Origin of the sequence: Chitinophaga hostae (assembly GCF_018224885.1) — a bacterium.
In the GTDB taxonomy this organism is placed as follows: domain Bacteria; phylum Bacteroidota; class Bacteroidia; order Chitinophagales; family Chitinophagaceae; genus Chitinophaga; species Chitinophaga hostae.
The window spans coordinates 115,343-230,685 of record NZ_JAGTXB010000001.1 but is presented as its reverse complement, the minus strand read 5'-3'; the positions used below and the strand labels follow the sequence as shown (position 1 = coordinate 230,685).

Here is a 115,343-nt window from a genome sequence, read left to right as displayed (position 1 = left end):
TCATCCCCACTTCATTGGGATTATTGTACTGAATACCCATTTTGGCGCGAAATGAGTAGGCTACCGGCGCTTTTAGCAGGTGGGAGAGAGCTACTACCTCATCATGTGCAGCAACGGCGCCAAGACCGCAATAAATAGCAATTTTTTCCGCTCCGGTCAGCAAGTCCGCCAGCGCTTTCAATTCTTCAGGAGAAGGGCAAATAACCGGATGCGGGTGATATAACGCCATGGCAGTTGGAATTTCTTTCGCATCTGTTGCCGCCACATCTCCCGGTAAACCCAATACAGCCACCCCATGCTTATGCACCGCATGCTGCAGGGCCGCCTGCATCATTCTGGGCGCTTGCTCGGCAGTAGTGGCTATTTGGTTATAACAACTGCAGTCGGCAAATAATTTGATCGTATTCGTTTCCTGGAAATAATCACTTCCAAATTCATTGGTGGCACAAGGAGAAGCGATAGCCAGCACGGACGCGCCCGACCGGTGCGCATCATATAATCCATTGATCAAATGCACATGCCCGGGCCCGCTGCTGCCCGCACAACAGGCCAGGCCATTCAGTTGTGCTTCTGCTCCGGCGGCATATGCCCCCACTTCTTCATGCCGCACATGTATCCATTGTATCCGGCCATCCCGCCGCACAGCATCATTTATATGATTCAAACTATCGCCGGTAACGGCATAAATGCGTTTAATACCAGCATTGGCCAGCATCTCGACCAATTGATCAGCTACAAGTTTTGCCATAGTTTATTTGTTTGAAAGTTGTGCATGATAAAAACAGTTGCCTTACAACATTGTTCATAGTTTCCTTCCTTCAATAAACAGACCAGCCACCGCAAAATTTAATGCCCATATTGAGATCACTCCCCTTAGCTTTGCAGGAGAAAACGATCTGCATATGATGCCCAAAGTTCCTGAAGACTCCCTGCTGCGCAGGCAAACCGCAAGCGTTGACTACCAGGATTGTTTCGCCGCAAATATCCCCACCAATCACCCGGTCAGCATTACAGCCACTGGTCTTGCTTTTTCTACCGGCACACCGGCCTGGATCAGGAAAATGCTGAAACTGAGAGATCGCATTGTTGGCCGCTTTGGTCTTAAAACGGCTAAAAAACTGGCTGTTACTTCTTCCGGGACACTGAACTGCGGCGATCAGCTTGGCATCTTTAAAGTGCTGGATAAAAATGAAAAAGAGCTTATCCTTGGAGAAAATGATAAGCACCTCGATTTCAGGGTGTCGCTGTACCTGCAGCAACAGCCGGCACAGCAGCAACTGCTTTGCACAACTACCGTTCATTACAATAACCGCTGGGGAAGAATTTATTTCTTTTTTGTAAAGCCTTTCCACCGGTTGATCGTACCTGCTATGATGAAAAGCACCATCAGTCAATTAAGTACTGCCGGCAACTGAAAGCCCCGGAAAATTGATTATTTTTATAGCATTGTCTAAATCGCATTCAATGAAACCTATCCCTGCGCCCTTACATCGTTATCGGCTACTGTTGCTCATTATCCTGTTAATGGGAAGTGCCTCCTGCAGCCGGAAAATTACGGAAACCGGAAAAGCATCCTATTACGCCGACTCTTTCGACGGCAAGCGTACCGCCAGCGGTGAAACCTTCCGCCAGCGGCAACTTACAGCTGCACACAGAACATTGCCTTTTGGTACGCGCGTTACCGTTATAAATGTATCAAACGGCAAAAGTGTAAAGGTACGCATCAACGATCGGGGGCCTTTTGTACCCGGCCGCATCATTGATCTTTCCCATAAAGCCGCCTCCAAACTGGGTATGATCAATACCGGTGTAGCAAACGTAGAAGTCAAATACAAAAAGAAGAAAAAAAAGTAAACCCGATATGAGGTTCACGCCTGTATTTTTATCCCAGTTCGTAAACCCCGCCTTTCTTTGCTCCCCGCTGATCATGCCGGCCTTCCGCAATTTCTTCTATCATTTTTTTACAAAATGCGGGTAGGTCTTTGGGCGTTCTGCTGGTAACAAGACCGTTGTCTGTTACCACCTCTTCATCTACCCACAATGCGCCTGCATTCTCCAGGTCTGTTTTCAATGATTTATAAGATGTCATTTTCCGGCCATCCAGCTCACCAGTTTCGATAAGCGTCCACGGACCATGGCAAATGGCGGCAATTGGTTTGCTTTCATCAAAAAACCCTGTTACAAAGGCAATCACATGGTCGTTAGTACGCAGATGATCCGGATTCATAACACCTCCCGGCAATACCAATGCGTCGTAAGCGGATGCCACTACATCTTTTATATGCCTATCTACCTGGTAGTCCTTTCCCCAGTCTTTTTCCGCCCAGGCCCGTACACTTTTTTCTTCCGGCGATATAATATCCACAACAGCGCCTGCATTCTTTAATGCCGCTAATGGCTGAGTAAGCTCCACTTCCTCAAAGCCGTTTGCTACGACAATAGCCACCTTCTTGTCTTTTAATTGATTTTCCATAAAATATATTTTTAGATGTTGTTAAATAGTTAGCCTTCGGCAGAAGACAGCGCTTGCCCCGTACATCCAAAACCTCAAAAACGATTCCTGTCAGGGATTGGCAGGCGGGCAACCTATCGTATATGATCAGAACGTTTTAGCGCTGTATAATTTCTTTCTCACACTGTTGCATCAATAGGAAGAACCTGCTTTCTCATTCGATTGTAATTTTTTAGAGAGAAAATTGCATTTGGAAACAGATGCTGTTTTATTTGTTGTCATACAATCACTGAACAATGAACAAGAAAACTTTCCTCTCCGCATTGCTGGCTATTGGCCTCTTTGCTACCCACGCCCTTGCTCAGGCCCCCGCAGTAGAGCTCCCCGGCTTCGCCGCCTATGCCGACCCGGCAGAAGAAAATGTAGAGATCAGCTACAACAAAGGCGTTGTAAACTGGACCGGCAACGGCAATACGGTGAATTTTTATTTCCATGCCGCAACGGCGGGTTCTCTGAAAGTAGTGCTGCTGGCTAAAGCCGATGCAGACAGTAAAGTTTCGGTATCCGTGAATGGCATCGAAAAAATAGTAAGCATTCCTAACAGTAATGAATATACCAATATCCCTGTTTTACAAACAAACATTAAGAAACCAGGTTTCTATTGTGTGGTACTGAAAGGCGTTGAAAAGAAGGGGAATGTTTATGCTGATGTTAAAGCCGTTGCCTTATCCGGCACAGCAACAAAAGAGATACAGTTTAATCCCAAACCCTGGCGCCGTGCGGCTTCCGTACACCTAAACTACCCCGTTCCCGAAGGAAAAAATGTAGAATGGTTTTATGGAGAAATTAAAGTGCCGGAGGGAGAAGATAAACTGGGCACCTATTTCATGTCCTGCGGTTTTCATAGAGGTTATTTTGGTATGCAGGTAAATTCTCCTGTGGAAAGAAGGATTATATTCTCCGTTTGGGATGCTGGTGGAGAGCCGGAAGAACGCAGCAAAGTGAAATACGAAGACCAGGTAGTGATGCTGGCAAAAGGAGATAGTGTAGATGCCAGCGGATTTGGGGGAGAAGGTACCGGTGGCCACAGCCATTGGGTATATAACTGGAAAGCCGGCGAAACATACCGTTTTCTGATGCATAGCGTACCTGCCGGTAATACCACCACCTATACCGCTTACTTCTATGTTCCGGAACACCGGGAATGGAAGCTGATCGCCAGCTTCAGGGCGCCTAAAGATGGCAAGTACATGGGCCATCTCTATTCTTTCCTGGAGAACTTCTCTTTTGAAAATGGCCACCTCGGCCGTAAAGGCTATTTTGGCAACCATTGGATAAAAACCAATAGCGGTGAATGGATAGAGCTAACCAAAGCAAAATTCTCGAACGATGCTACCGCCAAAGCAAAAGACCGTCTCGATTTTGGTGGCGGTGCTGAAAATGGATGGTTCTACCTGTGGAACAGCGGGTTTAAACCTGCCAATGCACAATATGGCGACCTCTTTGAACGGCCTGCTACCGGCACGCCTCCTGTAATTGAGCTACCCAAATTCTGATAACAGGTTCATCACCGGATAAAACAAACGGGGGAAGATCGATGTAACGATCTTCCCCCGTTTGTTTTATCCTCCAAAATATACATGCCGGCATATTAAACATTCAAACTGGTAAAATGTTAGCTATAGTATATCCTTAAAGCTTTTTGCTGCTATTTTTATTTAATTAGTCTATATACCCCATAGGACTGATATAACGAATTTGTTTTGAGAACGCACGACGTTTTCCCAGCACGCTGCCGGACTTTCCGTTAGCGTACAATTCCACCCGCAGGAGGTTATTTGAGCAGCTACTAAGCGATTTTTGCTTTAAATTCGGTTTTGAATCCAGATAACATCAGCTGCATATGGCATTGAAAAACAAATTGCCTATTCCCATTCCCGGCGTAGTACAGGCACTGAATCCTTTTAAAGTGAAGAAGCAACGGATCATGAATTTCAATCCGGCCGAAGGGGTTACCCGCCGTAAGCCGGCAGTCGATAACAAGATTACTGTTTTTGATTATAACAGCAATCTCTGTTCCGAGCTGGTGCTGCATAAAATAGAAGATACCTTTAAATATGCGGAATCATCTCAGCTGAGCTGGATAAATATTGATGGTATCCGTAAAGAGGAAGTCCATGCCGTTTGCGAACAATTCATGATACACCCATTAATAGAAGAAGACATATTGAGTATAGGGCAGCGGGCGAAAATGGATGAGATCAACGATCGTATGTTTTGCCTGCTTCCCATGATTTACTTCAATAGTGAAACATCTTCTGTAGACCTGGAACAGGTAAGCATTGTATTGGGCAAAAACTTTGTCATCTCTTTCCAGGAAGACCCCGCACGGGATGTATTTGATCCCGTAAGAACCAAACTCCTGTTGAAAGGCTCCAGGATACGCAACGGGGGCGCCGATTATCTTTGTTATTCCTTGTTGGATGTTATTGTGGACAACTACTTCATTGTAATGGATAAACTGGGCGAACGGATAGAAATGATGGAAGACCTGGTACAACATCAGCCCAATACCCGTACACTGGCTCGTATCAATTACCTGCGACGCCAGGTGTTCCTGTTTAAAAGAGCCATTTCACCAGTGAGGGAGCTGGTCAATGGGTTTCTGAAAAGCGAGAGTGATTTACTGGACGATAAAGTGACCAAATATTATAAAGACGTATACGATCACATTATCCAATGTAATGACCTGGCAGATAACTACCGCGATATGGTACTGAATCTGCAGGAAATGTACCATACACAACTGAACCTGAAAATGAATGAAATAATGAAAGTGTTGGCGGTAGTAACTACTTTAATGGCTCCGCCAACACTTTTAGCCGGTATTTACGGCATGAACTTTCACAATATGCCCGAACTGGACAGCCGGAACGGGTATTACTATACATTGGGAGGGATGGGTATCCTACTGATCCTGATGATCATGGTGTTTAGAAAAAGAGGTTGGTTCTAACTCTTCTTCTTATAAACAGGCACCGTAGAGCAGGGTTCCCCGTACATAATGCTTTTAACCACCGGAAGCAGTAAACGGGTGATCTCCGCATAGGCTATTTCTCCTACACGTTTATCCCCGCATCCCTTTATAACCACTCTTTTATCTGCAAAAGCAGTCACATCAATTTTGTCCAAATTCTGCAAATAGAGCGTTTTATGGATAAAATCGGCATTTCCGAAGGCGGCATAGCTTGCTAATGGCTGCAAATTGGTCATTACTAACATATAAGCCCATAAAGGTATTACCGCATCAACACTGCATATTAAACCCACATTTTTTCCCCGAAACTGCTCCCAGTCGAGCAACTGCATAGCGGCCCGGAAATCCTTTTCTTTCAGGATCATGCCCATAAACAGGTGATCCTTCATATCAAATTCCACGGTTTCACCCTGTGGATAATAATGCTCCAGGTCAATGGTCTCGAGTCCGCTCTGCGCTACTTTATTTATTATTTCGTCCATCTTATCCTTATTTAAGGATACAAATTTACGAATATCGATGCAGGAATGTGAATAACGGGACAGACAGGGCTAAAAACGAAAATGGGACGTATTACTACGTCCCATTTTCCTATGTCAGTAAAAAATGTAGCGGTTTAGAAGAATTTGCCACGGGTATCTTTCACATCACTTTTCTTCTTCAGTACTTCAAACAGTTGCTGATCCAACATAGATTTAACACCCTGTTCGTAAGCAGCTTGCTGAGCAGCCACGTCCTGACCTGGTTGAGCAGCAGGTTGGAAGCTGTCTACTTTGATTACGTATACACCGCCGTTTCCTTCAATTGGAGCAGATACACTGGCAGTGCCCCACTTTTTATTGAAGGCAGCACCTGCAACACGTGGTTCAAAGCCCAGGGAAGCGATAAAAGGAGTAGCAAATGTTACACCTTCCGCTTTCAGCACTGGTTGATTGGTAGATTTGGAAGCAGCATCCAGGCTAGCCGGAGTTTGTAGTTTTGCAATGATCTGTTCTGCTTTCTTATGTTTTTTAACTTCCGCTTCAACCTGAGGTCTCACATCTTCCAGCGGAGCTGTACCTTCCTGGCGAACACTGGTTAAAACAGCAACTACATATTTATCATCAAAGGTAAATACGTTACTCACATCACCTTTCTTAGCTTCGTAAGCCCAACGTACCAGTTCGCGTGACTGTCCGATACCCGGAATTACAAAATCCATCGGGCGTACATTGTCAGCGATTCTTTTATTCAGTTTGCCCTGCTGGATTGTTTTTTCAAACGCACTTGCAGAACGGCTTTTGCTGGCGAAGTCACTCGCAGCGCCATAAGCGGCATTATTGGTTTCTTTACTTGCTTCTACAGATTTGCCAAGGTAAGCTACTTTAATAGCAGGGCCAATGTTTTTCTGATCCATGATTTCTATTACATGGTAGCCAAACTGGGTTTTCACCACTTTAACCTGGCCTTTAGTTCCGTCGAAAGCAAATGCTTTAAATTCAGGAACAAACTGGGACGAAGGCGTTAAATCATATTCACCGCCAGTTTGCTTACTGCCTGGATCATCAGAATATTGGTTTACCAGCGCTTTGAAGTCAGCACCGCCTTTTACAGCAACTTCGATGCTATCAGCACGCTTGTGAGCAATAGAATCTGGTGCGCCGCCCTGTGCACCGGAGGCGATCAGGATGTGACGAACCTTTACGCTATCGGCCATATTTTTACGATCGATCATTTTTGCATATACGATCAGGTTGTTATCATAATATGGTCCGAATATAGCACCAACAGGCAAATTCACGATAGAATCCTTCTGGGGAACTTTTGCTTCGTTTTTGGAAATATATCCATCATAATATTTAATGTCAGAATTGCGGTTGATAAAACCGGCAACATCCTTAGTTGTATCCAGTTCTTGCTTCATCGCAACAATCTGTTGGATAGCAGCAGTAGAATCGATAGCTGAAGGAACTGCATCAAATGATACATATTCCACTTTGCGGGATTCTTCTACTTTAAACAGTTGTTTGTGATCCTGGATAAAACGGTCCAGCTCCGCGTCTGTTACTTTAATAGTAGAGTCAGAAATAGTAGCATAAGGAACGCTTACATAAGATACCGTTGCGGATTGGCTGTTATCTTCCTGTTGTTGTTTTGCCAGCCACTTTGGATAGTATACACCTTGTTTAATAAGGGTTACATATTTCTGTTGTTCCTGGTATTTGGCAATATAGCTTTCCAGCTGGTGTAATCCTTCACGGATTTGTGGATTGCTGCCCGCCTGTGAAATAGCCTGTTGCAAAGCGTTGCGGTCAAATTGACCGTCGCGCGTAAATTGCTGTACAACTACCGGATTAGGGTTTTTACCCTTGATCTGGTCTACCACTTCCGCCTCAGTTACCACAATACCCAGCTTTTTGTACTGAGCCTGCATAATTTGTTCATTCAGAAACTGGTTCCAAACCTGTTCACGGATATACTGACGTGTTTGCTCGTCAATATTAGGCATTTGCTGACGGGCGCCATTTTCGGCGTCCTGAATACGGCGTTGGTAATCTGCTAAGTCCAGATCTTCACCATTTACTTTTCCCACGCTTGTACTACGACGGGTGAGAGAACTCTTGCCAAAAAAGGCATCCTGCAACAGGAAACTAACAATAGCCAGGCAAATCACTACAACGATCATGACGGCGTACTTGTCCCTGATTTTCTGAATTACTGACATATATTATATAGTCTACATTTTTAAGGATAGCAAAAATAGAATAAAATAACTGTAACTGCAAAAGAGTATTTTTTGCCTTGAAACACAATACAGTAAAGGGTTTCACTATGTTATAACACTTTTGTGGGCTATATATCATTCACAGGTTTTCCACACAAACAGTTTATTGACAACCTCACTTTTTCGCTCCACTTAATATTTTTAAACGTTGATTGTTGCTGACATTTATCCAAAATAAAGTAGATAATAACATGAAAGGGTTATGCACAAATGTGAAAAAGCCGTTTTTCTTAATCCACATAAAAATGTGAATAAAACAGCCCTATTTCGGAGGTGTATCCATTTTGACCATTTTTCATTCCCGGCTAATTCTTTTCCACAATTGATGTGTAAAAACCCCTGTAAAACGCAAAATAAGGTGGGAAAAGGTGCTTTTGCAGTGAGGTAAAACTAATTTTGTTATTGTCGTCAAATTTACCCTTAAAAATTCAGGATGTGAATTGTGGATAGCAAATGCCATCTTTTAACAATTTCCTAATACTGTGTTAACGAAAAAGATTTTCACGAACAACGATATCCACCTATGTGGATGAAATGCAGAAAAACCAGCAATGACGCGGAAAGAGCATGTTAATTTCATGTGGAAAGCGTAGTAAAAAGGAATAACAACTACATTTGTACCAACGCCGGAAATTAAATTTCCACATATTCACAGCCCTAATAGTAGTGGGCTTTTTCTTTTAAATATTTAAAGAAGTATATAGCTATGATTATGGAAATCGCTGAAGCGAAAAAAAATTTGCAACACAACGGATTTTTGGATATATCAGTCGATCCTTCTCTGGATTTGTTTGAAGCGATAGAAAATTTGAAAAAGAAAAAAAATGCTATCGTTCTTGCCCACTATTACCAGGAACCAGATATCCAGGATATTGCGGATTACATCGGAGATAGTTTGGGCCTTAGTCAGCAGGCTGCAAAAACAGATGCAGATATGATTGTTTTTGCTGGTGTGCACTTTATGGCTGAAACGGCGAAAATTTTGAGCCCGCAGAAAAAAGTGCTTTTACCGGACCTGAAAGCGGGGTGTTCACTGGCCGACAGTGCGCCGCCGGAGCTGTTTAAGAAGTTCAGGGACCGTTACCCGGATCATATCGTGATTTCATACATCAACTGTTCAGCGGGTATCAAGGCGCTCAGCGATATCATTTGCACGAGCTCTAATGCCGAAAAAATCATCGAAAGCGTTCCTCACAATCAGCCGATCATCTTTGCCCCGGATCGGAATTTAGGGGCCTATCTGATCAAAAAAACGGGTAGAGACATGGTGCTTTGGAATGGAGCATGCATGGTTCACGAGATTTTCTCCCTGGAAAAGATCACAAAATTGAAGATCCGTCACCCCAAAGCCAAGGTGATAGCGCATCCGGAATGTGAACCAGCTGTACTTGCCATTGCCGACTACATCGGATCTACTACGGGGTTACTGAAATTTAGCCAGAAAGATGATGCCCAGGAATATATCGTTGTTACAGAAACCGGAATTCTCCACCAGATGCAAAAGGAAAATCCGGGTAAGACTTTTATTCCTGCACCACCCAACAACGCCTGCGCTTGTAACGACTGTCCGCACATGAAATTGAATACACTGGAAAAGCTTTACCTGTGTATGGAATACGAACAGCCGGAAATCACAATGGAAGAAAGCCTGAGAATAGCCGCCAAAAAGCCGATTGAGCGAATGCTGCAAATTAGTGCCCAAGCTGGTCTTTAATATAACTAGTTGATTTACAGTTTTATTTAGATATTATTTTTTAGTAATAATAATTTTGAAGATACCCGAAGGCCGCGAGAATGTAATATTCTTGCGGCCTTCGTATTTGTATACGAAGCGCTTAATTCTCAATGCGTTATAAAGCTCCTGAGAATCGCATATTTTCTTTCTCACTGAATCCTTTCCTTTAAAAGCCGCTGCAATCAGGTGGCAGAATTACAGAAGTGTGTAAAAAATCTGGTATGAAATATACTTTTTAATGGCCTGAGAATTAAAAAAATAAAACTTGCGTGGGGTAAGTGAAGGTTTTTTATGAATATCAAAATCTCAGAACACTCCTAAAGTGATGAGAGTTTGATATTTTCCATTTTTCTGAGAAGCTGTACAGGATTTCGTTCTAACAGCATCTCAGCGTTCATTTTTTGAAGGCGCTGAGATTTCAATATTCTTTTTTTGCTGGGGTTAACCTTAGAGAGCCTTATTCTGTCTGATTCTCAGCGCGTTTATTTTTCCCCCTGTGTTTATTTTTCAGCTTAATCTGTCGATTTTTCGTGGTTAAAAACTTACTGATCTGGGCTTTATTGTACGGTTTTTTGACGCAATAGTGGAGGGCACAGGCTGTAAGCAATTGATTTTCACGAGTACCATGAGAGTTAAATATTTTTTGAAATCATGGGGGTACCCCGTGATTTCAATTTTCATTCGATTCTCAAAGGACTTGTAGCACGCTGAGAATCAAACGTCTACCGGGGTATCCCCGGAGGCTCCAATTTCATTCAATTCTCAGCGTATTCACAAGGCGCTGAGAATTGAATATTTTTTATCTGACTTTAACGTCTTACAAAAAATATATTTCGAGGAATTCTCAAGGCATAGGTAGCGCGCTGAGAATCCTGTATTTGTTTTCGTTTTTTAGAAGTATGAGGGAGGGAAATTCGGGGAGAATCTCAGTGCTTAAGAAGTCCGTTGAGGTTTTAATATTTTACAAAATATCCGGCCTGCGATTCAATTTGCAAAAAGCAGCGTACTCTCAGGACACTTGTAACGTGCTGAGGTTTTGAAATTTAGAGACTGCATAGATAATATTTCAGGGATTGATTTCTATTAAAATGTCAGGGCTTTACTAAAGTCCTGACATTTCGATATTTGAAGTTCATCTTGGAAATAGTGCATAGCTGTATTTTTTAACAGCGTGAGAACAGACTGCCTATGCGCTGAGAATGCAATATTTTTCTCGATGCGATAATTTAACGGAGTGGACCTCTGTTTTGAAACGTCAGCGGCTTTATTGGCCGCTGACATTTTATTATTTAAAAATTTTTGTTGGATTTATGGTGGTGTCTCTTAATGAGCAATTGTGATGACGGGAGATGAGAACTGAGATTGGGATATTTTATTTGACCGTGTGGAAACCACACGGCTTTTGGAAAAAATGAAATGTCAGGGCATTCTCTGGCAAAATTGAAGAATTATCTCAAGTAAATTTTAGTGGAGGATATTTATACAATTGGATGGAGAAAGGAGGAGTGTATAATGAAGAAAAGTTTTGGTATTACTATTTTTTGAGTGGGATAGACGAAAAAGCAAAAATTTTTTTTGAAAAGAAAGAATAATCCATAAAAAATGTGGAAAAATCGGCTGGGGGACACCGTTTTCAGAAAAAAAAGCCATTTTTTTCAAAATTTTTTTGTTTTTTGAAAAAAATATGTGGAAAAAACTATCAAAGTAGAGGAAAATTAAATTTCCTCTACAAAAATATGATCAGCTTCCGTTTTTCTAAGCGATAAATTGTATCCTGCCACCAGGATGGAGATTGGATCTCCCATAGGAGCAATTTTTTCGATTTTCACTGTTTCACCTGGTACGCAGCCCATTTCCATCAGTTTTATATGAAGATCATCTTTTGTAAATTCTATAATTACTGCGCTTTTTCCCGCTGTAAGGGAAGATAACTTAATAATGCCCTTTTTCATTTCCTGCTTGTTAATCTGTTTAAACTTTGTTCCGGGATTATTGGGATGCATACTTATGAATGATAAGCAAAGGTACCCCTGTGACGGCAATATGCAAAAAGAAAGCTCACCCAATCCAAAATTTCATTTTACTTTTACATCCACATAATTTTTTGACTATAAATGGCAATTCAGTTTACAACACACGAGGTAAAGGATTATTTAAAAGAGAAGCGGAGATTGAAATTGTTCCTGGCTGATCTTTTTTCTGCAGAGGGGCAAGGATTGAAGAGTTTGCACTATGTTTTTTGTTCAGACGCCTATTTACTGGAGATTAACAAGCAGTTTTTACAACACGATACTTATACCGATATAGTAACATTTGAAATGGGAGAAGATCCCGCTGTGACGGAGGGTGAAATTTACGTTAGCGTAGATAGGGTAGTAGATAATGCGGAGAGGTTTAAAACACCTGTTAACCAGGAATTGCATCGGGTTATATTTCATGGAGCGCTGCATTTGTGCGGATTCAAGGACAAGAGTAGAAAGGAAGCAGCCTTAATGAGAAGTAAAGAGGACGAATACCTGGAAAAGTACTTCAGGAAGAAGTAAGTTTTGTTTCATGGTGTTTATAATTCTTTAAAATGTTCCACGTGGAACATTTTTTTATTTTCAGGGATTTTAACGACCATGAAATTGGATGTTCCACGTGAAACATTTCCCGATTCATTCAAGCACAGTTCTTTTTCTTGAAATAGGAATTGGCGGGTTTCAATTCTTATTAGTGTACAGCCAGATCTGGTGCTCTCGAGATATAAAGATACGAAGGTTATATGCCGATATATAAAGGCGAATTTATGCGGACGTAAACAGCAGGGCGTGACAGTGAGGATATGTTTGTATGAGAACATTGTGGATTTGAACCAAGTATGTGAATGTTGCTCAATAGGGGCACCTGGCAGGGATGCTTTAGATCTTTATAGAGAGAGGACGTTTCGGTTTCGAATTGAATATAAGATTGTAGATCAACCGGAAAGATGATGGAGCCTGAATGTGAGGGGAGATGGTTTCGGCTCAAATTAACAGATCGCTATAGATAGATGATCTGGCAGGATATTGTGGAAGAGGAAGCTAATGATGACTTTAGAGTTCCTGTTTGTATGAGATAGATCAAGGCAAGATTTGGTTCTGATGTTTGATAATCCAGTGACTCGGTTTGATTTCAAATCAAACGATAAAGATGGTTATGCGGAGCGTGCATGAGAAACTTTTGAAGTTGGTTTCTTGAAGATTGAATACCTGGCTTCCTCAGAATTGTTGGAACAATATCTAAGAAGGCAGCAAGAATTATTTAGTGCACGTTAATGATTATCCCTTTCCACTGAGTAGCAATCCAAACATGGATATTGCTTTATGAAGCTACCTGGACCAATTTTGTTATTACGTTTCCGCTTGGATAATATATTATACCAACGGGAAGTTTTATAGGAAGATTTCATCATCATAAGAAGAAAAATACGGGAGAGAAGTATCGTTATTTAGTAGCGGGAATGACACTCCCGGAGAAAGAGATCGACTGTTTTATTATTGAGGCTGTTGATCTGAGGTATCATTAATCATAGTCAACTTGATTTGTTGCAAACAGGTTAATTCGGTGATGATTGAGTTCTATATTAAGATAAATAGGATAAAATTACCTGATGCCATAGTATAGGATGGAGGTCATCACATCGTTACTGATACCCATAAAAATTTAGATGCTAAACACCCCGGGGATGTTTATCAATGTTTTTTAAAATAGGATTCTGAGAGGAGAGAGGACGAACCTTTTTTCTTGATCGCTTGAGCCGGATTGAAAAGGAAATTCCAGATACGGTTCGCGAATTGATATGATCAGTTTTATCTTACTTTGGATCACTAGGATAAAGCAGGATGGTCTGAAGGATCAAGGCACCTATTTTTTCTTTAAAAGTATTCGATAAGTACATTGCCAATTACACTATTCTGTTCAGGAATATTTGCTTCATTTATCAGAACGGCTGGATAGGCAAACGTGATCATCTGGAGGTAGTATCATAAAGGAGGTTTTTTAAACAGGGGAGGGTTATACTTATTATATGTTCCACGTGGAACATACTTTTTTATTGATTAGCTTTAATTTGTTGCATTTGTCCAAAAACTCACACCCCTTTCCGTATGTTCCACGTGGAACATTTCACTTTCTCAGAACAATCTCCCTTCTTCTACGTAATTTTGCATTTTCTAAAGTTATTATGTTTCCATCATACGATATAATTGTAGTAGGTGCAGGACATGCAGGTTGTGAAGCCGCTGCCGCTGCTGCCAATATGGGCTCCAAAGTTTTATTGGTGACCATGAATATGCAAACCATCGCTCAAATGAGCTGCAACCCTGCCATGGGGGGGATTGCAAAGGGACAAATTGTAAGGGAAATAGATGCCCTGGGCGGATATTCCGGAATCGTGACAGACCAATCGATGATCCAGTTCAGGATGCTGAACAGATCAAAGGGACCTGCAATGTGGAGTCCCCGCACCCAAAATGACCGTATGCTTTTCGCAGCAAAATGGCGCGAGGCATTAGAGAAAACACCTAATGTTGACTTCTACCAGGATATGGTAAAGGGACTTTTGGTAAAGGATGGTCGCTGTCACGGAGTAATTACTGGTTTAGGACACGAAATCCAGGCAAAGGCGGTGGTACTTACAAATGGTACTTTCCTGAATGGGGTGATACATATCGGGGATAAGCAATTTGGTGGTGGAAGAGTGGCGGAAAAAGCTGCCACCGGTATCACCGAACAACTGGTATCCCTTGGTTTTGAAAGCGATCGTTTGAAAACAGGTACACCTCCCCGTATCGATGGAAGAAGCCTGGACTATTCCAAAATGGAGGAGCAAAAAGGGGATGACGAGATAGTAGGATTCTCCTATCTCGATGTAGAAAAAATTAAACCGGTCCAACAGAGAAGTTGTTGGATCACTTATACCAGCGAGGCAGTACATGAAATGCTCCGTACCGGATTTGACAGATCCCCCATGTTTCAGGGACGTATCCAGGGAACAGGTCCACGTTATTGTCCGAGTATCGAGGATAAAATAAACCGCTTCGCCGAAAGAGAACGGCATCAGCTTTTTGTGGAACCGGAAGGTTGGGATACAGTGGAGATCTATGTGAACGGATTTTCTACCTCCCTGCCCGAAGATGTGCAAATGAAAGCATTACGACTGGTACCAGGATTTGAAAATTGCCGGATGTTCAGACCCGGATATGCGATAGAATACGATTTCTTCCCACCTACACAACTGCAGTTTTCCCTCGAAACCAAGCAGGTGCAGAACTTGTTTTTCGCGGGACAAATAAATGGTACCACCGGTTATGAGGAAGCTGCCTGCCAGGGTTTAATGGCCGGCATAAACGCACATTTGAAGGCAAAAGAAGAAGCTCCTTTTGTTTTAAAAAGAAGCGAAGCCTATATAGGGGTACTGATAGATGACCTGATTAACAAGGGAACAGAAGAGCCATACCGTATGTTTACTTCCCGGGCAGAGTTCAGAACATTGTTAAGACAGGATAATGCGGATCTGCGTTTAACGGAAAGAAGCTATAAAATGGGATTGGCTTCTGAAGAAAGAATGCAGAAAGTACAGGAGAAGAAAGAAGGAGTAGAGAAAATCAAACGCATTCTGAAGGATTTGTCGGTAGAACCGGAAGAAATAAGTGCGCTCCTGGAAGCCAAATCATCTGCGCCGCTAACGCAAAAACAGAAGGCACATCAGATATTATTACGACCTGGATTGGATATTTTTTCTATGAAAGAAGAGGTACCAAAAATTGCAACCGCTCTTGCCGGCTTCAATAAGGACACTTTGGAACAGGCAGAAATTCAAATCAAGTATGATGTATATATCGAAAAGGAAAATGAACTGGTGCAGAAAATGAGTCAACTGGAAGACCTCATCATTCCTTCTAATTTCGATTATGCTAAATTGGTTTCCTTATCCAATGAAGCAAGACAAAAGTTTAATAAAATTCGTCCGCATACTTTAGGTCAGGCAAGCCGGATTAGTGGAGTTAATCCGAGTGATGTACAAATCCTCATGGTTTATATGGGAAGATAAAAAAATTATTGATTTCGAAGCGGGCAGATTGTATTTACAGTTTGCCCGTTTTTTTGTCGAAAAGCAAAAAAAATCGTCAAAATGGTCAAAAATCGACCTCCGGAAAGGGCCTGAATTTCGCATATCGGTAAAGAGGCGGATACAAGTGTTAAAAATAGGGTGTAATCGAATAATGGGCTTAAAAATGCGTTTTATTAAGATGACTGTTTTTTTAAGGGAGAAGGCAACCTTTTTTAGTCGTTGAGCGTATCATTATCGGATTGATTTTTTTAAAAGCCAAAATCAAACACGGATTTTCAAAAAACTCACTTAATACAAAAAAGCAGGCAAGAATATTTTTGTGCAGGAGTTGAATAATATTAACGATCTGATTGCCGGTTGCTGCAGAAAAGAACGCAGCAGTCAGGAAGCGCTGTACCGGAATTTTTTCGGATACGGACTAAGCATTTGTTTGAGGTATGCACAAAACAGAGAAGAGGCGGTTGAAATTATGAATGACGGATTTCTTAAAATATTTCAGCACATTCAATCATTTGATACCAGCAGATCATTTAAAACATGGTTAGCGAAGATCATGGTGAATACAGCTATTGATTTTTTAAGAAGTAAAAAGAAACTGGTATTCGTAGATGACATCAGTCAGGTACCTGAACCAGGAACGGATGAAAAAATTGTAGACAAACTATCCTATGATGAGTTAGTAAAACATGTACAGGCATTACCTCCCGCATACCGCGCAGTTTTTAACCTGTATGTAATGGAAGGCTACCAGCACCAGGAAATAGCTGCCATTTTGCGGATCTCAGAAGGCACCTCCAAATCCAATTTATTTAAAGCAAAAAAAATACTGAAAGAAAGAATTATTAAATTTTCCATGAGCATATCTGATGGAAATGATATAAATATGCCCTTATACAAAAATGAATGACGCGTTTGAAAATAGCATCCGTAACAAGCTGAATGAAGCTGATATTCCATTTGACCAGGATGCCTGGAAAAAAATGGAATCGCTGCTGGATGCCGGGGATAATAATAAACGCCCGGCAGGCTGGTGGTGGCTGTTCCTGCTGCCTCTTCTCGGGGCCCTGGGATGGTGGGTCATGCAACCTTCTACCGCAGATAAAAAGACTGCTGACACGGCTGTTTCAGTGCAAAAGACGAACGATAAATTATCAACGGCAACCGACAATACACCTGGCAAGCGACCTAACGAAGGAGTGTCCCGTAAAGTAAATAACCATCAGCTGGCCGGAAGCACCTCTGCGGAGAATGAAACCGGTAATAGCAAGCAGGCAACGGAAAAAAGATCAGCCGAAAACGATATAAACAACGCAGGTAAACATCTGCCGAAGGCAAAACAAGTTGAACGCAAACTAAATAACGAACCGGCAAAACAGCTGCCCGGAGAAAGCCCGACTACCGGTGGGGAAAATACAACCGGTACCGCCACGCCTCCTGTCGTCAATACCACCGGGGCTAATTATTCACTGCCTGCAGCAAAGGACAGTATATCAATACCACCGCAAAACGATATACACTTAATTAAGATTAAAAACATTACTAACTATAACGGCTATACGAAAATAACCAGGCCATCTGAAATACCTGTAAACACTGACAAACAGCCGGATCGGCAATCAGCTGCCCCGGGAAGAAAAATCAATTCAAAAGGATTGCAAATAGGTGTAACATTAGGACCCGATCTGAATGTTGCGCCTTCTCTGAATTATGGTAAAGTAGGATTTAATCTGGGAGTGTTGGCACATTACTACTTTGATCGCCACTGGTTTGTGACCACCGGAGCTGTATACAGCAAGAAGCTGTATGGCGCCACCAAAACAGACTATACCACACCCGACAATGTGGGTGTTCCTTACGACCTGGTAAAAGTGAATGCAAATTGCGATGTACTGGACATACCCATTAATATGAATTATACCTTTCTGCAGGTAAACAATAACACGTTAAGCGCCACCCTTGGCATTTCTAACTATTTCATGCTGAAGGAAAAATATGAATATCTTTACAAGGACCTACCTAAATGGGAGAAAACCGTAGAAAATGAAAATCAGCACTACCTGGCTATCCTGAACGTGGGAGCGTTGTATCAACAGCCTGCAGGTAAGCGCCTGATCGTTGGGGTACAGCCCTATGCAAAAATTCCACTTCGTGGGGTAGGATTGGGACAGGTAAAACTATATTCAGCAGGGGTATCCTTCCAGTTAAACCTGGTAGGGAAAAAACGCTGAGAACGTACCCCATGCAGCGTTAAACAATCACTATACTACATTGTTATCCTCTTTGTATCACGCCTGCCGCTTTATGTGGCACGGCATTTTCAGCATTTCACACATTAAAAGGACTGACTATGAACAACAAAGAGAATAAACCAGGTAAAGGTGACCAGGAGCCGCTTAAAAAGGAGGAGGAAGAATATCCGGGTTATCCCGAATATCCGGCGGATGAAGATATCATGAACAAACGGAACCGCGATAAGGAAGTAGACCTGGATATCGATAACCTATCAGGTTCTTTCCGTCACAATAGCGAATTACCTATCGAAAAGAGGAAAAAGACGGATCATAAAGATGAACAGCATGACACCTGGCGTAAGGATAAAACAGGTGATGACCTTGATGTTCCCGGTGCTGAATTGGATGATGCTGACGAAGCCATTGGAGAAGAAGATGAAGAAAACAATATTTATAGCTTAGGAGGCGACAGACACGAAGATCTTGAAGAAGATAATGGTGAGTTTCGCGACTTCGACGAAGAGCGGGAATAAGGCCTTATAATAGCGGTGTGAGAAGTCTGCACACGGCGTCCAGGAACCGGTTAATAACATTTCGCTTATTCCAGCGCGTTTCCTGTACCGGAACAGCATTCAAAAGATCGTCTTCAAAGGTGCGGTTTAATTTGCCGGCAACTTCTTTATCATAAACCAAAGCGCCTATTTCACAGTTCAGGTAAAAGCTGCGATTGTCGAAGTTAACAGAGCTTACCCAGGCGAGGTTATCATCTATTACCATTGTTTTGGCATGAATAAAGCCGCGGGTGTAAAAAAAGATCTTAACACCGGCAGCCAGTAAAGGTTTAAGATAGGAGAGTGCTGCATGTTGCACAATAAATGAATCGCCTTTAAAAGGTAACATCAGTTGCACGTTTTTACCTGCGAGGGCGGCCATTTGCAGGGCTGTAAGCAGCTCTTCAGTAGGGATAAAATATGGATTAGTAATACGTATTCTTCTTTTAGCAATGTTGATGGCCATGAGAATAGTTTGCATTGCAACGGGCCACTCTGAATCGGGACCGCTGGCCACAATATCTGTAAAGCAGGAACCGGTCAATGCCGATCTTACAAAAAAAGGCGGTGCAAAAGGAAATACGTCTTTACTGCAATAACGATAGCTCATTAAAAACTGCAGTTGCAGAATATTGACCGCATCTCCTTCAATTCTCATATGCGTGTCGCGCCAGAATGTAGCATGTTTGCCATTGTTAAGGTAACGCTCATCCAGGTTGATTCCTCCCACAAAGCCTACGGTGCCGTCGACCACAATAATTTTACGGTGATTGCGGTAGTTAGCATTCAGATAGAAATCTACCAGCACCGGCGAAAAAGGATATACACTGGCGCCATGCGCTTTTAAACGACCGGGGATATCGCCTATCCGGTCGTTTCCCATATCATCATAAAGGAGACGAACCTGCACGCCAACATTTAATTTTTCGATCAGAATTTCGGTTATCTCGTTGCCTACATCATCTGCCGAAATCATGTAATACTCTATGTGTATATGGTGTTTGGCAGCACGAAGCGCGCTGAATACAGCCGGAAATTTTTCTTCTCCATTGACCAGCAGCTGTACCTGGTTGTTTTTAGTCAAAATGGATTGACGGGTATTCAACAGCATGGCCGACAGCTCCTGCTTATTACCTGCTACCTGCCGTAATTCCAGTTGCATCTGTTCTATTTCTGCCCGTTGTGATTCCCAGTATCGTGAAAATAAAGCCTCATCTTTGCTGCCTTTCAGCGTGAACCGTCTTTTTTTACGTAAGTCGCGCCCGAGGTAGTAATAAACAATAAGCCCCAACACCGGGATGAATACCAGCAAAAGAATATAGGCCACTGCCTTTACCGGGTTACGGTTTTCAAGAAGAATAGTCGCAACCAGACCGATAAAAATCAATACCAGTAAAATAGTGCTGCCTATCTTAAGATAAGGATGCCATTCTGTGCCCGTAAGATAACCGATAAGCGTTCTCATAAATTGTAAGCAACATATATTTATTAACGCGTTTCCGCTAAAATGGTTACGGGCCTCCTTTTCATCAGCAATGGCAAATGAAGGAGAAATCCCAGCACCACATTGAAAATAGAAAAAGCAGTCATGCGGCTGTTTTCTCCCGAAAAACCACCTAAAAACAGCCAGCTCAGAAAATACACGTGGAACCATAAAGGAACAATCGAGGCTGCCGGCGGAAAATAGTATCCGTTGATTTTTCCTCTTTTTACATATCCGGAGATAACTAATGCAACGAGTATAGCCAGTAATCCGATCAGCCGATGCATGCTACTGATACCAAAAAGTTGTTTCAGCAGATTGGCAAATGGAAATAATGCTATCCAGAGTGCTATCTGCGATATAAGAATGGAAACTAATGGTAGTAAGGCTTTCCATGTATCGGAAACAGATACCTTTGCGAGGAGTCGTCCGAAAAGAGAATAAAAAAACACCACCAGCAACCACCCATAAAAATTAGCATAAGGTACTCCAAACCATTGACCGGTAAGCGTTTCCGTGGGATATCCTCTACCGGCCCAATCCCAGTGCCACATATGCAACCGATAGGCTACCACATCCATGCTCAGATCTATATTTAAGGCCAGCAGGCTATCGAGTGCTGCTGCGGCCCACAATGGCAATGCAAGATTATCGGTAAACAGCCTGGAAGAATAAATAATAACTGCCCATCCGCAACCAATACACAAAGGAATATTGTGCGGGGCCTTACCTAACATTATCCAGAATTGTCCGTATACATAGCCACTGTTAGTAGCTACATTTACATATTCGAGCAATAAGCCAAAGCCAAGTGCGCCGAGCAGCCATGAAACATGCCCGGTTCCTTTTTTAAAGGCATGCCAGCCACAAATAAACAATAACGCATACATGCAGAGCTCCGTTACCGGGAAGCAATAACCTGGTGCATTACCATACGGCATATTGGCAAAAGGGAGCATACGCAGTTGTTTTGATGCACTGAAGATAGTAAATCAATTTTGAGAGAATAATGTAAAAAAGAAAAGCCCTGTTTCAATTGAAACAGGGCTTTTAATATGAATAGAGGCTATTCTGCTGTTATTTCAAGAATATTGCTGCTTAAAGAACGGCCATTTCCCACCAGCTGGAGGCCTTCCTTCATCAGGAAATCGCCGCTGTACTGCTTGTCGAAATGAAAGGCAGAACGGGTGCCGGGAAACAGGTTGATTTCTGTGATCCGGTAATTTTGCTGAGGATCCAAGCCTTGTAGTTTTACCGTTGAAAAAACATCATTTTTGCCGATGTTCATCAGGTAATTAAAGAGGATTATTTTTTTCTTGTCGTCGCTGGTATACTGGAATACAGCCCTGTTTTCCTTATAAGGAGATACGAGGCGATAAAGATCACCGTACCACACTATATCACTGATACGTCTATACGTTTCTACCGCATCATGGCTAAATTGCATTTCTTTTTCATTGAAGTCATCGACTTTAATATCGTAGCCTAATTTTCCCATCATCGCTACGTCGGTACGGAACTTCAAGGACTGGTTGCCCCAGTTGGTAACATGTGCCGCGATGGTATTGGACGGAAAGAAATGAGAGTAGCCGTATTGGATATAGATCCTTTCCAGCCCGTCGGTATTATCGCTGGGCCAGAACTCTGTGAAATATTTTAATGCGCCATAGTCTGTACGGCCGCCGCCACCGGAGCAAAGCATAATGGGCAGGTGAGGATATTTTGCTCTCACTCTTTCAAATACTTTATACAGGCTGCGGGTATATTCTATAAAGAGGTGGGATTGTTTTTCTTTCAGGTACGGAGCGTACGTGTTGGTGAGCATTCGGTTACAGTCCCATTTGATATAGGCAATACCCGGATTTTCAGACATGGTTTTATCTACTACTCCGTATACAAAATCCTGTACCGCGGGATTGGTAAGGTCGAGCACCATTTGCTGCCGGTAATAATTTTCTGCGCGGTTAGGCAGGCGCATTACCCAATCAGGATGTTTGGTATATAACTCACTTTTGGGATTTACCATTTCGGGCTCGAGCCAGATACCGAATTTAACGCCCTGTTTTTCGGCTTCCTGTACCAAATATCCCAGTCCGTGAGGGAGTTTGGAGGTATTGGGTTCCCAGTCACCAAGTCCTGCGTTGTCGGCATTACGAGGAAATTTATTGGCAAACCAGCCGTCATCCAGGAGAAAGAGATCTACCCCCAGTTTTTTAGCGCCGCCAAAAAGACTGGTAAGGCGTTGCTCATTGAAATCCATACCTGTGGCCTCCCAGTTATTCAGCAGGGTAAGACGGGGGCCGCGTCCATCCAGGATACCATGGTCAAGTGCCCAGTGGTGGAAATTGCGGCTGGCCTGGCCTTTTCCTTTAGCCGATAAGGTAAAGATGAATGCAGGGGTAGTGAAGACTTCACCAGGCTTCAACGTATAGTCGCTGGCGTAAGGATTAATGCCTGCGTTAATATGCAACGCATTATTTTCGTCTACTTCAAACCCAAATTTAAAATTGCCTGTCCAGGCGAGCGTACCGGCCAGCACTTCGCCGTTTTCTTCTTCCGAAGGATGATCCAACGCCAGCAGGAACATGGGTGATTGCAGCATGTTGGCACGTACGCCCAGTTTGCTGTCGAGGATTTTCATACCGGTAGTGAGGTATTGTTCCTGCATCTCCACCTCTTTGGCCCAATCGCCATGGAATTGGGTAAGCCAGTATTTATTGGCTTTCAGGTGCAGCATGGAAGACGCATAAGCGGTTATTTGCACCGGTTTTTTTTCTGCGTGTTTTATTTCCGTCCATGCTTTGATCACATCTTCTTTATAATAAGCTTCAAAGTGGAGTATAACGGTTACGGGGTATACGGGATCTTTCAGTGTAATGGTGGTGGCAGTGATATCATTTTCCTGCTGCGGAGTGGCGCTATGACTATCGTATTTCAGCTCCAGCGATGGATTGCCATCGTTGTGTACCATGCGGATGGCCGGGTCCAGCAGGCTTTCCATGCCTGCGGTTACATAGGCTTCCTGTTTTCCTTTGGTCAAACTGTCTTCTCCTGCGGGTTGCAATGCCTGTCCAAAATACTGCTGTACCAGCCGGCCTTCGCCATTGGTGCGGTACACGAGACTGATATTACGGGTGGCAATCCGGATACTTTTATGTTGAGCTACAGCCCATTGAGCCAACAATACCAGGCCTATAACCAGTAGTTTTTTCATATTAAAACGTTTACAAACGGGAATAAGCGTACAAAGTACAAATAAAAGGAGAGGATATATATGCTATTTTACCTGTTTTATAGCTTTTGCAGACAAAGTCTGCGCAAAACTGAACAACAGCTGTCCATTACTGAACAATAAGCAACAGTAATAATATTGGTTGTCAATGGTTTAAGTTGCGGCATTTTTTTCGTGGAAATAAACGATCTATTCTGTTGTTATATGATAAAGAACTATTTTCTTGTTGCCTGGAGAAATATGTTGAAGCATCGCTTCTTTGCTGTTGTGAACATCTGGGGACTGTCTATAGGAATCACCTTTGTGTTAATGATAGGAGCATATGCCTGGGGTGAACTACAGGTAAACCGTTTTGTAAAAAACAATGACCGCATTTTTCAATTGAAGAGTAAATGGGCAAACCCTGAAACAGGGGTAGAGTTTGCAACGTTAGGACCACTAACAAAAGCATTACAGGACAACTATCCTTCGCTTGTTGAAAAGGCATATAGTCATGATGGTATTACCTCTATTGTTTCTGTGGGCGACAAACGTTACCGGGAAGGAATGCATCCCGGAGATTCCACGATGTTTGATATATTTAATTTCCCAGTCGCCTTTGGTGATCCGCGCACAGCGCTGGCGAAGCCGAACGCTGTTGTAATAACAGAGAAAAAAGCGAAACTGTATTTTGGAAAAACAGATGTGGTTGGGAAGTTGTTGAAGATCCAATCGTTTGATGGCAGAAACGAAGACTTTGAAATAACGGCGGTGATAAAAGACCTGCCTTTTAATACAATCACCAATTACTATAAGCCCGGTAACGAAATATTCCTGGCGCCGGCCAGTATCCGTTATTTTGGACGTGAATTTGGGTTTACCAGCTGGCAAAGCCCCAATATTGTCGGGTATGTGTTGTTAAAACCAGGTGTAAAGCCAGCCCAGTTAAAAGTACCGCTGGCTACGTTGTTAAAAACAAATACATCTCCTGAAATACAAAAAACGCTGGAGGTATACCCGGTTGCATTAAGGGATTGTTATATCAGTATGTATAATGGTTTGGCCGGCAGGATGATTGCCATATTTTCATTTGTGGCGGTATTCATTCTTATAATGGCCATTATAAATTTTGTCAACATTTCTATTGGTAATTCTCTGACACGATTAAAGGAAATTGGTGTCAGAAAAGCAATGGGCGGTAAAAAGAAGCAGTTGGTATTGCAGTTTATAACGGAATCGGTGCTGACCGTTACTTTTTCTTTTGCGGTGTCATTGCTGATGTATGTTTTGTTAAGACCGGTATTCGCGCAGGTAACGGGTAAAGAAATTATCGGACTGGCGTCGTTTCCTGCCTGGTTTGCATTGTTGCCGGTTGTTATTATCCTGTTTACAGGATTGCTGGCGGGGATGTACCCGGCGTTTGTTTTATCTGCCCAACCGTCGGTAACAGCATTACGGGGAAAACTAAAAAATGTAGAAGAGAAATTGTTGTTCCGGCGGGTTCTGATCACCGTACAATTTGTAACGGCCATCGTTGTATTTGTCGCAGCTATCGTAATAGACAGGCAGGTATCTTTTTTCTTTAATACAGATCTTGGATTTAACAAAGAGCGGGTGATTACCGTGCCGGTGCCGCGTGACTGGACAGCTTCGGGCGTAGCGCATATGAAGGGGATGAGAGATGAATTCAGGGCTATGCCGGAAATAAAAGATGCCTCTTTTGCTTATGAAATACCTGACGGATGGAGTAATGGGGCTTCCATGCTATATAAGCCGGAGAATGATTCCAGTACTGCTGTTTCGACGACCTCTATTTTATCAGATGAAAGATTTACCAGTATTTATGATATAAAAATGAAGGCTGGTGCTTTTTTTTCCGGTTCCCCGGCAGATTCTTCAAGGATTGTTATTAATGAGGCCGCTGTACGTGCACTCGGGTGGAAAAATGCAGAGGAAGCCATCAATAAACCGTTACGGGTATATAATTTCAGGCAGCCGGTGTATGTGGGTGGCGTTACCCATGACTTTCATTTCGGTACATTGCGCGACGCTATTCGTCCGATTTGTTTTATGCCGGTGCAAACATTTAATATCTATCGTTATATTTCTTTCCGGCTCAATCCCGGTAATACTTCCAGGCAGATAGCCTCATTGCAGCGTAAATGGACGCAGATTTTCCCGGACACGCCTTTCGATTTTAAATTCCTGGACGATAGTCTTGCGCAGTTATATGAAACAGAAACCCAGATGCAGAAGGCGGCGAAGATGGCCACTATTGTGGCGCTTATGATTGTATTCCTGGGCATCCTTGGGATCGTTACCTTAAGTATAGCCAGGAGAAATAAGGAAATGGGTATCAGGAAAATATTAGGAGCTTCTGTGTTCAATATTATCACGCTGTTTGTGAAAGAATTTTCCTGGATCATTGTTGTTTCCAACGTGGTGGCGTGGCCGTTAGCCTGGTATATTTTGCACAGTTGGTTAATGGATTATGCCTACCGGATAGATATTGGCATATGGCCTTTTTTATTGGTGGGGTTATTGCTCATGCTGCTGGTAGGATCTGTTATTGCTGCCATGACCAGGCGGCTGGCGGTTACGAACCCGGTAAAGAGCCTCAGAACGGAATAATGATTATTTTAGTAACGGTTTAACTGCTGCTAAAATGACAACCCAGATTACCATTGTACTCATCCTGACTTTGCTGATCAACCTGATTACTACACTTTCTTATGCGGTAAGAATTGTGGGGGTAAGAACAGGTAGAATTGCGATCACTTTTTCCCTGTTTAATATACTGGTATTGTTGTCCCGTACAGCAAATACGCTACAGGCGCCCTTGTTGGCTAAAACGGTAGAACAGGATCTGAAGGTGCACGTAGCCTCTAATGTGGCTGTTTTCCGGTATATTATTTTATCCTGTACCATTGGATCTGTGTTGGGCGCCTTGCTGATCCCAACTTTTCAGCGGTTGTTATCACGGGCAGTGATGCATTTCAGTGTGCACAAATCTATCCCGCGGTTATTTTACCTGGGGCTTTCCGGTGCCGGAATGCAGTTTATGAAAGAAAACCTGAAAATGCCATCCAGGGAACATCTGGCTACGTTAGCCGATCAGGGAAGCTTTCCCTGGCGTATTTTTTTGTATAATCTTTTGGCTACCGCGATTATTACCATTGCAGTATTGTCTTGTGTATATGCAGCTTATCTGAATCCTGAGTACAGAACTACTGCGAGTAACCTTTCGGGGGTTATAAATGGAGGCGCCACCGTATTAATGGCGTTGTTTATAGACCCGCATTTATCTATTCTTACTGACGATGTGGTACTCGGAAAAATTACGGAGAGTTCATTCAGGAAATATATTTCAAATATGGTGCTGGCCCGGATTGCCGGAACGCTGCTGGCGCAGTTGTTGTTTTTTCCCTGTGCCCAGCTGATTGCAGTGCTCGCCGAAAAAGTGTGATAGCACCCTGATATAGAAAATGAGTTGTTTAGAATTGATTAACAGTTTTCTGCTATTTTTTTTGCTTTTTTGGAGATGAATTTTAACCCCCGGAAATTGTTTGTTATTGTAGGGTACCCACATGCAGGCAAAAGAAAAACAGCACAGCAAATCTTTGAGAGGACCAGGTTCTTCCCGTTTAAGCAGCCGATTCAAACAGGTTATTTTGAAAGAGAGCAATTCATCGTTATCTCGAGCCGGTACTACGTATCGGAAGCGTACCTGACGCGGATAAAAACGCTTATCGAACGGCATGCCGCATCAGATACTTCTTTTGTTATTACCCTGAATCTTTCGTTTGGTAATACGAGGTGGAGTATAGAGTGTTTACTGGACTATTTCAACCGGTCTGGCTTCGAAGTGCATTACCTCGTGCTGCATTGCAGTATGCTGAGTAAGCAGGTGGTTAGTGAAAGTGACCTGGCACTTTTTGAGCAGCAGGTGGTAAATGGAACCGTCTATTTGTTTGACCGGCTGGTAACGCAATCATTATTGCGGATCAGTGAAAGAACGGCAGAGGTAAAGGACGTAATGCTGAAGGTTCTGGAGAAAAAAAACCGATCCTGGTAGCTACAGCCGTGAGGGACCGCGCTCCGGTAAGTCCCGCGCCGGGTATCGCCTGTCTTTTTTGTTAATGATGACCGGTGGGTTACCGGCGGAAGCGGAGCTATGGCCATCTGTGGGGTAGGTAAACCAGGTGCCGGGTTGTGATTTCCCACTTTTAGGCAGGGGAAGGCAGGGAGAAATATTGACGTAATTTGTGAGGGATTTGCGAGCTTTGTACCAGCGTCAGCTCCACGCATAAATATTTACAAGCCGAATAGCCACTAAGTGGACGATTGAAGGAAAAGATTTATCCCCTGGGATTGTATCTGGTTTGGTTTCAGACACTGTTGTTAATTCAAAGCAGGTTTATATTCCGGATTTTCGATACCTATAAAGCGGTTGAATATGTTCAAGGTGCAATCTTTCCGGCCTCATCCCATGTTACAGGATCATATACTTTCTTACCTGATCGTGGAAAGCGATTTCCAGGACCAGGGCGGCAGGAGGATGATTTTACTACCATACCTTATTCAGCATCTTGCATTTAATCTGGGCCCGCCGGATAGGGTTTATGATGTTACCAATAAGGAATATGTAGCATCAGATAGCATTACTGGCCCTAATGATACTGTTTGTGAGCGGTGCATTTATACCGGAATGAAAAACCTGGTGGTCAATCTTAAACCAGGCAGCTGGTTTAAATTCTTCCGTATTCCGGCAACAAATTTTACAAATAAAAGCGCAGACCTGTCGGTTGTTATAGGTTGCCGAATGCGTGAACTGGGAGAGGAGCTAAGGAAGAGCAACAGCCGAGAACAACAGGTAGCTACGCTGGAGGCATTTCTTATCCGCCAGTTATTAAACGAAAGAAGGCACTCGGCAGACCTGGCAGAGGCGATACGGCTTATTTATGCTACAGATGGGAATATTACGATACGGCAGTTGGAATCGGGCGTTTATCTAACCAAACGTACCCTGGAAAGAAATTTCCTGGAACAAACGGGCCTTCATCTAAAAACATTCTGTCGTATTGTGCGTTTCCGGAGAACGATTGAATATATAGAAAAAGAAAAAAAATTTCATTGGTGTTTGTTGGCGGACCGCTTTGGGTATAGTGATCAAACTCATTTTATAAATGAGTTCCGGCATTTCGCTGGATGTTTGCCGCATGAATACCCGGGGGGCCGCAGTAGCCTTGAACTGGCATTAGGCATTTAAATTTTGTCACTTTTATCCGATAGCTCCCCTTGTTATTTTCCTAACTTAGCACTACCTGTAATTCCTCGTGCGATAATGAACCAATGATAAGGTTGGTTGACCGCACACTAATGATGTCGAAAATGCGCTCCTGATTTTTTGACTGTCTCCTTGAAATTCCCGCTTTTCTTTAACGCTGTTTTATTAACGGCCTGGCATTGCTGATCGCAGCAGCCAGGGGTAAAAATTGCATTCACCAAAATAGCAATCATATGAGTTATTCTGAAAACGAAGCAACTAACCGCCGGGATTTTCTCGGCAAGATGATCGCAGGAGCGACAATACTTACTATGCCGTCCTTTGTGCCTTTAGATCTGCACGCGCTCACTCCTGAAAAGGCGAATAAAAACCCCGATGACGCTGAAGCATGGGTGAATAAAATTAAAGGTAAACACAAAATGGTGCTGGATGTAGTTCGTCCGCACGACATATTACCTTTTGCCTGGCCCAAAGTGTTTTTGCTGACCAATGCAGCAACCGGCACACCTGAAAAAGAGTGTTGTGTGGTAGTGGTATTGCGCCACGATGCTATACCATATGCCATGAAGAGTGAGCTATGGGAGAAATATAAATTCGGAGAAATGTTCAAGGCAGACGATCCTGCCACCAAAGCGCCGTCTGTCAGAAATCCTTTCTGGGAGCCTAAACCGGGAGATTTTAAAGTGCCGGGTATTGGGGAAGTAGCCATCGGCATCAATGAGCTACAGGCCAGTGGCGTACTATTCTGTGTATGTAACATGGCGATAACGGTATATAGTGCTGTGGCAGCGCAGGGTATGTCGCTCGATGCCGCTGCAGTAAAGAAAGAATGGATAGAAGGAATTTTACCGGGAATACAATTGGTGCCTTCCGGTGTATGGGCTGTAGGCCGTGCCCAGGAGCGGAATTGCGGCTACTGTTTTGCGGGATGAAACAGATTTCTTTCCGGGTGTTGTGGAGTGTGTTGGTGCTCGGATTGCTTTTCGTGGTTGTTAAAATGTTTTTTAACAACCAGGCGAAGCACGCGAAAAAGTCAACAGTGGTTTTATGGATGGCCCCTGATACGGGTACCATTCCGCACACCCCGGCCGGTGAAATGATCCGGTACGGCCGGGACCTTATTGCGCATACTTCCGTATACCTGGGACCTAAGGGAAGAGTAGCGACCATCAGTAATGGTATGAACTGCCAGAATTGCCACCTGGAGGCAGGAACCAAACGATGGGGAAATAATTATGGCGGTACAGCCTCCACCTACCCCAAATTCAGGGAGAGAAGCGGCACTGTTGAATCGGTTGAAAAAAGGGTGAATGATTGCCTGATCCGGAGTCTTAATGGTCAGGCGCTCGACAGCAGCAGCCGCGAACTCAGGGCTATAGTGGCATATATACAATGGCTTGGGAAAGATGTCCCGAAAGATTATAAACCTCCCGGCAGCGGAATTAAAGAAGTAACCTACCTTGAAAGAAGCGCTGATACAGCAAAGGGGAGATTGATATATGTGTATAAATGCAGTAAATGTCATGGAGAAAATGGTGCGGGGAAACTATCAGCAGGTGATGTTGAGTACGAGTATCCGCCCTTGTGGGGAGACAAGGCCTATAATACGGCGGCCGGCTTATACAGGATATCAAGATTTGCGGGATATGTAAAAAACAATATGCCGTTTGGCGCCGATTATAATAAAACCCAATTAACAGATAGTGAGGCGTGGGATGTGGCGGCCTTTGTAAATTCCCAGCCTCGTCCTTTTAAGAATTTCCCGGAGGATTGGCCGGTAGCAGGCACGAAGCCGGCAGATTATCCTTTTGGTCCATTCAGCGATACGTTTTCTGAGGAACAACATAAGTATGGCCCTTTTGGCCCTATTGCCCGGCATAAAGAGCAATGGCACATCAAATTTTATCATTTCAAATAAAAATATGATCATGAAAAAACTGTTCGTACTTGTTGCGTGCTTGCTGGGATATCTTGCATGTTGTGCCCAGTCAGATTACAAGGTCGTATTCGATATTACCAGTAAAGCAGTGGAGGATCATAACACGCTGATGAGGCAGGTGAATAGCATCCTGAAAAGCAGCCCGGATGCGCAGTTGGAAGTAGCTGTTTATGGGGAGGCGTTAGATATGGTATTGAAGGATAAATCGAAAATATCACCCGCCCTCACAGAACTACTGAACAATAAAAAAGTAGCGGTAAAAGTATGTGGTATCACCATGAAGCGGAATAATAAAGACGCCAGTGAATTAATTCCGGGTGTTGAAATAGTACCGGATGCTATTTATGAGATTATCACCAAGCAGAAAGAAGGGTGGGGGTATATTAAAGTGGCGCATTGAAGAGAGAATTACCTGATAACAGCGGCAAAATTGTAACTCAAACCCAACTGAAACTGAAGCGCTTTACTTTTATCATATATTGGTTTGTAGGTAACTTCTTTTTTGTAGAGGGAGTTTAAAAAGTACTGCCCCCCCAGCATAATCTCCAGATTTTTTGCGACGCCTATGCGGGCATTCAGGTGCGCGCCGTAGAGGAATTTTTGGATATCTCCTTTGCTTTCAAAAAAGGCGCCGATGGCTTCCCCGGTACCGGTGTTGGAAACAAGTACATAGTTTGAGTATTTTTTGCCAATCAGGTAACTGATAATAGGTCCGGCCTGCAGGGCGAATCTGTTAAATGTGAGAGAAACATTGAATGGCCGTGAGCTAAGGTAGGTGAACTTTGAATCGCCATATTTGGTTGTTAACTCACTCAGATCAAAATCATTTTTATAAAGAACCGATTGATAAATGTGGGTATCGTAATCAAATCGGATCTGATTTATTCCCAGCGACAATGAAATCTTCCACCTGTCTGACAGTTTTTTTCCGGCTTCCACCTCAACATTAAAACCGATTTGAGATTTGGTGGAAGAAGTAGAGGAGGTGGTCATCGGAGGATTGGCTGCGTTGGCCACGCTTATTGCGCCCGGAACGATAAAACCATTCACGATAATGATTTGGTTGTTAAAGGCTGGGAGCACACTAATATTGGCGCTGGCGTTTACTTTGAAATCTGTTTTTTGTGCGGCAAGGGTGGCAGGGAGTATTGTCAGTGCAAACAGTGGCAATAAGGATTTCATTTTTTCGGAAAAGTAACAAAAACTATGGTTGAGGAAACTATCAAGTGTGTTAATAGGGAAAGACACTTTTCGGGATCACGGTACTTCCGGGCATAAAAAAAGGCCATCTTCCGATGACCTTTTCTTCTGTGGAAAGGAGCGGGGAGATGTCGAAGTATTTGGGAGATTTTGAAGTGTTGTGTAATGCTTTAAAGGTTTGGACTTAATGGTTTTGGTAGACTAGTTGTTCTTTCTGTATATTTTTAGATGATAGACTCCTTAGTTAGAGGGGTCTTGTATGCTCCCCTGTTTTGTATTTTTCGAGTATTTGCTGTAACCTGGTTATCTGCTGTTTAACAGCCGGTATTTCCTCTTTTATTGTCTGAGCCCAATCTGTTAATAGAACAAATTCCCAAAACATTTCATCTGTAATAGCATCCATCTTAATTGTCTGATCCGAAGACTGGGTTTTATTTAGATGATTGATCAGGTTATTGCAATTTAGTTTATTCTGTTCGCTCATTACAAAAGATGAATGAAAAGGAAATCGTTTGAATAACTCTTCACCTATCCAAAAGTTTAAGAACTCTAACAATAAGCTTATTTCATAGTTCTGTGTAACAGTAATGGTACATTTAGTTCCTTTTCTAAAGACTTTATATTCCAGTTTCGCCCCGAAATATTTCAAATACCTGATTATCAGTTTTTTATGATCTTTTCTGTTTACAGCATTATAGAAATTGGTAAGCCTGGGTAATACGAAATGTGTTAAGAAATTTTTTTGATCAATTCTGTTTATGTAAGGAAGCAGGTTACCCAGTTCATCGTCAGGATTATAAGTATAAGATTTGTAGTGAGTGATTTTATCGGGCCCATAAACAAAAGATAGTGCCTGAAAAAAATATTTTACTTCTGGAAGGATAAAGCTATAGTAGGTATTATTTAATATGACGAGTCTGCTCTCAAGGATCTTATCAAAGACCAGCCTGTCCAAGTCAAGCATTCTGGCAGATTCGTACATATCATTTTTTCTAAAAAAAATGAGGTTTTCAGAGGAGTTATTGTTGACAAATTCTATCAGATCTGTGCACTCTCTTTCGGAAAAGGACAGCCGGAGTAGCTCGTGACTACAATAATCCTTTATAAAGCCGGCCTGCTGTTTACTTATCGGGAGTTTAGCTTCAAGGCAATAATCTATTATTGGTTCAACCTGTAGTTCTGTGCGAATGATCTTATACAAATATTTCCTTTCCTCGAGAATGGTCATAATTTTATCTATCTTATCGGGATAGATATTTGCAATTTGCTGGTGCAGCTCTTCTCGGGATAATTTCTTTTCTGGTAACGGTAGTACATTGTCCACCGCTTTTTTTATATCTACAATTTTTTTCTCTTTTGATACTGACTTGACTAGGTTCCGGGAAGTTTTTATTTTCATTTCACGGTGTGCCATACCGGCGAGTTTTAACCAGTTGCTCCACGCATTTTTGGAAAGGGTTAACTTATATAACTTATATGTTTTTAATATTGTTTCATCGAACAGCTTTTGAAGGTTCATCCATTTGTAGTAATCGGCGCGCTGTTCTACAAGTGCTTTGAAATGGAAGATGTCACTTTCTATAAGATCTTTAAGGTTGTTATATAACCTGGTCTTATGCTTTTGTACATAGGCATCAAAAAAAAGAGGAGCAAGATTTCTTAGCTTATAGAAGCTGATGTAGTCTTCTGTTCTGTTCGCGTTCCAGCAGTAATTGCTGATCAGTTTTTCTATATCAATAGTCAAATAGTTTCTCAACTGAAGAATGAGGTCTGGTAATAAGCTTTTTTCTTCATCGTGCAGGTAAATAGAATCATCTTCCCAAAAGAAAATTTCCTTGACTTTTTTTTTCAGAAACGAAAGAACTTTAAAGTGAGTATTAGGATTGAAAAGTTCGACAAACAGGCTTAACCATTTCACTCTGTTTATTTCCCTATATCTTTTCTGGATAAGGTGTGATCCATTTGACCAATGTACGCTATCAACTTTTTCCTCTTTCAGTGTATCGAATTCGGTGATTAGTTTTTCAATAAATATTTCTTTTAAGGATTGGTTTAGCAGTATCTTATTTCCGGAGATCCACTCTCCAGAGTCTTCGTCTGTTAAATACTCATCTCGCTTTGTTGTAAATGCAAAAAACAGCTGGTCGAAGGTTATGGCACCTTTAATCAAAGGCTCGGCCAGGTATTTGTGTTCGTTGATATAGTTAAGCAGGAAATCAACGGTTGCTGTTGTTGTGAAGGAAAATACAAGTTCGTTAGTAGTAGTATCTTTATCTATATTGATAAATGTATCTTTTAATTCATGAATGACCTCATGAAACACATCTCCTTCATAACCGGGTTTTGATATGTGGCGAGATCGTGCAATAGATCTGAACGTATCAAAAAGAAAATCGTGATAAGCAGGTTGGCCGGATATAAACAAACATAAGACAAATAGTCTTGCTCCATCCGACAAGCTTAAGAAAGAGATTTCCCAATAGCTGGTAGGTACTATTATATAATGATACAAAAACCAACCCCATTGATTCATATCCGGCACGGTATAGTTCCTCCTTTTAAGGAAATCTGCAATGAGCTTAGGTTGGTAATTGGGAGAGTTTATAATAGAATCTGCATAGGTTTTCATGGATTGAACAGCAGGATAAGGCAACTCTGCCTTGGCAACATTATTTAATAAAATCTGTAATTTTTCTTCTCTTGAATATTCTTTAAGTGATATAATCTGTTTAAAGGTATCCAACTGGCGGAACCTGGGATTAACCTTCTTCTCCTGCTGATAGATATATTCTCTTGTTGTAACAATCAACAAATGTCCATCCGCGTATAGCTTATCAATAAATTGTTCAAAAAAACTGATGTTTTCTATCCTGGCTTTATCGTAAGTGTTTGATCCTAGGAAATCATCCAGAAAAAAGATGCTTTTTTCTTTTACGTCCGGCATGTATAGGGGAGGATTAATGCCATGGTGGTAAAATAATTGATGGTATCCGCCCTCTTCCATAAAATAATGACATAACGCTCTGGCAAGTGTGGTTTTCCCGATACCAGGATCGCCTGTAATGATCAGAAATCCTTTTTTTCTAAGTGTCTTCATTCCTTCGGGGAAATGAGAAGTTGATACAAAGTATTCTCCCACCCTGGAAATTTCCTGGAGCTCTGCAATTGTATTTTTTTCGGATAGGCTTGTGAGTGCTTTATTTATCGCTTCAGATATAATTTCCTGAAGTATATGTGTATTTGACAACCAAAGTTTATTATGCTTTAATAGAACATCTTTGTGTTTTTCCAAAAGGTTATTTAAGTTGCTTTTGTCAAGCAGGTCAGAATCTTCCTGTATAAAAGGTGAGAATAGCTCTTTGATTTTGTCTCTCTGTTGAAAGCTTAGCGTATTTGACACTATGAGGATATATCTTTCAGGCATCAGGGCTTTTACCTTGGAGACTTCTTTTTTCAGGATTTTAAGCAGATCTTTTTCATTCTTTATGCGTTTGGCCTGTCCTATTATCTTACCGTTATTTAGTTTGAAGTCAACTCCTTTATCCGGTCCTCCATTTTGAGTTATAACAACAAAGTTGGTTCGCTTTGCGGCATTTTCCCTGGCGGTTACAAGATCTGCCACCAGCTTTTCAAATTCAGCCGGCTCCAATATATGGAAATCAAAATTATACATATGTCATAATACTTAGATGGTCTGGGGGCTAGTAACCCTGAACATGTATCGGATATTTAATTTACCAAACTTTATTCAATTAGATGGCTTTGTCACACTACCATAAGTTTGTTACTGCCGTTGGGTAAATTCAAGTGAATGTGCAACACCGCTCAAAAGCAGTTTGCTGCTTTGATTGAAATAAAAATGCTTTATGAGGACATCGGCTAGGGGGAATAAAATATATGGCTCCAAAACGTACATGGATGCTTTATAGTCTGATAGGACATTTATAAGGCCTTAGATCAGATTGTAAGGTTGTATCCAAAGAAAAAAAGCTATGGTTTTATGTTATAACCGTTTAATTATCAGTGTCGTGCGTGGCGGGTTGAAGTGTTTTTGAGAAGATTTTGAATGGATTGAGGGGTTTGACAGCTACAACAATCCGATCAATCTGAAGCCGGTGAAGACCCGTGCAGGGACTATCAGCACAGATGCAGCCCTCACATACGACTAAAGTCTCTGCTTTCCCCTAGCTGCTAACGGTAACGGCTATAGGAAGAGGAGGACGTTTCACGGTAACAACTTCGGGAGTTTCCTGTTGCTGTATAGTTCAACGCAGTGGCCTGCCTTCTGTACTATGTGGTAGACAAGTCTGTGTAGACTTGGGAGGATTACACAGTTAGCAATATTGATCGCATGGGCATACTTAAGAGAAGGAAGTTTGAAACACACGCCAGCCGGTACTTCCGGGCATAAAAAAAGGCCATCTTCCGATGACCTTTTCTTCTGTGGTGTGAGCCGGGATCGAACCGGCGACACAAGGATTTTCAGTCCTTTGCTCTACCAACTGAGCTACCGCACCATCCGTTTTTTTTGCCCTCTCTCGTGAGGGGATTGCAAAAGTAAGACAATCTTTTGAATTGCAAAATATTTTTTCAAAAAACTTATAAAACTACTTTTTTTCGCAGGATGCCTGTCCACAACTCATTCCGCCAATGCAGCGACTGTTGGGCATATTGAGCGGCTTCCTTCCATTTATTTTCGTCGGCGCCACAGAGTTCGTTGACCATTTGCATGGCCAGTTGGCTATGATGATCGCCATCTACTTCTATATGTCTTTCCAGGTAGTAAATAAAAGTATCCAGCTTCCCGGGGAATTTTTGGTCAAGGTCTTTTACCAATGCCAGGAACATGTCCGGGATCAGGTCTTCCCTGCCAAAAGTAAATACGGCTGCCATAATATGTGCTTTGCCGGTAGCAATCACATCAAAAGTAAAGCCTAAAAACCCTTTTACCGACTCAGGAAGCGACGATGTTGTTAAAATGCTCTGGATAGACTTACCGGCTCTTACATCGGCTATAATGCCCCTTATATTGCCAGTGTCGGCGCCTGCCTGTTGCATGGCCTGTTCATACAGTTCAAAATGGCTGCAGCGGTTACCTGCTTTATCCACGTCGCTTTCTTCACCGGTTACAATTTCGTTGATAAGATAACGGGTAGCGGCGTTGCCAACCGGTATCCAGGGAACATTTACGCAGGTAAGTTGTTGCTGGAGTCCTTTGAGTAACGACATGAAATCCCATACGGCATATACATGGTACTGCATAAACGTGCGGATGTCTTCCAGTGTTTTCAGTTCGGCGTATAACGGATGCGTGATTACTTTCTCCCTGTTGGAGGCAATGGTTTCCTGTATTTTCCTGATACTCATCTTGTGGTGCTTGAATGCTGGTAATACACGGTTAGTTACCGTATACTACCAGGAATTTAATACGCATCAGTTTCAGCTGTTCCAGCGTATAGTCGTTTTCGATCAATTCTTCTCTTGCCAGGGCAAGACTGGAGGTTTCGCAACCTTTGAAATACTCCATGATTTCGTCCTGGGCATAGTCGTCCAGTTCTTCATCCAGGCAATAGTCGATGTTTAGCTTGGTACCACTGGCAACAATGGTTTCCATTTCATCGAGCAGTTGGGAGAGGGAGAGCTCCTTATTTTTGGCGATGGTTTCCAGCGGTATTTTCTTATCGATGTTCTGGATAATAAATACCTTCATCCCGCTTTTATTCACCACGCTTTTCATCACAAAGTCGTCCGGCTTGGTGATATTATTTTCTTCTACGTACCTGGTGATTACATCCAGGAATTGTTTGCCGTAACGGATGGCTTTACCCTTGCTGACGCCCTGTATTTTTTCCAGCTCCTGAACAGTGGTTGGGTACTGGGTGGCCATGTCTTCCAGGGAAGTTTCGAGGAAAATAACAAAAGGCGGGAGGTTCTTTTCCTTTGCTACTTTCTTTCTCAATTCCTTCAGCATTTCCACCAGCGCGGGATCTGCAGAAGCTTGGGCTTCTGCGGCTGCTTCTTCTTCATCATCCATGGCATCTTCATCAAACTGATGATTCAGCGCCACCATGATGGAATATGGTTTTTTGAGGAATTTGGTACCCTTGTCTGTTACTTTCAGCAGGCCGTATTCCTCTATATCTTTTTCTATCAGTCCTTCGAGCATCATCTGACGCATGAGGGAGTTCCAGAAATGTGCATCGAATTCTTTTCCTTCTCCAAACACTTCCAGCTGATCATGACGATAGGTATTGATCTGCGGACTTGTTTTGCCGGTAATGATATTGATCACGTACTCGCTGCCAAAGCGCTCTTCCAGGGAGCGGATGGCTTTCAGCATAATGACTACCCGGTTTTTGACTTCTATCTTTTCTTTGGGATTGCGGCAGTTGTCGCATTGCCCGCAATTCTCTGTTTCATAATGTTCTCCGAAGTAGTGGAGGATTACCCTGCGGCGGCATACGGCGCTTTCTGCGTAGGCCACTGTTTCGTTGATGAGCTGTGCGCCCATTTCCCGTTCGCTGAGCGATTTATCGCGCATCAGGTGCTCCAGTTTCTGTACATCCTTATGGGAGTAGTAGCAGATGCAGTGTCCTTCCAGGCCATCCCTGCCGGCGCGGCCGGTTTCCTGGTAGTAGTTTTCAAGGCTTTTGGGAATATTGTAATGGATTACAAAGCGTACATCCGGTTTATCTATCCCCATACCAAAGGCGATGGTGGCCACTATTACTTCGGTATCTTCGTGAAGGAACATGTCCTGGCGCTGTGCCCTGGTACTGGGATCCAGGCCGGCATGATAAGCAACCGCTTTTACACCGTTGGCTACCAGCATATCTGCCAGTTCTTCTGTGGTTTTGCGGTTCAACGTATAAATGATGCCGCTTTTTCCTTTATGAAGATGGATGAACTTTACGATATCCTTTATGGTTTGCTCTTTTTTACGTTTTGACCTGATTTCATAATACAGGTTCGGACGGTTAAAAGAGGATATAAAGATATTGGCTTTATTAAGCGCCAGGTTCTTTACGATATCGCTCTGTACTTTGGGAGTAGCAGTAGCGGTTAGCGCAATGATAGGGAGGTTTTCACTGATCTGGTCTATCATCTCTTTCAAACGGCGGTATTCCGGTCTGAAATCATGTCCCCATTCAGAAATACAGTGTGCCTCATCTACGGCAATAAAGGAAATCTCCAGTTCCCGGAAGAAATCCAGGTTTTCCTGTTTGGTGAGCGTTTCCGGTGCTACATACAGCAGCTTTGTTTTTCCCGCCGTGAGGTCGGCCCGCACTTTCTTTATCTGCGCCTTGGATAAGGTGGAGTTAAGAAAGTGAGCCACATTGTCCTTACTGCTATAGCCTCTGACCAGGTCTACCTGGTTCTTCATCAGGGCAATAAGTGGTGAAACAATAAGTGCGCAACCCGGACTCATCAGTGCGGGAAGCTGGTAGCATAGAGATTTACCTCCACCGGTTGGCATTATCACAAAAGTATCTTTGCCTGAGAGGATGCTATTTATTATTTTTTCCTGGTTTCCTTTAAAGGAATCGAACCCGAAGTGTTCGCGTAATGCATCCATCAAACGTTCCTTAACAACAGCCATTGCATTCAAATTTTAACTCTAAAGAACTAACAAATGACAAAATATATCTATATGTTTTTTAGGGGACACGAAGTTACTTAAAAAAGCGCGGAGTATCAATATAAATTACTCGACCGCTCCAGTGCTGACTAAAAAATGATAAATTTGTAAATCGCCATGAAAAGGAATCAAACTATCAACATAGGACAGGTAGCCAAACGCACAATTGCGATGGAGGCATCAGCTATTAATGATTTGCAGCAGTTTATAGATGCAGATTTTGAGAAAGTTGTTGAAAAGATCGCCCAATGTGAAGGACGGCTAGTGGTAACCGGTATTGGAAAAAGTGCCATTATAGCCCAAAAAATTGTGGCCACCTTAAACTCTACCGGCACGCCTGCACTTTTCATGCATGCAGCAGACGCTATCCATGGAGATCTGGGAATGATCAGGGAAGAAGATATCGTGATGTGTATCTCCAAAAGCGGTACTTCTGCTGAAATAAAAGTACTCGTTCCCCTGGTGAAGAATTTTGGCAACACATTAGTCGCCATGGTGGGGAATACCAACTCGTTTTTGGCAATTGAAGCCGATTTTGTACTTAACACCACGGTAAGCCAGGAAGCTTGTCCTAATAACCTGGCACCCACTACCAGCACCACTGCCCAACTGGCAATGGGCGATGCGTTAGCAGTATGCCTCATAGAATGGCATGGATTTACGGCAGCAGACTTTGCAAAATTTCATCCCGGTGGAGCTCTTGGAAAGAAGCTGTATCTTAAAGTGGGGGATCTGAGCAAACAACATGAATCGCCCCGGGTACTGCTTAACAGCTCCCTGAGAGCTGTAATTGTGGAAATTTCATCAAAAATGCTGGGTGTAACCGCCGTGGTAGATGAAAACGGAGGACTTGAGGGAATTATTACAGATGGTGACCTGCGCAGAATGCTGGAGAAAAATGTACCTACAGCAGCTGTAACGGCAAAAGATATTATGTCGCTTCATCCAAAAATGATCCAGCAGGATCAGCTGGCGATCAACGCACTTGAAATGATGCGTCAGCATGATATAACCCAGTTGCTGGTAATGGACGGAGAGCGATACCAGGGTATTATTCACTTACATGATTTAATCAGAGAAGGAATTATTTAGAAATGACACAGCTGAACAGCCACTTTTATGTGGCCATCATGGCCGGGGGAATAGGCAGCCGCTTTTGGCCCCACAGCCGCACAGACAATCCCAAGCAGTTCCTGGATATCCTGAACACAGGAAAAACCCTGCTCCAATGGACATATGAACGTTTCGCACAGTTCATTCCAAAGGAAAACATTTTTGTGGTGACCCACCACCAATATTCCAATAAGGTCAGTGATCAGTTGCCTGAACTGCCTGTTGCCAATATTGTAAATGAGCCCTCCCGCAAAAATACAGCTCCCTGTGTGGCCTATATTTCCCATAAAATCCATAAACAGGATCCGCTGGCGAATATTATCTGTGCACCGGCAGACCACCTCATTATGGATGGTCCGGCATTTACCAACGCGTGCCTCAACGCATTGCTGTTTGTACAGAAAAACAGCGCCCTGCTTACGCTGGGCATCAAACCCACCAGGCCCGACACCGGTTATGGCTATATTCAGTTTGAACCGCAACACGTAGCCGACAATGTATACCAGGTAAAAACTTTTACAGAAAAGCCTAACCTGGAACTGGCCAAAACCTTCATCCAGAGTGGTGATTTCCTTTGGAATGCCGGCATCTTTGTATGGAATGTAAAAACCATACTGGCAGCATTCAAGCAATACCTGCCGGAAATAGACGAGCTGTTTGAACAGGCCACACCCGCACTCAATACCCCACAGGAAAAAGAGGCAATAGAAAAAGTATACCCGCAGTGTACCAATATCTCTATTGATTACGGCATCATGGAAAAGGCCAGCAATGTGTACGTGATCCCGTCTAATTTCGGATGGAGCGACCTTGGCACCTGGGCTTCTGCCTACGAGAACCTGGAAAAAGATTATCTCGGCAACGCGGTACAGGGCAAAAACGTAGTGGTGATAGATGCTACCAAATGTATGGTGAGAGTACCCAATGAAAAACTGGTATTGCTCCAGGGGCTCGATGAGTTCATTGTAATTGACACAAACGATGTGTTACTCATCTGCAAAAAAGAAAATGAACAACAGATAAAAGAATATGTAGGGGAGATAAAACGCAATAAAGGCGAAAAATTCCTGTAAAGATTTTCCTTTTTTTGGTGTTGAAATTTAGATATTTAGTAACGGAAAGCAGCTTGCCTGCCACTAAATATCTAAATTTCAAGATCAAAAGAAAACGGAATGATATCAAAACTGCCCCATGTAGGCACCACCATATTTACCGTCATGTCTTCACTGGCGGCCACTCACAAAGCCATTAACCTCTCCCAGGGATTTCCGGATTACGATTGCAGCGACGAACTGAAAGCCATGGTCAACGAAGCTATGCAGCAAGGCCATAATCAGTACGCGCCGATGCCGGGACTGATGCCCCTCAGAACAGCGATCGCCGGTAAAATCGCCCATCTTTATCAGCAACAAGTGAACCCCGATACAGAAATTACGATTACTCCCGGCGGCACATATGCCATCTTTACTGCTATTGCTACGTGTATTCATCCGGGTGATGAAGTGATCATTTTTGAACCGGCTTACGACAGTTATATTCCAAACGTATTGGTAAATGGCGGAAAGCCGGTACTGATATCGCTTTCGTTTCCTGACTACCGCATCAACTGGGGGGAAGTGCGCAGCAAAATAACGCCACGCACCAAAATGATTATGCTCAATACCCCGCATAATCCTACCGGCAGCATTTTACAGGAAAATGATATACAGGAGCTGGAAAAACTAGTGGAGGAGTTTAACCTGCTCGTGCTGTCGGATGAGGTATATGAACATCTTATTTTTGATGGCGCCACTCATCATAGTATTTTGCGTTACCCGGCTATTTTCCGGAACAGCTTCGTGACGTTTTCCTTTGGGAAAGTATTTCATAATACCGGCTGGAAAATGGGCTATTGTGTAGCGCCGGAGCACCTTATGAAAGAGTACCGGAAGGTACACCAGTACCTTTGCTTTTCTGTAAATACCCCCATGCAATACGGTCTGGCAAAGTTCCTGGAAACGCCTTCGCATTACCTGGAATTACCGGCGTTTTACCAGCAAAAAAGAGATTATTTTCTGGAGCTGATGAAAGCATCAAGGTTTACACCTTTGGCCAGTGAGGGAAGCTATTTCCAGCTGATGAAATACGACCGGATTTCAGCAGAGGGCGATAAGGATTTTGCGGTCAGGCTGACCAAGGATTTTGGCGTGGCGGTGATACCTGTTTCTGCATTTTACCAGGATGGAAAGGATGATCACGTGATCCGTTTTTGCTTTGCAAAAAAAGAGGCAACGCTTGAGCAGGCCGCTGCAAAACTGGTTCATATATAAAAAAAGGAGGCGCTTAATAACTGTTTGATCAATTGCCTTTAATTAAATTGATCAAACGGGTTATTAATGCCTCCCTCTTTTTTATGAAAAAGCAAATTTATTCTCCTCTATAAAAGAGCCGTTGTTATACGGCCACCGCTGTTGTTGCCGGTTCTGCGGACTTGTTATTTTCCAGTATCAGTGTATGCTCTTTAAAGGCCACAATACCGGTTTCCACATCATACACCGCACCTATAATGCCTACTTCTCCTTTCTGGATCATATCCCGGAGAATGTTGCTTTGCTCCATAATGGCCTGTACGGAGCGTTCAATGTGCAGGTGGTTTACTGCTTCCACAAACTTGCTGTTATGGGAGTTACGCTCGGTTTGTATGGTTTTTTCCGCAAATACAGCGGGTGCAATTTTATTCAGTAAACCGGTGAGGTTACCCAGTTCCACAGCATCGCAGGCACCTTTGATGGCACCACACTTGGTATGCCCTAATACCACGATGAATTTTGAACCGGCTATTTTGCAGGCATATTCCAGGCTTCCCAGCACGTTGTCAGAGATAACGCCCCCGGCTAAACGAATGCTAAAAATGTCGCCCAGTCCCTGGTCAAATATCAGTTCGGCAGAAGTGCGCGAATCCATGCAGCTCACAATGGCAGCCATAGGCCATTGTCCGTCGGAGGTATCATTTACCATCTGCAGCAGGTTTCTGTTTAACCGGAGATTATCCACAAAGCGGGTATTACCGGCTTTGAGTAATTCCAGTGCTTTCGCCGGGGTGATATTGGCCTGAGATATTTTATTGAGTGTTTTCATGATTGTCATTTTTTGTTGTTGAAAAATGAACGGAAAAAAAGCATGGTATTCCGTTTCAGATCAGCGTTGGGGCGCATGCCCCGGGTTTTTAATTTAATTGTAATTCCTTCAGCAACTCTTTATGATTCCCGGAAGAAATGGTATGTACCTGCGGCGACGAGAGCCGCGACTGCTCTTCTGGTGTAAGATCGGGCGTGTTCTGAATATTATACACCGTTTTAAAACCTGTCAGGATTACCTTAATATTTTTTTGCGGCGCTTTGATGTCTTTGAATTCGCGGATGGTTTGCAGTACATCAAAATCTATATACGCTGTTTTGTGTGCATCTATTACCAGGGTAATATTTTCCGGCATATGATCCAGCGTTAGCAGGATACTGGCTTTATTCAGGAATGAAACTTCCTGCGCCAGTTCCAGGCGGATGCTGTCGCCGCTATGGTATTTTTCTTTGCGGAAATAGTAGGAACTTTTCATATTACCGCGTAAAATAGCCAGTACACTCACTACCATACCCAGCGCAATACCGATCAGCAGATCTGTAAATACAATGGCTACTACTGTTACTACGAATGGCACCCACTGGTACTTACCGTTTTTAAACATCTCCTTAAAGATGGAGATCTTACACAGCTTGTAACCGGTTACCAGCAATACCGCCGCCAGGGTAGCCAGCGGAATTTTATTCAGTAATGCAGGAATCAGTGCCGCACAAATCAACAGCAATGCACCATGCGTCATGGTGGCCATTTTGGTTTTACCGCCGGCGTTGATGTTGGCGCTGGAACGTACAATTACAGAAGTGATAGGCAAACCACCAATCAACCCGCTTACGATATTACCAACACCCTGTGCTTTCAGCTCACGGTTAGGAGAGGTGTAGCGTTTCATCGGATCCAGTTTATCGGTTGCTTCCACATTCAGCAAGGTTTCCACAGAGGCCACAATAGCGATGGTAACGCCGGTGATCCATACATCTTTATTACTGATGCTGCTGAAATTTGGAAAGGTGAATTGTCCGATGAAATCGCCGAAGCTGCCGGGTACAGGTAAAGATACCAGGTGATTAGATCCCAGTGCCAGCAGCTCGTTGCCGGAAAATGCCATATTCAGCAAAATACCGGTAATTACTGCTACCAACGGCGCTGGCACTACATTGAGCTTCGGGATCTTGCTCCAGTACAGAATAATGAAAATGGAAATAACGGTGATCAGCGTAGCGCCTATACTGATGTGATTAACAGCAGAAAGCAATGCACTGAAAGTATTGTCGCCATCTACCTGGAAAAAGGTGAAATCCCCTTCCGAATTGGCGTCATAGCCAAAGGCATGTGGCAGTTGTTTTAGTATGATAATGATACCAATAGCCGTAAGCATACCCGTGATAACATTCGACGGGAAGTAGTTGGCTACGGTACCGGCTTTTATCAAGCCCAGTATCAGCTGCAGTGCGCCGCCGATTACCACGGCCATCAGGAAAATGTCGAATGCACCGAGTTTGGTGATGGCCACGAGTACTACCGCAGTAAGACCCGCAGCAGGACCGCTTACGCTCAGTTGCGAACCGCTCAGGAAGCCGATCACCAGGCCACCGATGATACCGGAAATCATGCCGGCGAACAACGGAGCGCCGGAGGCCAGGGCTATGCCAAGACACAGTGGCACCGCAATGAGGAAAACAACAAGGCCGGCCGAAAAATCGGCTTTTATATTGGAGAATAAGGATGTTTGCTTGTTCATAAAATAAGCTTTTCCGTTAAGGGATCACGTTTCCGGATAGCAGCATTTGCTGCAACCGTGGAAACTACCTGATGGAATAATACTACTGTTGCGGACTTAACACACGTATCTCAATAGCGGATACAGGTGGTCCTGACAGTAATTGAATAAATAAAATAATTGAATAGGAAAATCAGCTGTTGTTATTACAACTGCCAAACGGATTATGCAAGATGCATATTAGGAGGGGGGGCGTGTATTTCCTGAGCAGGGTTGCTGGGAATATCTTCCATTAAATGACATTGTAAAATGCCAATAATGAGCAAGGGGTTAAACTGTAGTTCATCAAACTGCTTACAGAACTTCAGCTCTTTTGCAATTTTTACGTGATCTCCGCCACAATCAACCGGGTGCTCTTCTACAATCTGATTATTAAACAGCAGCTTCCCTACTTCCTTAATAGGAAGCAGTTGAGACACCATGAGTGCCAGAAGGAATATGCCGATAATTTTCTTCATGTGTATTTTACGCTGATACAAATGTAATAGAGGGAAAGCATAAATAGTGATGCAGAGCCATTAAAATAATGTTAAAGCATTTTAACATAGAAAAATCGCTTTTTATCGTTGATTTCCACTTATCCTGTATATGCACCGCTTATCATTTTTGATATTTTCGCCATTTTTTTTGTTTTCTCCGGAAAATCTTACTGGTAGTGCATTTACTTACTTTTTCAGGTAGCCTTTAAAACAAGTTATTTTGCTTTCTATGGTATTGTGTATTGCATAGTAGTAAATAATCCCTACTTTTGTATCGTACAATTGAAATAATAGCTATAACTGATCAGAAACCACCATTAAGAAAAAATTAAAGCTCACTTGCCATGAACATTGATAACACACAATCGCAGATGAGGAAGGGAGTGCTGGAGTTTTGCATATTGTCCATTATTAAGCAAGGAGAAGCTTACCCGTCGGATATCATTGAGAAGATGAAAGAAGCGAAGCTCGATATCCTGGAAGGAACACTTTATCCTTTATTAACAAGATTAAAAAATGCAGAATTACTCACTTATCGTTGGGTAGAAAGCAGCTCAGGTCCCCCTCGTAAATATTTTTCGATGACAGAAAAAGGGGAGGCCTTTTATCAGGAGCTGGAAAGTACCTGGAACGAACTGGCCAATGCCGTACATCAATTAACACAAAACAGTACACCTCTTTAAGAGAAGACTTACCTAAAACCTAAATGAACTGACAAATGAAAAAGATAATCAACATAAACCTGTCGGGCCGGCTTATCCCCATCGAGGATAGCGCGTACGAGATACTGAGCCAGTATCTTGGCAGCCTGAAGAAGTACTTTTCGAAAGAGGAGGGTGGGGATGAAATTGTGTCTGACATTGAAAGCCGTATTGCAGAAGTATTCCAGGATTTACTGAAAAAAGGCGCCCATTGCATTACAGACGATGATGTAACTGCAATAAAGGCATCCATGGGTACTCCTGAGCAATTTGAAGATGCTGCAGGGGAAGGTACCAAACAGGAGCAGAAAGGCAGCTCAGACGATGATTATATTCCCCGTCCGCGTAAACGCCTGTACCGCGATCCGGAAAATAAAGTGTTGAGTGGCGTGTGTAGCGGTTTGGGTGCTTATTTTAACGTAGACCCGGTAATTTTCCGGATCATATTCGCCCTGCTGGCGATCGGTGGCTTTGGTACCGGTATCCTTGTATACTTTATCCTCTGGATCGCTACGCCGTCTGCCGACACGGCCGCGGAGAAGCTGGAAATGAGAGGGGAAAGAATAGATCTCAACACCATCAGATCTACCATCCAGGATGAATTAAGCCACATGAAAGGTCAGGTGAAAAATGTAGGAGATGATATCCGAAATTTTTCTCAGGGCCGCGGCAAGCAGGTAGGTAACGACATCGAGCGCTTTTTTGTAAACCTGGCCTCTGGCCTGGGCAAAGTGCTGGTATTTGTTACAAAGGGGTTCTTTTATTTCTTTGCTGTGGTGATGCTGATCTGCCTGATCGTGGTAGGTATCGCCATTGCAATATCTTCCGCGGCCCTTTTCCCCATCAAAGATCTGTTTCTCAGTTCCCCGGTGCAGAGCCTTCTGATATGGCCTGCCATCGGGTTACTGATCGGTATTCCCATTGTAGCGCTGGTGATATTCATCATTCGTAAACTTACGGGGGTAAAAGAAACAAACCGCTATGCAGGTTATACCTTAACCTTCCTGTGGTTACTGGGGCTGGCATTTGCCGCCATCATTACCACCTCATTGGTGAAAGATTTCAGAAGACCGGCTACCGAAACCGAAACAGTGGCCATTCAGCAGCCGTCGCAGGGGAAACTGATCCTGAAAAGAACACCAGGTATCATGGCTGAAAGCGAAGGAGAAGACCTCAGCTTCTTTGATGACCATTTACTGATTGCCGATGATACCGTTATCATCAACTATATCCGCATCCGGGTGGAGAAAAGCCAGAACGACAGCTTCAGCGTGGATGTATCCCGCTTTTCAAGAGGCCGCAACGTACAACAGGCGAAAGAGCTGGCCAACGATATCGCTTTCCGCCTGAATCAAAAGGACTCAATTCTTTATCTGCCGGAAGGCTTCTCCCTGCCGCCGCACTCCACCTACCGTGGACAACGCGTTACGGTGACCATTAAAGTACCGGTAGGTAAAAACATCGAAATAGACCGGGATGTGTACCGCAATTATTCTTTCAGCAGATACAGTCGCGACGACGATAACTGGGACAACGATTTTAACGACGATGAGCCCGGCCCGCTGAACCTGAAAATGACACCGGAAGGTACCAATGATATGAATGAGCGTAAACCGGCTCCGCCAGAAAAAGAAAAGAAAGACACCTCTTCTTCAGAAGGCTATCGTTACAAAGGACCATCCGCCGAGAAAGCTGTTAAAGCGGTAAAACAAGCACACACAATGGATGGAGGCGTTTCCTTTCTCCGGGGGATCATGGTAAATATGTTTAATAGCTAATAAGCATAACCGGTTAATTATAAGGTAAGTGAAGCGAAAACGCCGCCATGTTTTCGCTTCACTTTTTTTTAACACGTCCTTTCCGAGATTTTCCCGATCGGATCATTCATCCCTCTGATTAATGTTTAACTTTGCATATTCAGCACATTACATTAAACAATTGGATAAGATAAGGAATGCAGGCTCCCATAAACATCGCGCTGGTAGGAAATCCGAATAGTGGTAAAAGTTCCCTTTTTAATGCGCTCACCGGTTTAAACCAGAAGGTGGGTAATTTCCCGGGAGTAACGGTAGATAAGAAAACCGGAACGGCTCAGATAGCAGCTGGCGTAACCGCCAATATCATCGATCTGCCCGGCACTTACAGCCTGTACCCGAAAAGCGCCGACGAATATGTAACCTACGATGTGCTGATCAATCAGAATACCAGCGATACCCCACGACTCATTATCATTGTGGCGGATGCCTCCAACCTGAAACGTAATCTCCTCTTTTGTTCCCAGATCATAGACCTGAAGATCCCGGTTATTATCGGGCTGACGATGATGGACATTGCCCGTAAAAAAGGCGTGGAAATTGACCTCGACGGATTGGAAAGAGAATTGGGGGTACCCGTAGTCGCTATCAATCCCCGCAAAAACAAAGGTGTTGCCGAAATAAAAAAAGTAATAGACCTCGCTTTACGGTCCCATTACAGTACCCCACCCAGGGACTTTATCAATAACAGCGCGTTGGCTAAGGAAGTAATTGAGGAAGTAAAGAAAGTAACCGCCTGTAAAAGTGACTATGGCGCTTTACATATAGCCGTTAACGTTGATGAGCTTTCCTTTATCAACGCGGGCCAGCGGCTGGCCATCAAAAATGCGCAGGAAACCTATGCCTTCAATAAAACGAAGATACAGGCAGAAGAGATCATGCAGCGTTATGCCCGTATCAAACACATCATGAAAGCAACGGCAGTGGAAAATGATCCGCTGCAAAAACAATTGCGTTCAGAAAAAATAGATGACCTGTTGCTCCATCGTTTCTGGGGATACGCCATTTTGCTGGCAGTAATGTTCCTGCTGTTTCAGAGCATTTTCTGGCTTGCCTCTTACCCGATGGACTGGATAGAAGGCGGCTTCGGCGCCCTGAGCGGATGGTTGAGCAGCACACTGCCCGATAATAAGGTCACCGACTTCTTTATCAATGGAATACTGGCTGGTATCAGCGGGTTTGCAGTATTTATTCCACAGATCATGATCCTGTTTGGGTTAATCACCATCCTGGAAGATACCGGCTACATGGCCCGTATCAGTTTCCTCACCGACCGTTTGATGCGGCAGGTAGGCCTGAACGGAAAATCGGTGATGCCGCTCATCAGTGGCGTAGCTTGCGCCGTGCCGGCTATTATGGCTACCCGTACCATCGAAAATAAAAAAGAAAGACTCATCACCATCATGGTTACACCTTTGATGAGTTGTTCGGCCAGGTTGCCTATTTACACGATGATGATTGCATTGGTGATCCCCGACAAACGCTTCGGCATCCTGGGTTTACAGGGCCTTGTAATGATGGGGTTGTACTTGCTGGGCTTCTTCATGGCAATATTCATTGCCGCTGTTATGAAGCTCTTTGTGCGCATTAAAGAGAAGAGTTATTTCATTATGGAATTGCCTGTTTACCGCTCACCACGCTGGGCTAACGTAGGAACTACCATGGTAGAAAAAGCAAAGATATTTGTGAAAGATGCCGGTAAGGTCATTGTGGTGATATCTGTGATCTTATGGTTCCTGGCCTCTTATGGCCCGGCCAGCAGGATGCAGCCAGTACACCAGAAATATGAACCCCTCATAGCGAAGGTGGCGCCGGAATCACGGGAGGCAGCCGTGCTGAACAAGGAATTTCAATCGGCGAAATTATCCAACTCTTATGCGGGTATGCTCGGACATGCCATTGAGCCGGCTATCCGGCCGCTGGGCTTTGACTGGAAAATAGGGATTGCATTGATCACCTCCTTTGCTGCCCGTGAAGTATTTGTGGGTACCATGGCCACCCTTTATAGCGTGGGTGAAGATCCGGATAATAATAACGCCACCCTGCGGGAAAAACTTTCTTCCGCTGCCTGGCCCGATGGAAGACCCGTATATACACTGGCAGCGGGGTTATCATTAATGCTTTTCTACGCATTTGCCATGCAGTGTATGAGTACAATGGCCATCGTTAAACGCGAAACAAAATCATGGAAATACCCGGCAATACAGCTGGTATACATGACAACGCTGGCCTATATCTGCAGTTTGATCGTCTTCAATATCTTCAAATAATATCTTGTACATTGCGTTTACAGTTAACCGTAAATGCATTGTTTATGAAATGGCTTTTTTATAGCTTTTGCCTCCTGGCTACGCTGCCCGCAATGGCGCAAACAACCGTAGATTCTTCATCACTGATGAAGGATATACGGACGCTTTCGGCTGATAAGTTTGAAGGCCGGAAAACGGGTACCCGCGGCAGCCGCATGGCACAGTTTTATATCATTGACCGGTTTAAGAAATTGGGCATCGCTGCCTATCACGACACCTACGAGTATTCCTTTTACTTCCAGGAAGGGGATAAAAAAGTAATGGGCACTAACCTCTACGGCTATATTCCGGGTAAACTGAGCACCGTGATCGTTATTTCCGCTCACTATGATCATCTTGGCGTAAAAGGCAATGCCGGCAAAACAGATTCTGTTTATAACGGAGCCGACGACAATGCTTCCGGTATTGGTGGGTTATTAGCCATGGCAGCATATTTTAAACAACATCCTCCCCGGTATACCCTTATTTTTGCAGCGTTCGACGGAGAAGAAGAAGGGCTGCAGGGCGCCGCCGCCTTTGTTGCACAACCGCCGGTGCCACTCAGCCAGATCCGGCAGAATATCAATATGGACATGATTGCCCATAACGACAAAAATGAACTGTATGTATGCGGGACCTACCAGTTTCCAAACCTGAAAAAATATATTGATGAAGTGGCGGGGCGCAGCAGCGTAAAACTCATTGCCGGGCATGATAAGCCGGAGAGCAGCGCTGACGACTGGACCAGGCAAAGCGATCAGTATGAGTTCTTCAAACAAAAAATTCCTTTCCTGTACTTTGGTGTGGAAGATCATCCTGATTATCACCACGCTTCAGACGAGTATAGCCGGATCAATCATTCGTTTTACTACCGGTCGGTGCAGGCCATCCTCGATGTGGTAAAAACAATAGATGCCAATATGCCGGAGAATAAATACAGCGGGGCAAAAACAATGTAATAAATAACGGGGATGCTGGTTTTTTCGGTAGATGTACTACGCAAAAGACTACCGGCATCCCCCGTACGTTTCCCTATTTTCTGAAAGTATGTATCATGCCTTTAAAATGGGTGGCATCCAGTCTGTTGGCATCCGTGCGGGCAAGCCGGTTGGGATCTGTTTTAGCCATACGGCCCAGCGAACCGGCAGGTATACCCATATCCAGCAGGGAGGCGTGCAACAGCGGATCGCTCAATGTACCCCAATCAGTAGTATAATCATCATACGCCGTAATCTGCGGTTTCAAACCCTTGAAATAATCTCCTTCACCGGCTGAGTTTTTTGTCTGGAAGTTGACCGCGTACATATCATATTTACCAAAGCTGATATTGATAAATCCAACAGGTTTACCGTAGGTGCTATCGCCTACCAGGTTGGTGGTCATGGCGGGTTTCAGCACATTGTACAGCAATTCGCTGGCCGATACGGTGTTGCGTGTAACCAGGAAGTTCACTTTTGTGAGATCAAGGGCGCCATCTTTCTGGAATTTGGCCGTTTTATAAGTAGTGGCTTCGCTGTAAAAAATATCAGACCAGTTTAAGGTCGGATAATACGGCACCGCTTTCATGTTTTTAAAGTAGCTGCTGTAGTTGTTGGTATTTACATTGCTGTTGAAATACTGGGAATACATCTCTGTATTGTTTTTACCGGCAGGCACCAGTTTGTTGGCCAGGTATTCGGCGGTTTCTATTAATCCGCCGCCATTGTAGCGCAGGTCAATAATCACCTGTTTTACGCCGGCTTTGGTAAATGCGTTAAACAGCGAGTCGATTAAAGGCTTTACATCTGCCAGGGCCACGAAGTTATTGAATACGAAGTAGCCGATCTTAGTGCCACTGAAGTCGTAGAGGTGCGAATAAAGAACAGGATTAAGTTTATAGGTGGCGGCTTGTAAAGTATACTGCTGCGAGGTATTATCGGGTTTCTTAAAGCCAAAGGTGGCGCTCTGGCTGCCAAAGGCGTTATTCAACAGGTCGTCGGTGCTTTTATCGTTATATCTGAAGCTGGTAACGCCGTTTACGGCAGTGAGCTGCCAGCCGCGTTTTATGCCGGCTTTATCTGCCGGTGAGCCGGGGTATACATATACCACGCGCAGCTCCGTATTGGTCTGGTAGCCTACTTCAAAACCAATATCGCCTGCAATGCCCTGTTGAAGTACCCTGGAGGTACCGCCATTATCCATAAAGCTGTAGCGGTCCAGTACATTGTTGCCGGCATCTTTCTTATACAGCGTCAGCGCATGGAACATGTCTATGGGGGAGGAATAGCCGGAAGGTTTAAAGGTGGCGGAGTCGGGAAGGGCGTCTGTCCACAGGTAAATATCTTTTGCAATAAAGAAGATACTGTCGTTAATGCTTTTTGCGGTGTTGTTGTCCGGGGGATTGCGGCGTGGGTTGGTGCTGTCATTTTTCTTGCAGGCGGGCAACAGGAAAATAAGCAGCAGGCCGGCGATCAGTGCTTTAAGGCAATAGTTGGGTTGCATGTGTTCCAGTTTGTGTGGCATAACTTGTATGGCTAAACGTTGTGTGTATTTATTGCTGGCCGGGTATGGAGGGGGTAAAATTAATCCCTTCAATGCCCAGTTCTTCCGGAAGCACGCCATTGTTTTTCAGACCTACGTTTACTTTATCCCGCCAGCGTATCTGGGCAGCGGGATTTAGTCCGTGATTGGTTTCCTGATCAAATTTATACTGCAGGCGGTTCATTTCCCGGAATGATTGAAGATACTGATATTGTATGATACTATCATAATCGTCGCGGTTCAGGGCGGTTTGCCGGAGTTTTTGTTTGAACCGTTCCACTACCAGCCGGGTAATGTCGAAATGCAGCTGTTCATGTGCAAGCGCATAGTTGTTCCGGGCCTCCGGCCGTACCCAGGATGCACTTTTTATAAAAAACACCTGCAGGCGCAAGGTGATGCGCAGGGTATCATTTACCAGGTTGCTGTTACCATCGTAGGCGAAGCTGGTGTAAGCCACAGCGGCGCTGGGGCCGGCGGGCGATGGCTGGGCCCGAAAGTCATCCCATTGTAGTTTCCTGGCCGGATCATAAAAGATCGTATCCGAATCAGGGGATAAGGGGACAGGTGTTTCATCAAAGCTCAGCTGTATAACGGTATAATGTCCCGTTTCCGTGGTATCGGAACAGGTGTGTTGCTTCCCGGAGGGGAGCAACAGCAAGCACAGTATAACAGGATTTGGGAGCATAAGCGAAAAAGACCATAATAAAATTACTGTAATGCCCGGCTATCTGTTTCATGTATGGAAAATTTGGCGATTCTATAACATTTTGACCCTGGCTTTTTGACAATGATTTCCTGTTGAAACGGGCTTTTTTCCGTAAATTACTTCCGACCAAAACAATCGCACTATGTACGGCGGTGGATATATTTTCGATGAACCCAACAAGAAACAGTTGAGGGAAGAACAGCAGCATGATGAACCCGAAAAGCTGGCTGCTTTTGAGGAACGTATTGCCAAAGGTGAAAAAATTGAACCTGGCGACTGGATGCCGGTGGAGTATCGCAGACAGTTGATACGGCTTATTGAACAACACGCTCACTCTGAAATTATTGGCGCTTTACCCGAAGGTACCTGGATAACCCGGGCGCCGGGATTCAAGCGTAAACTGGCATTGATCGCCAAGGTGCAGGATGAGATAGGCCATGGACAGCTGCTCTATAATGCGGCCGAAACCCTGGGTAAATCGAGGGAAGCCATGATCAACGACCTGCTCAGCGGTAAATCCAAATATTCCAATGTCTTTAATTATCCTGCCGAAACATGGGCAGATGTTGCCGTCATCGGATTCCTCATTGATGCAGCTGCCATTGTAAACCAGGTGGCGAATGCAAAAGGGTCTTATGGACCGTATTGCAGGGCCCTGGAACGTATTTGTTATGAAGAGAGTTTCCACCTGAAACAGGGGCACGATGCGTTTATTGAACTGGCTACCGGTACACCTGCACAGAAAGCAATGCTGCAGGATGCCCTTAACCGTTGGTGGCAACCTATTATGCATTTCTTTGGTCCTCCGGATAAGGCTTCCAGTCATAGCGAAAAGCTGATGCAATGGAAGGTGAAAATGGCCAGCAATGATGATATGCGCAACCAGTTCCTGGATTCTTATGTACCCAAAATATGGGAATTGGGCATGACCCTGCCTGATCCCGCGCTGAAGAAAAATGCGGAAACAGGCAAATGGGAATATACTGATCCTGATTGGGAGGAATTTTTCCGGGTGATCAACGGCGGCGGCCCGTGCAATGCAGAGCGTTTGCAGGTGCGCAAATGGGCTGAAGAACAGGGTCGATGGGTACGTAAAGCGTTAATGAAGCCAACGGAAAAAAGAGCATTGCCGGTGGCATAACGCATCTGTTTACTATTTTAAAATCACGCAATAATTCATGTCGAACGATTCTTTAGATCCCCGCGTAAACAGGCTGAAACTAGGCGAGGCGGGAGAAGTAGTGAAAGTGGAGGAAGGAGAGAACTGGAATATCTACGAAGTTTTTCACCAGGAAAAAAGGGGGGCGCATCACGAGCATGTTGGATGTGTGCATGCCCCTGACCCGCAACTGGCGCTCGTATTCGCAAAGGAACAGTTTGCCCGCCGCAAAAAATGCGTTAATCTCTGGGTGGTAAAAAGTGCAGATATACTGGCTTTTGATGTAGAAGATGAAGATATGTTTGCCAACAACCTGGAGAAAACCTACCGCGATGCCAGCGGTTTTAAAGTGATGGAGAAGATCAATAAATTCAAACAATCCAAATGATTAATCAAGCAGCTATAAAGGATCTGATCATAAAAATGGCCGATGATGAACTAATACAGGGACATCGGAATTCTGAGTGGACAGGATTAGGACCTGTGATGGAGGAAGACATTGCTTTTTCTTCCATGGCGCAGGATAAAATTGGCCATGCATGGGCTTTGTACCGGATACTACATGAGGATCTTGGGGGAGAAGACCCCGACAGGTTTGCTTTTCTGCGGCCGGAAAAGGAGTACAGATCGGCCCACCTGGTGGAAATGCCCAATGGTACGTACGATTTCAGCCTGATGCGTCATTTTCTATTTGACCAGGCGGAAACGATCCGGTATGAAAGTATGCAGGAGAGCAGTTTTGAGTCTCTCCGGCTGCTTAGTAAAAAAGTAAAAGGAGAATTGAAATATCATACGCTGCATGCAAATGCCTGGGTAATGCAACTCAGTAAGGCGGGGGAAGAAAGCTATGGGCGTATGCAACAGGCGCTGAACGATACCATTGCGCTGGCTGCAGGGCTTTTTGAAGCATCCCCGGAGCATGAGGCCGCGCTGATTGAAGATAAAGTCTATCCTGGCGAAGCGGAGCTGTATCGTCGTTGGCTGGACCGGATTTACCCGGTATTGGTAAAAGCCTCGCTGAACTTACCGGCCATAACAGCGATCAAGCCGGTTTATGGCGGCCGGCAAGGAATTCATACCATTCACCTGCAGCCCCTGTTAAAAGAAATGAGCGAAGTGTTTAACCTGGATGCGGAGGCCGGCTGGTAAAAAATGTCTCACAAAACTACAATAGCAGAAGTATATGAATCACTGGAACATGTGATGGATCCGGAGATCCCGGTATTAAGTGTTATCGACCTCGGCATGATCACCGGGGTGGAGCTGGAAGCCGGGGCGGTGCATGTTAAAATGATTCCCACATTTGCGGCTTGTCCTGCGGTAAGCTACATCCGTAACAATATAAAAACAACCCTGGAAAATGAACTCGGTATAGCCGTTAGCGTTGAAGTGGATAAGGAAGTACATTGGCAAAGCAACCGGATGACGGCAGCGGCCAAAGAAAAGCTGAAAAATTTTGGTATCGCCCCGCCACAGATACTGGCCGGAGAGGTGAGTGCCGAAATTATGCTGGAAATACCCTGTCCGCATTGTGGCAGTAAGGAAACCTATTTACGTTCTCCCTTTGGCTCTACACTTTGCCGGGCGATTCATTTTTGTAAGGCATGCGGACAGGTGTTTGAGCAGTTCAAACCATTGGAATAAGCCTTATTTACATGTTCCGGCATTAAATGCCTATTTTTACACGCATTATTGATGTCGCCATTGGCAATTTATACGACGAAACATGAGAATAGGCTTGTATTTTGGGTCTTTTAATCCTATACACACGGGGCATTTGATCATTGCCAATTACGTTGCGTACAATACTGATCTTGATAAAGTATGGCTGGTGGTTTCTCCGCATAACCCGTTGAAACCCCAGTCAGCACTGCTCAATGAGCACGACCGCTTCCACCTGGTGGAACTGGCCATTAAAGATGAGGTACGGTTACGCGCCAGCAATATCGAATTTTCTTTACCCCGACCTTCTTATACGGTAGACACCCTGACATACCTGGGAGAAAAATTTCCAACGCAGGAATTTGCCATTATTATGGGCAGTGATAGTTTTCAGAATTTACCACGCTGGAAAAATTTTGAACACATCGTAAAAAATTATCCCATTTATGTATACCGCCGGCCCGGGCATGAAATTACGGATACCTTTGGGGCAGCAATTGAAATCCTGGAGGCGCCTATGCTCGATATCTCGGCAACAGATATACGTAAATGGATAAAAGAAGGAAAATCTGTGCGATTTATGGTACCGGACAATGTGATCCGGTACATCGGAGAAAACAACTATTACCGCTAATCGGCGGTATTTTGCTCCCCTTTTTTTTGTGCGAGTTCCCTTCTTTTTATCACGAATTCATTTCCATATATGTCGAGCAGCAGGATAAACATGGAAATGAGTAATGGTCCGAAAATGAGACCAATGAAGCCAAACAGGCTTACTCCTATAATTACACCGAATATGGTAATGAGTGGATGTACATCCGCTATCCGCTTTGCCAGCAGCATACGGGCAATATTGTCGGAGGTGCCTACTACACCAAATCCATATACGAGGATAGCGACCCCTTGCCAGGTATTACCTATTGCCAGCAGATAAACGCCTAATGGCACATACACTGCGGCCGCACCTACCACGGGGAGCATGGCTGTAAAGCAGGTAACAACAAACCAGAAAAACGGCTGGGGTATTCCAAAAACCAAATAGCCGATTAGCGAGATGATACCCTGCACAATGGCAATCAGCGGGATACCAACCGCATTGGCAATTACCAAAGTGTTGAACTCTTTACCCAGTCTTTCCACATTTTTATCTTTCAGTGGGATGTATTCATACAGGTTTTCCTCCATTTTCCGGCCGTTTACCAGCATAAAGTAAAGGATAAAGTACATGATAGCGATGGCCGTAAGGGTATTGAAAGTAGCACCGAGGAAGCCAGGTAAGAATGCCGTGATATTTTCCTGCAACTTTTGCAGCCGCTCCGCGGTAAGCAAACCAAACCCAAGGCTTTCTTCCAGCCGGGCATTGGTTTGTTTCAGGCTATTGATCAGCTCAGTGGAGTGATTGGCAGCATAGGCCACTTTGGCCGTGAGCATGTTAATAAGCATTCCTACAGGCAGCAGGATAACGAGAAAAGAGAGCACCATCAGCACGGAGGCTGCAAGACGTTGGTTCCATTTTCGCTGTTCTGTAAGGTGGAACATCCATTTCCGGCAAATTACGTAGAGGGTTACCGCGCCAAGAAAGCCGGGGAAAAACGTAAACATCTCCATAAAAAGGAGCACGGCCAGGAAAAGGATCAGGAGGAGGAATCCAATTTGTTTAAGACGGTCGTTATCAAGATAGCTCATAGTACAAAATATCGTGAAATTATCCGGTATGTCAAAAAGCAGACCGGATGCTGTTATGATGTTGCTGTGAACAGTAAACAAAATTGCACAGCACTTGTTCTTAGAAACGGAGGTTTAACATTTTAGTTTTAAATAACGCCCATTTATGGAATGGTGTTTGTTGAACCTCTGGTACAAAAAAAGAAAACCTAATTTATAACATCTTTAAAACCTTAGTTATGAGTACAAGTTCAAAAGCCGTGGTTTCATTTATTGTAGGTGCAGCCGTTGGCGTAGCAGTAGGTTACTTCCTGAATTCAGACAAAAAAGATGAACTGGTTGAAAAGCTCAGAGATCAATCCGACAAGCTGAAAGAAAAATGGAGAAAGAAAAAAGACCAATTCCAGGATGAGTTAGAGAACGAATTGGCGTAAACCCCATTTGAATAAAAATATTTGCATGGAAGATAATTTCGGCAACTACTTTAACCAAACGGGAAAAGTAGCCAGGGAATACCTGGAAACCAGACTGGACCTGATTAAGCTCCAGGCAGCAGGAAAATTATCGAAAGCTTTGGGACTCTTCTTCTCGCTTACGATGGCTTTCCTGCTGTTCTTTTTTGTGATTGTGTTCCTGGGCATGGTAGTGGGCTTTTGGATCGGTGAAATGACCGGTAGTTTTACTATTGGGTTTGGCTGTGCTGCTGGTTTATTTGTGGTGTTATTTGTGATTATCCTGTTGTTCCGTAAACAACTGATTCAACGCCCGCTGGCAAAACTGCTGATAACAGAGCTGGTGGACGAAATAACCGACCATGACGAACAATCCAACCATATTCATAATCAACGCGAAAGGGAAAAACCGGCAGATCCGGGGTATGTTCCCGATGAAGAAGCAACTGAAAACACCGCAAGAGGATAATCAATGCTAAACATTTACACATGCGTAAGAAAATAGACAGCTTCGAAGCACTGGAGCTGGAAATTGCCCGTTTAAAAATGCGGTCCAGACAGCTGGAAAATGAAATGGGCAACAGGGTAGACTATTTCAGGGACAACTATAAAAAGATGGCCCTGAATGCTGTTATCCCCGGTAGCGCAAAGCATAGCGGTGCCTTGAACGTAGCCCTGAATGTGGCTAAGATGGCGTGGGGCAGTGGTAAATTTAAGAATTTCGCTACCGGGGCATTAATGACAGCGCTTGAATTTATTGGCGTTCAGCTAGGGATCAACCTTTTTAATAAGGTGACTAAAAGCCGGAAGAAGAAGAAAGAACCTGTGGCGGAATAGAGGTTACTGCTTACCGTATCCGATAACCATTACAGTACCGTCTCTATCAGTGTCAGGGCCTTTCAGTGTTTTCCCGGCTACTTCCAACTGAAATGTTATATTCAGCGAAGCGGTAACTGTTTTACCGGTAGCATCTGCCTTGAAAGCAGGAAGCATTTTTATTATCCGTACCACTTCATCTCCCATCACTTTATCAGGAGACAGCAATACTTCTGCATTTGTTACTTCCCCACTGGGCAAAATCTGGTATTGCGCCGTTACATTGCCTACAATGTTATTTTCCTGGCAATGGCGTGGGTAACGGATATTCCTCGCCAGAAATTTTGCATAACCTTCTTTTCCACCTGCAAAACGATTGAGGAAAGTAGAATCAGTGGTGATTCCTTTTGTTTTCCCATTACTCTCCGCAATGGCCCTGTTTAACAGGCTTTGAGGCGTGTGTTTAAAAGGCATTTCTCCGATTCCGCTTTCGGTTTTTCCAAAATAAAAAAAGAAAGGAGAGATAGGGCCTTCGTCTAAAGTCTCGGTCACACTGCTACGCTTGTCTTTTGCTTCAAATTGGATATTGATAATTTCTCCGGCGGCATTGCGTTTCAATACAGGGATGGAGAGGTGAATATCCTTCACCGCCAACGCAGCTTTCATGTCGGCCAGGTCCTGATCGGTGCTCAGGCGGGTTACCATGCCATGAATGACGCCATTTTCAGTAACAAGGTACTTATCGGCGCCAGAGTCCATAACTACATTACCGGTGGTAGCGGATAAAAGGCCGGTAGCCAGGGCGAGTACCGGCAGCAGCAACAGGTACCGCCAGGTACGTAAACGGGGTGATTGGGTTTTGTTCATCATGCGTATTCTATTTTTAATAAATGACGTGCTAAAGTGGTTCACCATGGCTGCCGGCCGGGAGGTGCTGCTTATTTTGAGTAAGCTGTACTGGTATGCCACAGGGGCATTGGAAACCTGTATGGCTGCTTCATCTGCCAGGAATTCCAGGTTGAGTTGCAGCGCTTTTTTACACAGCCATGCAAATGGATTTATCCAGCACATACAACAATAAATGGACGACAGCAGTACGTCGGCAGAGTGCCATTGTCTTACATGCGCTTCTTCATGCTTCAGAATGTGCTGTAATTCCGTAGGCTCGTAAGCGTTAGGATCAAAAAAGATGTTGCGCGAAAAGGAAAAAGGGGCGGTAAGCCCCGGCAGTTGTACATACCGGATATTATGTTTTACATAAACATTGCCTTTGCCGATCAGCCGGTTTACTTTCAGCAACTGCACAGCATGTACCAGGAGCAATACTACTGCCACACCCATATAGAGCGTTATCAAAGCGGGAACTGCATATGCGGATAAAGGATTCCACCAATGCTGTGTAGTCGTAGCTCCGGCGGTTTGCGTTGCTGCGTGACCGTTATCACTTATATATACCAGCTGCTGTGTGTTTTCGGGGGAAGATGTTTGCAGCCACTGTAAGGCTGGAACGGGTAATAGCGGGAGGAGAGCCGAAAATACAAAGGCGCTGAGCAACAGTATGCGGTTATACCTGTAAAAAGTTTCCTTCTTAAAGCATATGATATACAGCAGGTAGAAGAGCGCCATGGTTCCTGATGATTGCAGGACGTATAAAAACAGGGTAGGCATACACGTTATTTTTTATCTTTCTCAATCATCTTTACAAGCTCCTTCATTTGCTCGGCGTCTATTTTTTCTTCTTTCGCGAAATAAGCCAGCATATTGAGATAGGAGTTATCAAAAAAGGTATTGAGCACCTTTTTCATAAATGTATCCTTATAGTTTTCTTTACCTACTATGGGGTAATACTCGTAGGAGCCGCCATACTCATGGTGGGCGAGATACCCTTTTTCTTCCAGGCGCTTCATGAGCGTGGCGATGGTGTTGTAATGAGGCTTGGGATCCGGAAGGTGTTCTATAGCATCTTTTACAAAAGCCTTATCCAGGTCCCATATTACCTGCATCAATTCTTCTTCTTTTCGGGATAGTTTTTTCATACCACCAAGCTAATACTATTTTAGTAGTTTAAAAACTATTTTTGTAGTAATTAAACTATAAACGTAGTAATACATTGATTGTCAATCAGAAAAAACTTTTTGCAACAGGTTTTAGCCCCAAACTTTGGTGCCTTCGCTGCAATTGGCGCAGATATCTATGTTTTTGCGGGTTTCGAGGATCTGACTACGGAAACGGATATATTCTTTATTATGCCACAGGGCTTTGAAAGATTCCTTTTTAAGGTCACCGAGGCGATGTTGTGCATCTTTATCAAAGCAGCAGGGTACTACGAGCCCGTCCCAGGTCACCACCGGCGAGTGCCATAGCCGCCAGCAATGATTGCCCAGCTTGTTTTTAATAGCATAGGTACCATCTTCCTTGCGGTGATAGCGGGAGTATTTATCGATGGTGGGAATTAAGCGGTTGCCTTCCTCGTAATCATATACCTGCGCGGTCTTAAACCGCACCTGGTCTACGCCTATTTCTTTGGCCAGCCTTTTAATATCTTCTATCTGGTGTTCGTTGGGCTTTACCACAAGGAACTGGAAGAACACGAATGGCTTGGATGAATTCAGTTCCTTTTTCCATTTCACAATGTTTTTGGCGCCCTGTATTACCTTGTCGAGATGACCACCTACGCGGTACTGCGTATATACGTCCTGGGTAGTACCGTCAATAGAGATGATCAACCTGTCTAAGCCACTTTCCACGGTCTTTTTCGCATTGGCATCTGTCAGGTAGTGGGCATTGGTAGAGGTAGCGGTATAAATACCTTTGGAGGACGCATATTTTACCATATCCAGGAATCCTGTGTTCAGGTAAGGTTCTCCCTGAAAATAAAAGATCAGGTACAGCAGCTCTTTGGAGATTTCATCGATGGTTTTCCTGAAAAAATCCTGTTCCAACATACCTGTAGGGCGGGTAAAGGCCCGGAGTCCGCTGGGGCACTCAGGGCAACGCAGGTTACAGGAAGTGGTGGGTTCAAAAGAGATGGATATGGGATATCCCCATTGAACGGGCTTGTTAGTCCACTTGCTCATAAAATAGCTTCCCAACACTTTGCCGGCGTTAATACCGCGACGCAGCGTAAATTTGGAGAGCAGGTTAATAGTATCTTTCAGGTTAAAATCCGGCATAAAAATTCACTTGACCATTGTAAAAGTAGCTTCTTTAAACAAATTATAGCCTATACTTGCTGTAAAAAATAGGACTGTCGGTATTTATTACAGTACCCTTACCCAATTACCCTGCAACTAACTGAAGCAAAAGTGAAAAGCATCCGGATCAGATTATTAGTAGTCATATTAGCGATAGTGGCCGTAGTGGCATATTTATGGTGGCGTGGGCGAGAGGGCCGTATTACCTTTGTAAGATATGAGGAGTTTGGGATAGATATGCCGGTGAACTATAAGATCCACGGCATAGATGTCTCTAAATTTCAGAAGGATATTAACTGGCAGGCGGTACAGCAAATGCAGGTAGATAATATTCGTATATCCTTTGCCTTTATAAAGGCTACGGAAGGGATTACCCGGCAGGATGCGGCTTTTAAACAAAACTGGGACCGGGCCGGTAAAGCAGGGTTGGTCAGGGGCGCTTACCATTTCTTTTATGCTACCCGGGATCCTTTAAAGCAGGCGATTAACTTTCATAATGTGGCGGATCTGCAATCGGGCGACCTGCCCCCGGTGCTGGACATTGAAACCAGCAATAACCAGCCCGCGGCTGTGATCCGCAGTACGGCAAAGATCTGGCTGGAGGAAATGGAGAAAGTATACAAGGTAAAGCCTATCATCTATACCAATATCCATTTTTATGAAACCTATCTTGGCAGCGAATTTGACCGGTATCCTTTATGGATTGCACACTACTACCAGAAGGAAAAGCCCCGCTCCGACAGGGCCTGGTTATTCTGGCAGCACAGTGATATAGGCAGGGTAAATGGCATTCGCACTACCGTGGATTTTAATGTATTTAAGGGAGACAGCACTGCATTGGCAAAACTGTGCATACCTTAGGGGAGCAGAAAGCTAAAAACGGACAGCAAAAAGCTATCAAAGCGAATTATAAAGCGGAGGGACGTTTTAACTATGGCAGAAGAACCAGAAATAACTGAAACGCCGGAAGAACCGAAGCCGGATCCCAATAAACTGGACTATGAGTTGTTTCATTTCCTCATAAAAATCATGCGCACCATGTTCATTGGTTTTTTCTGGATGATGATCAACGTGTTCCTGGGGCTGTATCTGGGCTTTGCCGTGCCGGAGGAGTCTACCCCCGGCAGGATGATTTTTTTCTATGGTTGGTTTGGCGTTTCCCTGTGCGCTTATCTTTATTGGATCTGGCGAAGCTGGCGTAAAAAAATGAGTGCGCCCTGATTATTTCGCTGAGCTTCTCTTTCCCAGCTCCATGGTCCAGTTACTGTTATAGCGGCCTACTCCAATTTCCGTAAACACGGGATCCATCATATTGTGGCAATGTTTGGGACTATTCAGCCAGCCCAGCACTACTGCCTGCTCGTCCAGACTGCCCGCAGCAATGTTTTCCCCATAATAAGTCCAGCTGTACCCTGCGGCATCCAGTCGGGTACCGGGAGTGCTGCCACCAGGGCTGTTATGGTCGAAGTAATGATTCAATGTCATGTCTTTACTATGATCATAGGCAGCTCTTTCCAGGAGCCCGTTCCATACGAGCTGTCCTACAGGCGGCATTTTATCGGTACCACAATTACAGCCACGGCTGCGTAATCCGTTTACAAGTTGCAATAATGCGCTGCGGTCGACCCTGTTTTCAGGTACCGTGGAAGTGTCTGCCGGTGGCGTTTTGGACGGATCATCCAGACGGACTCCGGAGGTTTTGGAGCAACTGCAATAAACAATGACGGCCATCAATGCGACGGCATTACGAATAATTTTCCCGGACATAACCAGTAATAAGTTATAGTAAATAGATACCGGGTTTTAAACAGGACAGGATTAAAACTGAAAAACTGGCTTTAGGCAGGAACTTGATTAAAACTACACGTGGTTGGTCAGAGGTTATGGGTAAAACATATTGAGGAACCAAAGATAAGGTGCAGATATGAGAAATTGATTATAGTTTTTGTAAATCTAATGTTAATCACAACTGACATATTTCCGCGGCAGGCTGTTGTGTTTCTTGCCCACTCTGAATCAGGTAGTTGGGGAGGAGATGCCCCGGACACAGTTCGCTAAGCCCTCCAAAAAGCCCCAAAAACGGCATGGAATAATGTTTGCCGAACCAGCTTTTGGCTTTTAGTCATTAGCGGTTGGTTTTTTCATCTTTAAAAAGTGGCGTCATGAAAAAGAGTGCGATAGCGCAAAAACCGGGAACGGATATGCAAAGGAAAAAGAAGCCGGTGGATATTCTTGATAAAGACAAGGGTACCACTACACGGAACCCGCTGCACGGCGACCTGTCGGGTACGCCGGAAGAGGAAAACAAAGCTGTCAGAGACAGCGAAGCGTCAAAAAAGAGAAAGCAATAAATAGATTATCATATCGATGAAAATCCTACGTTTCTTAATCTAAAGAAGTACCAAAACTTCTTTAATGTTGTGGTGTATAGCGGCCATCCTATTCCTGGGATGGTTTTTTTTAGCTGCTATGGTCAGCAACAATTTTCCATTCGCCATTTATCTTTTTCAGTACCAGGCTGAAATGTCCCTGCAGATCGCCGATGGTTCGCTGCAGATGCCATTTGCCAACCAGGAGATAAATACCTTCTGCCAGGGGCTTGAATTCCAGCAGTTTGAAATCCAGTTTACCCATTGCCGTTACATCGGGATAAGTTTTTTTGTAGCGGTCCAGCGTAGCCAGCCAGCCATAGGTGATGCCGTTTTTACCGATGAAGAGTAAAGAGTCCGACTGCCAGTAGGTTTTCATAAAGCCGTTGATATCCCCTTTGTTCCAGGCGGATGTTTGGGCGTCCATAAGGGCCGTAATTTTTTGCCGATCGCCCTGTTGTGCAGAAGCAGACAGGGAGGGCGATAGCGCCAATGAGCCCAACAGAGTAAGGAACAAGATAAAACGCATGTTAAATTTTTAGCAAAAGATAAACAGTTTTTCCGATGTAACCCAACTCTGATTATAGTAACTTTGCAGCACTATTTTTAAACATCACTTACAATTATATTTTAAAATCAACAGTTTATGCCCGGATATGAACTATTTGGAGCCGAGGAAAGGAAAGAAGTAAACGACGTACTGGAAACTGGTATTATGATGCGTTACGGATTTGACGGTCCGCGTAAGGGCATTTGGAAAGCAAAGGAGCTGGAACAGGCCATTTGCGATAAACTGAATGTACAGTATACCCAGTTGGCCTCCAGTGGCACCGCTGCTTTAACTACGGCGATGGCAGCATTGGGACTGGGCGCCGGTGATGAAATTATCATGCCCACCTTTACGTTTGTTGCCAGCTTTGAATCGGTATTTTCCGTTGGCGCAACCCCTGTACTGGTAGATGTGGACGATACCCTTACCCTTGATCCAAAAGCAGTGGAAGCCGCTATTACACCACGTACCAAAGCAGTAATGCCGGTGCATATGTGCGGAGCCATGGCTGATCTGGACGCTTTACAGGCCATCTGTAAAAAGCACCATCTCTTCCTGCTGGAGGATGCCTGCCAGTCTTTCGGTGCATCCTATAAAGGCAAAGCCTTAGGCTCCATCGGTGATGCGGGAACTTTCTCCTTTGACTTTGTAAAAACCATCACCTGCGCAGAAGGTGGTGCGATCATTACCAACAACAAAGATATATACACTAAATGCGACGGTTATACGGACCATGGTCATGACCATCTTGGCGTGGACCGTGGCGCTGACCTGCATCCTTTTATCGGTTACAACTACCGTATTTCCGAGTTGCATGCTGCGGTGGGCCTGGCCCAGATCCGCAAGCTGGATACCTTCCTGGAAATACAGCGTAAAACCAAGAAGATCTTTAAGGATGCACTGGCTGCCGTACCAGGGGTTACTTTCCGCCGTTTGCCGGATGAAGCGGGCGACAGCGCTACATTCCTGTCGTTCTTCCTGCCGGAAACAGCCCAGGCGTCGAAAGCAGCAGCTGCCATGAAAGCAGCCGGTTTGGCAGCATTCCATTATTACGATAATAACTGGCATTACATCCGCCAGTGGCAGCATTTCAAAGAGGGTGCAGTATTAACGCCTTTCGCAAAAGAGCTGAAACAGGCGATGGAAGTTTATAAAACCAAAGAATTCCCCGCTTCCGATGCTATTATCGGCAGAAACATTTCCACGCCAATTAATCTTGGCTGGAGTGCTGCTGAAATCCAGGAAAGGGCAGACAAGCTGGTGAAAGCTGTAAAAAGCGTATTATAAAGTTTCTGGCAAAGGCGTAATATAGCCAGTGATGGCTGTTTTGCGCCTTTGCAGGTAAAACCATATGGCATGAGAAAAATAGCGTTGATACCTGCCCGTTATGGCGCTTCCCGTTTTCCCGGTAAGATGATGGCGAAGCTGGGTGATAAAACAGTGATCCTGCGTACTTATGAATCGGCGGTGAAAACAGGCGTATTTGACGACGTGATGGTGGTAACAGACAGTGACCTTATTTACAATGAAATTGTGAACAACGGCGGCAAAGCAGTCATGAGCAAAAAGGAGCATGAATGCGGAACTGATCGTATAGCCGAAGCCGTTGCAGATATGGAGGTGGATATTGTGGTGAATGTACAGGGAGATGAACCATTTACCCAGAAAGAGCCACTGGAGAAACTGTTAAAAGTTTTTGAAGGAGAAGAGGGGAAAAAAGTGCAGGTAGCATCCCTGATGCAGGAGCTCAAAGAGCAGGCATCTATTGAAGATCCCAACTACGTGAAAGTAGCGGTGGATAAAAACTCCAACGCGTTATTTTTCTCCCGTTCAGTTATTCCTTATCCGCGTAACAAAGACATTAAATCGGTATACTACGAGCATATCGGTATTTATGCCTTCCGGAAGCAAACGTTGCTGGACTTTACGCAAATGCCGGTAACACCGCTGGAAGCGGCAGAGAAAATAGAATGTTTGCGCTACCTGGAAAATGGGATCCCCATGAAAATGGTGGTGACCTCTTACATGGGCGTGGAAATTGATACACCGGAAGACCTGGTAAAGGCATCGAAACTTTTATAACATCTAACTAACAGGGATATATGAAATTCAGGAATTTTAAAATGGTGGACTACGTAGTTTACGGCAGCGGATGTTTTGATCAGCTGGGCGAAATACTGGCCCCCAGGCGCGTAGGTGATGCTCCCATGATATTTTTCGTGGATGAGTATTTCCAGGATAAACAGGCGTTTTTGTCCCGTATCCCGTTACAGGGCAAGGATAAGATAGTGGTGATTGATGTAACCGATGAACCAAAAACCAAAACAGTTGACAAGATCCGTGATGAGCTGCAGGCCGAGTTTGGCACCGTATCCGGTATCATTGGTATTGGTGGTGGTTCTGTAATGGATATGGCCAAAGCGGTATCACTGATGATGACCAACCCGGGCTCTTCTGCTGATTACCAGGGCTGGGACCTGGTGAAGTTTGCAGGGGTATATAAGGTGGGTATTCCCACTATTTCGGGCACGGGTGCGGAAGTTAGCCGTACCTGCGTATTAACCGGGCCTACCCGTAAACTGGGTATGAACTCTGATTTTACACCGTTTGATCAGATCGTGCTGGATCCATCTCTGACCAGCACAGTAGAAGCAAACCAGCGTTTTTATACGGCTATGGACTGCTTTATCCATTGCGTGGAATCATTACAGGGCACCTATCTGAATGCGTTTAGTAAGTCGTACGGGGAGAAAGCGCAGGAGCTGTGCGAAGAAATTTTCCTCCGGAAAACAACCTGGGACGCTGATGCAGATGAGAAACTGATGATGGCGTCTTATGCCGGTGGTATGAGTATCGCCTATTCCCAGGTGGGGGTGGCGCATGCGGTGAGCTATGGTTTGGCTTACCTGCTGGGGACCAAGCACGGTATTGGTAACTGTATTGTGTTTGATAAGCTGGAAGAATTTTACCCTGAAGGGGTGGTAAAGTTCAAGGAAATGGTGAAGAAACATAACATTGAAATACCACAGGGTATTACCCGGGGGCTGACTGATGAACAGTTTGATACTATGATCAATGTATCGCTGGGTATGGCGCCGCTATGGGAAAATGCGCTGGGAAAGGATTGGAAGGAGATCATGACGCGGGAAAGACTGCGTAAGCTGTATGAGCGCCTGTAAATTTGTCTTATTCAGGATTAGACTGATTTTTTAATAATATTTTGATTTAAAAAAGATTAGCGAAGATAGAAGCGATTATGCGCTTTTTTCTTCGCTAATCTTTTTTTAAATCGTCAAGGAAAAAAATCAGTCTGATCAACAAAATCAGTCTAATCCTGAATAAGACAAATTTCACCACGCAGATCCAGTGCGTAGAAAAAACTTATTATTGCTCAGGGAGAAGATTATCATGCTGATACTATTGATTATTTCGGGAATCAGTTTGCTTGTGCTCGGGTATAGCCTGTTCGCTGCGAAACAGCAACAGAAGGCACAGGAAGCGGCCCATGCGCAGCAATTGGGTGCGGCGCAGGCCGACTATGCTGTATTACAGGCAGGTAATGCGGCCCAGCTGGAGAAATACCATCTCCTGGAGGCAAAACAGGATTACCTGCAAAGCATGCTGGACGATAAAGTTATGCTGGTAAAGGAAAAGCAGCAGCAACTGGAACGGATAAACGAAGAATTTTCCGTTTTGATGTCTGAGCAGGGACGCCTCATGGAGCAGAATAAATACCTGCAGCAACAGCTGAGCGGGGAGAAGGAACGCCTGCAACAGGTACAGCAGGAATTTAAAGTGCAGTTTGAGAATACCGCCCAGCAACTGTTGCAACGGATCTCCGGTACTTTTATGGAGCAGAACAAAGTAAAAATGGACGATGTGCTGAAACCGTTGTCTGAAAAAATAGACAACTTCCGCAGTAGTGTGCAGCAATCACTGTTGGCAGAAACCACACAACGTACAGAGTTGAAAAACGAACTGCAACGCCTGTTGCTGTTAAATCAAACCTTGTCCAAAGAAGCTAATAACCTTACCAACGCGCTGAAAGCGGATACCAAAAAACAGGGCAACTGGGGAGAAATGATCCTGGAAAGGGTATTGGAGGCCTCTGGCCTGGAAAAGGGGGTGCATTATTTTACCCAGGATGCACAACGTGATGAAACGGGGCAGCTGCGGAAACCGGACCTAGTATTGCAGTTGCCGGAAAACCGGCAGTTGGTGATCGACTCTAAAGTATCGTTGAAAGCCTATGAGCAGTATTGCAGTGCCAGTACCGAAGACGATAAAAAGTATGCATTGAAAATGCACCTGCAATCCGTCCGGAACCATATCAGTGAACTAAGCGCTAAGGCCTATCATACCTTTTATAAAAACACGACCGACTTTGTCATGTTGTTTATTCCGATCGAACCGGCGTATGCACTGGCCATCATGCAACAGGAGGAAGATCTGTATGACTTTGCATTCCGTAAAAGGATCATACTGGTCAGCGTGCCCTCATTGCTGGCCACTTTACGTGTAATTGATAACATGTGGCGGCTCGATAAACAGAATAAAAACGCGGAAGAAATTGTGAGACAAGGCAGTGCGCTCTATGATAAATTTGTTGGTTTCGCCGAAGATATGGGACTGATAGGAGAGCATCTGAAACGCAGCCAGAATGTGTACGACGGCGCCATGAACAAACTGATATCCGGCAATGGGAACCTGGTCGGAAGGGCAGAAAGAATGCGAAAGCTGGGACTGGATAATAAGAAAGTGCTGCCGAGAGAAATGACACAGGAACAAACGTTAGAAGAAGAAGGCATCACGGTGATTCCTGCGGAAAGTACTGATGCAGAAACAGCTATAGAGGAGAACGGGCAAGACTATGCGTTGGATCCTGCTGCAGAATAAAGCGAACACTTTGACCAGGCAACATACTATGATGCTTACATAACAGCGTTGGATACTTTCCTGGGTTTATATACGAAACTCAGATACAGTGTTGCCAACAGTGTGATACCTGCAAGTACATAAAAAGTAATGGGAAAATTTGCAGACTGGTTGTGATAGATAAATGCGGAGAGATACGCGCCCAGCCCTATACCGGCTTCCATGGCAATGTACATGCTGGCAAGTGCGCGGCCACGGTGTTCCGGTTGTCCCAGGTCTACCGTCCAGGCTGTAACAGCAGGAGAGTTTAGCCCTACGGAAATACCATATACTATTGCCGCCGCAAGTAAAAGAGTACCGTTGCCGGCAAGTCCCATCATCAGCATGGAACCGGCCATCAGGATAGCGGAGATCTTTAGAACCGGTACCCGGCCATAGCGGTCAGATACTTTGCCCGCCAGCAAACGGATGCCGATAGAGCTCCCGGTATAGAAGGTAAAGAATACGCCCTTATTGGTGATACCCAGAAATGCGCTGAAGTCGGGGATGATGGTGAGTATAGCGCCATAGCTGAAATAGGTAAGGAAAGTAATGATCACTGGCGACCATACCAGTGGTTCGAAAATTTCATTGGCAGAGATCTTCAGTAAAGAAAAACGAAACCGTTGTTTGTTTACAAGTGTTTCTTTCATGCCGATCAGTATTACCACAGATAACAGCGCGAAAACGGCCGACAGCTGGAACAGGACATTAATATTCCATCGTACTGCCACGTAGCCGCCAATGGCAGGTCCCATGGCCATCCCAATAGTACTGAACAAGCCAACCATTCCCATCGCCTCACCACGCCGTGTTACCGGTACCATATCGGATATATAGGCGGCTGTTCCGGTAGGTTTAAAACCTGTGGAAAATCCATGAAAGAATCGCAATAACAGGAAAGCACCTACTGAACTGATGAGCGGGTATATCAAACTACAAACTACACATACCAGTGATCCGAAAATCATCACAGGTACTCGTCCTATAGTGTCGGTCAGTTTGCCGCTGAATGGACGGGAAAGCCCCGCCATCAGGGTAAACAAGCCGATAATGTATCCTTTGTAATCCGCCCCGCCCATCTGGGTGAGATATGCCGGCAGCTCAGGAATCATCATGTTGAAGCTGGCAGAGAAGAGGGCATTACTTAAACAAAGCAGGATAAAATGCAGACTGTAAATTTTATCTGACGACTGATACATGCCTGCAAAATTAGGAACTATGGTACAATTTTAGCAAAGTAATTGCGTCTTCGGGAAAGCGAGAACAAAAACAGGGGATCGCCTGTTTATATTAACCGGTTGTTAAATCATGACAACCATCATAATTAGCTATCTCCCAAAGTTGTAAATTTAAATAACCAAAAAAATTCAATGATATGAAAGTAAATATTGGTGTTTCAGCAGAAAACACAAAACAAATCGCATTGGAGTTGAATAAGGTCCTGGCAGATGAACTGTTGATTTATGCTAAAACACGTAATTCTCACTGGAATATAGAAGGCACTAATTTCATGGAAATGCACAAGTTCTATGAAGAGCAATATGAAGAGCTGGAAGAGTATGGCGATGAAGTAGCGGAATATATCCGTTCCATCGGGCATTATGCAGAAGGCCGTTACGCAGATGTATTAAAGCTCACCAACCTGCTGGAATCTGAATACTCCAATGACCAGAAAAAGCAATTGCAGGAATTGCTGGATGATCACGAAACGATTATACGCAATTTACGCAGACTGATCGATGAGTTTGACGAAAAGTACAAGGACAAAGGCGCTGCTGATTTTGCTACACAAATGATGCAGAAACACCTCAAACTGGCCTGGATGATACGTTCATATCTCAAATAAATTTTTCTTGCTATAAAAAACGTGTTGGCAGCAGTTCAATTACTGTAGTCAACACGTTTTTAGTTTTCAGTAATTGGCTACATTTGCTAGTGTCACCCCATTCATCCCAAAAACAAACACAATGGATAATACAACGAGTGACCTCCGCCTCGCGGTACTGATTGATGCCGACAATATACCTTATCATAATATAAAGGGTATGCTGGAAGAAGTGGCTAAATATGGCAACCCAACCTTTAAAAGAATTTATGGCGATTGGACCAAGCCTACTGTGGTGGGTTGGAAAAGTGTGTTGTTGGATTATGCCATTACGCCCATTCAGCAATACAGTTATACGTCCGGGAAAAATGCCACTGATTCGGCCATGATCATTGATGCCATGGATATTTTATATACCGGGCGGGTAGATGGTTTTTGCCTGGTATCGAGCGACAGCGATTTTACACGATTGGCCACCCGCCTGCGGGAAGCAGGGATGAGAGTATACGGCATGGGAGAGCAAAAAACGCCCAGCGCGTTCAGGGCGGCCTGCGATAAATTTATTTACCTGGAAATATTACAGGTCAGAAAGAAAACGGATACAGATGCCGACGCGGATACCGATACCGGCAAACCTAAGTCTGCCAAAGGAAAACGAAACAGCATCAGTAAAGCGGATAAACAATTGATCACGCTATTATCTACCAGCGTAAACGATATTGCGGATGAAGATGGATGGGCCTACCTGGGAGAACTGGGTAACCTGTTGCTGAAGAAACAACCCGATTTTGATGCCCGTAACTACGGTTTTAATAAGCTGTTGCAGTTGTTGAAAAGCTTTCCCAATTTTGAAATTGATATCCGGGAAAGCGGCAAAAAAACCGGGAAGCTGGTATATGTAAGAACAGTATAACCCATGGCATTCAGAAAAATCAAGATTATCCAGGGCGATATTACCCGGATCAAGGCAGACGCCATTGTTAATGCAGCCAACAGCTCTCTGTTAGGTGGTGGCGGTGTGGATGGCGCTATTCACCGTGCAGGCGGCCCAGCTATACTGGCCGACTGCAGAGCAATTGTAGCCCGCCAGGGAGGTTGCAAAACAGGAGAGGCGGTTATTACCACCGCGGGCCGGTTGCCGGCAAAACATGTTATTCACACGGTTGGCCCCGTATGGAATAATGGCAGCCGCAATGAAGAAGTATTATTGGCCAATTGTTACCAGCATTCGCTGGAGCTGGCCACCAGGCATCACCTGGTATCGGTTGCTTTCCCTAATATTAGCACGGGTATTTATCGCTTCCCTAAAGAACTAGCGGCATCTATTGCGATGGGCACTATTGTAAAATACCTGGAAGAGCATCCCGAGATGGAGGAAGTGATACTGGTATGCTTTGACGAAGAAAACCTGCGCTGTACAGAACAATACTATAATCAATACATCCGGCCAGAGGAAGAATAAGTTAACAAGCGGTCCCGATCTTAAGCAATGATCTGATATAAATATAACTGGTCCAGGCATCAGCGCCCTAAAAGCTGGTTGCCAATGGCTGAAAGCAAAAAAGGCTTCCCGTTACAGGAAGCCTTTTTGTTATATAGTGCGATGTGAAAAAGCGGATGTTGTTAGATTTTTGCGTACTTCACCCAGGCGTATATAAACATAGCAGCAAAAACGATAATGGCTACAGGCGCCAAGAAGTGACCAATACTATCGCCAACTTTATAAAAGTTAGTGGTGTGTACTACTGTTAAAAGATTCGTCAACATAGTATAATGATTTTATTTTATTCCGGATGCAAATTAAAACTTTCGGGGCAAATTCCCAATCAATGGGGTTGTTACCATGCCATTAATTGCTGTATATAGGCCCCCAGTCTTGATTTGGCGAGAAAATTTTTTTCCAGCGCACCTGCAAAAGGAACCGGGGTATCCAGGCTGCCACACCGCATTACGGGGGCGTCCAGTAAATGGAAGCAGTGTTCCGCGATCCAGGCGCTGATTTCGGCGCCAAACCCGCCGGTGAGGGTATCTTCATGGAGCACCAGCACTTTGCCGGTTGCCGCCACTATGGCCCGGATAGCCGTATAATCCAGTGGCAGCAGGGTACGGAGGTCGAGGATGCCGATGGATATTTCCGGATGTTGGGTAGCGTATTCCATGGCCCAGTGAACGCCGCTTCCGTAGGTAATAATGCTGATATCGTCGCCCGATTGTATTAGAGAGGCTTTTCCGATTTCAATAGAGTAGTAGTTTTCCGGTACATAGCTGCTGATACTGCGATAAAGGGCCTTATGCTCGAAATACATCACCGGGTTGGGATCGGCGATAGCGGCGGTGAGCAGGCCTTTGGCATCTTCCGGAAAAGCCGGATATACCACCTTCAAACCAGGAATGTGGGTAAACCAGGCTTCATTGCTTTGAGAATGAAACGGCCCCGCGCCAACACCGCCTCCGGCGGGCATGCGGATCACCACGTCGGCGGTTTGGCCCCAGCGGTAATGTATTTTAGCCAGGTTGTTGACAATCTGGTTAAAGCCACAGGTAACAAAATCGGCAAACTGCATTTCTACCACGCTTTTGAAGCCGCCGATAGCCAGCCCCAGCGCAGCGCCCAGGATGGCGCTTTCACAGAGCGGCGTATTACGTACCCTCTCTTTCCCAAAAAGCTCCACAAAGCCTTCTGTAATTTTAAAGGCGCCTCCATATTCGGCAATGTCCTGTCCCATCAGGATCAGCTCAGGATGCATTTCCATGGCTTGTTTTAACCCTTCGGAAATTGCGTTGATAAACCTTTTTTCGGAAGATACTCCTTCGGCGGCCACCACGGCGGGTGCGGAAGCATACAGGTCGCCTAGTTCATTGGAAGTGTTGGCAATAACAGGCTTCTCAACCAGTCCACGGGCTACATTCGCTTCAATTTCATGTTTCAGTTCATCGCGGATACGGGCGATATCGGCAGCAGCAAGAAGATGTGTTTCCTGCAGCCATGCTTCGTATTGAAGAATAGGATCCTTTTTACTCCATTCCTCAAACAGGGCAGGAGGCACGTATTTTACGCCGCTGGCTTCTTCGTGGCCACGCATGCGGAAGGTCATGGCCTCTATTAACACCGGTTTCTGTTCCTGTATGGCATAAGCCCGGGCGGTACGCATGGTTTGGTATACTTCCAGCAGGTTGTTGCCATCTATTTGTACGCCTTCCATGCCATACCCGATGGCTTTGTCGACCAGGCTGGCACAATGATATTGTTCGCTTACAGGAGTGCTAAGCCCGTAGCCATTGTTTTCAATAAGAAATATAACGGGAAGCCCCCATACGGCTGCCACATTCAATGCTTCATGGAATTCTCCTTCGCTGGTTCCCCCTTCGCCGGTAAAGGCGAGGGCTACTTTTTTTTCCTTTTTTAACTGGTATGCCAGCGCAATACCGTCGGCGATAGACAGTTGAGGCCCCAGATGAGAAATCATTCCGCAGATATGATGCAGGTTACTGCCAAAATGAAAAGAACGCTCGCGCCCTTTGCTGTAGCCATTTTCACTGCCCTGCCATTGCAGGAGTAGTTTGTCGAGGGGCATTTGCCTGGTGGTAAATACACCGAGGTTGCGATGCAGCGGCATAATCCACTCGTCGGTATCCAGTGCAAGGGTAGCGCCTACCGCAATTGCTTCCTGGCCTATGCCGGAAAACCATTTACTTATTTTCCCCTGGCGAAGTAATAACAGCATTTTTTCCTCTACAAGCCGGGGATAAACCAGGGCTTTATAGAAAGATATTAATTGTGCATTGCTCAGGTCCGACCGATCAAAATGCATGGGTTATTTTTTTAACTGGCAGTAAAGCGAAATGCTAGTCGTTGTTGTTTTTGTTGTTGCCGCCGGCAAGGCTTATCATGATACTGTTGATGATAGTCATCACAATACTGAAAAGTAATGCCCACCAGAACCCATCTACTTTAAATCCAGGCACCAGTTTGGCAGCCAGCAAAATGATCAGGGCATTGATAACAAACAGGAAGAGTCCCAGTGTAATGATAGTTACAGGAAACGTAAGAAAAATAAGAATTGGTTTTACCAGGGCATTTAACAAAGCCAGCACTAAAGCCAGTATCAACGCTGTTACAAAGCTGTCGACCTTCACTGCGGGGTTTAGCAGGTAGGCGGTTAACATGGCAGCTAATGCACTAACTAGTATACGGATCAGGAAACCCATAGCAGATTATTTTTACTAGTTAAGGTAACGAAAAAAGAATTACGAATTGGGAATTACGAATTACGGATTTGCTGGTAGGATCATTTGCTATTATCTACCCACAAATCCGTAATTCCCAATTCGTAATTCTTTTACAGGAAGCTATCTGCGTCTCTGTATGCTTTGATCAGGGCAGCTTCGCCTTCTTTTCCCTGGCTGGCATTACCATGTTCCATACCCAGTACACCCTTGTATCCTTTTTTATGGAGATGCTTAAAGATATTTTTATAATTGATTTCCCCGGTGCCGGGTTCTTTGCGGCCAGGGTTATCACCTATCTGGATATACGCAATTTCGTCCCAGCACCAATCCATTACAGGGATCAGGTTGCCGGTGTTGCGCTGCATGTGATAGATGTCGTATAATATTTTGCAGGAGGGACTTTTCACTGCCTTACATATTTCAAAGCTCTGTTCTGCAGTACGGAGAAACAGGTCAGGGTTGTCGCTCAGCGGCTCCAGCACCATCACCAGGCCATGTGGCTCAAATATTTCTGCGCCACTGCGCAGTGCATCCACTACGTTGGCGGTTTGTACGCCTATCGGGAGATTGCGTTCAAAATACCCCGGCACTACTGTTGCCCATTTGGCATTACAGCGCTTGGCGGTTTCCACGCTTTCTTTACAGGTTTTGATAAAGGCATCTTTAAACTCCTGTTTGCCGGTGGTTAGCGAAGTTTTCCAGTTGTTGCCGGTATCTACTACAAACACGCCCATGGTCATGCCTAGTTTATTCAGCAACTCACCGATCTTAGCCTGTTCGGCGGCGGGGCGTCCTAACATCCCGTTATCTTCAATAGACCGGAATCCCTGATCGTAAGCATATTTTATCTGATCCAGGAAATCGCTGCCGGCGCTGTTTTTAAACATGCCATCATGCGGGCCATAGTTCATATTAAACGGTTTCCCTTTTGCATCGCTGGTACTGGCTGGGGCGGCGGCCTGCGCCGTATTGCCGGTACTGCCCAGCGCGAGCGCAGAAATACCGGCAAGTGTGCCGTTTTGCAGGAATTTTCTTCTTTCCATAACGTTAGATTGATTGTAAAGATGACAAGAGCTAAATTTAATCGCTTTTGCAAGGAAATGCTAATTTTCATGAAAAATTTTCAATTCATCAGCGTTTTTTCGCATTCATAAAAAAATATTGCTTTCCCCGTTAGTTTTTTTTAGATTCACCGACTTATATTTTCAAACACGTTAGATGACTAAACAGTATGTGACCTTACTGCTGAGTGGATTGCTCAGCCAGGTGGTGGTAGCGCAATCAAACCAGGCATTTGAAATTTATAGCCAGCAAATTCCCGGCACCGATGTCAGTTTTAAAATGGTACCCATAAAAGGAGGCAGTTTTAAACTCGGCAGCCCCGATAATGAAAAAGGAAGGAACAAAGACGAAGGCCCCGCAAAGAATGTACAGATCTCTGATTTCTGGATGGGCGCCACTGAAGTGACCTTTGACGAATACGATATTTATTCAGACGCAGAAAAAGATAAAACGCCGGTACCGGACGGTATGACCCGCCCCAGTCCTCCATATATTGATCTTACGCTGGGAATGGGCAAGGCTGGCGGCTTCCCCGCCAATAGCATGAGCCAGTATGGCGCCCTCATGTATTGCAAATGGCTGTACATCAAAACCGGGGTATTCTATCGTTTGCCAACGGCAGCAGAGTGGGAATATGCCTGCAGAGCCGGAGCAGCCACCGCTTATCCTTTCGGCGCCGACGCCGGTCAGCTGAAAGAATATGCATGGTTTAAAGGTAACAGCGAGCAGAAATATCATAAGGTAGGACAACTGAAACCCAATGCCTGGGGATTGTACGATATGCTGGGCAATGTGGAAGAATGGACCCTTGACCAATACGATGAAAATGGAATCGCCAATGCGAAAGACCAGGACCCATGGACAGTGCCCACTGCAAAAACACCCCGGTTACTGAAAGGCGGCAGCTTCCAGGATGAAGCACCATTGCTTCGCAGTGCAGCCCGGTTAAAATCAGATCCTATATGGAATCGCAGGGACCCGCAAATCCCTAAAAGCTCCTGGTGGAACGCAGACGCCCCTTTTGTAGGATTCAGAATAGTGAGGCCCGTAAAACAACCAACAAAAGCAGAAGCAGAACAGTTTTTTGAAGACATGGTTGCTAAGTATAAAGGTGCACGTTAGACAGACTCAACATACTAAAATCTAAAAAAATCTTATTCATTTATGGACAACGAAAAAAAATTCCACGGTGAAGGCCGCCGCGAATTTGTAAAGCAAACTTCTTTGCTTGCAGGTGGGCTGCTGGCGATGCCTATTCTTTCCAAAGCAAACTTTTTCTCCGGATCATCCGATGTTATTAAAATTGCCCTGATCGGCTGTGGTGGCCGTGGAACCGGGGCTGCCACCCAAGCCCTGAGCACTAAAGAAAATGTGCAGCTGGTGGCAATGGCAGATGCTTTCCCCGACAGACTGAAAGACAGCTACGACAATATTAAAGAAGCATTAGGGGATAAAGCCAGCCGGGTAAACGTTCCCGAAAGCAATAAATTCCTGGGCTTCGACGCCTATAAACAAGCCATTGCGCTGGCCGATGTAGTAATACTGGCTACCCCTCCGGGTTTCAGGCCTATTCATTTTGAAGAGGCAATCAGGCAAGGCAAACATGTGTTCATGGAAAAGCCGGTAGCAACAGATCCGGCAGGTATTAAAAAAGTACTGGAAGCTGCTGCTGTAGCCAAAACGAAAAAACTGAACGTAGTAGTAGGACTGCAGCGTCGCTATCAGAACTCTTACCGCGAACTGTACAAACGCTATAAAGATGGTATCATCGGCGATATGTTATCAGCACAGGTATGGTGGAACCAGGGCGCGCTGTGGGTAAAACCACGTAAGCCCGAGTATACCGAAATGGAATACCAGATGCGTAACTGGTACTATTTCAACTGGCTGTGTGGCGATCATATCGTAGAACAACATATTCACAATATTGACGTAGGTAACTGGTTTATGGGCGAAACGCCGGTAACCGCGAGTGGCATGGGCGGCCGCGCAGTACGTACCGGTAAGGAATATGGTGAAATTTATGATCACCACTACGTTGAATACCGCTACCGCAATGGCGTGGTAATGAATAGCCAGTGTCGTCATTGGAAAGATGCCCCCAGTAAAGTAGATGAGGAAATTGTGGGTACCAAGGGTCGCATCTTCTGCGATAAAGCACAGATCGTGGATCACAAAGGTAAAGTCCTGTACCAGTTTGATAAATCGAAAGAAAACAACCCTTATCAGACAGAACACGATGAACTGTTTGCCGCCATCGCAAAGGGAGAATACAAATTTGCAGATGCGGAAAGAGGGGCTCAGACAACACTCAGCGCCATCATAGGCCGTTTGGCTACTTATTCCGGCCAGGTGATCGACTGGAATGTAGCGCTGAATTCCGGACTGGACCTGCATCCTAAAACATATGCTTTTGATGCGCAACCACCGGTTATGCCGGATGCATCGGGCAACTATGCTTACGCAAAACCAGGTATTACCAAATACTTTACCTGATAAAAGCATTACGAATTACGAGTTACGAATTACGGATTTGCTGGTGTTTATTTACGATAATCTACCGGCAAATCCGTAATTCATAATTCGTAATTCGTAATTTCCATTCATGAAAAGAATTGTCCTGGTAATAACGGCACTGTTTACAATGGCAATGGCTTCCGCACAGGTAGCTGCTATAAAAAAATGGGCAGCGTCGGAATTATTATCGAAAGCGCCTATGGAACAGGCCCACGTGGGCATCTGTATATATGAACCTGCTACCGGGAAATACTGGTATCAGTACCAGGATAATAAGTTTTTTACACCTGCTTCCAATATGAAAATATTTTCATTGTATGCAGGACTGAAGTTACTCGGCGATTCGCTGCCCGCAGCGCGTTACTATGAAAATGATACGGCATTATTTGTAAAAGGAATGGGAGATCCATCCTTTCTTCATCCCGACTATACTTACCAGCCACTCCTCAGGCTGTTGCAGCAAACCACTAAAAAGATTTACCTGGTACAGGGTGTAAATGCCAACCTGCGCTATGGCCCGGGCTGGGCCTGGGGCGATTATGCGGATGATTATCAGCCCGAACTCACGGAATGGCCGATGTATGGTAATGTGGTCCGCATCCGTCATCACCTGGATAGTAACAGCATTACGCCTGCATTTTATGATCTGGATATTACGGAAGATGATACCCTCAGCGAGGCGATCACCACCAGGGAAGAACGCAGCAATTTTTTCTTCCTGAAATATAACCCAAAGGATAAAACAGCAACAGCGGCAGAAGTACCGTTTATTACCGGTTCAGTGCAGGATATGCGCCAAAGGCTGGAAGACACCCTGCATAAACGTATAGGGATAGCCGTTATACCTCCCCGGGCAACATTCAAAATCCTGAAAAGCATTCCTGCAGATTCACTTTTTATTCCGATGATGCATCGCAGTGATAACTTTTTTGCGGAACAAACGTTGATGATGGCCTCGTCCCGGTTGTGGGATACCATTAGCACCAATCGTATGATCGACTACCTGCTGTTGAACGATTTAAAAGTACTACCACACCCGCCGCAATGGGAAGATGGTTCCGGGCTGTCCCGTTATAATCTTTTTACACCCCGTGATTTTGTGTCGGTACTCTCCCTGATAAAGCAACAGTATCCACAGGAACGGCTCTGGGAAATATTCCCGACAGGAGGAAAAGGGACTTTGAGAAATTATTATAAGCAACAGTTTGTACATGCCAAAACAGGAACCTTAAATGGAGTGGTGGCGTTGAGCGGCTACCTGGTCACCAAAAAGAATAAAACGCTCGTGTTTAGTGTAATGGTAAATAATCATCACGAAACGGCTTCCGGAATAAGGAAGGCGGTAGAGCGCCTGCTCACCATGGTATGGAAAGATTATTAGTTAAGGTTGTAAAGTATAGGAGAGGATGGTAGTGGTATCATGCAACTGATCGGCCTCTATTAAACCAATGCCTTTGCCGTAGTAGCTGGTGGAGATGGTGCCTACAGACACGGGGTTATTGAATACAATGGCATAGGCATCCATTCTTACTGCGATGACTTCCGCATAGTCTTTACCATTGACTGTTTTTGTAAAATCTTTCTGGGTAATGGTAAATTCCAGGATCCCGGAAGTATTAGCGCCCCCATTATTCACCGTAATAGTATCACGCCAGGTAGCGCCTGCCGCAACGTTATCTTTCAGGTAGGTGAGCTTCAGGTCATCGGCCCTGTATCCCTGGAAGGTAAGGATACTGGCTATCTGTGTATAAATACCGTCTTTACAGTTGGAGCAGGTAAATACACTGTCGTTGCCCACTATTTTGTACACATTCCCATTAATGGTGGTGTCGCCTGAAACGGTAAAGGTGTATTTAATGGTATCTTTCGCACTGTTTACGTTCATGTAGGAAAAGGAGGAGCCATGTGTATAAGGAGCATAGTCGCAAGTACTGCTGGGTGGACGCGTTCCATCACCTTCATCGCTCTTTTCCTTGCTACAGGAAAACAGCAACGTAATTGTCGAAAGGATAGCCAGGAGAAAGTAACGTTTTTCCATACAACGATGTACTTAATATTACTATAACGTTGGGAAGTATAAATTTATGCAAAAAAAAGCCATTAGCGATAAAGCTAATGGCTTTTTAACATGCATGGCGCCGGCAGTTACTGCGTAATTCTTATGCGGAAGCTACCCGTAAAAGGAAAGGGGCCGTTGTTTTGGGTGGAGTCTGGTTTTACACTCGATGTAAATGTGCCTGCCAGGTAACCGCCCAATGTACCGGACTGGGTAAGCGTGTAGGTACCGTTGCCACTATAATATTTTCCGTTGTTGGTTAAAGCAATACTTGTAGCATGCGTTCCTACTGTCATGTCATTTACCTGGAAGTCTATAAAATCACGATTGGTTTTCCTGGCGGCGCTCAGCAAATACCCGGAGCCTAAGTTATACAGGGAAATGGAGTCCGTGGCGGTATAATTAGCCGTTTGTCCATTGAGCAGACTATTCACAAAGTCCGCCAGTATTACATCACAGGCGCTTAAATTAGTGATATAGTTGCCGGTGGTAACCAGTTTGGTGTTGGTCGACATTTTGTTGGCGTCCTGATCCACGGCATTTATAATGGCGGTTACCTGGGTGGTAACACAGCGCAGGATACTAATGCTGTATTGCCCGTTAGCAATATTGGAGCGATACGTGGTGCCCCCGAGGCTGATACTGACAAGGCCATTTTGAACCGGCATATTGTTACAGGATGCTACGGCTCCGCTGAAGTATAGGTATTCATTGTTCGGTACGGTCACTCTCAGGATCCCAATATCGGTGTGATCGTTAAAGGGACCAATGTTCCTGGTATCAACTACCATATTGCATTTGCTCATCACTTCCAGGGTGAGTGTTTCGTTTTTTGGAATATCCCCGCTAACCGTGCCATTTTCATTGGTATAGCCATAGGTAGCGCTTCCGTTGGCCCTTTTGAGCTTTACGGCTGCGTTGGACAAGGGGGTGTTATGGGCATCTACCAGGGTAGCGGTGAAGTTCACCAGCGGGAATGGCATATCAAGGTTCCAGAAGGAAAAGTGTTTTACGATACCCGAATAGCTGTCACCGGTTTTGGTGGCGCTACCCTCTTGCCGCCAAACACCGGATACCTCTTCAAAATACCATAATGGGATGGTGGGCGGAGCGGTGTTTTGTAAGCTGGTGGGGATTGTCATTTTAAACGATACCTGTTTGGAGGTATCGAGATGAAGTTTTTCTCCGCCTTCGCTTTGCAGTTCCAGCGCCATCATTCCAAATGACTGGAGTCCTACGATAGTATTGCTGTTAGTGATACCACGCAGGTCGCCGGGCATGATATCCGCAAAATCGGCCCGTTCAGGGTTGATGGGAGCGTATAGCAGGGATACTTTACCGGAATACGGTTTGTTGTCCGGTCCTAATACCTGTTGTGCTGCAAATGTGAATTGTGCATTGGATGTATTTACAGTCCCCCCGGTGCTGGCCACGAAGGTGCCGGCGGCCTTTTTAGGTAACAGCTGCATTTGTACAAACTGTAGTTTATCGGCGGCGGCAATGTGAAATGTCCGGCTGCCATTGAAGTAGCCATTTTTTTGTGCCGTTACTACTGCCGCCATCTGGTTCGCATTTACCTTGCCGAAGAAGAAGCTGCCGGCTGCATCGGTAGTGGCAGTAACATCTCCGCATTTTACCTGTACGCCCGCCAATGGCTTATTTTGTTCATCCACCACGTTGCCCTGGATGGCGCTGCTCACCTGTTTGTCAGAGATCGGCGATTTTACCGGCGGTGTTACAGGAGGCGGGTTACCGGTGGTGGCCATGTCTTTATTGCATGCAATCAGGATGTATACAGGTACTGCAAGCATCCATAGGTATTTCTTAACCATAGGTGTTAATTAATATAGGTTTGGAGTTGCTATAACGTTGGCAGGAACGGGTTAGTTACTATATATGAGAATGGTGGTCTTCTCTTTTTTATGCTTGATAATTAGGGAGTAACGCTACATTTCGCAACAGCGGCGCCGGAGATTTGTATCATTGAACAACCAGAATCATAATATTCTCTTTTAAAGTTAGAAATTTTAAAAATAACCGTACTGGGGACATTTATTTTTAGAAAATAATTAACGGTTTTCTGAATAACTTACAAGGACAATATTTCACGTTTTTATTGAATTGAAAAACTGACAAACGAATAGGGAATACAATTATCATTATTCATTTTGTAGCGCGATAAAATCCTTTTTGTAAACAAAGAAAACCTAAAGCAAAACCAAAATTTGATCACAATAATCACTTGTTCTGCAGTTGCATCTTAACTAATAGCAAGCCCGTGTAGTAAATCATAATCTGATCACCAAAATCATTTGTTATATGAATAATTGTTTAGTTGACAATAAAAACTAAACGGCAAACCAAAATTTCATCACTCTAAATCACTTGTAGCATGAATCCACGTTATGCAAAGGCTATGCTATTGGCATGCCTCTTTGCAACCACCACACGCGCGGTTACCGCGCGGGCGCCATTACCCAGTGTATGGCAACAAGGAAATCTTACTGTTAAAGGAAAAGTAAAAGACATCAATGGCAACCCGTTGCCCGGTGTTACGGTGCTGGTAAAAGACAGCAAGAAAGGAGCCACCACCGACGAAAAAGGAAATTACGTTTTAAATGACGTGAAAAAAGATGCGGTGCTTGTGTTCCAATACATCGGGTTTGATCCGCAGGAAGTAAGGGTAGAAGGAAAAGCGCTCCTGAATGCGGTATTGAAGGAAAACCAGAAAACGTTGGATGAGTACGTGGTAGTAGGTTATGGTACGCAAAAGAAAGTAACCAAAACAGGTGCAGTATCCTCGGTGAAGGGTGCAGAGCTGCAGCAATCTCCCAACGTAAACATCTCCAACTCACTGGTAGGGCGCATTCCTGGTATTATTGCGGTAAACAACAGCGGTGAACCGGGGTACGATGGCTCCAGGATATTTATCCGTGGCCGTAGTACATTGGGCAACAGTAATCCGCTCGTGGTTATCGATGGTTTTCCCCGTGATGGTTTTGAGCGAATGAACCCGAACGACATTGAAAGCGTATCTATCCTGAAAGATGCGGCAGCGGCTATCTACGGATCACGTGCAGCCAATGGCGTTATCCTGGTTACCACCAAGCGGGGTAAAGGTGGTAAGCCTACGCTGAGCTATGGTTTTAACCAATCTTTCGTAACGCCCACCAGGCTTCCGAAAATGGCCGATGCGCCTACCTATGCAAAGGTGGTCAATGAAATTTTAAAGTATGGAGGCGATGCTCCGAAATACACAGATGAACAGATCAAAAAATTTGGAGATGGCTCCGACCCATGGTTGTATCCCAACACCAACTGGTATGATGCCGCCATCAAAAAATATTCACTGCAAAACAGGCATGACCTGTCGCTCAGTGGTGGTACAGAAAAAATGTCCTACTACGTTTCCCTGGGATCCTTATTCCAGGATGGTATTTATAAAAATAGCGCTACCAACTACAAACAACAGAATGTACGCGCTAACCTGGATGCGGTAGTAAACGATTACATCCGTTTACGCTTTGACCTCGCCGGCCGCCTCGAAAACAGGAATTTTCCTCCCCGCAGCGCCGGTTCTATTTTCCGTTCACTGATGCGCGGCCGCCCTACTGAAAACGCAATCTGGCCAAATGGTTTGCCCGGCCCCGATATTGAATATGGCGACAACCCGGTGGTAACCGGAACTAACGCTATCGGGTATACGAACGATAAAAACTATGTGATCAATACCAACATGTCTGCCGTGGTAAATATTCCATGGGTAGAAGGATTGTTTGTGGATGGAAGTTTTGCTTACGACCAGAATTTTGACTTCTACAAATCGTATATCAAACCATGGACCTTATACACCCTGGCAGATGTAAATGACCCTACACACAAGCTCAATGCGGGCTCCAGGGGAGTAAGCGCGCCGGAACTGACAGAGCAATATGCCACCCTGCGCCAAACCACCGTTAACTTCAAGCTGAATTATGTGCGCTCCTTTGGCAAACACAATATCAGCAGCTTTGTTGCGTTCGAGCAATCCACATTAAGAAATGACGGTTTTTCTGCCAACCGTAAATACTTTATCAGCGATAAACTGGATCAACTGAGTTTGGGTGGTGATAAGGAAAAGAATAACAGCGGAGCGGGTTTTGAATATGCCCGTCGTAACTACTTTGGCCGTATATCTTATAACTACAAGGAAACTTACCTGTTTGATTATAACATGCGGTATGATGGTTCGCAAAACTTTCCAAAAGGCCGTCGCATGGGGCTGTTCCCCGGTGCGTCTGCCGGTTGGGTGTTGTCTAATGAAGGTTTCTGGAAAAGAAACATCCATACGCTCGACTACTTCAAACTCCGTGCTTCCTGGGGACAAATGGGAAATGACCAGATCGATCCTTTCCAATACCTGAGTACTTATGGCTTCAGCGGCGGCGGTGTTATGTTTGGCGGCGATCTGAATAAAGGTCTTTACCAGCTCCGTTCACCCAATGAAGGCATTACCTGGGAAGTTGCCAACAACTACGATTTTGGTGTGGAAGCAAAAATACTGGGCGATAAACTGGCATTTGAAGGAGATTACTTCATGACCAAAAGATCAAACATCCTGGTAAGCCGCAGCTTGTCTATGCCCGGTTATACCGGTATGACCCTGCCGCAGGAAAACATTGCCAAAGTGCAGAACAAAGGTTTCGAATTAGTATTAAGCCATAAAAACGATATCAAAAAGTTCCATTATGAAGTGATCGGTACTGTTACTCATGCGGAAAATAAAATCCTGTTCTTTGATGAAACGCCCAATCTCCCGGCATACCAGCAGGCCACCGGTAAGCAGATCGGCGCACCGCTTTACTACCAGGCAATCGGCATCTATAAAAACCAGGATGAAGTAGATAAGAGCCCACACCTTGGCGGTGCAAGGGCCGGAGATGTGATCTTTAAAGATGTAAATGACGACAAAGTCATTGATGACCTGGATCGTGTACGGCAGGACCGCACAGAAAATCCCACCTGGATCTTTGGTTTAACCATGACTGCCAAGTTCAAAAATTTCGACTTTACCATGTTGTGGCAGGGTGCTACCGGCGCGAGCCAATACCTGCGCACAGAGTCTGGGTTGATTGGAAACTTCCCGATGGCATATGTAGAAGACCGCTGGACAGAAGATAATCCAAACGGCTCCTGGCCAAGAGCATACGACCGTGACCGTGAGTACTGGGTAAGCCGTCAGAATACTTTCTGGTACTGGAATACCAATTATGTACGTTTGAAAACCCTGGATCTGGGCTATAATTTCCCCGGACAACTCTGCAAAAGGATCGGTTTGCAAAACCTGCGGGTATATGTAAGCGGCCAGAACCTGCTCACCATCGACAAAGTGAAAATTTTTGACCCTGAAGCGCCCAGTGGTAGCGGACAGTTCTATCCACAAACCAAGATTTACAATGTGGGATTAAACGTAACCTTTTAATTAATGTGCCATGAAGAAAGTAAATATCATCAAGTATATAGCGGGCGCCTTTTTATTATTTGCGCCTGCCATCGGTTGTAACAAAGACTTCCTCGAGAAGAAGCCGCTTACAGAATATGAAGAAGCTGATGTCTGGAAAGATGTGGGGCTGGTACAGGCATTTGTAAATGACCTGTATGTACAGATGCGTCCTGGTTTCCTTGAAGTAATGCTATCGTCCATGACAGACGAAAGCCGCTTTATCCACGACTACAATACTTCCAGGGTGGTACAGGGAAATGCCTCTGCTGATGATCCGGGCGGTATTGGCGACTTTGCCAGATGGGATTTGCATTATAAAGCCATCCGCAATTGTAACATGTTCCTGGAAAAAGTAGCGTCGGTGCCATTCACAGATGAAAGCCAGCGCACAAGAATGACGGGAGAGGTGCATTTCATGCGCGCCTGGTATTATCACCTCCTGGTGAAGCACTATGGCGGTGTGCCGCTGATCACTAAAACCTTTAGTGTGAAAGGTGATGAACAGGATATCCTGAGTATTAAAAGAGCCACTTTTGATGAATGTATAAAATTCATTACCGCAGAATGTGACCTCGCCGTAAAGCAATTACCGAAATCTTATGAGGCTGTTTCCAGTAAAGGAAGGGTAACAGCCGGGGCTGCGATGGCGCTGAAATCGAGGATTTTACTTTTTGCAGCCAGCGATTTGTTTAACGACAGTCATGTTCCCAATGCGCAAATGGGATATAAGACAGGCGATCAAACCGCACGTTACCAGCTGGCGATGGATGCAGCAGATACCATCATAAAGCTGAACATGTACAGCCTTTATCAGCCTACGGCTAACCCAACCGAAAATTATACCCGCGTATTCCTGGATAAGGATAACCCGGAGCTGATATTTATAAAGCAGTATGATAAAGCCTTGCTGGGTACTTCTCACGACCTGTACAATGGTCCTAACGGTTATCATAACTGGGGAGGCAATGTACCCATTGAGAATTTTGTAACGGGTTACCAGATGAAGGATGGTACGCCTTTTTCCTGGAGCAATACAGCACAGGCAAAAGCGCCGTATGAAAACCGTGATCCCCGCTTTTACGCTACTATCCTATATGATGGCGCCAAATGGAAACCTCGTCCTTCTGATGCGGCTAAAATAGATCCTCAGGGTTATATCCAAACAGGTAAATACGAAGCGCTGAATGGTAAAGACAGCGTTTGGGGACTTGATACCCGCAACAGTACCATTGAAAACTGGAACGGTACCTATTCCGGCTATTACCTGCGTAAGTTTATGGATAAAAACCTGGATGCACAATTCTTCCGTGGAGATCAGTCGTGGATCTTTTTCCGTTATGCAGAAATTTTGCTGAACTATGCAGAAGCAGCGCATAAAACCGGGCATGACGATAAAGCCCGTGCGGCCTTGAACCTGGTGCGTGTGCGTGGCGGAATGCCTGCCACAACCGCCTCCGGAGAAGCGCTGATGGACGTGATCAAATATGAAAGACGTTATGAGCTGGCATTTGAAGAGCATCGCTATTATGATGCCCGCAGATGGAGAGTGGCGGAAACAGCATTTAATGAAAATGCGAAAGGCATTGAAGTACTGGGCTCCATGATTACCGGGCATCCGTTTGTATACCGGGTATTCAGCATCCAGGACAGGAAATTTAATAAAGCGAAAAATTACCTGTTGCCCATTCCTGCCAATGAAATCAGGAAAAACAGTAACCTGACTCAACAGGAAGACTATAAGTAATCAGCCTCCGAAAAAGGAAAGATTATAAAAAGGAAAATGCCGCGATGACCAGTCATCGCGGCATTTTCCTTTTTATAATCACTTACTAAAAGCTAACAGCTAATGGCTAACAGCTGAATCGCTATCGCCAGTGATCTGTCTTCGCAGCATTATTTACAATCGCTAGCTAACAGCTAACAGCTAATGGCTAACAGCTGAATCGCTATACCCCTAGTGACCAGCCATCACGGTAGGTACGTTTCACGAACTGGTTGGCTTCATCGAAGTTGGTAATCTTCATATTATTGCCATCCCACAGCAGTTTGATGTAACGGCCCGGATAATCAAATCCTTTACCATTTGCTTTCGCCTTACGGATATCGAAGCTGCGGATGGCCAGGTTAGCCATCAGGATAGATTCAGTAAGCGGACCGGCAATATCAAAGGGAGAGCTCAGCGTTTTCTGCTGCTTGCTGCCATAACCGGCAATAGCGGCGTTTACCCATTGTACATAGTGTCCTTCCGGCACACGTGCAATGGTTTGCGGCACATTGGCTTCGGTGGTACGGGAAGTGGGCAGCAGTTTAGGATACATACCGTAGGTACCGCACATCATTTTACCTTTGTCACCAATGAAGATAGCGCCGTTGCCACCATCGCCCATGGTTTCGTTGGGGCCAAGTTCTTCCGGACGTTCAGGCTGGATACCGCCATCCATCCAGTGGAGCGTGATTTCCTTGCCATTCTTACCAGCAAATTTCATGATTACGTGGGAAGAAGGAGGGCAGCTTTCAGGGAAATATCCGCGGGTAAATTCGCCCACGTATACACTACCTACGCTGCACTCTACAGAAGTAGGGTAGCCGAGTCCGAGTACACGGAAAGGCGGTTCTATAATATGACAGCCCATATCGCCAATGGCGCCGGTACCGTAGTCCCACCAGCCGCGCCAGTTGAAGGGTACCAGGTTGTCTACATAATCTTTTTTCGGAGCCGTGCCTAACCACAGGTCCCAGTCCAGTTCTTTTGGAGAATCCTGGCGGGTGGTTGGCCAGGGAACGCCCTGCGGCCAAACGGGGCGGTCGGTAAAGCAGTAAACGGTGTGTACGTCACCAATGAGGCCGGCATTATACCATTCCATCAGCTGACGCACGCCATCGCCGGAGGAGCCCTGGTTTCCCATTTGGCTTACCACCTTGTATTTGTTGGCGCCCTGCGTGAGCATACGTGCTTCGTAGATGTCGTGTGTCAGCGGCTTTTGTACGTATACATCTTTCTTCAGCTGCATAGCGCCCATGGCAGCCACGGCGTGTGTGTGATCTGGTGTGGATACAGAAACAGCGTCAAAGTTTTTGTGTTCTTTGTCAAACATTTCCCGGAAGTCCTTGTAGAATTTGGCTTTGGGAAATTTCTTTACTGCTTCCGCTGCACGGCGTTCATCAACATCACACAGGAAAGTAATATCAGCCGGGCCTTTGGCAAATTCGCTTATATCGCTGAAGCCTTTACCGCCAACGCCAATACCTGCTACCCGCAGGCGGTCGCTGGGCGCTACATAGCCTCTGCCTAAAACGTGACGTGGAACTATCATGAAACCGGCGGCAGCAAGCGCACCGTTTCTCAGGAATGATCGGCGGGAAACACTGTTTTCTCCCTCATTCTTTTTTTCTGGAATCATTGATGTTAAGTTTTCTGGATTTATATTATGAAATAGCAATAGCAATAATGGTCCTACTCCCAGGTCATCAGCTTGCCTCTGTCTTCTATTTTCAGACAGGTGGCCAGCGTCTTTTCATCATAGGCATATCCATATTGCTTTAGCACATCTGCGGGTACGCCATCCCATTCGTTAGGGGTGTTACCCACATAGTTCAGGTCTTTGATGCCCATTTTACTGGTGAAAAATCCTGTAGCGGTAAGATTACGCATCCGGTTAAAAAAGGCAACGCCCTGGCTGTTTTCAGGACTCGCCTTTTCCGGATAAGCAATCAGGTCAACGATCTCTATGCGTTGTTGTTCTGTGCAGCCGGCAAACGATTTGTTATATCGTTTGGCACATTGTACATCGAGCCAGCGTAAGCCACCACGCATGGGCAACTGATGCTCCGGCATATCTTTTACAATAAAGGCAATGAATTCAGGGACCTTCGCATCGGAGGCGCTGCCGGAGTGCTCATCTGCCGGAATAATAATATCTGCCAGGATGGTGATGGTTTTCATTTCTTCAGGTGTGAAGAAATTTTCTGCCATCAACTCCTTGTCGCGTGTTACCTCATCCGGTGTACGGCCATAGCCCGGTGTTTTGGCAACTTCTTCCTTCTTATCGCCGGTGCCTTTTTTATCTTCACACCCGGTGGCGGAGAGGATGGTCCCAACTGATAATGTTCCCAGTGCGATGGCTCTTAGTGATTCTCTTCTATCCATGAAAAAAACTTAAAAAGATTAGAGATTCTGTTTTTTCAACTGATCCACAATATATTCTGATGCCCGCATCGACAGGGCGAGGATGGTCCAGGTAGGGTTTTTGTCTGCCTGCGACACAAATGCGCCACCATCTACCACGAAAAGATTTTTTACTTCGTGTGCCTGGTTGAATTTATTCAGTACTGATTTAGCGGGATCATCTCCCATACGGGTGGTGCCTACTTCGTGGATAATACGGCCGGGGTTTTCCAGCCCGTATTTGGTATCAGCACCGGGTTTGGTGCCGCTGGCAACACCGCCCATTTCATGAATGATCTGTTCAAACGTATCCTGCATGTGTTTGGCCTGTTTGATTTCATGATCGCTCCAGGTATAATTAAAGCGGAGTACCGGGATACCAAATTTGTCCACCACGTTAGGGTCTATATCGCAGTAGTTATCTTCCCGGGCAATACATTCGCCCCTGCCGGCAAAACCGATATGGGCGCCATAAAAGCGGCGGTAGTCATCTTTCAGCGAGGCGCCGTAACCGCCGGCAGCTTTGGACTTACCATCGCGGCCGGGATACTTGCCATTCATATGTTCCATACCAAAGCCATAGCCGTAGGAAGGCATGTGCATGCCACCTCCGAATTCAATATGATAGCCACGGGCAAAATCCAGTTTTTTATTATCGCCCCACCAGGGTACATACATGTGCATGCCGCCCACACCATCTTCATTGTAGCGTTTGCGGTCCATCAGCTGCGGTAAAAATCCGCCCCTGGAAGCGCCGGTGGAATCATGAAGGTATTTGCCCACTACTCCGCTGGAGTTAGCCAGTCCGTTAGGATGTTTGGCTGATTTTGAATTGAGCAGCAGCCGCGCAGACTCGCATGCGCTGGCTGCCAGCACTACTACTCTTGCGTTGACAGAATATTCCTGCATATCAGCTTTATCAACATACGCCACCCCTGTTGCTTTACCGTTGCCATCAGTGAGCACTTCACGCACCATGGCGTTGGTATACAGGTCCACATGCCCGCTTTTCATAGCTGGTTTTACCAGTACGGATGAAGAGGAGAAGTCGCCATACACGGTACAACCGCGGCTACACTGGCTGCAATAGAAGCAGGGGCTGCGGTCTTTATTAACAGAGCGGGTTAATATCGACAACCGGGCCGGGATAACGGGGATGCCTAAACGGTCGCCGGCCTTTTTTACCATCAGCTCATGAAGCCGGGGTTTAGGGGGAGGCAGGAAGAAGCCGTCCGGCTCGTTGGGCATATTTTCTTTGGAGCCGAATACGCCGATCATTTTGTCGACACGGTCGTAATAAGGCGCCACCTCGTCATAGCTGATTGGCCAGTCGTCGCCGAGCCCGTCATAACTTTTGTGTTTAAAATCCCGGGGGCCGAAACGGAGAGAGATGCGTCCCCAGTGATTAGTTCGGCCACCTAACATGCGGGAGCGGAACCAGTCGAATTCGGTGCCATTCTTTTTCGTGTAAGGTTCACCGTTAATTTCCCATCCGCCGTATGCCGCGTCAAAGTCACCGAACGGGCGGGTGGTACTTGCGCCTCTTCTGGGCGATTCATATGACCATTTTAATTGAGTGGCCTGCTCCGGATCGGCAGGGTCGTACTTGGGGCCCGCTTCCAGCAACGCTACCTTCAGGCCTGCATCGGATAACATTTTTGCCGCCATACCGCCACCGGCGCCGGAACCAACAATACAAACATCATAAACCTTTCCCTGTTTTTTGATTTCGAAAGCCATTTTGCGTGGATATTTTAGACTTTTTAGATGAACACCGGTTTTAAATCTATAAATTAAATGCGGAAAAAGGAAGGTTTTTTATATGAGTGAACATTTAAAATATATTATTGGCGTTGATATTGGTACCAGCAGTACAAAATCGATTGTGCAAGGGATGAACGGTAAAATAACGGCCGTTTTTCAACAACCTTATACCACTCAGCATCCCAGGCCCGGATATAGCGAACAGAACCCGGAGGTAATCCTGGCAGCAGTAAAAGCAGGTATCAGGCAGGTAGTGGCAGAAACCGGCGGGGCCCCGGCAGCCATTTCCTTCAGCAGTGCCATGCATAGTATTATGGCGGTAAATGGTGCAGGCAACCCGCTTACCCCGCTAATCATCTGGGCTGATAACAGGAGCGAGGCTTATGCCCTCGGTCTGCGCAGCACCCCCGAGGGACAGCTCATATACCGGCAAACCGGTACCCCGGTGCATGCCATGTCACCGCTGTGCAAAATCATGTGGCTGCGGGAACAGCAACCTGCACTATTTTCCGAAACGGCGCTGTTTGTGGGTATCAAGGAGTACATCTTTCAGCATTTTTTTGATACCGCTATCATAGACCATTCCATTGCATCCGCCACCGGATTGTTCGATATTCACACGGTGCAGTGGTGTGCGCCCGCGTTAGCGGCGGCGGGGATTACTGCTGAACGGTTGTCACGGCCCGTTCCGGCAAATCATATTGTAACAGGGTTAAAACCGCAACTGGCGCAGGAATTGGGCATCCCGGCCAACACCCCCTTTGTAGTTGGCGGCAGTGACGGTTGTTTGGCGCAACTGGGTAGCGGCGCTATGGACAAAGGTCACGCTACACTCACCATTGGTACCAGCGGTGCAGTACGAATGGCAGGAGACCGGCCACTCACAGATGCGCAGGCACGTGTTTTTACCTATCTCTTAACGGATGATGTATATATTACCGGCGGCGCCACCAACAATGGCGGAGTAGTATTACAATGGCTGGTAAGGGATTTTCTGCAACAGCCGCTCACCGCACTTAATCAGCTGGTAAACGATGCGCTGTCAACAGAATCCGGCCAGTTGTTATGTTTGCCTTACCTGCTGGGCGAAAGGGCGCCTATATGGGACAGCAACGCCAGTGCCGCTTTTATTGGGATACAACCCCAGCATACAGCAGCACACTTTACCCGTGCGGTGCTGGAAGGTATTTGTTTTGCATTGTTCAGTATTAAGGAAGCTTTATCGGAAACTGCCGGACCGGTATGCAAGATATCAGTCAGCGGGGGATTTACCAGCTCTCCGGGCTGGATTCAGCTCCTGGCCGACATTTTTGGCCAGAACATGTACTTACAGCAAGAGAGCGACGCGTCAGCATTGGGCGCCATTATGCTGGCTGCCGAAACGCTGGGCTGGCCGGCACCGGAAAATACCGCAGAGACGGAAATAGTGTTCAGGCCGGATCTGAGCAGGTTTGAAGGATACCAGGAGAAATACAGACGGTTTGTGAAGGTCTATCAGCAACTTGAGGTTTGTCTTGCCCAGGATTAACAGTGATTATGATGATTCCAAGGATTTTTTCTTGTGATTATAATTTGATTTTAAAAGATTCGGGAAGATCTAAGCGAATTTATCCGCTTAGATCTTCCCGAATCTTTTAAAATCAAATTATAATCACAAGAAAAAATCCTTGGAATCATCATAATCACTGTTAATCCTGGGCAAGATAATCCCGGCCAAGACAAATCTAACTACCCCGTTCAAACATCCGCGCCAGATCCGTCAGTTTAAATGATATAAACGTGAACTTGCCGCCAGGCGCCACATTTGGCATACTGCAGGCGAACAGTTCATCGATGATATTTTGCATTTCCCGGGCGGCGAGTATTTTTCCGGCGGGGATGGCATTGTTACGCGCCATGGAGCGGATCAGTTGCTCGCGGGTATTTACTTTCAGCTCATGACTGAAATTTTTGAATTGTTCCAGCAGGTTTTCGATGGTGGCCTGGTTGTTACCATTCTGGATGTCAGCAGGTGTACCGCGAACAATGAAGGTATTGTTTCCAAACGGTTCCAGGTCATAGCCCAAAGTCTGGAGGTCGGAGAGCATTTCGCTTACCAGGGCAGCATCTGCCGGTGGCAATTGCAGGGTTTGCGGGAAAAGGCTTTGTTGGGTAGCCATGGGCGTTTCCTGTAAAGCGCGCTGATAGCGTTCGTACAGGATTCTTTCATGTGCTGCCTGCTGATCAATTAAGATAAAGCCCGATTTGATCTGCGACAAAATATATTGCTGGTGTACCTGTACCGGTACTTTCTGATCGGTGGCGGTATCCTGCCAGCGTTCATCAATAACGGAAGCGGTGGCATGGGGCTGACTTTCGTAGGTAACAGCAGGACGTGTTTCCTGTTCCGGCTCCTGTTCAACAGGAAATGCGCTGGTATAAGTGTCCTTGCTGCTGGTTTCGTATAAGTCTTTCCAGTGTTTCAGGTTGCTGCTGTTGCTGCTTTTGTCGATCATGTGGGCCTGGTTCGCCTGTGTAAATGACTTATACAGGGGGCTTTGTGTAGACTCGCTCTGTTGCTGTGCCGTAAATGGTTTGCTGACAGCGTCAAGGGCCTGAATGCTGGGATCCAGGTCGAAATCCAGGGTAGCGGTGATGCTAAACTGGGCGAGGGAATGCTTCACAGCTGATTGAACAAAAGCATACATCAGTTTTTCGTCGTCGAACTTAATTTCCTGTTTGGTAGGATGAACGTTGATGTCGACGTGTTCCGGGTTTACGTCAATAAACAGCACATACAGGGGGAAGCTGTCTGCCGGGATAATATCGGCAAATGCGTTCATGACTGCATGGTTCAGGTAAGAGCTTTTAATAAAGCGGTTATTGACGAAAAAGAACTGGTCGCCTCTCGTCTTCTTGGCGGTTTCAGGTTTTCCTACAAATCCGTACACATTCATGTAGTCGGTAGTTTCCTTTACGCTAACAAGACGGGCGTTATAATGCTGTCCAAGGATGGCTACGATACGTTGTTTAAGCGATCCTTTATCCAGGTGGAACAGTTGCTGGTTATTGCTGGTGAGTGAGAATTGCAGCTGGGGGAATGACATGGCCACACGGATGAACTCGTCAACGATGTGCCTCATTTCTGCCGCGTTGCTTTTCAGGAAGTTTCTGCGGGCGGGTACATTGAAAAACAGGTTCTTCATGGCAATGCTGGTGCCTTCTGCTGTTTGGCAGGGCTCCTGTTTATTCACGAAGCTATTATCGATTTCCACATAGGTACCTACTTCCTCACCTCTTTTGCGGGTTTTGAGTTCCACCTGGGAAACAGCCGCAATAGAGGCCAGGGCTTCGCCCCTGAAGCCCATGGTAGTGATCTGGAAAAGATCGTCTATGGATTGTATTTTTGAGGTAGCATGGCGTTCAAAGCACATCCGGGCATCCGTTTCGCTCATACCGCCGCCATTATCAATTACCTGCACTAACTCCTTGCCTGCATCTTTTATGATCAGCTGAATCTCTGTTGCGCCTGCATCCACTGCATTTTCCAGTAATTCTTTTACCGCCGATGCCGGTCTTTGTATCACTTCTCCCGCAGCTATCTGGTTCGCTATATTGTCTGGTAATAAATTGATGATATCCGCCACTTACTAGCCTTTTGCCGTAAAGTTAACAATTTAAATGCAGTTGCTCATCGGTGATTATCAGACAGTTTTAAACAAAAAATTAACTGTTTTGTTAAATAGGCCTTTGATTTGCAGGAAATAACAATCCATTATCCTTGTTCATACGTAATTTTAGTAGAGATAAAAAAAGGAAACAACAGACTGAGAGAAATCGCAATGATAGTGTTAATGAGAAGTTAACGAATCAAAACTTTACATATGTACCTATGGAATCGAATAATTTTGACTATCTCTATCATGGTTACCAACCGAACTTACCCGTATTAACGGCGAAAAATAGAAATCAATGGAAGATGGAAAAAAGAAGGGAGGAATTTACTCCCATACAGATGCCACTAAAGTAAATTTGACAGATGAAGAATGGAAAGAGTTGCTGCCAAAGGATGTTTATAACATTGCAAGGGAAAAGGGAACAGAATGGGCTTTCACCGGAAAATATTGGAATAGCGCTGAAAATGGTACCTACTACTGTGCCGCCTGCGGAAATCCTTTATTTATCTCTGATGCCAAGTTTGAAAGCAGCTGCGGCTGGCCCAGCTTTTTTCAGCCACTGACTAAAACCAGCGTCATCTATGCACCTGACAACACCCATGGGATGCATCGGACGGAGGTATTATGCGGTCGCTGTAAATCACACCTGGGACATGTATTTGATGATGGGCCGCCTCCAACCGGTCTTCGTTACTGCATTAATTCTGTGATCCTGGATTTTGAAAAAGCAAAAGAAGCGGATCAGCAATATCAGCAAGATAAAGCCAACGAAAAAGAGATCGAGTAGCCAATATTCTTCTACCTGATAGCCAACGTGATGTGTCGGTTGAAAATAAAAAAGCCGTATTTTTATTATCATCAACCCCCGACAGTCATGAAAGTACTTAAAACCCTCGCCTGGATCATAGGAATCATCCTGTTTATTGCGCTTGCGTTGGTCTTTTTCGCGCCCACCTCTATGCATGTGGAACGTACTGTTGAAATCAAAGCTCCCGCAACGATTGTCTGGAATGATATCATAAGATTCGAAAAATTTAATGAGTGGAATACCTGGAAACAGATGGATTCTACCGCCAGGTTTACTATTACCGGTGATGACGGTTCTATTGGGGCTACCGATTCCTGGAAGGGGAGTAAAATAGGGGAAGGCAAACTGCAACATCTTTCCATGGATACCTATAAGTCTGTTACTCAGAAACTTACATTCATTACCCCATTCGCTTCTGAATCAGATGTATTTTTTCATTTGTCGGAAGCTGCCGGTAAAACAAAGGTTACCTGGGGATTCGATACCCGCTACAAACGCCCGCAAAATGTAATGTCCCTTTTTATGAAAGGCGCGCTGGAAAAGGATTTTGACCGGGGACTCAACAACCTGAAAAGCATGGCCGAAGCCGAGGTGAAAGGCCCCGGAACGCCTAACGGCATTGATGTGACTGTAAAAGAGATGAATTTTCCGGCTACCACGTATGCGGCTGTACGAAAAACGATCCCGATGAGCAGGATTACCGACTATTACCGCAAAAACCTGGAGAAAATATATGAAGCCGCTACCACAGCTAAGTTGCAGCCAGGAGTTCCCTGTGGTATCTTCTTTACCTGGGACCGTAAATTACAGCAAACTGATATGGCTGCCGCCATACCCGTACCCGAAGGCAGCAAACCGGTAGGGGGCTATGAAATTATTACGCTGCCGGCTGCCCAGGCGGCATATGCGGACTATTACGGCCCATACAGCAAAATAGCCAATGCACACGTGGCCATTCAAAAATTTATTACAGATAAAGGAAGAAAAATTATCCCACCCACAATAGAGATGTATGTAACAGATCCGGGCAAAGAAAAGGACAGTAGCAAATGGCTGACAAAGGTCATTTACTTTATGAAGTAATTATCCGGAAATAAAAGAAGTATAAGCGGTTGGCACAGCATTACAGGGAGGAAAACTTATTTTCCCAATGTGTTGGCATACTTTGTTGGCTCAAATTCAATGATCTCGTACAGCGCCAGCTGGTATTTTTCCAGCGGATCCTCGCTCATAATCTCTTCTACCTCCCTGCGGCTGGAAGCATTGCAAAGGATAACGGCACCAGACCGGGGCTTTCTTCTACCCGAAAGGATAAAACGGCCACTTTCGTAATGCTTCTGCAGGAACGCAGTGTGCGCCTCCATGAAGTGCTCTATAGCCGCAACGGGCCGTATGTATTGTAGTAAGATCAGGAACATAACGGTTTTTCTATGGTATTTAGTAATAGTTTCATAGTTAGTAGCAAAGGTATAAACTTAAACACTATTGAATTATTGTATCTGTCAGGGAAAAATGAGACATATGCGCTACAAAAATATACGTACTTTTGCACGAATGAAATACCACGATAGTGGGAATGTATTGTTAGATCTCGTGTTGCTCCGATTTAATTTTTAATTTTTATAGCTTTTATGAAAAGAACAATTTCCAAAGTTTTGTTGACCGCTGTGACCGCAGCGGTGTTCCTGTCTTCCTGCTCCAAAGCCCCTGATGAGAGCAGGTACATCCCGAAAACAGCCGGTTTGGTAATAGACCTGAATGCCAAACAGCTTACCACTAAACTGGTTACCAATGGTATTACCATGGACAAGCTGTTTGCCGCTGCAGAGAGTAAAGACACTTCTAATGAAATGATGAAAGCATGGAAAGATGTCGAAAACTCCGGGATCGATATGCAAAGCCATTTCTTCGTATCCCTTGTTTTCCAGGGCCAGGCTGCCGAACATAAATCATATGTAGCCGCTACTGCCAGTTTGAAAGATGCTGATAAATTTGAAGCCTATCTTAAAAAGACAGTGGCCGATTTCTCCCTGAAAACGCAGAATGACTTTAAATATATCTGGGAGCCCAAACAACATGCCGTAATCGGCTGGAGCAAATCTACCGTGATTTATGTGAGCGCCGTAGACGCCAGCAACCTGGAACAGTATGCTCCCGGCGCCAACGGCATCCCTTCTCCGGATGAAGGCGAAGTAGCGGCAGACAGCGCCATAGCTGCACCAGCTGCACTGAAATCAACTGATGACGACGCAGAAATCAAGACCTGGGTGGCCGAGGTAGATCATCTCTTCCACCTGAAAAAAGAAGAATCTGCCGGCGCTATCGAGCCTTTTGCCAAATTACTGAAAGAAGATGCGGATGCAGGTATCTTCGTAAACCCGGAAGCCATCTACAACAGCGGCAAGTTTACTATGATTCCTGCCAATGTGAAAAAACTGATGGAAGGTTCCTTTTATACCGGTACTGTTGATTTTGAAAACGGTAAAATCCTCTTCAAAGGCAATACCTATATGGGTAAGGAAATTGCTTCCATCTATAAAAAATATGGTAAGAAGGAAATTGATATGGATATGCTGAAAAAATATCCTTCTGAAAATATCACCGGTTTCGTTTCCTACGCCTTCGATTTCCGTATGATCGGCGAAATTATTAAAGCTACCGGTGTGGACGGTATCGTAAACATGGCCATCACCGGCAAATCCGGTCTGACCATGGATGATATCCTGAACGCCTTTGAAGGTCAACTCGTATATGTTGCCTCCGATTTTGCCATCACCAAAAAAGAATCAGAATATTTCCCTGGCGAATTCACCGAAAAACCATCTGCCAAATGGATCTTCAGCCTCAAAGTTGGTAATAAAGACGCTTTCAATAAGGTAATGGCTTCGCCTATGGTGAAAGAAGTATTTACCCGCGAAGGCGACCACTACGTAGCCGTAAACCCAATGGCAGCAGCTACTATGCCGCCAATGTCTATCACCGAAAAATTTATCACCCTGGGTTCCGACAGCGTATTACTCCAACAATACCTGGCCGGTAAAGGCAGCATCAAATTACCGGAAGGCGTGGAAGGTAAAGTAAAAGGCAGCATGCTCGGGGGCTATGTAGACCTGGAGAAAGTAATCAACGTAATTCCTGAAGACAAGATGAGCGATGATGAAAAACCAGTTGTGAAACATGTGAAAGAACTGTTCAAAGACTTTACTGTTGTAAGCAAAAACGAAGGTGGCGATGTTCAGCATGCTGAAGCAACCCTGACCTTTAAAAATAAAGATCAGAACAGCCTTGTACAGCTGGTAAACTTTGGCACTGAAGCCGCTAAGATTATGCAGGCAAAGAAAGCCAAAGAAAAGGCATATGAAGACAGCCTGTTTGCCGCACCGGCAGATACGACTACAGCAGCACAATAATAGAAATTACGGATTTCAAATTATGAATTACGGAGTTGTGTGGAGATATAGACGAAAAAAAATATTCGCTTATGTCTCCGCACAACTCCGTAATTCGTAATTTGAAATCCGTAATCCTTTTTACACTATGCAGATTCAGCTCAATCACCTGATGCCCATACCCTTGCAGGATAAACTCCGGCAACGGTCGTCGGACATCTGGAACCAGGACGTGACGTTTAAGCCAGGTAGTTTTGTAAAAATAAAAGCGCCTTCCGGCACTGGTAAAACCACGCTGATCCATTACCTGTATCATATCCGTTACGACTATACGGGCAAAGTGCAGGTAAACGGTCAGCCCTGGCAGGCCTACAGTAAAAATGAGATCGCGCTGATACGACAGCAGGAACTGAGCATCGTGTTCCAGGACCTTCGCCTGTTTGAGCAGCTCAGCGCCCGCGAAAACATTTCCCTGAAAAGAGTGATGCAGCCCAAAGCGTTCTATCCTCCGGAAAAAATAGACGAAATGGCTGCCCGGCTCAATGTAACGCATATACTGGAACAAAGCGGCAGAACCCTTTCCTATGGCGAACGGCAGCGTATCGCCATTATCAGGGCGCTGGTACAGCCGTTTCAATGGCTGCTGATGGACGAGCCATTCAGTCACCTCGACGAAGAAAATACGCAGCGCGCCGCCGCACTGATCGCCGACGAATGCAAAGCCCGTAACGCCGGGTTTATTTTAACAGACCTGGATAATGACCAGCACTTCAATTATGATGTGCACTATCATCTTTAATGTTGTTTCATGCGCCCTTTTTTCGATTTACTAAAAAAGATCATTCAAACCGGTGTCGGTAAAACCCGCTTCCTGATGGCTGCAGTGGGACTGGGCATCGCTATGTTGTTGATCCTCATTGCCATACAAGCCCACACCAACTTCAGCCAGCTGCTATACAGTTCTAAAAATCAAAATGAAACCGCCGACTTCCTGGTGATCAATAAAACCATTACCAACGCCATGATGGGGCAATCTGCGAAAAGCATTTTTACCCCGGAAGAAATCGACAACATAAAAAAACAACCTTTCGTACAGGCCTTTGGGTTAGTAACTTCCAGCCAGTACAAAGTAGTGATACAGGCGCCCGGCGACCTGCATTTTGCCACCGACATGTTTTTTGAAGCAGTGCCGGACAGCTTTTTAGATGTAAAAAACGACGACTGGAAATGGACAGCCGGCGATCGCACTATTCCTATCATCCTGCCAAATGACTTCCTCAACCTTTATAACTTCGGATTTTCGCTGAGCCAGGATCTGCCACAGATTTCCCAGGAAACAGTTAAGGCTTTACCGCTGCAGGTAAGTATTTCAAACAACGTCGTATCTGATCAGTATATGGGGCATATAGTGGGTTTTTCTGACCGCATCTCCTCATTCCTGGTACCAGCTTCCTTTATGTCGTGGGCAAACGGGAAATACGGGATGGCAACTGCAACTGGCACTTCCCGGGTTATTATTAAAACGCCTGATCCTTCGAACCCGGCGCTGGTAAAGTTCCTGGACGACAACGGCTATACCACCAACCAGGATAAGCTGAAGTTCAGCAAAACCAGGATGATCGTACAAACGATTGTGTCTGTAGTTGGATTTTTTGGACTGATACTATTATTCTTTGCACTACTGGTATTCAGCATGTTTATACAACTGGTGATTGCCTCCTGCAAAAAAGAGATCCAGCTGCTGGTAATATTGGGTACTGCTCCCAAACAACTGCAGCGCTACCTGCTAAAACAATTTGTTCCGCTATATATCATTATCGGTATATTATCGCTACTGCTGGTAGCGGGACTGCAATACTGGGCGGCTAGCGAACTGGCTACGCATCAGATGTTGGTATCGTCCTGGCCCGGTATCCCCGTGTTTGTGGGCATCCTGCTGGTATTATGGCTGGTGTATATCGTAAACCTGGCTACAGTACGGAAATACGTGAATAATATTTAAGGTTTGCGTTCTGTTTGATAAGGCATCACAAAGGTGGTTTTTCCTCTCTCGGAAGTCAGGAGGTAAGGTACCCAGATAGCCATACGCAACAGCGGCCAGAAGATGGAATTGAGACTGAACACACTGCCTGGCTCATGTGTATTGAAAAGGTGGTTGCTGATAGTGTTGTCTCCATAAATAAAAATAGTGGAGATAAAGTAGTAGGTAGCCAGTGCAAACGGGAAGGTATCCCGGCGGTTAAAAAATAACACAGCCAACAACACGCTATAAGCCAGGAGAAACACATTTACTATCATTTCTATAACCAGGAAAAGCTGCACCAGGGTTATATTGCCAAGATCTTTCCGGGCTGAAACAGTTACCCAGAAGTTGTAATTGAAGATATCCATTTTACACAAAGCCATCAGCTCTCCCATAGGGGCGAAAACCAATCCGATAGCCAGCAGGGCAAGCCCTCCGCCAATTGGAACAGATTGAGGTGACTCCTTTGGCGGCCATACCGAATGTTTATAATATACAGTGGCCAGGTAAGCAAATACACCGGCAAACATAAGTGCCAGCGTAATGGCCAGCCAGTTGCCTGGTATGGCAGGACGGTAAACCGGCATGGTATCCGGTTTCCAGGTAAGATCCAGCGAAGTGATTTCATTCATTTTTTTCAGGTCCTTCACATACTGCGGAATAAATTTCACCGGCACATGATCACTGAAGGTTTTATAGTGGTAAGACAGGGTAAGCAGGTTGCCCTTTTTTTCTGCACTGTAATCAAAGGTGTAATAGTCATTTTGAATATGCAGCGGTGACTGGTCCAGCGACCATTCTATGGGTGTACGCAGAATGATCTGGTAGTCGAGGTCGTAGGGATAACGCAACGTAACAGGAATTTTCCGCTGTTCATCGGAAATGTAGGAAAGCACATCGTAGAAGGACTGTGCATTGGCGGTAAACTGTAGTTTCCCGTTGATACTGTCGCGTTTCCAAAGGTGGTGTATCAGGTAGCTTTCCCCAACGCGGATGATATTACCGGCTGCTGAATCCTGTGTGGTGATGGAGTCTTTGATGGCTACGTCTCCATATAACTTCTTATAATAGCTCAGGTAGGATTTTTCCTTGTCTTTCATACTGGTGCCTGCCAGCTCGGCGCGTTGGGCATCTGCTTCATCGCGGTGGTAGGCGGTGGTCACTTCCAGGCGGCCGTCTTTATTTTCATCGTCCGGCAGGGTAAAGGTTTCGCGTACCACGATACTGCCGCGGGTAGCGGGTATTATAGGAGTAAGCTGTGTAGTGGTATCGGTTATCACGAGGGCGCGTTGGTAATCCGGCTCGCAGAAATCGGTCAGGTTGCCCCGTTGGTAAGACATGGTGCCATCCAGCCAATACGTTTTATTGTTGAGCAGTACTTGTACAATGGCGTGGTTGAAGGCGTTGGGAGAGGGCAACATATCGTTCACGGTACCTTTCAGATCTGTGTTTACGTAGGCCATGCTGGCGGCGATGTCGTTGGCGCGCAGCATCGTGCAAAGCAGGAGGGCTTTGTCTTTACAGTCCCCGAAACGTTGTGTCAGCACTCTTTCCGGCACGTTAGGCCGGTGGGAGTATTCGCCCATTTCTATGCCCATATAGCGGATATCGTCCTGAACGAAACGTAATGCCTGTAGCAGGTATTTATTTTTATCGCCGTTGGCGGCCTTTTTAAGCGCGGCAATTTTGCGCGATAATGCAAGCCCGGGAGCTGGTGTTACATTGATTTTCCGTGCCCAGTCGGCTACTTCTTTCCAGGAGCTGTATTCGCTTACCTGTACGCGGGTGAAGGGATTGTACCAGGAGGGAACGTAGCTGTTGTTATCGGCTTCCCGGATATCCACGTTATTCCACTCATACACGGTCAGGCCATTCCACATTTTTTGAATGGGGACGGTGGCACTATTGTATAGTTTAAACCGGACGGGCCTGTCGGGGCGCACAATCAGGTTTTTGTAATAGTTAACAATAGGTTCGTAGGCAACAAAATAAAGCCGGCTATCCAGTTTGCCATTGAAAATAGGGTTATCACCGGTAATGGAATAGGCATATTCAATCTGATCGCCTTTTCTCACATCTTCCAGGATAAGATAAGCGGTATAAGTGCCGCTGTAAATAAACCTGGAAAGATCCTGTTCTTTCTGCAGTAGTTTGAATGCAGCATTGGGCAGGCGGTTTATTTCCTTTCCATCGCGGTGGATCACTATTTTATGGAAGGTGAGTTTTTCGTATTGCGGGTCATAGTCCACGGAGATCTCCGATCCGTTTTGAATACCGGCTTCTGAAATGATCTGGCGGATAAAGTGCTGGTAATTGCTTTTCAGTTCTACCTGTCTTTGTTCTTCCAGGAGCAGCAGGAAATATCCATCACTGATATTTTTCGCATTCGGTTTTTTAGTAAGGTCGGGGGTATACGGCACCAGCCATGCCGGGGTAGGGCTGGTGTTCACTTTTTGGGCATGGGCGGCGAAAGCGGCGATTACCAATAGCATTGATAACAGCGGTTTCAACGCTCGGGTTATGTCAGGGTGCATAATAGCGTTGGTTGATATTTCCTTACGGACTGACTGAACTACAGCTTTTTATAGGGACTATAAATTTTGGTAATGAATTTACGGTTGTTTTCCGAAAGTTAGCGCATAAACTGTACGAGGGTGAACGGATTTGCCATCAGGGCGGACTTGTACGGGTGTGTCGGCCGCAGGATACTTATCTTGTTTTCAGGCACAGAGGGTAACAAATATGTAGGTAGCCGGCTCCGGGTATTAACCGCCGCCGGCTTATATGAACTTAAAAATTTTAACTTAGGAAAACGCTTTTACCTGTTAAATAACAGTTTTACATAGAACATAGGACTGCCGAGTTTTTTACGGAGGTCCACTTCATGAAACATGCATGACATCAGGTCCTTTAGTTGTTTGTTGCGTGCGCCCATTTTCATGAGCATGTTAAACAGCCAGGGGTATTTGATGAGTTTCTGTAATTTGGTGCTTACTTCCAGCTCAGGCCCCAGGATGCGGTATACGTTTTCGTCGTAGGTATTGAAGAACTGATCGGAATAATCGTTGGCGGCGATAGCAGCAGCTGCCTGTTGGGCGGCGATTCTGCCGGAGTATAGCGCGTTGCCTATACCTTCTCCGGTAAAAGGGTCTATCAGGTAACCTGCGTCACCAACCAGCATATACCGTTCGCCATGCAGTTTCCTTTTTTTGCTGCCTAATGGAAGTCCATAGCCATCAATAGTGCCTACCAGCTCTGCATTTTTGAAGCGGTCTTTCATCGTAGGGTCTGTGGCAACGGTATCCAGCATCAGCTGTTTCAGGTTTATTTTTTTGTTACGGGCGGAGTTGCTGAGCATACCTACGCCCACATTGGCTTCGCCATTAGGGAGCGGAAATATCCAGAGGTAGCCCGGAAGCATGTTTTTCAGGAAGTGCAGTTCTATGAAATTGTCCTGGTGCAGACCGGAGATTCCTTTATAATAAGCGCGGATGCCGGCTACATAGTGTTCAGGTTCCATTTTTATACCGGCCACGTCTTTAGTAAAGCCGGAATGGGCGCCATTGGCCACAATCACGATATCCGCTTTTACCCGGAAGGAGCCGTCTTTGCTGGAGAGATGGTAGCCATCTGCTTTCAGCTCATATTTATCGATGCTAACGCCTTCGAACAAACGAATTTCGGAGCGGCGTTTCATTTCGTCTACCAGGAAATTATCGAAGTCAATGCGTTTGCATACAAACCCGCGGGGATTGGTCATGTCCTCCTGGTAATTGGGGCGGTAGGGGATATCCATGCCGATCCGGTTGGGCGCTACGAAAGTAACACCCCAGCTATCCATTTTAAACATGGCCTGCTGTAGGCGTTCTCCGATGCCTTTGTCTATACGCTCCAGCAAGGTGAGTACCTTGCCGCTTAGTCCATCTCCACAAACTTTATCCCTGGGAAATACTGCCTTGTCCACAACGATACATTCAATGCCAAGTTGGGCAAGCTGGAGGGCTGCGGTAGCGCCACCAGGACCTGCGCCTATGATACAAACTTTTGTTTCCATTATTTGATGATACTATTACCTGCCGGTAAGATACGTAATTGTTCCTTGAGCTGTTCCGTATGCTGAATATTAATAATATCTTTAGCTTCCCCGATGACAGACTTTGCCGGTCGCTGCTGGGTTTAACAGACTATTTCTTCTGCCGAAGGCGGAAAATATTATATTTGCCGTTCTTAAAACACACGAAACATGTTTGGTGATTTATTTGGAAAGCTGACGCAGATCAAGCAGAAAATGCAGGAAGGTAAAGAGCGTCTGGCCACAGTAACTTTATCCGGAGAGGCCGGTGATGGTGCGGTAAAGGTAACCGTAGATGGCAACCGCCAGGTGAAAAGCATCGATATTGCGGCTCATCTTTTTGCACCTGAAAACAAGGAAGAAATGGAAGATTTGCTGATTACCGCATTAAACCGTGCGTTGAAAGATGCCGAGAATTCCTGGGAAGCTGAAATGAAAAATGCCGCCGGCGGTATGCTGGGTGGTTTAATGTAATATAATTTTAACGGAAGAGGGCGCAAAGGGAAATTTTCCCTTTGCGCCCTCTTTGTGCCAGGGAAACGGCAGTTTTTCCGTTTTGCGTAAATGTTTTTCCGTTTACGATCCTATAATACCCCGCGCGCGTAGTTTCTTTGCCACTACGACCAACTGTATATGAAGATTTTTTTCCGGAGAATACATTTATACCTGGGCCTTACTGCAGGCCTGGTAATTACTATCAGCTGTTTAACCGGCGCGTTACTGGTATTTGAAAAAGAGATAACGGAAGCGTTTAACCACAGCCGCTACTATGTTCAGCCAGCCGGAGAGCGGTTACCATTGGATAAAGTGGCCGCCATGGTAAAGGAGCAGGTACCCGGTGCGGTCATTTCCCGTATACAGTTATTTGCTGATCCTTCCCGCACCATACAGGTACAGTTAGAGGAAGGCAAAAAAGGTGGAAAGAAAGGAGCAAACGCAACAGAAAAAGCTGAAAAGAGCAGTGGAAAAGAGGCCAGGGGCGCTGGGAAGGAACAAAAAGAAGGAACAGGAAAAGCCCCGAAGAAAAGCGGTCGTACGGCCTTTGTAAACCCCTATACCGGCAAGGTAGTGGAGTTGTACAGCTATCAGCAAACATTTTATTACCAGGTATTTTCCCTGCATCGCTGGCTGCTGGCCGGTTCTACCGGTAAAGCCATTACCGGCGCGAGCACCCTCATATTCCTTTTTATCCTTATCACCGGTATTATTCTCTGGTGGCCCAAAACACGCAATATCCTTAAACAAAGGATCAAGGTGAAGTGGGATGGAGGCTGGAAGCGCCTTAACCACGACCTGCATGTGGTACTGGGTTTTTATACTGCGATATTCCTTTTCGTGTCTGTTTTTACCGGGTTAACCTGGTCATACGAATGGTTTAGCAACGGGCTGTATGCGATACTGGGAACATCTTCCAAACCTGCGGTTGCACCGGCGTCCGTTCAGGCGGAGCCTGCCACTGAAGGGAAGCGCATTTCCTATGAAACAGCATTGGCTACCGTGAAACAAACTATTCCGGACGGTCTTTTTTATACGCTTACAGCACCGAAAGACAGCGCCGCATCATTTATGGTGAGCCTGCTGCCGGCAAATGCGCTACACGAAGCGGCTACCACCACCTTCTATCTTGATCAGTTCAGCGGCAAAGTACTGCAATCGCAAACTTTCGCGCAAAGGAACCTGGGGCAGCAAATCCGCGGAACGATAAAACCCCTGCACACCGGCGCTATCTTTGGTACTCCATCTAAAATATTTGCGTTGATCATCGCACTGCTGGGCGCTATTTTCCCCGCCACCGGCACCATTATGTGGATCAACAGAACCCGCAAAAAGCAAAAGAAAGTAAAATCCCCTGCCATTTCCCGGGAAGGCGCCACTGCGCAGGTAGCATAATATTCTTTAATATTGCCGGATGGAAAACGAACAGCGACCTCGTTTTCTCTATTGTAATACTATAAAAAGATAAGAATGCTCAGTAAGCTGACAGCGCTGTTTAGAAAGCAGGTGAAGCCTGTGCCTTATGAATTCAGACCAACACCGGCACATATTGAAGTACTGAATTTCTGGGCGGGCGAAGCAACAGAAGATTTATGGCTCTACCGCTTTGCTGCACGTCAAGGTAAGGGGCTGCTTGCTCCGGACAATACTTTGTCTTTATCGTCCGTTTTCGGCAACAGGGAAATAATCATGAAAAGCCCTGCCAACGCAAAAGTTTTCTTTACGGGTGAAAATGTATCCAAATACGCGGCGTATGAAGATCATTGTCTTGATATAGTGAATCTGTCGCTGGGATTCGATTACCTGGATCACCCCCGTTATATGCGCTTCCCATTGTGGATACAGAATGTTTTTCAGCCCGGCTATGATCTGACCTCGATCCGTGAAACGCTGGAACAAATTACTACCGATACCAGGAATGGTTACCGCTGGAACAAAAACTTCTGTTCGCTGATATGCCGCTTTGATGAAGGCGGACAACGTACGCTGATGATGAATGCCATGAGGCGGATTGAACCGGTTGATAGTGCAGGAGCTTACCTGAATAATACCACGGCCCTGAAAGATCAGTACAACGATGATAAACTGGCTTTTCTGAAAGACTACCAGTTTAACATTTGCCCCGAAAACAGCGACAGGAACGGATATGTGACAGAGAAAATATTTCATGCCATCATTGCCGGTTGTATTCCCATTTACTGGGGAAGCAACAATCATCCGGAACCCGAAGTACTGAACCAGGATGCTATTTTGTTTTATGAAAACGAGGCGCAGCTCCCGGCCCTCGTAAAACAGGTAAGCGATCTGCGTACCAATGAAAAACGCTACCGCGAGTTTGTAATGCAGGATCGGTTTAAGCCCCATGCCGCTGAATACATTGCCGATATGGTAAATGAAGCGGGGCAGCGGATAAGGAAATGCCTGGAGCGATAAGCACTTCCGTCCTGTACATCTTATTACAACATTACCAACCGGTTGTCTGCGTTTTTCCGTTTTTGAAAATACCTTTCAGAAACGGAAGGCTTTTGCGACTTTTTTTATACGCCCCTCTTTAACATTTCCTTAGCTAACCCTTGCCCACACTAAGTTTTAACATTCTGTGCACGGAATGTGGAATAGCATTTGGCATATACTCAGAAATTGAATAACAATGCGAGCCTATCCAAAGCCGCCGATACCGAATCATAAAGCCATGTATTACATCGCTATCGGCGTTATCACGGTTTCAATTCTTGCAGAATTATTACACCATGTGTAAAAAGAAAATTATGATCAATCAATATGAAGTGCCGGCCTGTATTGAAGACACAATACCGGCGCTGAGAAAAGCCCTCCACCAGTTTCCTGCTATATTTCATATATACGACACCGTTAGTTGTTTTGGTGAATATACCGGGCAGCAGTTACGGGAACAAAACTTCCAGGTGGCACATAAGTGTTTGCAGCTGGCTGGCAGGTTATACGAACGGGGTAACGGGGTGGTCAGGGAAGCCATCACCCGTGTTTTTTTGCCGTTGGTTTGCAGTGTTCCCCTTGCGGATGCTGTAAGTAGGATCCGGATGTATTCCCTTATTCCGGATGCGCTATATCCACTTTATATACAACATCAACTTACAGGTAATGGAAACAGATGAGGAGATTGTCGTCCGGTTGGCTACAGCCATGGACGTTGATTTTGCGCTGCCTATTGTGGCGGAGATGGAAGCATCCGCCAAGGCGAGAGGTACAGGTATCTCCAAAAGGGATCCTGCCGCTATCAGGAAAAAGATCCTGGAAGGAAAGGCGGTTATTGCCTTTACCGCGAAAGGCATCTGGGCGGGATTTTCCTATATACAATCATGGGAACAAAACCGCTTTGTATCCAACAGCGGACTGATTGTGGCGCCGGCCTTCCGCGGACAGAAGGTGGCCGCCGCCATAAAAAGCAAGATATTCGAGTTAAGCAGACTGCTGTATCCGTCTGCCAGCATATTCAGTATTACCACCGGTTTGGCCGTGATGAAATTAAATACCCGGCTGGGTTTCGAGCCGGTTACATACGACCAGATTACCCAGGACCCGCTTTTCTGGGAGGGGTGTAAAAGTTGCGTGAACTATCCTATCCTGGCAGGAAAAAATTACAGGAATTGTTTGTGTACTGCCATGCTGTTTCAACCGCAATAAGGCTGGAACAGGAAATCCCTTACAGCGAAAATTACAGCCAGTAACTTAAACCGGCGATGCTTTTGCATTGCCGGTTTTCTAGTATAAGTATTATAGAAAGTGCTGCTGTTTCTTCGTTATCTTTATATCCCAAATCCTATCCTTATGCGCTTAATACCTTTGTTTGCCGTTTGTGCACTGTTAGCCTCCTGTCATGGTAATGGAGGAGAAAACAATGCGGGTAAAAAGGCCCGGCTCAGTTTATCCAGCATCTTCAACCCCGACTCCGTAAAATGGGTAGCCGCCAATACCGGTGGGAAAAGTAATGCAGCGGAGAAGGATTTCCTGAAAGCTATTGACATATACAGGAACCAGAAGAACCCGGCTGGCAGCATAGAAAAATTCAAAAAGGCGATACTATTGCAACCACAGGCTAAAAGCTATTATGAGCTGGGAAATGCTTTGCTGGATAGCCGTAATGCTGCCGATGCCATTCATGCCTATGAAATGGCGGAGTTATTGGATTACAAGCCGTTATCAAAATTGTTATATAACAAAGCCTGTGCGTTTTCCGTTTATCAGAATAAAGATTCCGCAAAATACTACCTGCTGGCAGCCATTGAGTTTGGATATAACAATTTGAACAATGTGCTGAAAGACCCCGACCTGGAATTTGTAAGAACAGAAATGCCTGGCTTTAAGTCGGCCGTAATGGAAGCTTTCAGCGGCGCCGGCGATCCGGAAAAATTGGAATGGAACCTTTATGCCACACAGTTCAAACCGTTAACGATGCCCTTAACGATTGACAAGGCATATGCGAAAGAACTGGGAGAAAACTTTATCTCCTATGATTTTGAAATGTATGTAGCCGAAATGAGGGATGCTAAATTTTCAAGGGATGTGGGCAGCTCCTTTTACTATGTAGGAGAGGTGAAAAAGACGACGGATTTCAAAACCCTGATATATGCGATCAGCGATGCCTATATGGCCGAGGATGAAAAGCTGACGGATGTGCCATGCTATTACTATATGGTGAGCTATACCAACAGTGGAAAGCTCATTGATAAAATATTGGTGGCGGGACAACAGAAGTATGATGGCCCTTTCCGTAAGGCCGTGATTGCCGGTGGTGGAGATATTGAGCTCACGGACTATAAAATTGAATATGAAAAAGATCCTGAAAAGGACGGATTTAAGGATAACCCGGAGAAGTCGAGAACAGAGATAAAGAAAGAAACTTTTGTAGTGACTGCTGATGGTCATTTTTCTCCCAAAACACAGCAGCTGGCGTTGAATAAGTAATTAAATTTTTATGGCGGCGGTATCTTCCCCGGAAGATGCCGCCGGTCTTATCCCCATACGTTTTATCAACCCTCTTTTTATCAGCAGCTCTGCTATCAATAAATTTATTGTCCAGCTTAACCAGGAAATAGTGATGTAGGCTGTTGCTGGTCTCAGTGGCATATGCATCAATCCCAGGATCAGGGCATATAAGCGGAGTGTGAGTGCCGACAAGGTAAGTGCATAGCTTCGCAGCATCCAGGTAATATGTTCCGGCCATCGCCCTTGCATAGCGCTTCTCCAGCCCATGATCGTGCTGGCTATCCACAGAATAGACAGGAGCACAAAGCTGATCCGTGCATATATCCCGCCGTTGGAGTAGAAACCCATGATGAGCCCCGTGGGGCCGCTGAGAAAAACGACCACCAGTGCATAAGTTTTTCCGCTGTTGCGATGCAGACGCGGATATTTATCCAACAGGTATTTGCTGAACTGCAGCAGCCCGGTGAGCAATGCAATAATGCTGATGAAAACGTGAATGTAGAAGCTGATGCGCCAGTGGAACAGGTGATACACGCGCTGTTTGGTGATCAGGAAATCAGTATACTTTTCAAATGCCGTATAGGGAATGGTTAGTAACAGCATCAGCCATGCCCCATAGAGTATAGCCGTTACAGTTAGTATCCATCCGATTTTTTTCAACATGATGCGCAGTTTATAGTCCCATTACAAACTCGAGGCTGTCGATCTGTACGCCGTTTGTAGAGATGGAGCCATCTTCCTGATCCCTGTTGAGCAGGATTTTGTATTGGTTGGTGCGTTCTTTAAAGTGGGGGTTCTTTTCCCAGGAAATAGAAAGGGTGCTGTCGTTCAGTTTTTGGTAAGTGCCTCTGATGCGGAGCATCTGGTTAGCATAGGTTGTGTCATTTATTTTCTCATATAGTTGCAGCATACAGCTACCATCTTCGTTAAAGGAAAGGTCGCTTTTGCTGTCGGAATTATCTATCAGGAAGAAATTAAAGGTGTTGCCTGTCATTGCATAGTTTTCGTTGGTATTTTCTGCGTTCCGGTGCAATGCAAGGTTTTTTTCTTTGAGGGTGCTGTTGTTCAGCGGCTTCCAGCTGCCTTTAGCGTTGTTGAATTGCTCATCAAAGGTAAGTATGAATTTTCCATCGAAGGGATGATCTCCGGGTTCGCTGAGGGTAAGTATCCAGGTATTATTTTCTTTTGTCATTTCGCCCCGCAGGTTACGGCGTAGTCCTTTATGTACGTTGTACCCGGCCACATTTTTTCCATTGGCGTAATTCAGGATGATATATATGGGAGCGCCGCCGAAGTCGCCGGTATAGGTGCCGGGGAGTTTGCCGAGCGCCAGGCTGTCGCCATTTGCGGAGGGTGCCGTGTTTTTCTTGTCTGCGGCGGGTTTGCAGGCATAAAACAGCAACAGCGCTACAAGCAGGGAACCGGTTAAATTTTTCACAGGTCTTTTTTGTAAATATAATTTTTATCAGCCTTTAAACGACACATCGATTACCAGTAGTTTATTGATTTTATCTGGTGTATTTTTCCTGCCTCCATCCAGCCGGATGTAATAGCGGCTGATAGCGATATGGACCGGTGGTTCGGGAAAATTACCAAGTTGGGCTACCAGCGCATAGGTTGCCGGGGAGCCATGTCGTTTTACATGTTCCCGTAAAGTGTGGATGCTGGCAGGGGGGAAGCGGCTTTTTTCTGCGGAGGTATATTTCCTGCACACAAAGAAGTTACTGGCTTCGGCTGTCAGGGTTTCCCAGGGGGAGCGATAATGTTTCCATTGCAGCAGGGGTTCCCGGCCGATGACGGCGCTGGTTTCGTAGCACTGGAATACCTTTATCTGCCGGGCTTCCCCGGTGGTAACAGCGAGCATTTGTCCCTCAATGGTATGGCGATAGTCCAACCAGAAAAAAAGCGTATC

At 45.1% G+C, this 115,343-nt stretch carries 99 protein-coding genes and 1 tRNA gene (2 of these 100 running past the window's edge); 59 read left to right on the top strand and 41 right to left on the bottom strand.

Annotated features, from left to right (window positions below):
• Window positions 1-748 carry the beginning of a thiamine pyrophosphate-dependent enzyme gene (locus tag KE626_RS00990; RefSeq protein WP_211970968.1) on the bottom strand. 989 nt of this gene lie to the left of the window's left edge, so 748 of the gene's 1,737 nt are visible here — the first part of the coding sequence; it begins with the start codon at window positions 746-748; its stop codon lies off the left edge, out of view.
• 154 nt (window positions 749-902) lie between these two features.
• Here KE626_RS00990 and KE626_RS00985 point away from each other — a divergent pair, with 154 nt between their 5' ends.
• On the top strand, window positions 903-1,415 hold the full coding sequence (locus tag KE626_RS00985) for a DUF2867 domain-containing protein (RefSeq protein WP_211970967.1): 513 nt from the start codon (window positions 903-905) through the stop codon (window positions 1,413-1,415).
• A gap of 49 nt (window positions 1,416-1,464) precedes the next feature.
• Entirely contained in the window at window positions 1,465-1,854 is a 390-nt protein-coding gene (locus KE626_RS00980) for a septal ring lytic transglycosylase RlpA family protein (RefSeq protein ID WP_249207183.1), read from the top strand.
• Window positions 1,855-1,882: 28 nt separating this feature from the next.
• Here KE626_RS00980 and KE626_RS00975 read toward each other — a convergent pair whose 3' ends face one another.
• Complete coding sequence (locus KE626_RS00975) at window positions 1,883-2,473, bottom strand: type 1 glutamine amidotransferase domain-containing protein (RefSeq protein ID WP_211970965.1); 591 nt, start codon at window positions 2,471-2,473, stop codon at window positions 1,883-1,885.
• A gap of 275 nt (window positions 2,474-2,748) precedes the next feature.
• On the opposite strand from KE626_RS00975, the gene KE626_RS00970 reads away from it, so the two are divergent.
• Both KE626_RS00970 and corA read left to right on the top strand, forming a co-directional pair.
• Entirely contained in the window at window positions 2,749-4,008 is a 1,260-nt protein-coding gene (locus KE626_RS00970; RefSeq protein ID WP_211970963.1) for a DUF3472 domain-containing protein, read from the top strand.
• 347 nt (window positions 4,009-4,355) lie between these two features.
• A complete protein-coding gene (corA, locus tag KE626_RS00965; RefSeq protein WP_211970961.1) occupies window positions 4,356-5,468 on the top strand; it encodes a magnesium/cobalt transporter CorA in 1,113 nt (370 codons plus the stop codon).
• Here corA and KE626_RS00960 read toward each other — a convergent pair.
• Window positions 5,465-5,971, bottom strand: a complete 507-nt coding sequence (locus KE626_RS00960) for a DUF2480 family protein (protein ID WP_211970958.1) — start codon at window positions 5,969-5,971, stop codon at window positions 5,465-5,467. The two genes, corA and KE626_RS00960, sit on opposite strands and share 4 nt — an antisense overlap.
• A 134-nt stretch (window positions 5,972-6,105) precedes the next feature.
• Window positions 6,106-8,193, bottom strand: a complete 2,088-nt coding sequence (locus tag KE626_RS00955) for a peptidylprolyl isomerase (RefSeq protein WP_211970957.1) — start codon at window positions 8,191-8,193, stop codon at window positions 6,106-6,108.
• A gap of 772 nt (window positions 8,194-8,965) precedes the next feature.
• On the opposite strand from KE626_RS00955, the gene nadA reads away from it, so the two are divergent.
• A complete protein-coding gene (nadA, locus tag KE626_RS00950) occupies window positions 8,966-9,967 on the top strand; it encodes a quinolinate synthase NadA (protein WP_211970956.1) in 1,002 nt (333 codons plus the stop codon).
• Window positions 9,968-11,703: 1,736 nt separating this feature from the next.
• On the opposite strand, the gene KE626_RS00945 is transcribed toward nadA, so the two are convergent.
• Window positions 11,704-11,940 carry a FeoA family protein gene (locus KE626_RS00945; protein ID WP_211970955.1) on the bottom strand — a complete coding sequence of 79 codons (237 nt, stop codon included), beginning with the start codon at window positions 11,938-11,940 and terminating at the stop codon, window positions 11,704-11,706.
• A 162-nt stretch (window positions 11,941-12,102) separates the two neighbouring features.
• Here KE626_RS00945 and ybeY point away from each other — a divergent pair, with 162 nt between their 5' ends.
• From ybeY to KE626_RS00920, 5 genes are all read left to right on the top strand, one after another.
• Window positions 12,103-12,531, top strand: coding sequence for an rRNA maturation RNase YbeY (ybeY, locus tag KE626_RS00940; RefSeq protein WP_211970954.1), 429 nt, complete (start codon window positions 12,103-12,105; stop codon window positions 12,529-12,531).
• A gap of 1,661 nt (window positions 12,532-14,192) precedes the next feature.
• Entirely contained in the window at window positions 14,193-16,061 is a 1,869-nt protein-coding gene (mnmG, locus tag KE626_RS00935) for a tRNA uridine-5-carboxymethylaminomethyl(34) synthesis enzyme MnmG (protein WP_211970953.1), read from the top strand.
• A gap of 340 nt (window positions 16,062-16,401) precedes the next feature.
• On the top strand, window positions 16,402-16,989 hold the full coding sequence (locus KE626_RS00930) for an RNA polymerase sigma factor (RefSeq protein WP_211970952.1): 588 nt from the start codon (window positions 16,402-16,404) through the stop codon (window positions 16,987-16,989).
• Complete coding sequence (locus KE626_RS00925) at window positions 16,982-18,310, top strand: outer membrane beta-barrel protein (protein WP_211970951.1); 1,329 nt, start codon at window positions 16,982-16,984, stop codon at window positions 18,308-18,310. The genes KE626_RS00930 and KE626_RS00925 overlap by 8 nt, the downstream gene beginning before the upstream one ends.
• A gap of 119 nt (window positions 18,311-18,429) precedes the next feature.
• Complete coding sequence (locus KE626_RS00920; RefSeq protein ID WP_211970950.1) at window positions 18,430-18,846, top strand: hypothetical protein; 417 nt, start codon at window positions 18,430-18,432, stop codon at window positions 18,844-18,846.
• A 4-nt stretch (window positions 18,847-18,850) separates the two neighbouring features.
• On the opposite strand, the gene cls is transcribed toward KE626_RS00920, so the two are convergent.
• From cls to KE626_RS00905, 3 genes are all read right to left on the bottom strand, one after another.
• Window positions 18,851-20,329, bottom strand: a complete 1,479-nt coding sequence (gene cls / locus KE626_RS00915) for a cardiolipin synthase (RefSeq protein WP_211970948.1) — start codon at window positions 20,327-20,329, stop codon at window positions 18,851-18,853.
• 23 nt (window positions 20,330-20,352) lie between these two features.
• Complete coding sequence (locus KE626_RS00910) at window positions 20,353-21,306, bottom strand: carotenoid biosynthesis protein (RefSeq protein ID WP_211970946.1); 954 nt, start codon at window positions 21,304-21,306, stop codon at window positions 20,353-20,355.
• A gap of 107 nt (window positions 21,307-21,413) precedes the next feature.
• Complete coding sequence (locus tag KE626_RS00905; RefSeq protein ID WP_211970945.1) at window positions 21,414-23,561, bottom strand: alpha-galactosidase; 2,148 nt, start codon at window positions 23,559-23,561, stop codon at window positions 21,414-21,416.
• A gap of 222 nt (window positions 23,562-23,783) precedes the next feature.
• On the opposite strand from KE626_RS00905, the gene KE626_RS00900 reads away from it, so the two are divergent.
• The 7 genes from KE626_RS00900 to KE626_RS00870 all read left to right on the top strand — a co-directional run bounded on the left by KE626_RS00900 (window position 23,784) and on the right by KE626_RS00870 (window position 31,184).
• A complete protein-coding gene (locus KE626_RS00900; RefSeq protein WP_211970944.1) occupies window positions 23,784-26,189 on the top strand; it encodes an ABC transporter permease in 2,406 nt (801 codons plus the stop codon).
• A 34-nt stretch (window positions 26,190-26,223) separates the two neighbouring features.
• Entirely contained in the window at window positions 26,224-27,024 is an 801-nt protein-coding gene (locus KE626_RS00895; protein ID WP_211970942.1) for a lipid II flippase Amj family protein, read from the top strand.
• Between the two features lie 96 nt (window positions 27,025-27,120).
• Complete coding sequence (locus KE626_RS00890) at window positions 27,121-27,633, top strand: hypothetical protein (protein ID WP_211970941.1); 513 nt, start codon at window positions 27,121-27,123, stop codon at window positions 27,631-27,633.
• 381 nt (window positions 27,634-28,014) lie between these two features.
• The gene (locus tag KE626_RS00885) at window positions 28,015-28,827 is read left to right on the top strand and encodes a helix-turn-helix domain-containing protein (RefSeq protein WP_211970939.1); all 813 of its coding nucleotides are present in this window, start codon (window positions 28,015-28,017) and stop codon (window positions 28,825-28,827) included.
• Window positions 28,828-29,078: 251 nt separating this feature from the next.
• Window positions 29,079-29,777, top strand: coding sequence for a hypothetical protein (locus tag KE626_RS00880; RefSeq protein WP_211970937.1), 699 nt, complete (start codon window positions 29,079-29,081; stop codon window positions 29,775-29,777).
• Window positions 29,774-30,763, top strand: a complete 990-nt coding sequence (locus KE626_RS00875) for a c-type cytochrome (protein ID WP_249207181.1) — start codon at window positions 29,774-29,776, stop codon at window positions 30,761-30,763. The genes KE626_RS00880 and KE626_RS00875 overlap by 4 nt, the downstream gene beginning before the upstream one ends.
• Before the next feature lie 10 nt (window positions 30,764-30,773).
• Window positions 30,774-31,184 (top strand): DsrE family protein, encoded by a 411-nt coding sequence (locus KE626_RS00870; RefSeq protein WP_249207180.1) that lies wholly within the window; start codon window positions 30,774-30,776, stop codon window positions 31,182-31,184.
• An 8-nt stretch (window positions 31,185-31,192) separates the two neighbouring features.
• On the opposite strand, the gene KE626_RS00865 is transcribed toward KE626_RS00870, so the two are convergent.
• The 5 genes from KE626_RS00865 to recQ all read right to left on the bottom strand — a co-directional run bounded on the left by KE626_RS00865 (window position 31,193) and on the right by recQ (window position 39,584).
• Window positions 31,193-31,966 carry an outer membrane beta-barrel protein gene (locus tag KE626_RS00865; RefSeq protein WP_211970933.1) on the bottom strand — a complete coding sequence of 258 codons (774 nt, stop codon included), beginning with the start codon at window positions 31,964-31,966 and terminating at the stop codon, window positions 31,193-31,195.
• Window positions 31,967-32,228: 262 nt separating this feature from the next.
• The gene (locus tag KE626_RS00860) at window positions 32,229-35,657 is read right to left on the bottom strand and encodes an nSTAND3 domain-containing NTPase (protein WP_211970931.1); all 3,429 of its coding nucleotides are present in this window, start codon (window positions 35,655-35,657) and stop codon (window positions 32,229-32,231) included.
• Window positions 35,658-36,428: 771 nt separating this feature from the next.
• Window positions 36,429-36,501, bottom strand: a tRNA-Phe gene (locus KE626_RS00855).
• Between the two features lie 82 nt (window positions 36,502-36,583).
• Window positions 36,584-37,351: a DUF3050 domain-containing protein gene (locus KE626_RS00850; protein WP_211970929.1), complete on the bottom strand. Its 768-nt coding sequence runs from the start codon at window positions 37,349-37,351 to the stop codon at window positions 36,584-36,586.
• A gap of 31 nt (window positions 37,352-37,382) precedes the next feature.
• Entirely contained in the window at window positions 37,383-39,584 is a 2,202-nt protein-coding gene (gene recQ, locus KE626_RS00845; protein WP_211970927.1) for a DNA helicase RecQ, read from the bottom strand.
• Window positions 39,585-39,740: 156 nt separating this feature from the next.
• On the opposite strand from recQ, the gene KE626_RS00840 reads away from it, so the two are divergent.
• From KE626_RS00840 to KE626_RS00830, 3 genes are all read left to right on the top strand, one after another.
• Complete coding sequence (locus tag KE626_RS00840; RefSeq protein WP_211970925.1) at window positions 39,741-40,715, top strand: KpsF/GutQ family sugar-phosphate isomerase; 975 nt, start codon at window positions 39,741-39,743, stop codon at window positions 40,713-40,715.
• A gap of 2 nt (window positions 40,716-40,717) precedes the next feature.
• Window positions 40,718-41,809 carry a mannose-1-phosphate guanylyltransferase gene (locus tag KE626_RS00835; protein ID WP_211970923.1) on the top strand — a complete coding sequence of 364 codons (1,092 nt, stop codon included), beginning with the start codon at window positions 40,718-40,720 and terminating at the stop codon, window positions 41,807-41,809.
• A 99-nt stretch (window positions 41,810-41,908) separates the two neighbouring features.
• Window positions 41,909-43,045: a methionine aminotransferase gene (locus tag KE626_RS00830; protein ID WP_211970921.1), complete on the top strand. Its 1,137-nt coding sequence runs from the start codon at window positions 41,909-41,911 to the stop codon at window positions 43,043-43,045.
• A 124-nt stretch (window positions 43,046-43,169) separates the two neighbouring features.
• Here the strand turns inward: KE626_RS00830 and KE626_RS00825 are convergent, their stop codons facing one another.
• The 3 genes from KE626_RS00825 to KE626_RS00815 form a co-directional block, all read right to left on the bottom strand.
• Window positions 43,170-43,853 carry a carbonic anhydrase family protein gene (locus KE626_RS00825; RefSeq protein ID WP_211970919.1) on the bottom strand — a complete coding sequence of 228 codons (684 nt, stop codon included), beginning with the start codon at window positions 43,851-43,853 and terminating at the stop codon, window positions 43,170-43,172.
• Window positions 43,854-43,941: 88 nt separating this feature from the next.
• The gene (locus KE626_RS00820; protein ID WP_211970917.1) at window positions 43,942-45,591 is read right to left on the bottom strand and encodes a SulP family inorganic anion transporter; all 1,650 of its coding nucleotides are present in this window, start codon (window positions 45,589-45,591) and stop codon (window positions 43,942-43,944) included.
• A gap of 203 nt (window positions 45,592-45,794) precedes the next feature.
• A complete protein-coding gene (locus tag KE626_RS00815) occupies window positions 45,795-46,088 on the bottom strand; it encodes a hypothetical protein (RefSeq protein WP_211970915.1) in 294 nt (97 codons plus the stop codon).
• Window positions 46,089-46,453: 365 nt separating this feature from the next.
• Here KE626_RS00815 and KE626_RS00810 point away from each other — a divergent pair, with 365 nt between their 5' ends.
• From KE626_RS00810 to KE626_RS00795, 4 genes are all read left to right on the top strand, one after another.
• Window positions 46,454-46,792, top strand: a complete 339-nt coding sequence (locus tag KE626_RS00810) for a PadR family transcriptional regulator (RefSeq protein ID WP_211970913.1) — start codon at window positions 46,454-46,456, stop codon at window positions 46,790-46,792.
• A gap of 35 nt (window positions 46,793-46,827) precedes the next feature.
• A complete protein-coding gene (locus KE626_RS00805) occupies window positions 46,828-48,588 on the top strand; it encodes a PspC domain-containing protein (protein WP_211970911.1) in 1,761 nt (586 codons plus the stop codon).
• Window positions 48,589-48,764: 176 nt separating this feature from the next.
• Window positions 48,765-50,894 (top strand): ferrous iron transport protein B, encoded by a 2,130-nt coding sequence (feoB, locus tag KE626_RS00800; protein WP_211970909.1) that lies wholly within the window; start codon window positions 48,765-48,767, stop codon window positions 50,892-50,894.
• Between the two features lie 44 nt (window positions 50,895-50,938).
• Window positions 50,939-51,871 (top strand): M28 family peptidase, encoded by a 933-nt coding sequence (locus KE626_RS00795; protein ID WP_211970907.1) that lies wholly within the window; start codon window positions 50,939-50,941, stop codon window positions 51,869-51,871.
• Window positions 51,872-51,944: 73 nt separating this feature from the next.
• Here the strand turns inward: KE626_RS00795 and KE626_RS00790 are convergent, their stop codons facing one another.
• Together KE626_RS00790 and KE626_RS00785 are read right to left on the bottom strand one after the other, a co-directional pair.
• Window positions 51,945-53,393, bottom strand: coding sequence for a S41 family peptidase (locus KE626_RS00790; protein WP_211970905.1), 1,449 nt, complete (start codon window positions 53,391-53,393; stop codon window positions 51,945-51,947).
• A gap of 49 nt (window positions 53,394-53,442) precedes the next feature.
• A complete protein-coding gene (locus tag KE626_RS00785) occupies window positions 53,443-54,117 on the bottom strand; it encodes a hypothetical protein (protein ID WP_211970903.1) in 675 nt (224 codons plus the stop codon).
• A 163-nt stretch (window positions 54,118-54,280) separates the two neighbouring features.
• Between KE626_RS00785 and paaA the strand changes: the two genes are divergently transcribed.
• The 5 genes from paaA (at window position 54,281) to nadD (ending at window position 57,593) form a co-directional block, all read left to right on the top strand.
• Entirely contained in the window at window positions 54,281-55,279 is a 999-nt protein-coding gene (gene paaA, locus KE626_RS00780; protein WP_211970901.1) for a 1,2-phenylacetyl-CoA epoxidase subunit PaaA, read from the top strand.
• Window positions 55,280-55,316: 37 nt separating this feature from the next.
• A complete protein-coding gene (locus KE626_RS00775) occupies window positions 55,317-55,685 on the top strand; it encodes a 1,2-phenylacetyl-CoA epoxidase subunit B (protein WP_211970900.1) in 369 nt (122 codons plus the stop codon).
• On the top strand, window positions 55,682-56,446 hold the full coding sequence (gene paaC, locus KE626_RS00770; protein ID WP_211970899.1) for a 1,2-phenylacetyl-CoA epoxidase subunit PaaC: 765 nt from the start codon (window positions 55,682-55,684) through the stop codon (window positions 56,444-56,446). Before KE626_RS00775 ends, paaC begins: the two co-directional genes overlap by 4 nt.
• Before the next feature lie 3 nt (window positions 56,447-56,449).
• Window positions 56,450-56,941, top strand: coding sequence for a 1,2-phenylacetyl-CoA epoxidase subunit PaaD (paaD, locus tag KE626_RS00765; RefSeq protein ID WP_211970898.1), 492 nt, complete (start codon window positions 56,450-56,452; stop codon window positions 56,939-56,941).
• A gap of 82 nt (window positions 56,942-57,023) precedes the next feature.
• Complete coding sequence (nadD, locus tag KE626_RS00760) at window positions 57,024-57,593, top strand: nicotinate (nicotinamide) nucleotide adenylyltransferase (RefSeq protein ID WP_211970897.1); 570 nt, start codon at window positions 57,024-57,026, stop codon at window positions 57,591-57,593.
• Here the strand turns inward: nadD and KE626_RS00755 are convergent.
• Complete coding sequence (locus tag KE626_RS00755; protein ID WP_211970895.1) at window positions 57,590-58,645, bottom strand: AI-2E family transporter; 1,056 nt, start codon at window positions 58,643-58,645, stop codon at window positions 57,590-57,592. The two genes, nadD and KE626_RS00755, sit on opposite strands and share 4 nt — an antisense overlap.
• 218 nt (window positions 58,646-58,863) lie before the next feature.
• On the opposite strand from KE626_RS00755, the gene KE626_RS00750 reads away from it, so the two are divergent.
• Genes KE626_RS00750 through KE626_RS00740 form a run of 3 tightly spaced genes read left to right on the top strand, consistent with a single transcriptional unit; the run spans window position 58,864 to window position 59,913 of the window.
• Window positions 58,864-59,058: a YtxH domain-containing protein gene (locus tag KE626_RS00750; RefSeq protein ID WP_166649869.1), complete on the top strand. Its 195-nt coding sequence runs from the start codon at window positions 58,864-58,866 to the stop codon at window positions 59,056-59,058.
• Window positions 59,059-59,083: 25 nt separating this feature from the next.
• Complete coding sequence (locus tag KE626_RS00745) at window positions 59,084-59,545, top strand: hypothetical protein (RefSeq protein WP_211970893.1); 462 nt, start codon at window positions 59,084-59,086, stop codon at window positions 59,543-59,545.
• A 20-nt stretch (window positions 59,546-59,565) separates the two neighbouring features.
• Window positions 59,566-59,913 (top strand): hypothetical protein, encoded by a 348-nt coding sequence (locus KE626_RS00740; RefSeq protein WP_211970892.1) that lies wholly within the window; start codon window positions 59,566-59,568, stop codon window positions 59,911-59,913.
• A gap of 3 nt (window positions 59,914-59,916) precedes the next feature.
• Here KE626_RS00740 and KE626_RS00735 read toward each other — a convergent pair whose 3' ends face one another.
• From KE626_RS00735 to KE626_RS00725, 3 genes are all read right to left on the bottom strand, one after another.
• A complete protein-coding gene (locus tag KE626_RS00735) occupies window positions 59,917-61,560 on the bottom strand; it encodes a M56 family metallopeptidase (RefSeq protein ID WP_211970891.1) in 1,644 nt (547 codons plus the stop codon).
• Between the two features lie 5 nt (window positions 61,561-61,565).
• Window positions 61,566-61,928 carry a BlaI/MecI/CopY family transcriptional regulator gene (locus KE626_RS00730; protein ID WP_211970890.1) on the bottom strand — a complete coding sequence of 121 codons (363 nt, stop codon included), beginning with the start codon at window positions 61,926-61,928 and terminating at the stop codon, window positions 61,566-61,568.
• Between the two features lie 111 nt (window positions 61,929-62,039).
• On the bottom strand, window positions 62,040-63,065 hold the full coding sequence (locus KE626_RS00725; protein ID WP_211970889.1) for an SPASM domain-containing protein: 1,026 nt from the start codon (window positions 63,063-63,065) through the stop codon (window positions 62,040-62,042).
• A 132-nt stretch (window positions 63,066-63,197) separates the two neighbouring features.
• On the opposite strand from KE626_RS00725, the gene KE626_RS00720 reads away from it, so the two are divergent.
• Window positions 63,198-63,947: a glycoside hydrolase family 25 protein gene (locus KE626_RS00720; RefSeq protein WP_346344323.1), complete on the top strand. Its 750-nt coding sequence runs from the start codon at window positions 63,198-63,200 to the stop codon at window positions 63,945-63,947.
• A gap of 72 nt (window positions 63,948-64,019) precedes the next feature.
• On the top strand, window positions 64,020-64,307 hold the full coding sequence (locus KE626_RS00715) for a hypothetical protein (protein WP_211970888.1): 288 nt from the start codon (window positions 64,020-64,022) through the stop codon (window positions 64,305-64,307).
• Here KE626_RS00715 and KE626_RS00710 read toward each other — a convergent pair whose 3' ends face one another.
• Complete coding sequence (locus KE626_RS00710; protein ID WP_211970887.1) at window positions 64,308-64,853, bottom strand: CAP domain-containing protein; 546 nt, start codon at window positions 64,851-64,853, stop codon at window positions 64,308-64,310.
• Window positions 64,854-65,248: 395 nt separating this feature from the next.
• Here KE626_RS00710 and KE626_RS00705 point away from each other — a divergent pair, with 395 nt between their 5' ends.
• The gene (locus KE626_RS00705; protein ID WP_211970886.1) at window positions 65,249-65,437 is read left to right on the top strand and encodes a hypothetical protein; all 189 of its coding nucleotides are present in this window, start codon (window positions 65,249-65,251) and stop codon (window positions 65,435-65,437) included.
• Window positions 65,438-65,546: 109 nt separating this feature from the next.
• Here the strand turns inward: KE626_RS00705 and KE626_RS00700 are convergent, their stop codons facing one another.
• Entirely contained in the window at window positions 65,547-65,984 is a 438-nt protein-coding gene (locus tag KE626_RS00700; protein WP_211970885.1) for a YybH family protein, read from the bottom strand.
• 117 nt (window positions 65,985-66,101) lie between these two features.
• Between KE626_RS00700 and KE626_RS00695 the strand changes: the two genes are divergently transcribed.
• The 4 genes from KE626_RS00695 (at window position 66,102) to KE626_RS00680 (ending at window position 70,901) form a co-directional block, all read left to right on the top strand.
• The gene (locus KE626_RS00695; protein WP_211970884.1) at window positions 66,102-67,292 is read left to right on the top strand and encodes a DegT/DnrJ/EryC1/StrS family aminotransferase; all 1,191 of its coding nucleotides are present in this window, start codon (window positions 66,102-66,104) and stop codon (window positions 67,290-67,292) included.
• 69 nt (window positions 67,293-67,361) lie between these two features.
• Window positions 67,362-68,087 carry a 3-deoxy-manno-octulosonate cytidylyltransferase gene (gene kdsB / locus KE626_RS00690; protein ID WP_211970883.1) on the top strand — a complete coding sequence of 242 codons (726 nt, stop codon included), beginning with the start codon at window positions 67,362-67,364 and terminating at the stop codon, window positions 68,085-68,087.
• 20 nt (window positions 68,088-68,107) lie between these two features.
• Window positions 68,108-69,184 (top strand): iron-containing alcohol dehydrogenase family protein, encoded by a 1,077-nt coding sequence (locus KE626_RS00685; RefSeq protein WP_211970882.1) that lies wholly within the window; start codon window positions 68,108-68,110, stop codon window positions 69,182-69,184.
• Between the two features lie 208 nt (window positions 69,185-69,392).
• Entirely contained in the window at window positions 69,393-70,901 is a 1,509-nt protein-coding gene (locus KE626_RS00680) for a DNA recombination protein RmuC (RefSeq protein WP_211970881.1), read from the top strand.
• Between the two features lie 35 nt (window positions 70,902-70,936).
• Here the strand turns inward: KE626_RS00680 and KE626_RS00675 are convergent, their stop codons facing one another.
• On the bottom strand, window positions 70,937-72,121 hold the full coding sequence (locus KE626_RS00675) for an MFS transporter (protein ID WP_211970879.1): 1,185 nt from the start codon (window positions 72,119-72,121) through the stop codon (window positions 70,937-70,939).
• A gap of 176 nt (window positions 72,122-72,297) precedes the next feature.
• Between KE626_RS00675 and KE626_RS00670 the strand changes: the two genes are divergently transcribed.
• The 3 genes from KE626_RS00670 to KE626_RS00660 all read left to right on the top strand — a co-directional run bounded on the left by KE626_RS00670 (window position 72,298) and on the right by KE626_RS00660 (window position 74,209).
• Window positions 72,298-72,768, top strand: coding sequence for a Dps family protein (locus tag KE626_RS00670; RefSeq protein WP_211970878.1), 471 nt, complete (start codon window positions 72,298-72,300; stop codon window positions 72,766-72,768).
• Window positions 72,769-72,889: 121 nt separating this feature from the next.
• Window positions 72,890-73,660: an NYN domain-containing protein gene (locus tag KE626_RS00665; RefSeq protein ID WP_211970877.1), complete on the top strand. Its 771-nt coding sequence runs from the start codon at window positions 72,890-72,892 to the stop codon at window positions 73,658-73,660.
• Window positions 73,661-73,663: 3 nt separating this feature from the next.
• Window positions 73,664-74,209 (top strand): O-acetyl-ADP-ribose deacetylase, encoded by a 546-nt coding sequence (locus tag KE626_RS00660; RefSeq protein ID WP_211970876.1) that lies wholly within the window; start codon window positions 73,664-73,666, stop codon window positions 74,207-74,209.
• A 161-nt stretch (window positions 74,210-74,370) separates the two neighbouring features.
• Here KE626_RS00660 and KE626_RS00655 read toward each other — a convergent pair whose 3' ends face one another.
• The 4 genes from KE626_RS00655 to KE626_RS00640 all read right to left on the bottom strand — a co-directional run bounded on the left by KE626_RS00655 (window position 74,371) and on the right by KE626_RS00640 (window position 78,020).
• Window positions 74,371-74,514: a hypothetical protein gene (locus KE626_RS00655; RefSeq protein ID WP_211970874.1), complete on the bottom strand. Its 144-nt coding sequence runs from the start codon at window positions 74,512-74,514 to the stop codon at window positions 74,371-74,373.
• A 71-nt stretch (window positions 74,515-74,585) separates the two neighbouring features.
• Window positions 74,586-76,559: an alpha-ketoacid dehydrogenase subunit alpha/beta gene (locus KE626_RS00650; protein ID WP_211970872.1), complete on the bottom strand. Its 1,974-nt coding sequence runs from the start codon at window positions 76,557-76,559 to the stop codon at window positions 74,586-74,588.
• A gap of 34 nt (window positions 76,560-76,593) precedes the next feature.
• Window positions 76,594-76,956, bottom strand: a complete 363-nt coding sequence (locus tag KE626_RS00645) for a phage holin family protein (RefSeq protein WP_211970870.1) — start codon at window positions 76,954-76,956, stop codon at window positions 76,594-76,596.
• 131 nt (window positions 76,957-77,087) lie between these two features.
• The gene (locus tag KE626_RS00640) at window positions 77,088-78,020 is read right to left on the bottom strand and encodes a hydroxypyruvate isomerase family protein (protein WP_211970869.1); all 933 of its coding nucleotides are present in this window, start codon (window positions 78,018-78,020) and stop codon (window positions 77,088-77,090) included.
• Window positions 78,021-78,195: 175 nt separating this feature from the next.
• Between KE626_RS00640 and KE626_RS00635 the strand changes: the two genes are divergently transcribed.
• The 3 genes from KE626_RS00635 (at window position 78,196) to KE626_RS00625 (ending at window position 81,937) form a co-directional block, all read left to right on the top strand.
• Window positions 78,196-79,161 carry a formylglycine-generating enzyme family protein gene (locus tag KE626_RS00635; protein WP_211970868.1) on the top strand — a complete coding sequence of 322 codons (966 nt, stop codon included), beginning with the start codon at window positions 78,196-78,198 and terminating at the stop codon, window positions 79,159-79,161.
• A 42-nt stretch (window positions 79,162-79,203) separates the two neighbouring features.
• The gene (locus KE626_RS00630) at window positions 79,204-80,535 is read left to right on the top strand and encodes a Gfo/Idh/MocA family protein (RefSeq protein WP_211970867.1); all 1,332 of its coding nucleotides are present in this window, start codon (window positions 79,204-79,206) and stop codon (window positions 80,533-80,535) included.
• Between the two features lie 109 nt (window positions 80,536-80,644).
• Window positions 80,645-81,937, top strand: a complete 1,293-nt coding sequence (locus KE626_RS00625; RefSeq protein WP_211970866.1) for a D-alanyl-D-alanine carboxypeptidase/D-alanyl-D-alanine-endopeptidase — start codon at window positions 80,645-80,647, stop codon at window positions 81,935-81,937.
• Here the strand turns inward: KE626_RS00625 and KE626_RS00620 are convergent, their stop codons facing one another.
• Both KE626_RS00620 and KE626_RS00615 read right to left on the bottom strand, forming a co-directional pair.
• Window positions 81,938-82,594: a hypothetical protein gene (locus KE626_RS00620; protein WP_211970865.1), complete on the bottom strand. Its 657-nt coding sequence runs from the start codon at window positions 82,592-82,594 to the stop codon at window positions 81,938-81,940. It lies immediately after the preceding gene.
• 107 nt (window positions 82,595-82,701) lie between these two features.
• Window positions 82,702-84,444, bottom strand: a complete 1,743-nt coding sequence (locus KE626_RS00615; protein WP_211970864.1) for a carboxypeptidase-like regulatory domain-containing protein — start codon at window positions 84,442-84,444, stop codon at window positions 82,702-82,704.
• Between the two features lie 560 nt (window positions 84,445-85,004).
• Between KE626_RS00615 and KE626_RS00610 the strand changes: the two genes are divergently transcribed.
• Window positions 85,005-88,073: a SusC/RagA family TonB-linked outer membrane protein gene (locus tag KE626_RS00610; protein ID WP_211970863.1), complete on the top strand. Its 3,069-nt coding sequence runs from the start codon at window positions 85,005-85,007 to the stop codon at window positions 88,071-88,073.
• A gap of 10 nt (window positions 88,074-88,083) precedes the next feature.
• Entirely contained in the window at window positions 88,084-89,838 is a 1,755-nt protein-coding gene (locus tag KE626_RS00605) for a RagB/SusD family nutrient uptake outer membrane protein (RefSeq protein ID WP_211970861.1), read from the top strand.
• 202 nt (window positions 89,839-90,040) lie between these two features.
• Here KE626_RS00605 and KE626_RS00600 read toward each other — a convergent pair whose 3' ends face one another.
• The 3 genes from KE626_RS00600 to KE626_RS00590 are packed head-to-tail and all read right to left on the bottom strand — an operon-like array spanning window position 90,041 to window position 93,999.
• Window positions 90,041-91,495, bottom strand: a complete 1,455-nt coding sequence (locus tag KE626_RS00600) for a Gfo/Idh/MocA family protein (protein ID WP_211970859.1) — start codon at window positions 91,493-91,495, stop codon at window positions 90,041-90,043.
• A gap of 53 nt (window positions 91,496-91,548) precedes the next feature.
• The gene (locus KE626_RS00595; protein ID WP_211970857.1) at window positions 91,549-92,241 is read right to left on the bottom strand and encodes a gluconate 2-dehydrogenase subunit 3 family protein; all 693 of its coding nucleotides are present in this window, start codon (window positions 92,239-92,241) and stop codon (window positions 91,549-91,551) included.
• An 18-nt stretch (window positions 92,242-92,259) separates the two neighbouring features.
• Entirely contained in the window at window positions 92,260-93,999 is a 1,740-nt protein-coding gene (locus KE626_RS00590) for a GMC family oxidoreductase (protein ID WP_211970855.1), read from the bottom strand.
• Between the two features lie 82 nt (window positions 94,000-94,081).
• On the opposite strand from KE626_RS00590, the gene KE626_RS00585 reads away from it, so the two are divergent.
• A complete protein-coding gene (locus tag KE626_RS00585) occupies window positions 94,082-95,551 on the top strand; it encodes a gluconokinase (RefSeq protein ID WP_211970853.1) in 1,470 nt (489 codons plus the stop codon).
• A 196-nt stretch (window positions 95,552-95,747) separates the two neighbouring features.
• Here the strand turns inward: KE626_RS00585 and mutL are convergent, their stop codons facing one another.
• Window positions 95,748-97,649 (bottom strand): DNA mismatch repair endonuclease MutL, encoded by a 1,902-nt coding sequence (mutL, locus tag KE626_RS00580; protein ID WP_211970851.1) that lies wholly within the window; start codon window positions 97,647-97,649, stop codon window positions 95,748-95,750.
• 325 nt (window positions 97,650-97,974) lie between these two features.
• Here mutL and msrB point away from each other — a divergent pair, with 325 nt between their 5' ends.
• Both msrB and KE626_RS00570 read left to right on the top strand, forming a co-directional pair.
• Window positions 97,975-98,466 (top strand): peptide-methionine (R)-S-oxide reductase MsrB, encoded by a 492-nt coding sequence (msrB, locus tag KE626_RS00575; RefSeq protein WP_211970849.1) that lies wholly within the window; start codon window positions 97,975-97,977, stop codon window positions 98,464-98,466.
• A gap of 87 nt (window positions 98,467-98,553) precedes the next feature.
• Complete coding sequence (locus KE626_RS00570) at window positions 98,554-99,570, top strand: SRPBCC family protein (RefSeq protein ID WP_211970847.1); 1,017 nt, start codon at window positions 98,554-98,556, stop codon at window positions 99,568-99,570.
• A gap of 56 nt (window positions 99,571-99,626) precedes the next feature.
• Here KE626_RS00570 and KE626_RS00565 read toward each other — a convergent pair whose 3' ends face one another.
• Complete coding sequence (locus KE626_RS00565; protein WP_211970846.1) at window positions 99,627-99,905, bottom strand: YciI family protein; 279 nt, start codon at window positions 99,903-99,905, stop codon at window positions 99,627-99,629.
• A 213-nt stretch (window positions 99,906-100,118) separates the two neighbouring features.
• Between KE626_RS00565 and KE626_RS00560 the strand changes: the two genes are divergently transcribed.
• The 3 genes from KE626_RS00560 to KE626_RS00550 all read left to right on the top strand — a co-directional run bounded on the left by KE626_RS00560 (window position 100,119) and on the right by KE626_RS00550 (window position 103,878).
• Window positions 100,119-101,897: a DUF4836 family protein gene (locus KE626_RS00560; RefSeq protein WP_211970845.1), complete on the top strand. Its 1,779-nt coding sequence runs from the start codon at window positions 100,119-100,121 to the stop codon at window positions 101,895-101,897.
• A 127-nt stretch (window positions 101,898-102,024) separates the two neighbouring features.
• Window positions 102,025-102,675 carry an ATP-binding cassette domain-containing protein gene (locus KE626_RS00555; protein ID WP_211970844.1) on the top strand — a complete coding sequence of 217 codons (651 nt, stop codon included), beginning with the start codon at window positions 102,025-102,027 and terminating at the stop codon, window positions 102,673-102,675.
• Between the two features lie 9 nt (window positions 102,676-102,684).
• Complete coding sequence (locus KE626_RS00550; protein ID WP_211970843.1) at window positions 102,685-103,878, top strand: FtsX-like permease family protein; 1,194 nt, start codon at window positions 102,685-102,687, stop codon at window positions 103,876-103,878.
• On the opposite strand, the gene KE626_RS00545 is transcribed toward KE626_RS00550, so the two are convergent.
• Both KE626_RS00545 and KE626_RS00540 read right to left on the bottom strand, forming a co-directional pair.
• Window positions 103,875-106,391, bottom strand: a complete 2,517-nt coding sequence (locus tag KE626_RS00545; protein ID WP_211970842.1) for a DUF3857 domain-containing protein — start codon at window positions 106,389-106,391, stop codon at window positions 103,875-103,877. The two genes, KE626_RS00550 and KE626_RS00545, sit on opposite strands and share 4 nt — an antisense overlap.
• Before the next feature lie 326 nt (window positions 106,392-106,717).
• Complete coding sequence (locus KE626_RS00540) at window positions 106,718-107,953, bottom strand: NAD(P)/FAD-dependent oxidoreductase (protein ID WP_249207179.1); 1,236 nt, start codon at window positions 107,951-107,953, stop codon at window positions 106,718-106,720.
• A 189-nt stretch (window positions 107,954-108,142) separates the two neighbouring features.
• Between KE626_RS00540 and KE626_RS00535 the strand changes: the two genes are divergently transcribed.
• The 6 genes from KE626_RS00535 to KE626_RS00510 all read left to right on the top strand — a co-directional run bounded on the left by KE626_RS00535 (window position 108,143) and on the right by KE626_RS00510 (window position 113,410).
• Window positions 108,143-108,445, top strand: coding sequence for a YbaB/EbfC family nucleoid-associated protein (locus tag KE626_RS00535; RefSeq protein ID WP_211970841.1), 303 nt, complete (start codon window positions 108,143-108,145; stop codon window positions 108,443-108,445).
• A gap of 159 nt (window positions 108,446-108,604) precedes the next feature.
• Window positions 108,605-109,861, top strand: a complete 1,257-nt coding sequence (locus KE626_RS00530; protein WP_211970839.1) for a PepSY-associated TM helix domain-containing protein — start codon at window positions 108,605-108,607, stop codon at window positions 109,859-109,861.
• A 75-nt stretch (window positions 109,862-109,936) separates the two neighbouring features.
• On the top strand, window positions 109,937-110,899 hold the full coding sequence (locus KE626_RS00525) for a glycosyltransferase family 10 domain-containing protein (RefSeq protein WP_211970837.1): 963 nt from the start codon (window positions 109,937-109,939) through the stop codon (window positions 110,897-110,899).
• A 335-nt stretch (window positions 110,900-111,234) separates the two neighbouring features.
• On the top strand, window positions 111,235-111,600 hold the full coding sequence (locus tag KE626_RS00520) for a DUF7674 family protein (RefSeq protein WP_211970835.1): 366 nt from the start codon (window positions 111,235-111,237) through the stop codon (window positions 111,598-111,600).
• The gene (locus tag KE626_RS00515; RefSeq protein WP_211970833.1) at window positions 111,587-112,129 is read left to right on the top strand and encodes an N-acetyltransferase; all 543 of its coding nucleotides are present in this window, start codon (window positions 111,587-111,589) and stop codon (window positions 112,127-112,129) included. Before KE626_RS00520 ends, KE626_RS00515 begins: the two co-directional genes overlap by 14 nt.
• Window positions 112,130-112,273: 144 nt before the next feature.
• Window positions 112,274-113,410 (top strand): tetratricopeptide repeat protein, encoded by a 1,137-nt coding sequence (locus KE626_RS00510; RefSeq protein WP_211970831.1) that lies wholly within the window; start codon window positions 112,274-112,276, stop codon window positions 113,408-113,410.
• On the opposite strand, the gene KE626_RS00505 is transcribed toward KE626_RS00510, so the two are convergent.
• The 3 genes in view from KE626_RS00505 to KE626_RS00495 are tightly spaced (at most 27 nt apart) and all read right to left on the bottom strand, a layout consistent with a single transcriptional unit that may run on beyond the window.
• A complete protein-coding gene (locus KE626_RS00505; protein ID WP_211970829.1) occupies window positions 113,411-114,094 on the bottom strand; it encodes a DUF2306 domain-containing protein in 684 nt (227 codons plus the stop codon).
• Between the two features lie 10 nt (window positions 114,095-114,104).
• Window positions 114,105-114,869 carry a hypothetical protein gene (locus tag KE626_RS00500; RefSeq protein ID WP_211970827.1) on the bottom strand — a complete coding sequence of 255 codons (765 nt, stop codon included), beginning with the start codon at window positions 114,867-114,869 and terminating at the stop codon, window positions 114,105-114,107.
• A 27-nt stretch (window positions 114,870-114,896) separates the two neighbouring features.
• Window positions 114,897-115,343 carry the 3' portion of a hypothetical protein gene (locus tag KE626_RS00495; protein WP_211970825.1) on the bottom strand. 261 nt of this gene lie beyond the right edge of the window, so only the last 447 of its 708 coding nucleotides appear in the window; the start codon falls outside the window, past its right edge; it ends in the stop codon at window positions 114,897-114,899.

What these genes read in the sequence shown, in the direction of transcription:
- KE626_RS00985 (WP_211970967.1), top strand. Translation starts at nt 903, where the DNA reads ATGATGCCCAAAGTTCCTGAAGACTCCCTGCTGCGCAGGCAAACCGCA.
- KE626_RS00980 (WP_249207183.1), top strand. Translation starts at nt 1,465, where the DNA reads ATGAAACCTATCCCTGCGCCCTTACATCGTTATCGGCTACTGTTGCTC.
- KE626_RS00975 (WP_211970965.1), bottom strand. Translation starts at nt 2,473, where the DNA reads ATGGAAAATCAATTAAAAGACAAGAAGGTGGCTATTGTCGTAGCAAAC.
- KE626_RS00970 (WP_211970963.1), top strand. Translation starts at nt 2,749, where the DNA reads ATGAACAAGAAAACTTTCCTCTCCGCATTGCTGGCTATTGGCCTCTTT.
- corA (WP_211970961.1), top strand. Translation starts at nt 4,356, where the DNA reads ATGGCATTGAAAAACAAATTGCCTATTCCCATTCCCGGCGTAGTACAG.
- KE626_RS00960 (WP_211970958.1), bottom strand. Translation starts at nt 5,971, where the DNA reads ATGGACGAAATAATAAATAAAGTAGCGCAGAGCGGACTCGAGACCATT.
- KE626_RS00955 (WP_211970957.1), bottom strand. Translation starts at nt 8,193, where the DNA reads ATGTCAGTAATTCAGAAAATCAGGGACAAGTACGCCGTCATGATCGTT.
- nadA (WP_211970956.1), top strand. Translation starts at nt 8,966, where the DNA reads ATGGAAATCGCTGAAGCGAAAAAAAATTTGCAACACAACGGATTTTTG.
- KE626_RS00945 (WP_211970955.1), bottom strand. Translation starts at nt 11,940, where the DNA reads ATGAAAAAGGGCATTATTAAGTTATCTTCCCTTACAGCGGGAAAAAGC.
- ybeY (WP_211970954.1), top strand. Translation starts at nt 12,103, where the DNA reads ATGGCAATTCAGTTTACAACACACGAGGTAAAGGATTATTTAAAAGAG.
- mnmG (WP_211970953.1), top strand. Translation starts at nt 14,193, where the DNA reads ATGTTTCCATCATACGATATAATTGTAGTAGGTGCAGGACATGCAGGT.
- KE626_RS00925 (WP_211970951.1), top strand. Translation starts at nt 16,982, where the DNA reads ATGAATGACGCGTTTGAAAATAGCATCCGTAACAAGCTGAATGAAGCT.
- KE626_RS00920 (WP_211970950.1), top strand. Translation starts at nt 18,430, where the DNA reads ATGAACAACAAAGAGAATAAACCAGGTAAAGGTGACCAGGAGCCGCTT.
- cls (WP_211970948.1), bottom strand. Translation starts at nt 20,329, where the DNA reads ATGAGAACGCTTATCGGTTATCTTACGGGCACAGAATGGCATCCTTAT.
- KE626_RS00910 (WP_211970946.1), bottom strand. Translation starts at nt 21,306, where the DNA reads ATGCTCCCTTTTGCCAATATGCCGTATGGTAATGCACCAGGTTATTGC.
- KE626_RS00905 (WP_211970945.1), bottom strand. Translation starts at nt 23,561, where the DNA reads ATGAAAAAACTACTGGTTATAGGCCTGGTATTGTTGGCTCAATGGGCT.
- KE626_RS00900 (WP_211970944.1), top strand. Translation starts at nt 23,784, where the DNA reads ATGATAAAGAACTATTTTCTTGTTGCCTGGAGAAATATGTTGAAGCAT.
- KE626_RS00895 (WP_211970942.1), top strand. Translation starts at nt 26,224, where the DNA reads ATGACAACCCAGATTACCATTGTACTCATCCTGACTTTGCTGATCAAC.
- KE626_RS00885 (WP_211970939.1), top strand. Translation starts at nt 28,015, where the DNA reads ATGTTCAAGGTGCAATCTTTCCGGCCTCATCCCATGTTACAGGATCAT.
- KE626_RS00880 (WP_211970937.1), top strand. Translation starts at nt 29,079, where the DNA reads ATGAGTTATTCTGAAAACGAAGCAACTAACCGCCGGGATTTTCTCGGC.
- KE626_RS00875 (WP_249207181.1), top strand. Translation starts at nt 29,774, where the DNA reads ATGAAACAGATTTCTTTCCGGGTGTTGTGGAGTGTGTTGGTGCTCGGA.
- KE626_RS00870 (WP_249207180.1), top strand. Translation starts at nt 30,774, where the DNA reads ATGAAAAAACTGTTCGTACTTGTTGCGTGCTTGCTGGGATATCTTGCA.
- KE626_RS00865 (WP_211970933.1), bottom strand. Translation starts at nt 31,966, where the DNA reads ATGAAATCCTTATTGCCACTGTTTGCACTGACAATACTCCCTGCCACC.
- KE626_RS00860 (WP_211970931.1), bottom strand. Translation starts at nt 35,657, where the DNA reads ATGTATAATTTTGATTTCCATATATTGGAGCCGGCTGAATTTGAAAAG.
- KE626_RS00850 (WP_211970929.1), bottom strand. Translation starts at nt 37,351, where the DNA reads ATGAGTATCAGGAAAATACAGGAAACCATTGCCTCCAACAGGGAGAAA.
- recQ (WP_211970927.1), bottom strand. Translation starts at nt 39,584, where the DNA reads ATGGCTGTTGTTAAGGAACGTTTGATGGATGCATTACGCGAACACTTC.
- KE626_RS00840 (WP_211970925.1), top strand. Translation starts at nt 39,741, where the DNA reads ATGAAAAGGAATCAAACTATCAACATAGGACAGGTAGCCAAACGCACA.
- KE626_RS00835 (WP_211970923.1), top strand. Translation starts at nt 40,718, where the DNA reads ATGACACAGCTGAACAGCCACTTTTATGTGGCCATCATGGCCGGGGGA.
- KE626_RS00830 (WP_211970921.1), top strand. Translation starts at nt 41,909, where the DNA reads ATGATATCAAAACTGCCCCATGTAGGCACCACCATATTTACCGTCATG.
- KE626_RS00825 (WP_211970919.1), bottom strand. Translation starts at nt 43,853, where the DNA reads ATGAAAACACTCAATAAAATATCTCAGGCCAATATCACCCCGGCGAAA.
- KE626_RS00820 (WP_211970917.1), bottom strand. Translation starts at nt 45,591, where the DNA reads ATGAACAAGCAAACATCCTTATTCTCCAATATAAAAGCCGATTTTTCG.
- KE626_RS00815 (WP_211970915.1), bottom strand. Translation starts at nt 46,088, where the DNA reads ATGAAGAAAATTATCGGCATATTCCTTCTGGCACTCATGGTGTCTCAA.
- KE626_RS00810 (WP_211970913.1), top strand. Translation starts at nt 46,454, where the DNA reads ATGAACATTGATAACACACAATCGCAGATGAGGAAGGGAGTGCTGGAG.
- KE626_RS00805 (WP_211970911.1), top strand. Translation starts at nt 46,828, where the DNA reads ATGAAAAAGATAATCAACATAAACCTGTCGGGCCGGCTTATCCCCATC.
- feoB (WP_211970909.1), top strand. Translation starts at nt 48,765, where the DNA reads ATGCAGGCTCCCATAAACATCGCGCTGGTAGGAAATCCGAATAGTGGT.
- KE626_RS00795 (WP_211970907.1), top strand. Translation starts at nt 50,939, where the DNA reads ATGAAATGGCTTTTTTATAGCTTTTGCCTCCTGGCTACGCTGCCCGCA.
- KE626_RS00790 (WP_211970905.1), bottom strand. Translation starts at nt 53,393, where the DNA reads ATGCAACCCAACTATTGCCTTAAAGCACTGATCGCCGGCCTGCTGCTT.
- KE626_RS00785 (WP_211970903.1), bottom strand. Translation starts at nt 54,117, where the DNA reads ATGCTCCCAAATCCTGTTATACTGTGCTTGCTGTTGCTCCCCTCCGGG.
- paaA (WP_211970901.1), top strand. Translation starts at nt 54,281, where the DNA reads ATGTACGGCGGTGGATATATTTTCGATGAACCCAACAAGAAACAGTTG.
- KE626_RS00775 (WP_211970900.1), top strand. Translation starts at nt 55,317, where the DNA reads ATGTCGAACGATTCTTTAGATCCCCGCGTAAACAGGCTGAAACTAGGC.
- paaC (WP_211970899.1), top strand. Translation starts at nt 55,682, where the DNA reads ATGATTAATCAAGCAGCTATAAAGGATCTGATCATAAAAATGGCCGAT.
- paaD (WP_211970898.1), top strand. Translation starts at nt 56,450, where the DNA reads ATGTCTCACAAAACTACAATAGCAGAAGTATATGAATCACTGGAACAT.
- nadD (WP_211970897.1), top strand. Translation starts at nt 57,024, where the DNA reads ATGAGAATAGGCTTGTATTTTGGGTCTTTTAATCCTATACACACGGGG.
- KE626_RS00755 (WP_211970895.1), bottom strand. Translation starts at nt 58,645, where the DNA reads ATGAGCTATCTTGATAACGACCGTCTTAAACAAATTGGATTCCTCCTC.
- KE626_RS00750 (WP_166649869.1), top strand. Translation starts at nt 58,864, where the DNA reads ATGAGTACAAGTTCAAAAGCCGTGGTTTCATTTATTGTAGGTGCAGCC.
- KE626_RS00745 (WP_211970893.1), top strand. Translation starts at nt 59,084, where the DNA reads ATGGAAGATAATTTCGGCAACTACTTTAACCAAACGGGAAAAGTAGCC.
- KE626_RS00740 (WP_211970892.1), top strand. Translation starts at nt 59,566, where the DNA reads ATGCGTAAGAAAATAGACAGCTTCGAAGCACTGGAGCTGGAAATTGCC.
- KE626_RS00735 (WP_211970891.1), bottom strand. Translation starts at nt 61,560, where the DNA reads ATGCCTACCCTGTTTTTATACGTCCTGCAATCATCAGGAACCATGGCG.
- KE626_RS00730 (WP_211970890.1), bottom strand. Translation starts at nt 61,928, where the DNA reads ATGAAAAAACTATCCCGAAAAGAAGAAGAATTGATGCAGGTAATATGG.
- KE626_RS00725 (WP_211970889.1), bottom strand. Translation starts at nt 63,065, where the DNA reads ATGCCGGATTTTAACCTGAAAGATACTATTAACCTGCTCTCCAAATTT.
- KE626_RS00715 (WP_211970888.1), top strand. Translation starts at nt 64,020, where the DNA reads ATGGCAGAAGAACCAGAAATAACTGAAACGCCGGAAGAACCGAAGCCG.
- KE626_RS00710 (WP_211970887.1), bottom strand. Translation starts at nt 64,853, where the DNA reads ATGTCCGGGAAAATTATTCGTAATGCCGTCGCATTGATGGCCGTCATT.
- KE626_RS00705 (WP_211970886.1), top strand. Translation starts at nt 65,249, where the DNA reads ATGAAAAAGAGTGCGATAGCGCAAAAACCGGGAACGGATATGCAAAGG.
- KE626_RS00700 (WP_211970885.1), bottom strand. Translation starts at nt 65,984, where the DNA reads ATGCGTTTTATCTTGTTCCTTACTCTGTTGGGCTCATTGGCGCTATCG.
- KE626_RS00695 (WP_211970884.1), top strand. Translation starts at nt 66,102, where the DNA reads ATGCCCGGATATGAACTATTTGGAGCCGAGGAAAGGAAAGAAGTAAAC.
- kdsB (WP_211970883.1), top strand. Translation starts at nt 67,362, where the DNA reads ATGAGAAAAATAGCGTTGATACCTGCCCGTTATGGCGCTTCCCGTTTT.
- KE626_RS00685 (WP_211970882.1), top strand. Translation starts at nt 68,108, where the DNA reads ATGAAATTCAGGAATTTTAAAATGGTGGACTACGTAGTTTACGGCAGC.
- KE626_RS00675 (WP_211970879.1), bottom strand. Translation starts at nt 72,121, where the DNA reads ATGTATCAGTCGTCAGATAAAATTTACAGTCTGCATTTTATCCTGCTT.
- KE626_RS00670 (WP_211970878.1), top strand. Translation starts at nt 72,298, where the DNA reads ATGAAAGTAAATATTGGTGTTTCAGCAGAAAACACAAAACAAATCGCA.
- KE626_RS00665 (WP_211970877.1), top strand. Translation starts at nt 72,890, where the DNA reads ATGGATAATACAACGAGTGACCTCCGCCTCGCGGTACTGATTGATGCC.
- KE626_RS00660 (WP_211970876.1), top strand. Translation starts at nt 73,664, where the DNA reads ATGGCATTCAGAAAAATCAAGATTATCCAGGGCGATATTACCCGGATC.
- KE626_RS00655 (WP_211970874.1), bottom strand. Translation starts at nt 74,514, where the DNA reads ATGTTGACGAATCTTTTAACAGTAGTACACACCACTAACTTTTATAAA.
- KE626_RS00650 (WP_211970872.1), bottom strand. Translation starts at nt 76,559, where the DNA reads ATGCATTTTGATCGGTCGGACCTGAGCAATGCACAATTAATATCTTTC.
- KE626_RS00645 (WP_211970870.1), bottom strand. Translation starts at nt 76,956, where the DNA reads ATGGGTTTCCTGATCCGTATACTAGTTAGTGCATTAGCTGCCATGTTA.
- KE626_RS00640 (WP_211970869.1), bottom strand. Translation starts at nt 78,020, where the DNA reads ATGGAAAGAAGAAAATTCCTGCAAAACGGCACACTTGCCGGTATTTCT.
- KE626_RS00635 (WP_211970868.1), top strand. Translation starts at nt 78,196, where the DNA reads ATGACTAAACAGTATGTGACCTTACTGCTGAGTGGATTGCTCAGCCAG.
- KE626_RS00630 (WP_211970867.1), top strand. Translation starts at nt 79,204, where the DNA reads ATGGACAACGAAAAAAAATTCCACGGTGAAGGCCGCCGCGAATTTGTA.
- KE626_RS00625 (WP_211970866.1), top strand. Translation starts at nt 80,645, where the DNA reads ATGAAAAGAATTGTCCTGGTAATAACGGCACTGTTTACAATGGCAATG.
- KE626_RS00620 (WP_211970865.1), bottom strand. Translation starts at nt 82,594, where the DNA reads ATGGAAAAACGTTACTTTCTCCTGGCTATCCTTTCGACAATTACGTTG.
- KE626_RS00615 (WP_211970864.1), bottom strand. Translation starts at nt 84,444, where the DNA reads ATGGTTAAGAAATACCTATGGATGCTTGCAGTACCTGTATACATCCTG.
- KE626_RS00610 (WP_211970863.1), top strand. Translation starts at nt 85,005, where the DNA reads ATGAATCCACGTTATGCAAAGGCTATGCTATTGGCATGCCTCTTTGCA.
- KE626_RS00605 (WP_211970861.1), top strand. Translation starts at nt 88,084, where the DNA reads ATGAAGAAAGTAAATATCATCAAGTATATAGCGGGCGCCTTTTTATTA.
- KE626_RS00600 (WP_211970859.1), bottom strand. Translation starts at nt 91,495, where the DNA reads ATGATTCCAGAAAAAAAGAATGAGGGAGAAAACAGTGTTTCCCGCCGA.
- KE626_RS00595 (WP_211970857.1), bottom strand. Translation starts at nt 92,241, where the DNA reads ATGGATAGAAGAGAATCACTAAGAGCCATCGCACTGGGAACATTATCA.
- KE626_RS00590 (WP_211970855.1), bottom strand. Translation starts at nt 93,999, where the DNA reads ATGGCTTTCGAAATCAAAAAACAGGGAAAGGTTTATGATGTTTGTATT.
- KE626_RS00585 (WP_211970853.1), top strand. Translation starts at nt 94,082, where the DNA reads ATGAGTGAACATTTAAAATATATTATTGGCGTTGATATTGGTACCAGC.
- msrB (WP_211970849.1), top strand. Translation starts at nt 97,975, where the DNA reads ATGGAAGATGGAAAAAAGAAGGGAGGAATTTACTCCCATACAGATGCC.
- KE626_RS00570 (WP_211970847.1), top strand. Translation starts at nt 98,554, where the DNA reads ATGAAAGTACTTAAAACCCTCGCCTGGATCATAGGAATCATCCTGTTT.
- KE626_RS00565 (WP_211970846.1), bottom strand. Translation starts at nt 99,905, where the DNA reads ATGTTCCTGATCTTACTACAATACATACGGCCCGTTGCGGCTATAGAG.
- KE626_RS00560 (WP_211970845.1), top strand. Translation starts at nt 100,119, where the DNA reads ATGAAAAGAACAATTTCCAAAGTTTTGTTGACCGCTGTGACCGCAGCG.
- KE626_RS00555 (WP_211970844.1), top strand. Translation starts at nt 102,025, where the DNA reads ATGCAGATTCAGCTCAATCACCTGATGCCCATACCCTTGCAGGATAAA.
- KE626_RS00550 (WP_211970843.1), top strand. Translation starts at nt 102,685, where the DNA reads ATGCGCCCTTTTTTCGATTTACTAAAAAAGATCATTCAAACCGGTGTC.
- KE626_RS00545 (WP_211970842.1), bottom strand. Translation starts at nt 106,391, where the DNA reads ATGCTATTGGTAATCGCCGCTTTCGCCGCCCATGCCCAAAAAGTGAAC.
- KE626_RS00540 (WP_249207179.1), bottom strand. Translation starts at nt 107,953, where the DNA reads ATGGAAACAAAAGTTTGTATCATAGGCGCAGGTCCTGGTGGCGCTACC.
- KE626_RS00535 (WP_211970841.1), top strand. Translation starts at nt 108,143, where the DNA reads ATGTTTGGTGATTTATTTGGAAAGCTGACGCAGATCAAGCAGAAAATG.
- KE626_RS00530 (WP_211970839.1), top strand. Translation starts at nt 108,605, where the DNA reads ATGAAGATTTTTTTCCGGAGAATACATTTATACCTGGGCCTTACTGCA.
- KE626_RS00525 (WP_211970837.1), top strand. Translation starts at nt 109,937, where the DNA reads ATGCTCAGTAAGCTGACAGCGCTGTTTAGAAAGCAGGTGAAGCCTGTG.
- KE626_RS00520 (WP_211970835.1), top strand. Translation starts at nt 111,235, where the DNA reads ATGATCAATCAATATGAAGTGCCGGCCTGTATTGAAGACACAATACCG.
- KE626_RS00515 (WP_211970833.1), top strand. Translation starts at nt 111,587, where the DNA reads ATGGAAACAGATGAGGAGATTGTCGTCCGGTTGGCTACAGCCATGGAC.
- KE626_RS00510 (WP_211970831.1), top strand. Translation starts at nt 112,274, where the DNA reads ATGCGCTTAATACCTTTGTTTGCCGTTTGTGCACTGTTAGCCTCCTGT.
- KE626_RS00505 (WP_211970829.1), bottom strand. Translation starts at nt 114,094, where the DNA reads ATGTTGAAAAAAATCGGATGGATACTAACTGTAACGGCTATACTCTAT.